The sequence below is a fragment of the Halovivax ruber XH-70 genome, from assembly GCF_000328525.1.
Taxonomy (GTDB): Archaea; Halobacteriota; Halobacteria; order Halobacteriales; family Natrialbaceae; genus Halovivax; species Halovivax ruber.
Window position 1 is genome coordinate 1,305,761 of record NC_019964.1, and the last position, 114,161, is coordinate 1,419,921.

104 protein-coding genes and 1 tRNA gene (2 of these 105 running past the window's edge) are annotated in these 114,161 nt (G+C 63.2%); 49 read left to right on the forward strand and 56 right to left on the reverse strand.

All coding sequences use genetic code 11. The annotated features are described in order from the left end of the window. Positions 1 to 714 carry the end of an L-aspartate oxidase gene (locus HALRU_RS06095; RefSeq protein WP_015300527.1) on the forward strand. The gene continues 840 nt to the left of window position 1, outside the view, so only the last 714 of its 1,554 coding nucleotides appear in the window; its start codon lies beyond the left edge, outside the window; it ends in the stop codon at positions 712 to 714. A gap of 92 nt (positions 715 to 806) precedes the next feature. Here the strand turns inward: HALRU_RS06095 and HALRU_RS06100 are convergent, their stop codons facing one another. After that, positions 807 to 2,084: a hypothetical protein gene (locus HALRU_RS06100; RefSeq protein ID WP_015300528.1), complete on the reverse strand. Its 1,278-nt coding sequence runs from the start codon at positions 2,082 to 2,084 to the stop codon at positions 807 to 809. 139 nt (positions 2,085 to 2,223) lie between these two features. On the opposite strand from HALRU_RS06100, the gene nadC reads away from it, so the two are divergent. The 4 genes from nadC (at position 2,224) to HALRU_RS06120 (ending at position 6,232) form a co-directional block, all read left to right on the forward strand. Next, positions 2,224 to 3,045, forward strand: coding sequence for a carboxylating nicotinate-nucleotide diphosphorylase (gene nadC / locus HALRU_RS06105; protein ID WP_015300529.1), 822 nt, complete (start codon positions 2,224 to 2,226; stop codon positions 3,043 to 3,045). A 118-nt stretch (positions 3,046 to 3,163) separates the two neighbouring features. Further along, entirely contained in the window at positions 3,164 to 3,604 is a 441-nt protein-coding gene (locus tag HALRU_RS06110; protein WP_015300530.1) for a hypothetical protein, read from the forward strand. Between the two features lie 78 nt (positions 3,605 to 3,682). Next, the gene (locus HALRU_RS06115) at positions 3,683 to 5,155 is read left to right on the forward strand and encodes an aldehyde dehydrogenase family protein (protein ID WP_015300531.1); all 1,473 of its coding nucleotides are present in this window, start codon (positions 3,683 to 3,685) and stop codon (positions 5,153 to 5,155) included. A gap of 126 nt (positions 5,156 to 5,281) precedes the next feature. After that, a complete protein-coding gene (locus HALRU_RS06120; RefSeq protein WP_015300532.1) occupies positions 5,282 to 6,232 on the forward strand; it encodes a D-2-hydroxyacid dehydrogenase in 951 nt (316 codons plus the stop codon). A 72-nt stretch (positions 6,233 to 6,304) separates the two neighbouring features. On the opposite strand, the gene HALRU_RS06125 is transcribed toward HALRU_RS06120, so the two are convergent. From HALRU_RS06125 to gpmI, 8 genes are all read right to left on the reverse strand, one after another. Further along, complete coding sequence (locus tag HALRU_RS06125) at positions 6,305 to 6,829, reverse strand: GNAT family N-acetyltransferase (RefSeq protein WP_015300533.1); 525 nt, start codon at positions 6,827 to 6,829, stop codon at positions 6,305 to 6,307. A gap of 97 nt (positions 6,830 to 6,926) precedes the next feature. Further along, positions 6,927 to 8,210, reverse strand: coding sequence for an O-acetylhomoserine aminocarboxypropyltransferase/cysteine synthase family protein (locus tag HALRU_RS06130; protein WP_015300534.1), 1,284 nt, complete (start codon positions 8,208 to 8,210; stop codon positions 6,927 to 6,929). A gap of 56 nt (positions 8,211 to 8,266) precedes the next feature. Beyond that, a complete protein-coding gene (locus HALRU_RS06135; RefSeq protein WP_015300535.1) occupies positions 8,267 to 10,021 on the reverse strand; it encodes a sensor histidine kinase in 1,755 nt (584 codons plus the stop codon). A gap of 143 nt (positions 10,022 to 10,164) precedes the next feature. Then, complete coding sequence (locus tag HALRU_RS06140; protein ID WP_015300536.1) at positions 10,165 to 11,178, reverse strand: sodium:calcium antiporter; 1,014 nt, start codon at positions 11,176 to 11,178, stop codon at positions 10,165 to 10,167. 180 nt (positions 11,179 to 11,358) lie between these two features. Next, positions 11,359 to 12,132, reverse strand: a complete 774-nt coding sequence (locus HALRU_RS06145; RefSeq protein ID WP_245547794.1) for a hypothetical protein — start codon at positions 12,130 to 12,132, stop codon at positions 11,359 to 11,361. Between the two features lie 53 nt (positions 12,133 to 12,185). Then, the gene (locus HALRU_RS06150; RefSeq protein ID WP_015300538.1) at positions 12,186 to 14,816 is read right to left on the reverse strand and encodes an alkaline phosphatase PhoX; all 2,631 of its coding nucleotides are present in this window, start codon (positions 14,814 to 14,816) and stop codon (positions 12,186 to 12,188) included. 272 nt (positions 14,817 to 15,088) lie between these two features. Further along, on the reverse strand, positions 15,089 to 15,508 hold the full coding sequence (locus HALRU_RS06155; RefSeq protein WP_015300539.1) for a hypothetical protein: 420 nt from the start codon (positions 15,506 to 15,508) through the stop codon (positions 15,089 to 15,091). A gap of 133 nt (positions 15,509 to 15,641) precedes the next feature. After that, entirely contained in the window at positions 15,642 to 17,258 is a 1,617-nt protein-coding gene (gene gpmI, locus HALRU_RS06160) for a 2,3-bisphosphoglycerate-independent phosphoglycerate mutase (protein WP_015300540.1), read from the reverse strand. A gap of 165 nt (positions 17,259 to 17,423) precedes the next feature. On the opposite strand from gpmI, the gene HALRU_RS06165 reads away from it, so the two are divergent. The 6 genes from HALRU_RS06165 to HALRU_RS06190 all read left to right on the forward strand — a co-directional run bounded on the left by HALRU_RS06165 (position 17,424) and on the right by HALRU_RS06190 (position 22,793). Further along, positions 17,424 to 18,716, forward strand: coding sequence for a DNA double-strand break repair nuclease NurA (locus HALRU_RS06165; protein ID WP_015300541.1), 1,293 nt, complete (start codon positions 17,424 to 17,426; stop codon positions 18,714 to 18,716). A gap of 92 nt (positions 18,717 to 18,808) precedes the next feature. Beyond that, the gene (locus HALRU_RS06170; RefSeq protein ID WP_015300542.1) at positions 18,809 to 19,159 is read left to right on the forward strand and encodes a DUF7113 family protein; all 351 of its coding nucleotides are present in this window, start codon (positions 18,809 to 18,811) and stop codon (positions 19,157 to 19,159) included. 76 nt (positions 19,160 to 19,235) lie between these two features. Continuing rightward, positions 19,236 to 19,889, forward strand: a complete 654-nt coding sequence (locus HALRU_RS06175) for a DUF7344 domain-containing protein (protein WP_015300543.1) — start codon at positions 19,236 to 19,238, stop codon at positions 19,887 to 19,889. 152 nt (positions 19,890 to 20,041) lie between these two features. After that, the gene (locus tag HALRU_RS06180) at positions 20,042 to 21,886 is read left to right on the forward strand and encodes an ATP-binding protein (RefSeq protein WP_015300544.1); all 1,845 of its coding nucleotides are present in this window, start codon (positions 20,042 to 20,044) and stop codon (positions 21,884 to 21,886) included. Between the two features lie 5 nt (positions 21,887 to 21,891). Beyond that, on the forward strand, positions 21,892 to 22,134 hold the full coding sequence (locus HALRU_RS06185; protein ID WP_015300545.1) for a hypothetical protein: 243 nt from the start codon (positions 21,892 to 21,894) through the stop codon (positions 22,132 to 22,134). A 110-nt stretch (positions 22,135 to 22,244) separates the two neighbouring features. Then, complete coding sequence (locus HALRU_RS06190) at positions 22,245 to 22,793, forward strand: tRNA (cytidine(56)-2'-O)-methyltransferase (protein ID WP_015300546.1); 549 nt, start codon at positions 22,245 to 22,247, stop codon at positions 22,791 to 22,793. Positions 22,794 to 23,134: 341 nt separating this feature from the next. On the opposite strand, the gene HALRU_RS06195 is transcribed toward HALRU_RS06190, so the two are convergent. Beyond that, positions 23,135 to 23,461: a hypothetical protein gene (locus HALRU_RS06195; protein ID WP_015300547.1), complete on the reverse strand. Its 327-nt coding sequence runs from the start codon at positions 23,459 to 23,461 to the stop codon at positions 23,135 to 23,137. A 174-nt stretch (positions 23,462 to 23,635) separates the two neighbouring features. Between HALRU_RS06195 and HALRU_RS06200 the strand changes: the two genes are divergently transcribed. The 12 genes from HALRU_RS06200 (at position 23,636) to HALRU_RS06255 (ending at position 37,732) form a co-directional block, all read left to right on the forward strand. Further along, positions 23,636 to 24,160 carry a transcription initiation factor IIE, subunit alpha gene (locus tag HALRU_RS06200; protein WP_015300548.1) on the forward strand — a complete coding sequence of 175 codons (525 nt, stop codon included), beginning with the start codon at positions 23,636 to 23,638 and terminating at the stop codon, positions 24,158 to 24,160. Next, on the forward strand, positions 24,160 to 24,828 hold the full coding sequence (locus HALRU_RS06205; RefSeq protein ID WP_015300549.1) for a DUF2110 family protein: 669 nt from the start codon (positions 24,160 to 24,162) through the stop codon (positions 24,826 to 24,828). The genes HALRU_RS06200 and HALRU_RS06205 overlap by 1 nt, the downstream gene beginning before the upstream one ends. 1 nt (position 24,829) lies before the next feature. Then, on the forward strand, positions 24,830 to 25,576 hold the full coding sequence (locus HALRU_RS06210; RefSeq protein ID WP_015300550.1) for a DUF5803 family protein: 747 nt from the start codon (positions 24,830 to 24,832) through the stop codon (positions 25,574 to 25,576). Between the two features lie 232 nt (positions 25,577 to 25,808). Further along, a complete protein-coding gene (locus tag HALRU_RS06215) occupies positions 25,809 to 26,597 on the forward strand; it encodes a chemotaxis protein CheW (RefSeq protein ID WP_015300551.1) in 789 nt (262 codons plus the stop codon). 415 nt (positions 26,598 to 27,012) lie between these two features. After that, the gene (gene cheY, locus HALRU_RS06220; RefSeq protein WP_007697168.1) at positions 27,013 to 27,375 is read left to right on the forward strand and encodes a chemotaxis protein CheY; all 363 of its coding nucleotides are present in this window, start codon (positions 27,013 to 27,015) and stop codon (positions 27,373 to 27,375) included. Continuing rightward, positions 27,372 to 28,586, forward strand: coding sequence for a chemotaxis-specific protein-glutamate methyltransferase CheB (cheB, locus tag HALRU_RS06225; protein WP_015300552.1), 1,215 nt, complete (start codon positions 27,372 to 27,374; stop codon positions 28,584 to 28,586). Before cheY ends, cheB begins: the two co-directional genes overlap by 4 nt. Next, on the forward strand, positions 28,586 to 33,322 hold the full coding sequence (locus tag HALRU_RS06230; protein WP_015300553.1) for an ATP-binding protein: 4,737 nt from the start codon (positions 28,586 to 28,588) through the stop codon (positions 33,320 to 33,322). Before cheB ends, HALRU_RS06230 begins: the two co-directional genes overlap by 1 nt. A gap of 43 nt (positions 33,323 to 33,365) precedes the next feature. Beyond that, entirely contained in the window at positions 33,366 to 33,971 is a 606-nt protein-coding gene (locus HALRU_RS06235; protein ID WP_007697160.1) for a chemotaxis protein CheC, read from the forward strand. Then, positions 33,968 to 35,209, forward strand: a complete 1,242-nt coding sequence (locus HALRU_RS06240) for a chemotaxis protein CheC (protein ID WP_015300554.1) — start codon at positions 33,968 to 33,970, stop codon at positions 35,207 to 35,209. The genes HALRU_RS06235 and HALRU_RS06240 overlap by 4 nt, the downstream gene beginning before the upstream one ends. Next, entirely contained in the window at positions 35,206 to 35,718 is a 513-nt protein-coding gene (locus tag HALRU_RS06245) for a chemotaxis protein CheD (protein ID WP_015300555.1), read from the forward strand. The genes HALRU_RS06240 and HALRU_RS06245 overlap by 4 nt, the downstream gene beginning before the upstream one ends. Further along, positions 35,715 to 36,542, forward strand: coding sequence for a CheR family methyltransferase (locus HALRU_RS06250; RefSeq protein WP_015300556.1), 828 nt, complete (start codon positions 35,715 to 35,717; stop codon positions 36,540 to 36,542). The genes HALRU_RS06245 and HALRU_RS06250 overlap by 4 nt, the downstream gene beginning before the upstream one ends. 110 nt (positions 36,543 to 36,652) lie before the next feature. Continuing rightward, positions 36,653 to 37,732, forward strand: a complete 1,080-nt coding sequence (locus tag HALRU_RS06255; RefSeq protein WP_015300557.1) for a hypothetical protein — start codon at positions 36,653 to 36,655, stop codon at positions 37,730 to 37,732. 19 nt (positions 37,733 to 37,751) lie between these two features. Here HALRU_RS06255 and HALRU_RS06260 read toward each other — a convergent pair whose 3' ends face one another. The 9 genes from HALRU_RS06260 to HALRU_RS06300 form a co-directional block, all read right to left on the reverse strand. Further along, positions 37,752 to 38,489, reverse strand: coding sequence for a DUF7289 family protein (locus HALRU_RS06260; RefSeq protein ID WP_015300558.1), 738 nt, complete (start codon positions 38,487 to 38,489; stop codon positions 37,752 to 37,754). Further along, entirely contained in the window at positions 38,489 to 38,959 is a 471-nt protein-coding gene (locus HALRU_RS06265) for a DUF7266 family protein (protein ID WP_015300559.1), read from the reverse strand. Before HALRU_RS06265 ends, HALRU_RS06260 begins: the two co-directional genes overlap by 1 nt. Next, positions 38,956 to 39,354 (reverse strand): DUF7261 family protein, encoded by a 399-nt coding sequence (locus HALRU_RS06270; protein WP_015300560.1) that lies wholly within the window; start codon positions 39,352 to 39,354, stop codon positions 38,956 to 38,958. Before HALRU_RS06270 ends, HALRU_RS06265 begins: the two co-directional genes overlap by 4 nt. Then, a complete protein-coding gene (locus HALRU_RS06275; protein ID WP_015300561.1) occupies positions 39,348 to 39,995 on the reverse strand; it encodes a DUF7288 family protein in 648 nt (215 codons plus the stop codon). Before HALRU_RS06275 ends, HALRU_RS06270 begins: the two co-directional genes overlap by 7 nt. A 2-nt stretch (positions 39,996 to 39,997) precedes the next feature. Then, on the reverse strand, positions 39,998 to 40,519 hold the full coding sequence (locus tag HALRU_RS06280) for a DUF7287 family protein (protein ID WP_015300562.1): 522 nt from the start codon (positions 40,517 to 40,519) through the stop codon (positions 39,998 to 40,000). Between the two features lie 2 nt (positions 40,520 to 40,521). Continuing rightward, positions 40,522 to 42,588 (reverse strand): type II secretion system F family protein, encoded by a 2,067-nt coding sequence (locus tag HALRU_RS06285; RefSeq protein ID WP_015300563.1) that lies wholly within the window; start codon positions 42,586 to 42,588, stop codon positions 40,522 to 40,524. Further along, complete coding sequence (locus tag HALRU_RS06290) at positions 42,585 to 46,256, reverse strand: ATPase, T2SS/T4P/T4SS family (RefSeq protein ID WP_015300564.1); 3,672 nt, start codon at positions 46,254 to 46,256, stop codon at positions 42,585 to 42,587. The genes HALRU_RS06285 and HALRU_RS06290 overlap by 4 nt, the downstream gene beginning before the upstream one ends. Before the next feature lie 502 nt (positions 46,257 to 46,758). After that, positions 46,759 to 46,831 (reverse strand) — tRNA-Arg (locus tag HALRU_RS06295). Between the two features lie 13 nt (positions 46,832 to 46,844). Next, the gene (locus HALRU_RS06300) at positions 46,845 to 47,156 is read right to left on the reverse strand and encodes a twin-arginine translocase TatA/TatE family subunit (RefSeq protein ID WP_015300566.1); all 312 of its coding nucleotides are present in this window, start codon (positions 47,154 to 47,156) and stop codon (positions 46,845 to 46,847) included. Positions 47,157 to 47,440: 284 nt separating this feature from the next. Between HALRU_RS06300 and HALRU_RS06305 the strand changes: the two genes are divergently transcribed. Beyond that, positions 47,441 to 48,250 (forward strand): HD domain-containing protein, encoded by an 810-nt coding sequence (locus HALRU_RS06305; RefSeq protein ID WP_015300567.1) that lies wholly within the window; start codon positions 47,441 to 47,443, stop codon positions 48,248 to 48,250. 174 nt (positions 48,251 to 48,424) lie between these two features. Beyond that, positions 48,425 to 48,619, forward strand: a complete 195-nt coding sequence (locus HALRU_RS06310) for a XapX domain-containing protein (RefSeq protein ID WP_171814981.1) — start codon at positions 48,425 to 48,427, stop codon at positions 48,617 to 48,619. Between the two features lie 62 nt (positions 48,620 to 48,681). Here the strand turns inward: HALRU_RS06310 and HALRU_RS06315 are convergent, their stop codons facing one another. The 5 genes from HALRU_RS06315 to HALRU_RS06335 form a co-directional block, all read right to left on the reverse strand. Beyond that, on the reverse strand, positions 48,682 to 50,532 hold the full coding sequence (locus HALRU_RS06315; RefSeq protein WP_015300569.1) for an FAD-binding protein: 1,851 nt from the start codon (positions 50,530 to 50,532) through the stop codon (positions 48,682 to 48,684). A gap of 2 nt (positions 50,533 to 50,534) precedes the next feature. Beyond that, positions 50,535 to 51,425 (reverse strand): succinate dehydrogenase/fumarate reductase iron-sulfur subunit, encoded by an 891-nt coding sequence (locus HALRU_RS06320; protein ID WP_015300570.1) that lies wholly within the window; start codon positions 51,423 to 51,425, stop codon positions 50,535 to 50,537. Next, positions 51,425 to 51,790, reverse strand: coding sequence for a succinate dehydrogenase hydrophobic membrane anchor subunit (locus tag HALRU_RS06325; RefSeq protein WP_015300571.1), 366 nt, complete (start codon positions 51,788 to 51,790; stop codon positions 51,425 to 51,427). Before HALRU_RS06325 ends, HALRU_RS06320 begins: the two co-directional genes overlap by 1 nt. After that, entirely contained in the window at positions 51,790 to 52,215 is a 426-nt protein-coding gene (gene sdhC, locus HALRU_RS06330) for a succinate dehydrogenase, cytochrome b556 subunit (RefSeq protein ID WP_015300572.1), read from the reverse strand. Before sdhC ends, HALRU_RS06325 begins: the two co-directional genes overlap by 1 nt. Positions 52,216 to 52,321: 106 nt before the next feature. Continuing rightward, a complete protein-coding gene (locus HALRU_RS06335; protein ID WP_015300573.1) occupies positions 52,322 to 53,398 on the reverse strand; it encodes a succinylglutamate desuccinylase/aspartoacylase family protein in 1,077 nt (358 codons plus the stop codon). A 159-nt stretch (positions 53,399 to 53,557) separates the two neighbouring features. On the opposite strand from HALRU_RS06335, the gene HALRU_RS06340 reads away from it, so the two are divergent. From HALRU_RS06340 to HALRU_RS06350, 3 genes are all read left to right on the forward strand, one after another. After that, a complete protein-coding gene (locus HALRU_RS06340) occupies positions 53,558 to 54,310 on the forward strand; it encodes a GNAT family N-acetyltransferase (protein WP_015300574.1) in 753 nt (250 codons plus the stop codon). 250 nt (positions 54,311 to 54,560) lie between these two features. Beyond that, on the forward strand, positions 54,561 to 56,030 hold the full coding sequence (locus tag HALRU_RS06345) for a flippase (protein WP_015300575.1): 1,470 nt from the start codon (positions 54,561 to 54,563) through the stop codon (positions 56,028 to 56,030). Positions 56,031 to 56,224: 194 nt separating this feature from the next. After that, positions 56,225 to 57,562: a RimK family alpha-L-glutamate ligase gene (locus HALRU_RS06350; RefSeq protein ID WP_015300576.1), complete on the forward strand. Its 1,338-nt coding sequence runs from the start codon at positions 56,225 to 56,227 to the stop codon at positions 57,560 to 57,562. A 47-nt stretch (positions 57,563 to 57,609) separates the two neighbouring features. Here the strand turns inward: HALRU_RS06350 and HALRU_RS06355 are convergent, their stop codons facing one another. The 7 genes from HALRU_RS06355 to HALRU_RS06385 all read right to left on the reverse strand — a co-directional run bounded on the left by HALRU_RS06355 (position 57,610) and on the right by HALRU_RS06385 (position 61,910). After that, entirely contained in the window at positions 57,610 to 58,179 is a 570-nt protein-coding gene (locus tag HALRU_RS06355; protein WP_148680638.1) for a VIT1/CCC1 transporter family protein, read from the reverse strand. Positions 58,180 to 58,219: 40 nt separating this feature from the next. Further along, a complete protein-coding gene (locus HALRU_RS06360) occupies positions 58,220 to 58,513 on the reverse strand; it encodes a DUF211 domain-containing protein (RefSeq protein ID WP_015300578.1) in 294 nt (97 codons plus the stop codon). A 133-nt stretch (positions 58,514 to 58,646) separates the two neighbouring features. After that, entirely contained in the window at positions 58,647 to 58,841 is a 195-nt protein-coding gene (locus HALRU_RS06365; RefSeq protein ID WP_015300579.1) for a hypothetical protein, read from the reverse strand. Between the two features lie 76 nt (positions 58,842 to 58,917). Beyond that, on the reverse strand, positions 58,918 to 59,100 hold the full coding sequence (locus HALRU_RS06370; RefSeq protein ID WP_015300580.1) for a hypothetical protein: 183 nt from the start codon (positions 59,098 to 59,100) through the stop codon (positions 58,918 to 58,920). Further along, the gene (locus HALRU_RS06375) at positions 59,100 to 60,854 is read right to left on the reverse strand and encodes a b(o/a)3-type cytochrome-c oxidase subunit 1 (protein WP_015300581.1); all 1,755 of its coding nucleotides are present in this window, start codon (positions 60,852 to 60,854) and stop codon (positions 59,100 to 59,102) included. The genes HALRU_RS06370 and HALRU_RS06375 overlap by 1 nt, the downstream gene beginning before the upstream one ends. Next, positions 60,851 to 61,723 carry a cytochrome c oxidase subunit II gene (locus tag HALRU_RS06380; RefSeq protein ID WP_015300582.1) on the reverse strand — a complete coding sequence of 291 codons (873 nt, stop codon included), beginning with the start codon at positions 61,721 to 61,723 and terminating at the stop codon, positions 60,851 to 60,853. The genes HALRU_RS06375 and HALRU_RS06380 overlap by 4 nt, the downstream gene beginning before the upstream one ends. Before the next feature lie 13 nt (positions 61,724 to 61,736). Continuing rightward, positions 61,737 to 61,910: a hypothetical protein gene (locus tag HALRU_RS06385; protein ID WP_015300583.1), complete on the reverse strand. Its 174-nt coding sequence runs from the start codon at positions 61,908 to 61,910 to the stop codon at positions 61,737 to 61,739. Between the two features lie 387 nt (positions 61,911 to 62,297). Between HALRU_RS06385 and gap the strand changes: the two genes are divergently transcribed. From gap to HALRU_RS06400, 3 genes are all read left to right on the forward strand, one after another. Then, positions 62,298 to 63,371 carry a type I glyceraldehyde-3-phosphate dehydrogenase gene (gap, locus tag HALRU_RS06390; protein WP_015300584.1) on the forward strand — a complete coding sequence of 358 codons (1,074 nt, stop codon included), beginning with the start codon at positions 62,298 to 62,300 and terminating at the stop codon, positions 63,369 to 63,371. Positions 63,372 to 63,537: 166 nt separating this feature from the next. Then, complete coding sequence (locus tag HALRU_RS06395) at positions 63,538 to 65,337, forward strand: SLC13 family permease (RefSeq protein ID WP_015300585.1); 1,800 nt, start codon at positions 63,538 to 63,540, stop codon at positions 65,335 to 65,337. An 88-nt stretch (positions 65,338 to 65,425) separates the two neighbouring features. Beyond that, entirely contained in the window at positions 65,426 to 66,637 is a 1,212-nt protein-coding gene (locus HALRU_RS06400) for a phosphoglycerate kinase (RefSeq protein ID WP_015300586.1), read from the forward strand. Between the two features lie 39 nt (positions 66,638 to 66,676). Here the strand turns inward: HALRU_RS06400 and HALRU_RS06405 are convergent, their stop codons facing one another. Both HALRU_RS06405 and HALRU_RS06410 read right to left on the reverse strand, forming a co-directional pair. Next, on the reverse strand, positions 66,677 to 67,729 hold the full coding sequence (locus HALRU_RS06405) for a zinc-binding dehydrogenase (protein WP_015300587.1): 1,053 nt from the start codon (positions 67,727 to 67,729) through the stop codon (positions 66,677 to 66,679). 161 nt (positions 67,730 to 67,890) lie between these two features. Continuing rightward, entirely contained in the window at positions 67,891 to 70,485 is a 2,595-nt protein-coding gene (locus HALRU_RS06410) for a cation-translocating P-type ATPase (RefSeq protein WP_015300588.1), read from the reverse strand. 161 nt (positions 70,486 to 70,646) lie between these two features. Here HALRU_RS06410 and HALRU_RS06415 point away from each other — a divergent pair, with 161 nt between their 5' ends. Further along, on the forward strand, positions 70,647 to 71,096 hold the full coding sequence (locus HALRU_RS06415; protein ID WP_015300589.1) for a pyridoxamine 5'-phosphate oxidase family protein: 450 nt from the start codon (positions 70,647 to 70,649) through the stop codon (positions 71,094 to 71,096). 44 nt (positions 71,097 to 71,140) lie between these two features. On the opposite strand, the gene HALRU_RS06420 is transcribed toward HALRU_RS06415, so the two are convergent. From HALRU_RS06420 to HALRU_RS06430, 3 genes are all read right to left on the reverse strand, one after another. Next, on the reverse strand, positions 71,141 to 72,358 hold the full coding sequence (locus HALRU_RS06420; RefSeq protein ID WP_015300590.1) for a phosphotransacetylase family protein: 1,218 nt from the start codon (positions 72,356 to 72,358) through the stop codon (positions 71,141 to 71,143). Then, positions 72,355 to 74,451, reverse strand: coding sequence for an acetate--CoA ligase family protein (locus tag HALRU_RS06425; protein WP_015300591.1), 2,097 nt, complete (start codon positions 74,449 to 74,451; stop codon positions 72,355 to 72,357). The genes HALRU_RS06420 and HALRU_RS06425 overlap by 4 nt, the downstream gene beginning before the upstream one ends. A gap of 91 nt (positions 74,452 to 74,542) precedes the next feature. After that, positions 74,543 to 75,139 (reverse strand): DNA-3-methyladenine glycosylase family protein, encoded by a 597-nt coding sequence (locus HALRU_RS06430; RefSeq protein ID WP_015300592.1) that lies wholly within the window; start codon positions 75,137 to 75,139, stop codon positions 74,543 to 74,545. Between the two features lie 183 nt (positions 75,140 to 75,322). Here HALRU_RS06430 and HALRU_RS06435 point away from each other — a divergent pair, with 183 nt between their 5' ends. Both HALRU_RS06435 and HALRU_RS06440 read left to right on the forward strand, forming a co-directional pair. Beyond that, positions 75,323 to 76,636 carry a dicarboxylate/amino acid:cation symporter gene (locus tag HALRU_RS06435; RefSeq protein ID WP_015300593.1) on the forward strand — a complete coding sequence of 438 codons (1,314 nt, stop codon included), beginning with the start codon at positions 75,323 to 75,325 and terminating at the stop codon, positions 76,634 to 76,636. A 92-nt stretch (positions 76,637 to 76,728) separates the two neighbouring features. Further along, on the forward strand, positions 76,729 to 77,199 hold the full coding sequence (locus HALRU_RS06440) for a hypothetical protein (RefSeq protein WP_015300594.1): 471 nt from the start codon (positions 76,729 to 76,731) through the stop codon (positions 77,197 to 77,199). A gap of 206 nt (positions 77,200 to 77,405) precedes the next feature. Here HALRU_RS06440 and HALRU_RS06445 read toward each other — a convergent pair whose 3' ends face one another. Further along, positions 77,406 to 78,560: an acyl-CoA dehydrogenase family protein gene (locus tag HALRU_RS06445; protein ID WP_015300595.1), complete on the reverse strand. Its 1,155-nt coding sequence runs from the start codon at positions 78,558 to 78,560 to the stop codon at positions 77,406 to 77,408. Positions 78,561 to 78,675: 115 nt separating this feature from the next. Here HALRU_RS06445 and HALRU_RS06450 point away from each other — a divergent pair, with 115 nt between their 5' ends. After that, complete coding sequence (locus HALRU_RS06450) at positions 78,676 to 80,649, forward strand: 3-hydroxyacyl-CoA dehydrogenase/enoyl-CoA hydratase family protein (protein ID WP_015300596.1); 1,974 nt, start codon at positions 78,676 to 78,678, stop codon at positions 80,647 to 80,649. A gap of 278 nt (positions 80,650 to 80,927) precedes the next feature. Beyond that, complete coding sequence (locus tag HALRU_RS06455) at positions 80,928 to 81,503, forward strand: response regulator transcription factor (RefSeq protein WP_015300597.1); 576 nt, start codon at positions 80,928 to 80,930, stop codon at positions 81,501 to 81,503. 97 nt (positions 81,504 to 81,600) lie between these two features. Here HALRU_RS06455 and HALRU_RS06460 read toward each other — a convergent pair whose 3' ends face one another. The 4 genes from HALRU_RS06460 to HALRU_RS06475 all read right to left on the reverse strand — a co-directional run bounded on the left by HALRU_RS06460 (position 81,601) and on the right by HALRU_RS06475 (position 86,090). Continuing rightward, entirely contained in the window at positions 81,601 to 83,130 is a 1,530-nt protein-coding gene (locus tag HALRU_RS06460) for a class I adenylate-forming enzyme family protein (protein ID WP_015300598.1), read from the reverse strand. Continuing rightward, positions 83,127 to 84,170, reverse strand: a complete 1,044-nt coding sequence (locus HALRU_RS06465; RefSeq protein ID WP_015300599.1) for a mandelate racemase/muconate lactonizing enzyme family protein — start codon at positions 84,168 to 84,170, stop codon at positions 83,127 to 83,129. The genes HALRU_RS06460 and HALRU_RS06465 overlap by 4 nt, the downstream gene beginning before the upstream one ends. Further along, the gene (locus HALRU_RS06470; protein WP_015300600.1) at positions 84,167 to 85,102 is read right to left on the reverse strand and encodes a 1,4-dihydroxy-2-naphthoate polyprenyltransferase; all 936 of its coding nucleotides are present in this window, start codon (positions 85,100 to 85,102) and stop codon (positions 84,167 to 84,169) included. The genes HALRU_RS06465 and HALRU_RS06470 overlap by 4 nt, the downstream gene beginning before the upstream one ends. Before the next feature lie 100 nt (positions 85,103 to 85,202). After that, complete coding sequence (locus HALRU_RS06475; protein ID WP_015300601.1) at positions 85,203 to 86,090, reverse strand: 1,4-dihydroxy-2-naphthoyl-CoA synthase; 888 nt, start codon at positions 86,088 to 86,090, stop codon at positions 85,203 to 85,205. Between the two features lie 128 nt (positions 86,091 to 86,218). Between HALRU_RS06475 and HALRU_RS06480 the strand changes: the two genes are divergently transcribed. Beyond that, on the forward strand, positions 86,219 to 87,247 hold the full coding sequence (locus tag HALRU_RS06480) for a J domain-containing protein (protein WP_015300602.1): 1,029 nt from the start codon (positions 86,219 to 86,221) through the stop codon (positions 87,245 to 87,247). A 36-nt stretch (positions 87,248 to 87,283) separates the two neighbouring features. Here the strand turns inward: HALRU_RS06480 and menD are convergent, their stop codons facing one another. From menD to HALRU_RS06495, 3 genes are read right to left on the reverse strand one after another with little or no spacing between them, the layout of a single operon-like run. After that, on the reverse strand, positions 87,284 to 89,086 hold the full coding sequence (menD, locus tag HALRU_RS06485; RefSeq protein ID WP_015300603.1) for a 2-succinyl-5-enolpyruvyl-6-hydroxy-3-cyclohexene-1-carboxylic-acid synthase: 1,803 nt from the start codon (positions 89,084 to 89,086) through the stop codon (positions 87,284 to 87,286). A 14-nt stretch (positions 89,087 to 89,100) separates the two neighbouring features. Further along, complete coding sequence (locus tag HALRU_RS06490) at positions 89,101 to 90,453, reverse strand: isochorismate synthase (RefSeq protein WP_015300604.1); 1,353 nt, start codon at positions 90,451 to 90,453, stop codon at positions 89,101 to 89,103. 32 nt (positions 90,454 to 90,485) lie between these two features. Beyond that, positions 90,486 to 91,076, reverse strand: a complete 591-nt coding sequence (locus HALRU_RS06495) for a sulfite oxidase-like oxidoreductase (protein ID WP_015300605.1) — start codon at positions 91,074 to 91,076, stop codon at positions 90,486 to 90,488. Between the two features lie 449 nt (positions 91,077 to 91,525). Here HALRU_RS06495 and HALRU_RS06500 point away from each other — a divergent pair, with 449 nt between their 5' ends. Further along, positions 91,526 to 91,822, forward strand: a complete 297-nt coding sequence (locus HALRU_RS06500; protein ID WP_015300606.1) for a hypothetical protein — start codon at positions 91,526 to 91,528, stop codon at positions 91,820 to 91,822. 281 nt (positions 91,823 to 92,103) lie between these two features. Then, the gene (locus HALRU_RS06505) at positions 92,104 to 92,316 is read left to right on the forward strand and encodes a DUF7120 family protein (protein WP_007697004.1); all 213 of its coding nucleotides are present in this window, start codon (positions 92,104 to 92,106) and stop codon (positions 92,314 to 92,316) included. A gap of 7 nt (positions 92,317 to 92,323) precedes the next feature. Here HALRU_RS06505 and HALRU_RS06510 read toward each other — a convergent pair whose 3' ends face one another. Beyond that, the gene (locus tag HALRU_RS06510) at positions 92,324 to 92,506 is read right to left on the reverse strand and encodes a DUF7550 family protein (RefSeq protein WP_015300607.1); all 183 of its coding nucleotides are present in this window, start codon (positions 92,504 to 92,506) and stop codon (positions 92,324 to 92,326) included. A 562-nt stretch (positions 92,507 to 93,068) separates the two neighbouring features. Between HALRU_RS06510 and hisF the strand changes: the two genes are divergently transcribed. Then, complete coding sequence (gene hisF / locus HALRU_RS06515) at positions 93,069 to 93,884, forward strand: imidazole glycerol phosphate synthase subunit HisF (protein WP_015300608.1); 816 nt, start codon at positions 93,069 to 93,071, stop codon at positions 93,882 to 93,884. 41 nt (positions 93,885 to 93,925) lie between these two features. Here hisF and HALRU_RS06520 read toward each other — a convergent pair whose 3' ends face one another. After that, entirely contained in the window at positions 93,926 to 94,210 is a 285-nt protein-coding gene (locus HALRU_RS06520) for a DNA-directed RNA polymerase subunit L (protein ID WP_015300609.1), read from the reverse strand. A gap of 125 nt (positions 94,211 to 94,335) precedes the next feature. On the opposite strand from HALRU_RS06520, the gene HALRU_RS06525 reads away from it, so the two are divergent. Further along, a complete protein-coding gene (locus tag HALRU_RS06525) occupies positions 94,336 to 96,039 on the forward strand; it encodes a rhomboid family intramembrane serine protease (RefSeq protein ID WP_015300610.1) in 1,704 nt (567 codons plus the stop codon). Between the two features lie 31 nt (positions 96,040 to 96,070). On the opposite strand, the gene HALRU_RS06530 is transcribed toward HALRU_RS06525, so the two are convergent. Continuing rightward, entirely contained in the window at positions 96,071 to 96,571 is a 501-nt protein-coding gene (locus tag HALRU_RS06530) for a methyltransferase (protein ID WP_171814982.1), read from the reverse strand. Positions 96,572 to 96,773: 202 nt separating this feature from the next. After that, positions 96,774 to 97,175: a hypothetical protein gene (locus tag HALRU_RS06535; protein WP_015300612.1), complete on the reverse strand. Its 402-nt coding sequence runs from the start codon at positions 97,173 to 97,175 to the stop codon at positions 96,774 to 96,776. A gap of 136 nt (positions 97,176 to 97,311) precedes the next feature. On the opposite strand from HALRU_RS06535, the gene HALRU_RS06540 reads away from it, so the two are divergent. Further along, the gene (locus HALRU_RS06540) at positions 97,312 to 97,482 is read left to right on the forward strand and encodes a zinc finger domain-containing protein (protein ID WP_007696981.1); all 171 of its coding nucleotides are present in this window, start codon (positions 97,312 to 97,314) and stop codon (positions 97,480 to 97,482) included. Between the two features lie 306 nt (positions 97,483 to 97,788). Here the strand turns inward: HALRU_RS06540 and HALRU_RS06545 are convergent, their stop codons facing one another. Together HALRU_RS06545 and HALRU_RS06550 are read right to left on the reverse strand one after the other, a co-directional pair. Further along, positions 97,789 to 98,823, reverse strand: coding sequence for a hypothetical protein (locus tag HALRU_RS06545; RefSeq protein WP_015300613.1), 1,035 nt, complete (start codon positions 98,821 to 98,823; stop codon positions 97,789 to 97,791). A gap of 96 nt (positions 98,824 to 98,919) precedes the next feature. Continuing rightward, complete coding sequence (locus HALRU_RS06550) at positions 98,920 to 99,846, reverse strand: DUF7139 domain-containing protein (RefSeq protein WP_015300614.1); 927 nt, start codon at positions 99,844 to 99,846, stop codon at positions 98,920 to 98,922. Between the two features lie 170 nt (positions 99,847 to 100,016). Between HALRU_RS06550 and dph2 the strand changes: the two genes are divergently transcribed. From dph2 to HALRU_RS06565, 3 genes are all read left to right on the forward strand, one after another. After that, a complete protein-coding gene (dph2, locus tag HALRU_RS06555; protein ID WP_015300615.1) occupies positions 100,017 to 101,081 on the forward strand; it encodes a diphthamide biosynthesis enzyme Dph2 in 1,065 nt (354 codons plus the stop codon). Positions 101,082 to 101,171: 90 nt separating this feature from the next. Next, the gene (locus tag HALRU_RS06560; protein WP_015300616.1) at positions 101,172 to 102,005 is read left to right on the forward strand and encodes an MBL fold metallo-hydrolase; all 834 of its coding nucleotides are present in this window, start codon (positions 101,172 to 101,174) and stop codon (positions 102,003 to 102,005) included. A 145-nt stretch (positions 102,006 to 102,150) separates the two neighbouring features. Then, the gene (locus tag HALRU_RS06565; protein ID WP_015300617.1) at positions 102,151 to 103,677 is read left to right on the forward strand and encodes a hypothetical protein; all 1,527 of its coding nucleotides are present in this window, start codon (positions 102,151 to 102,153) and stop codon (positions 103,675 to 103,677) included. 674 nt (positions 103,678 to 104,351) lie between these two features. On the opposite strand, the gene HALRU_RS06570 is transcribed toward HALRU_RS06565, so the two are convergent. The 4 genes from HALRU_RS06570 to btuC all read right to left on the reverse strand — a co-directional run bounded on the left by HALRU_RS06570 (position 104,352) and on the right by btuC (position 109,209). Beyond that, a complete protein-coding gene (locus HALRU_RS06570; RefSeq protein ID WP_015300618.1) occupies positions 104,352 to 105,365 on the reverse strand; it encodes a tyrosine-type recombinase/integrase in 1,014 nt (337 codons plus the stop codon). Further along, positions 105,358 to 105,798 carry a DUF5805 domain-containing protein gene (locus tag HALRU_RS06575; RefSeq protein WP_015300619.1) on the reverse strand — a complete coding sequence of 147 codons (441 nt, stop codon included), beginning with the start codon at positions 105,796 to 105,798 and terminating at the stop codon, positions 105,358 to 105,360. Before HALRU_RS06575 ends, HALRU_RS06570 begins: the two co-directional genes overlap by 8 nt. 1,069 nt (positions 105,799 to 106,867) lie before the next feature. Next, positions 106,868 to 108,115 carry an ATP-binding cassette domain-containing protein gene (locus HALRU_RS06580; protein ID WP_015300620.1) on the reverse strand — a complete coding sequence of 416 codons (1,248 nt, stop codon included), beginning with the start codon at positions 108,113 to 108,115 and terminating at the stop codon, positions 106,868 to 106,870. Beyond that, a complete protein-coding gene (btuC, locus tag HALRU_RS06585; protein WP_015300621.1) occupies positions 108,112 to 109,209 on the reverse strand; it encodes a vitamin B12 ABC transporter permease BtuC in 1,098 nt (365 codons plus the stop codon). The genes HALRU_RS06580 and btuC overlap by 4 nt, the downstream gene beginning before the upstream one ends. A gap of 60 nt (positions 109,210 to 109,269) precedes the next feature. Between btuC and HALRU_RS06590 the strand changes: the two genes are divergently transcribed. From HALRU_RS06590 to HALRU_RS06605, 4 genes are all read left to right on the forward strand, one after another. After that, positions 109,270 to 110,415, forward strand: a complete 1,146-nt coding sequence (locus HALRU_RS06590) for a PGF-CTERM-anchored ABC transporter substrate-binding protein (protein WP_015300622.1) — start codon at positions 109,270 to 109,272, stop codon at positions 110,413 to 110,415. Positions 110,416 to 110,552: 137 nt separating this feature from the next. Then, positions 110,553 to 110,834, forward strand: coding sequence for a signal recognition particle subunit SRP19 (srp19, locus tag HALRU_RS06595; protein WP_015300623.1), 282 nt, complete (start codon positions 110,553 to 110,555; stop codon positions 110,832 to 110,834). Beyond that, positions 110,834 to 111,055: an H/ACA ribonucleoprotein complex subunit GAR1 gene (locus HALRU_RS06600; protein WP_015300624.1), complete on the forward strand. Its 222-nt coding sequence runs from the start codon at positions 110,834 to 110,836 to the stop codon at positions 111,053 to 111,055. The genes srp19 and HALRU_RS06600 overlap by 1 nt, the downstream gene beginning before the upstream one ends. A gap of 247 nt (positions 111,056 to 111,302) precedes the next feature. Then, positions 111,303 to 112,388 carry a presenilin family intramembrane aspartyl protease PSH gene (locus tag HALRU_RS06605; protein WP_015300625.1) on the forward strand — a complete coding sequence of 362 codons (1,086 nt, stop codon included), beginning with the start codon at positions 111,303 to 111,305 and terminating at the stop codon, positions 112,386 to 112,388. Positions 112,389 to 112,511: 123 nt separating this feature from the next. On the opposite strand, the gene cysS is transcribed toward HALRU_RS06605, so the two are convergent. Both cysS and HALRU_RS06615 read right to left on the reverse strand, forming a co-directional pair. Further along, positions 112,512 to 113,999: a cysteine--tRNA ligase gene (cysS, locus tag HALRU_RS06610; RefSeq protein WP_015300626.1), complete on the reverse strand. Its 1,488-nt coding sequence runs from the start codon at positions 113,997 to 113,999 to the stop codon at positions 112,512 to 112,514. A gap of 87 nt (positions 114,000 to 114,086) precedes the next feature. Beyond that, positions 114,087 to 114,161, reverse strand: partial view of a DUF7523 family protein gene (locus HALRU_RS06615; protein WP_015300627.1) — the 3' portion only. It continues 423 nt past the right edge of the window; only the last 75 of its 498 coding nucleotides appear in the window; its start codon lies off the right edge, out of view; its stop codon occupies positions 114,087 to 114,089.

Here is a 114,161-nt window from a genome sequence, read left to right on the forward strand (position 1 = left end):
CTCGCACCGCGCGACGTCGTCGCGCGGGCTGTGGCCGACGAGCGCGACCGGACCGGTGACGTGTTCCTCGACGTGAGTACGCTCGCGGAACCGTTCGCCGATGCGTTCCCGAATCTGGCCAGCAAGTGTGAGGAACGCGGTATCGAGTCCGAGCGCATTCCAGTCGCGCCGTGCGAACACTTCCTCTGTGGGGGGATCGACGTCGACGATCGTGGCCGGGCGTCGCTCGCGAATCTCTACGCGGTCGGCGAGTGTTCCCGGACGGGCGTTCACGGGGCGAATCGCCTGGCCAGCACGAGTCTGCTCGAAGGGCTGGTCTGGGGGCTCAGAGCGGGCGAGACCGCTGCGGTCGCCGGCCCCGGCGAGCCGACTGGCCCTGAGACCGTCGACCCACCGGAGCTCAGGAACTCTGACCCCGAACTACCGGCACGATTCGCCGCGGAGAAGTTCACCCGACTGCGCCGAACGATGGACGCGTTTCTCGGCCTCGAACGCGACCTCGACGACGTCGCCCGGGCCGGGAGCGTGCTCCGGCGGCTCAAGGGCGAGGTCGACGCCTACACCAGGACACGTACCTCGCGGTCGCTGTACGAACTTCGAAACGCCTGTGTGACCGCCCTGCTGATCGCCCAGGCCGCTCGTGAGAACCCCGAGTCCGTCGGCTGTCACCACGTCGTCGACGATTCGGTGGCGAACGAGGCCCCCGGCCAGTAACCACTGGCGAGCACTTCTCTGTCATCAGTTTCCGCAACGAGCGACGGGACACCAGCTGTCGACAGTGGCTCGTCGACTCCATTCCCGATTCGTTACTCCCAGTACTCGGGAGCGAGAGCGGCGAAGTCTGCGGGTTCAGGTGCCATCCACACGAGCACGTCCTCGTCGTCCAGTCCGATCGCTTCGTAGCGACCGTCGCTGGTCCAGACGTTTTCGCGGTCCGTCTGGGCCCCGCGTGATTCGGCCCAATGGCGGACGTGCTCGAAGCCAGTTTCGGCGGCCGCCGTGTCCGCGAACCGGATCCGCCAGGACCACCCGTAGGCGCCGTCGTCGCGTTCGAACGCGGTGAACGCGTCGCCGCGCCACTGGTCAGTCACGGGAGCGCGGTAGCGGACCAGCGAAGCGTATACCTCGTCCGTCGTCTCCGGACTGCGGGTGTAGACCGCCTCGGTGGGAAGGGCGCCCGCGTGCCAGAGCGTCGTAAAGAGTGCCTGCATCCCGAGCCGCTCGGTATCGAGCAAGGTCCATCCGTCACCCGGTTCTGATGGGGCCGTAACCGGTTCGGGATGTCGATCCGGATACCACGCCGGATGCAGGATCTGCCCCGAGGAGACGGGCGGTTCGTCGTGACTCGCCCAGATCTCCTCCCAGCCGCCGCGGGCTGCGAGGGCCGACGCGAAGTCGTAGCCGTTGAAGTACGAGCCGTACTGGAGCAGGAGGGCCGGATCGAGCGATCCCGGACTGATTCGAGTGGGCTCTGCGAGTTGACAGTGAGCGAAGTCCCCGCCGCAGCCGTCGACGTACTCGTCTTCGACGAACATCGCCGTCCCCTCGACGACCGCCTGCTGAGCGCTGTAGCGGTCGAAGCCGACCGCCCAGCTGCGGTTCCACTCGTCGAGACTCCCCGTCTGGAACTGGATCGCGTGGAAGAGTTCGTGCGCGAGTAACTGGTCGTCGATGGTTGCATCGTCCGTCCCGACCAGTCGGATCGTCGCCGACGTTGGATCGTAGGAACCCGCGAACTCGAACGATCGGTCTGCATCCAGTCGCTCCGTGAGTCCGAGTGCGCGATAGGCGAGTTTCTGTGTCGTCGATCCCCCAACGACCGGATAGGTCCCGGCGCGCTCGCGCATCTCCGAGGGGGTGATGCGCTCGATCGTCGTCCGTTCGTGTATCGACGCCCCGACGATGGCCGTTAGGCGGTCGTAGACCGTCTCGGTTCGCTCGGCGAACCCGTCGTCGACGCCGTCGAACCGAAACTGCTCGGACGTGGGGGACGAGTCCCGATCCGAACACCCGGCGAGCGTGGCGCCGAGGGCGGCCGCCCCCGCTCGAACGAACTGCCGTCGTGTTCGCCGTCCCCGACGCATTTCCCGTCACTTCTCGCTCGACGATGAAATCCCTACCGTTCGAGTGATCGACGCTCCACGGCGCCTCGGAGAACGGGGCTCGCTACACGGCGAAACCGGTGGGGATAAACGGCTGCCGGCGAACCCCCTCACCGACGCAATGATCACCGATTCCCAGATCGAGGGCTGGCTCCGGGAGGACCTGGGTCATCACGACGTGACGAACCAGGTTCCCGGCGAGACCGCCGGCCGCCTCGTCGCGAAAGCGGCCGGCGTCGCGGCCGGCCTCGACGCTGCCGAGCGTGTCTTCGAGTATCTGGACGTCGACGTGACCGATCGCGTCGCCGACGGGACGTCGGTCGACGCCGGAAAGCCGATCCTCTCGGTCGAGGGCCCCGCACGCGACGTTCTCCGGGGGGAGCGCGTCGCCGTCAACGTCACCGGCCACGCGTCGGGTATCGCCACTCGCACGCACCGGGCAGTCGAACGCGCTCGACAGGTCTCCGAATCGGTCCGCGTCGCCGCCACCCGCAAGACCACGCCCGGGTTACGGGGACTCGAGAAACGGGCCGTCGTCGCGGGCGGCGGCGACACGCATCGCCTCGATCTCTCACACGCAGTGATGGTGAAGGACAACCACATCACCGAGATGGGCCTCGAGAGGGCAGTCGAGCACTTCGACGACCGCGCGTCACTCACGACCAAACTCGAGGTGGAAGTCGAGACGCCGGCGGACGCACCGAAAGCCGCGGCCGCCGGAGCGGATATCGTCCTTCTCGACAATATGGACCCGGCGACCGTTCGAACGGCGCTCGACCGGCTCGCCGAAGCCGGTCACGACGACACCCTGACAGAGGCGAGCGGCGGGATCACGATGGAGACGGTCGCCGACTACGCGGCGGCGGGCGTGGACGTGGTCTCGATGGGAAGCCTCACGCACTCCGCTCCCTCGCTGGATCTCTCCTTCCGGACCGGTGAGTGAGTGGGAACTGGTGCTGGACTCACTTGTTCTAATCCGATAGCTGGCGTCCGGAACACGGCAGGACGGATTTTCAGTTCGAGTAGATAGAATTATGTTACTATCTTCCCGACGGGAACGTATGAACTCGTCAGCCGAGACGGCGAAGGAATCGACCGCCTTCGAAGACGGCCCGCTCACTCCGAACCTGCTAGGCGCGGTGTTCGGCCTCATGGACGTCGTCGCGTTCGGCGCCGTCGGATTCTTCGTGTTCGAGGATCCGTTCCTGGGGGCGCTCGCCGGTCTCTTCGTTGGCACTGGCGTCTTCCTGTTTCTGCCGCTATTCGTCGCCAGTTCCACCGTGGACGGCGGACTCGACGGGATGGAATCCGACGCTGATCGTCACCCGTTCCGCGGTTTTCACCGCCTGGCCGCCGGATTTGCGCTCTCGGCCGGCGGTCTCTCGTATCTGAGCTACCTCTTCGTCGAGCAATCGCTCGTCCCGGCCCTTCCGATCGGCCTTCTCGTCGCCGCAGTCGTGTACGTCTCGCTCTCGTTCCTCTTGCCGAACGCGGAACTGTAGTGGCGACCTCGCCCGTCGCTTTTGGCCGGTTGCGTGCGCCAGTCCGCCGATTATCTGACCGGCCGGGGTGGAGTCCGTATGGCGTATCTTCCCCTGCCACCCGAATCCGGCTGGACTGCACTCTACAGAGACGGCGAGTGGATCGACCGCGATGACCGTGACGTAATCGACGTGGAGAATCCCTATACCCGCGAATCCATCGCGAAGGTTCCCGCGGGGACGCCGGACGACATCGACGAGGCCTATCGGATCGCCGAGGGGGCCCAGGACTCGTGGGCCGAGCAACCGCCGCAGCGGCGCGCCGGCGTCGTCACTCGTGCGCTCCGATTACTCGAAGAGCACTGGGACGACGTCGTCGAACTGCTGGCGATCGAATCGGGCAGTGCGTCGGTCAAGGCGGTCGCCGAGTTGCAGACGGCGAAGGGGATGATGCAGCAGGCGGCGAGCTACCCGTTCACGATGACGGGCCAGCACCGCGACTCGATCGTCCCCGGGAAGGAGAACGTCGTCGAACGCGTGCCGGTGGGTGTCGTCGGCGTGATCTCGCCGTGGAACTTCCCCTTTCACCTCTCGATGCGCGCCGTGGCACCGGCGATCGCCGCGGGGAACGCGGTCGTCCTGAAACCCGCCTCGAACACGCCGATCACCGGCGGCCTCTTGCTCGCCCGCCTCTTCGACGAGGCCGGCCTCCCCGACGGCGTCCTGAACGTCGTCCCGGGCCGGGGGTCCGAGATCGGTGACGCCGTGGCCGAGCACGAGACGCCTCGCGTCCTTGCGTTCACCGGGTCGACGGAGATCGGCCAGCGGGTGGCGCGGAAGGCAGCCGGCAACACCGCGCTCCCTGCCCTCGAACTCGGCGGGAACAACGTCCACGTCGTCACCGAGAACGCCGACCTCGACCGGGCGGTCGACGGCGGCGTGTTCGGCTCCTTCCTCCACCAGGGACAGGCCTGCATCTCGATCAATCGCCACCTGGTCCACGAATCGCTGTACGACGAGTACGTCGACGCCCTCGCGGATCGCGCGGCGAATCTGCCGGTCGGCGATCCGCGTGACGAGGAGACGATCATCGGGCCGATCATCGACGAGAGTCAGCGCGACCAGATGCTCGAATTCGTCGCGGAGAGCGTCGACGCCGGCGCGACCGTCGAGACTGGCGGCGAGAGTGACGGGTTGCTCGTCGAACCGACGGTCCTCTCCGACGCGAGCAACGACATGGCCGCCGCGTGCAACGAACACTTCGGGCCCATCGCGCCCGTCATCCCGTACGCCGACGACGCGGCGGCGATCGACCTCGCCAACGACACTATACACGGCCTCTCGGGCTCCGTTCACTCCGACGACGAGGCGCAGGCGCGTCGTATCGCCGACGGGATCGAGACGGGCATGATTCACATCAACGACCAGCCGATCAACGACGAACCGCACGTTCCCTTCGGCGGGATGAAGCACTCCGGCCTCGGGCGCTACAACGCCGACTCGATCCTCGACGAACTGACGACGACCAAGTGGATCTCGATACAGCGCGAGCCGCGACAGTACCCGTTCTGAGCGCGAATACTCGTTCTGTGCACGAGTCGCCGTTCTGTGTACGAGTGGCGGTTCTGCGTCGGGCAAATGGGCCCGAACGCGACGGGACCGAAAGAGTCGACTTGATCGCCTGTCTCCACCACGGACATGAGCAGTCACGAGATTCTGATTCCCCACCGCTACGACCGGGCGGATCGCGAGCGCCTCGCCGTCCGGTTCGACGAACTCGACGACGCCGACGTGACCGTCGCGACCACGCCCGACGAGACGCTCTCGGGCATCGAAACGGCGACGGCGGTTCTCTCACCGAGCGTTTCGGAGGAGTGGCTCGACCGCGCCTCGAATCTGGCGTGGGTGCAGGGGTCGACGGCCGGCTACGATCACTACGATCTGGACGCACTCGAGGCGGCCGGGATCACCCTCACGACGGCCTCGGGCGTCCACGGGCAGCCGATCGGCGAGTGGGCACTCGGGGCCATGCTCGGCATCGAGCGCGACCTCTTCGCCGCGCGCGATCGCCAGCGCGAGGGACTTTGGCTCCGCGAGAGCGGCGGCGAACTGGCGAGCAAGACCGTCGGTATCGTCGGTCTGGGTGCGATCGGCGGTCGGATCGCCGAACTCGCCGCGGCCGTCGGCTGTCGCGTCGTCGGGACGAAACGCGATCCGTCGACCGCACCCGACGCCGTCGACGAGGTCTATCCGGCCGACGAACTGGACGAGGTCCTCCGCCAGACGGACTATCTCGTCGTCGCCTGCCCGCTCACCGACGAGACGCGCGGCCTGATCGATCGGTCGGCGATGCGAACGATGCCGCGCGACGCGGTCGTCGTCAACATTGCCCGCGGCGACGTGGTCGACGAGGAGGCTCTCGTCGAGTCCCTTCAGCAAGGTCGCCTCGCCGGCGCGGCGCTCGACGTCTTCTCGACCGAACCCTTGCCCGACGACTCGCCGCTGTGGGATCTTCCCAACGTGCTGGTGACGCCGCACGTCTCGGGTTCGACGCCGCACTACTACGATCGCGTCGCCGAGATCTTCATCGAGAACTACGACCACTTCGTCGCCGGGACGCCCGAAGAGATGCGAAACCGCGTCGTGTAGGGCCGGGATGCCGTCACTCGGTCGCCGTCACTCGGTCGTCGTCGATCGATACCGATCGTCCGGTGTGCTTCCTCACTCGAACCGCCGCTCCATCGTCACGTAGTCGTAGGGCCGATCCGGTTTCTCGTGGGTCTCGATCGGCTCGTATCCCTGACTTTCGTACCACTCGTAGAGGAACGGGTGCGTGTCGTAGGTCGTCAACTGTGCGGTGTCGTAGCCGCGCGATTGAACGATCGATTCGGCCCGATCGAACAATCGCTGGCCGAGTCCGTTCCCCTGCCACGATTCGACGACGGCCAGCCGTTCGATGTACGGCGTCTCGCGTTCTTCCAGGAGGCGAACGGTGCCGACGACCGGCTGACTACCGTCTGGCTCCGTGCCACCGCTTCCCCCGTCACCGACGTTGGTCTCGCCTGGCTCGGCGACGAGCGTGATGGCGTCCGCGTCGAGCCACTCGTAGACTGTGTCGGCCCCGATTTCCGTCATCCGTGTCGGAAACCCGCGCTCGGCTCCGACGCGGTAGGCGTCTCGATAACAGGCGGCGATTGCAGCGGCGTCCTCGTGGGTCGCGCGGCGAATGGTGGCGTCCGAGGTCACACAGTCCGATTCGAGTGTGAGGGGCAAACGACTTCTGCAATTCCACCGCGCAACTGACGTGGTCGATTCGAACGGTTTCGAGCGATGACTCGCCCGTTCACACCGCGTCGATCGCCTGCTCCAGGTCGGCGACGATGTCCGCGGGGTCCTCGATGCCGACCGACAGGCGGACGAGATCGGGCGTGACGCCGCTCGCCAGCTGTTCGGACTCGGTCAACTGCTGGTGAGTCGTACTCCCGGGATGGATGATGAGCGTCTTCGCGTCGCCGACGTTGGCGAGCAGGCTCGTCAACTCGACTTCGTTGCAAACAGTCTCAGCACCTTCGTAGCCGGCTTCGAGGCCGAAGGTGAGCATGCCACCGTAGCCGCCATCCAGATACTCGGAGGCGGTTTCGTGCGTCTCGTGGGATTCGAGCCCCGGGTATGTGACCCAGGCGACGTCGGGGTGGTCGTCGAGATATTCGGCGACGATCTGTGCGTTCTCGCAGTGGCGATCCATCCGGAGCGAGAGCGATTCCAGCTTTTGGAGCGTGTTCCAGGCGTCGAACGGCGCTTGCTGGTTACCGAGATCGCGCAGCCCGCGTGTGCGTGCGGCGATCGCGAACGCCTGCTCGCCGAAGGTCTCGTAGAAGTTCACGCCGTGGTAGGCGGGATTGGGCTCGGCGATCTCGGGATAGTCGCCCTCGTCCCAGGGGAAGGTGCCCCCGTCGACCAGGATTCCGCCGACGGTCGTCCCGGCGCCGGTGAGCCACTTCGTCGTGGAGTGCCAGACGAGGTCGGCGCCGTGCTCGATCGGATTACAGAGGTACGGCGTCGCGAACGTGTTGTCGACGAACAGCGGGACGTCGTGGTCGTGGGCGATGTCTGCGATCCGCTCGATGTCCGGTGTCACCAGCGCCGGATTCCCGATCGACTCCAGGTGGACGAACGCAGTGTCGTCGTCGATGGCGGCGTCGTAGGCCTCGTAATCGAGCGTGTCGACGAATTTCGTCTCGATTCCGCGACGCGAGACGGTGTGGGTGAGGTAGGTGTACGTCCCGCCGTAGAGCGACGAGGCCGAGACGATGTTGTCGCCGGCTTCGGCCAGCATGAACGTCGCGAGGTCGAACGCAGCCATCCCGGACGCGGTCGCGAGCGCACCCATTCCGCCTTCGAGACTCGCGACGCGCTCTTCTAGCATCGCGTTCGTCGGGTTCATGATCCGCGAGTAGATGTTGCCGAACTCCTCCAGGCCGAAGAGAGCGGCGGCGTGGTCGGTGTCGTCGAACTCGTAGGACGTCGTCTGGTAGATCGGTGGGGCCCGAGCGCCGGTCGTCGGGTCAGACTCTTGTCCAGCGTGGATCGTCCGCGTGTCGAACTCCCGTGACTCGTCGTTTTCCATAATCACTCGTTCGGTGCCCGTCGATAGTAACGCGGCTAAAGCGACGCTTTCTGCCGCTATCTCGGACGAGGTTGTGCGCTCGATGCGGTCTCGTGATCGGTCGTCGGTTGCGATTCGAGCGTCTGTTTCGGCAGCCTAACCGTGACGGTCGTCCCTGCGGCGCTCGAATCAAACTCGATCTCGCCGCCCAGCGCGTCGGTACACCAGCGGACGATCCAGAGGCCGAGCCCGCTTCCGTGAGAGAGCGGGGTCTCCTCGCCGCGTTCGATCACCGACAACTCGTGATCGGGGATTCCGGAACCCCTATCCCGCACTCGGAACGCAAGGTGGTCACCCTCGATTCCGTCGTAGCTTACGGTGACCCGCGGGTCCGGTGTCCCCGCGTGTTCGAACCCGTTCTCGATCAGGTTCGCAAACAACGTCTCGAAGACGCGCTCGTTGAGCCGGAGTTCGAGTCCTGCCGGGACGGTGACCGTGAGGTCGCCACTGTGATCGCCTTGTCCGGCGTGCTCGTCACGTTCTACGAGTTCGGTGAGCACGCTCTCGACGGACACTGTCGTCGTTGGCGTGTCGAGCGTTTCGAGAACCTGTTCGAACGCTCGCGCTTTCTCACCCATTTCGAGGAGGGCGACGACGTCTTTCTTTGCCCGATCCAGGTGCGCTCGAGCGTCCTCGTCGCTTACCTGCTCTCTCGCTAGTTCGATGTAGCCCGATGCGGCGTTCAGGTCGTTTCTGAGATTGTGTCGCAACACCCGATTCGTGACACGCAGTCGCTGTTTTCTGCGTCGGCGTGCGGTCACGTTCTGGAAGATGAGGACGTACCCCACCTGTCCGCCCGATGGGCCGGAGAGGGCCGATGCCGATACCGAGAACTCCGCGTACTCCCCCTCGCCGTGGTATTCGATCAGTTGGTTCGTGTTCGTTTGATCGACGTCAAGTGACGTTCCAAGGAGCGACGTGATCGGCTCGCCGAGCGCGGTCGGACTTTCGACTGCGAAGGCCGACTCCGCGGCTGGATTGCACTCGACCACTCGCGATCTCGTATCGAGTACCAGCGCCGGGTCGTCGAGTTCCTCGAGCGCCCGGCGCTGTGCGGTTCGTCGGGTCGCCGGATTGAACTCGAACATTCCGCCGCCAACGAACGCGTAAATGTCGAACGCGACGTGAGGCAGGAACATGATCGGGGTGAGGTTGAGTTGCGGATACGGGCCGATCTCCGTGAGCCAGGCCAGAAGGGCCATTCCAGGTGGCACCGCACTCAGCGCGACCGCGAGCGCCTCCGAGCGGAACAGTGGGCCGTAGCTGATCACCGTTTCGAAGAGCACCAGCATCCCGGCGGTCACGAAAACCATGCCCACGAGCACGGCGAAGTACGCGAGGGCCCCGAATTCGTACGAGACGGTCGCGACGCCGAGGACCGGATCCAGCCGGAAGTCCGTCCACACGAGCTCGTGGATGGGGTTCGTCCAGACTAGTCCGCTCGTCACCACGGGAACGGCCACTAGCATCCCGAACCAGGGATTTCGGACCATCGCGCCACGTCCGGTGTAGTCCAGCCCGAACGCGAGGAACGTGATGCCGGTCCCCATCATCGCAGTCCAGGTCCCCATTTCGAGGACGAGGCGAAGGCGTGGATCGAATACGAGTAACGAACCGGCGTAGATGAGACACCAGGCCATCACCGCGAGCAGGGTGACGATAAACCAGTTTACGCCCGGTTTTCCCCGATGATCGCGCAGCTTCCGGATGAGGTAACCCACGCCGACGATGGGAAGCAACGAGCCGACGACTGGCCACGGGACGGGCAACACGATTGACTGGTGGTGAGACTGGTACTTTCAAGTTGTGGCCCGAACCGGGGGTGTGGCGGGATCGGGCGGTAACGTGATCGACGCAGGGGTGTGACGCCGATAGTACTCGTCTCGCTCAGTTTCGTACCGCGCCGACACGGCATTCACGTCGGCAGTAGGCGCGTGAGCCCGACACTCTCCGCGACCAGCCAGGCGACGAACCCGCCGTAGAGGACGAGCAAGAGCCATCCTTCGCGCCGCGAGAGGTACATCTTCGTTCGAGAGATCGTGAAGAAGATGACCGTCGCGACGACGAGGAAGGCCATCATCGGGACGACGTGGTCGAACCTGACCGAGAGGGAGCCGGCGACGAGAATCCCGACTGGAATCGCCACCAGCAGATCGAACGTGTTGGAGCCGAGGACGTTCGCGATCGAGACCGTCGGTCGGCCCGACTGGGAGGCAGTGATACTGACGAACGCGTCCGGAAGGCTCGACCCGGCGGCGACGATAGTCATCCCCCAGAGGAACGACGGCGTCCCGAAGGCGTCCCCGAGACCGACAGCGGCCCGGACGAGCCCCTCGACACCGACGACGATCAGTACCAGTCCGACGAGAAAGCGTCCCCAGCTCCGGACGAGGTCGATCCCTTCGTCGGGGACGGTCCCGGACTCCGAGGCGTCGAGATACTGTGTGAAGACGTACAGTACGTACAGCACGATCGGGATCAGTGCGAGGGCTCGCGTCACCTCGCCGGTGATCCGTCCGTTTGCAACGTCGATGGGGTAGTAGATGACCGCGAGCGAGAACGTGAGCAACAGCGTCGCGACTGCGAGCATGTAGAAGAGCGATTCCTTGTAGACCAGATCCCGATTCGTCTCCATCCCTCCGCTGCCGATCACGACGGAGACACCCGGGATGACGAGGAGGTTGAACACCGCAGAGCCGACGATTGCGCCGACGCCGAGTTCGAACTCGCCTCGGGTGGCCGAGAGTAACACGCTCATCAACTCGGGCGTACTCGACCCGACGGCGGCGATGATCGCCCCGTGGACGACCGAAGGGATTCCGTACGCGCCGGCGAGCTTGGCTGCCGCGTCTTCGAGCCAACTGCTCCCGATCCAGACGATACCGGTCCCGGCGACGGCGAGGGCGAGCAGCCCGAGTACCGTGAACATCTCGTGAAGCGTTCTAAGCGCCACTGGATAAAATGGTCGGTGGCAACCGGCGCGGCTGCGCTATCCCTGCGTCGACGCCAACCTGGGAGATCGAACGCAGCGTCGGTCAGATAGACCGAACGATCGTCGCTCACCTCGAACGAACCTGGCGTCGTTCGGATGGACCGAACGCCTTGGCGCTCAGGTCGAACGGACGCGTCGTCGCCACCCGACCCACCCGAGGGCCACGAGTGCGGCTGCGCCGCCGAACCCGGTGAGTTTCTCTCCGACGGCCGAACCGATCCCGTTCGCGTCGCCACCGGTGGGCGAGCCGCTTTCGTCGGCGTCGTCCCCGACCGTGATCGTTCCCGGTGTGTGTTCGATCGCGATCGGAGCGCCGCCGTCGGCGTCGAGCCGTGCATCCGTCACGCGAACGGCTGTGGTGCCGGATTCGGTCCCCGAGACCTCGATCGTCGCCAGCGTGACGTCCGCCGCGCCGGCCGTAATCGCGTCTTCGAGATCGACGGCTTCGAGCGTGATGGATCGTCCGTCAGCGCTCACCATCGGGCGTTCCGTCATGGCCAGCGTGTCCGGGTACGTCGCGCTCTCGATCGACGCTACGTGTTCGTCGGCGACGGAGATCGTCACCTCGAACCCGGCGAGTCCGGCCGGCGCCTCCCGCAACACGAGGGGAATCGACGCGTTCTCGCCGGGATCGACGGATGCGTCACCCAGTGCGATGCGTCCGTCCATCTGTGCTGTCGTGCTGTCGTCTACCTGGGCCGTGGCGGTCGCGGCCGACAGATCGGTGTCGGATCGATCGAGATGCGCTGCGGCAGTGCCGTCCGGGCGCTCGTCGACGGCCGTTGCCGCGTCGACCGGGGCCCCAACGGCCACTGCACTCATCGTGAGACAGACGAGTGCAGCGGTGACGACGAACCGGGGTACTATCCCGGGTTCGTCCGTCCACGTCACTGGCTCGCACTCCGTGAGCCACCCGGTCCCGTCGTTCGGTCGGCTCGCCGGGCTCACAGTTCGTCGGCGAGAGCGTCCACGTCGTCGTAATCGATCCGGCCGTTGTCGTTGAAGTCGAACGCGTCCGCGTTGAGCTGGACGGCATCCGAGTCGAGTCGTTCGAACAGGGTGACCACGTCGTCGTAGTCGAGGCGGCCGTTTCCGTTGACGTCTTCGAAGCGACCATCGCCGTCGGGATCGGTCGGCGCACGGCCGCTGCCGGAGCCGTCGTCGATCGCGGGCGGGCCGGTGACGACCACGCTGGGGTAGGGCGCCGGCTCGATCGGCTGGCCCGCGTCGTCGTCGAACGCGTGGACGTCGACCGACACGTCGGTCGTTCCGGTTCCAGTGGCCTCGAGTTCGATCGACGCGAGGGTCACCTCGCTCGTCCCCGGTTCGATCTCGTTTTCGACGTCGGCGAACCGGAACTCGACGGAACTTCCGTCGGCGGCGATTTTCGGATCGCTGGTGAGGGAGACGTCGTCGGTGTAGGTCGCATCGGTGATCGAGGCCACGTCCGTGTGCGAGACCGAGACCGTGAGTCGACCGCCTGCGAGTCCGTCGCGAAGTCCGGAGGCGCGCAGGTCGAGCGTCCCCGTCGAGCCGTGTGATAGGGCCAGTGACTCGACTTCCAGTTCGGCCGGCGGTTCGTAGACCCACATCGCGTCGTTGGGGTACGAGCGGCCGAAGCTCCCTTTGTCCTCACAGCACAGCACGCGCCCATCGTCCATCACGTAGACGTTGTCGACGTTGATGAGCGAGACGTCCTGCAGGGAACTGGGATCGCTCGCGTTCGGCCCGACGATGACCGGCTCCAGCCACGAGACGTCGTAATTTTCGTCGAGTCGGCCCCGATAGACGACGCCGGAGTCGACCTCGTCGAATCGGAGTTCGCCCCGGTCGTCGGTCATGTATCCGCTGAGCGAAGAGATACCGAAGTAGACGAAGTCGCCGGGTTGGGCGTCGTCGACGGAGTCGATGCCTTCGGCCTTGTTGAACTCGACGCTAGCCCCGATCTCCTTGGCTGCCGCGCGGGTTTCGAGGAACGGCACGCGACGGAGTTCCTCGTCGACGTCGTCGGGACCGCGTGCTTCGTACTGGGTAGCCCACTCGACGATCGCTTCGTCGGTGATGTAATCCTGGTTGCCCTCGATTGCGACGGTCTCGTCGGCCTCGACGAGGGCCGTTTCGAGGTCTTCTTCCCAGTCGGTCTCGGCGTGGGTCTCGAGATAGTCAACCTGGGTGACGTCGTCGTACTCGGCGATCCAGGACTCGACCTCGGCGTTGCTCGCCGTGCCGAGTTCGAGCCACTCGACGTCGAGGTCGGTCTCGCCCACGGTCCCTTCACCGATCTCGGCGGCTTTCATGGCGTACAGCGTTCCGCGGACGTCCATCCGACTGTCGTAACTCGGGATCGGCTCGTCGGCGACGAACTTGTAGATACCCTTCGCGCCGCCGTCGGAAGCGAGGTAGACCGTTCGCTCGTCGGGCAGCACTTCGGGACACTCCCAGGCGGCGCGACCGAAGACGTGGTGTTTGACGGGCACGGGTTCGTCCGCTGTCGGCTCCGTGACCTCGACGATCTTGCCGTACCGGTAGCGGTTTGGGAAGCCATCATCGATCGGCGTCGCGGTGTTCTCGTCGTTCGTCCGGTCGATCGGCTCCGCGCCGAGGTAGTACGCCAGCCGTTCGACGCCGCTGTTTGCCCACAGTCCCATCGGGGTCCAGGCGTCTTCGCCGAAGATGTCTTCGAGCGATGAAGCGACCTCCCCGATGTTCGGTCGGTTGTAGAACTCGCTCCCGCCACGGAGCCCGACGCCACTGCCGGCGTCGACGATGTCGCTGACCGTCGCGAGTCCGTTGACGCGTGGGTGACCGTAGTCTTCCTCCGCCGAGAGCGGCGTCTCCCAGGGGGAGAGGTCGCCGTAGCAGTTGATCTTCGTCCCACCGATGTCGCGGAAGGCGTCGGTGTTCTCGAGTTCCATCGCGTTCTCCAGGTCGGCCTCCCAATCGCCGTCGCCGTCCCGGCTGAGCGGCGTCCGCGAGATCGCCCCCGGCGTGGTCTCGTTGTTCGTAAAGAGGTACCCCGCCGTCCCCTCGTCGTCGGTCGCCACGAAGAAGTTCATGTCCGGATTGTAGCCCACCTCCTCGAAGCGCTCGCCGACGAGGTCCGATAGGTCCGTGCCATCAGGCGTCTGCGGGTGACCCCATCGCTCGGTGCCACCGTTGATCTCCTCCCCTTCCCGGACGAGGTAGGAGAAGTCACCGGCTGCGGATCGAACACGTCCCCGCTCTGCGTCCGATCGCGGCGGTTCGAGTTCCGTGAACTCGGGCGTCGCCCCGTCGAAGTCGAACTGGAACCCCTCGAAGACGCCGACGCCTGCCTGATCGAACGGTGCAGGGTTCTCACGGCTCGGGTGCTGGACGCTGTAGAGCAGTTCGCCGGTGTCGAAGACGAACGGGCCGGTCACCTCAGCGCCACGGGCCGTGGTCAGGAATCGGGTGAGTCGGCCGTTCACGTACGGCGCCTCGGGCGTCGCGTGTTCGTCTGGTTTCTCCCTGGCCTGGACGGAGCCGACGACGCCCGCCCCCAGTGCCGCCGCAGTCGACGATGCAAGCAGGTTGCGTCTGGTGAATTCCACCATGCAGGTGGGATCATAATTAGCGCGGTAAAGGTGTTTTATAATAGTCGTATCGGGTGGTAACGTTCCGTCGATTCGACCCGGGCGGGAAACAGTCTCATCAGGAGACTATGTAGCGGTACGGAGCACTGCACGGAGCACTGGACAGTATCGGGTCCGGCGTGCTGGGGACACTGTCGTGGGGGAATTGTCGTCGACACGGTGTTGCAAAACAGCGGGCGAACTGCCCGTTCGATCGATTCACTCTGCCGCTCGGACTGTTCACTTCCAGGCCCTCAATCGGCCCCGGCGTCGTGGGCTCCCGCACGAATCTCGTCGGCACGGCGGCGCACCCACGAGCAGTATCGGTCGATGACCGTCGGCGTCGTCCCGTAGAACGACGCCACCCAGTTCTCGTCTGCCCACTCCATCGTGACGAGGTAGGCTGCGAGCGTATCTTTGCCGGACTGCACGATCTCCGGCGGAACCCCGCGTGTGCCGGTGTCGGCCTCGACGAACCCGTTCACGTCGAAGTAGACGTCGGCGTACAGGCGAGCGTCTTCCAGTCTGTCGAACGTGATATCGGTGTGCTGGGGTGCGACGAACCGGTAGCGAGGCGAAGCCTCGTCAACCTGGCACTCGACGATCGAGACGCCGAAGCCGTACGATTCGACGACGGTTCCCTCCGGATCCGAGGTGTGGGTGGACGTGGCCATGGGCCGTGTTTCGGTCGACAGCGGTGGCGCTGTTTATCGTTTATATGAGGGCTATTGAGGGCTCACGAGTTGACCCGAGTACTTTCGATGGCGGATCCACGACCTGGGCAGCCGTTGGGTACGGCACCTCGAATCAGTCGTCGAACAGCGGGCGGCCGGTCATCGCTGCCGGCCGATCGATTCCAGTGAGCGTCAGGACCGTCGGGGCGAGATCGGCGAGCGTGGCGCCGTCGCGAAGCGACCGACCGTCGTCAGTTCCGTCGGGCGAGACGTACACGACCGGGACGGGATTCGTCGTGTGGGCGGTGTGTGGGTCGGCCGGGGTTCCCATGTCGTCGGCGTTGCCGTGGTCGGCAGTGACGAGGGCGTGTCCCCCCGCGTCGGCGATCGCCTCGAGGAGACGTCCGAGCTGGGTGTCGACGGCTTCGACGGCGGTAACGGCTGCATCGAAGTCGCCCGTGTGCCCGACCATGTCCGGGTTAGCGTAGTTGAGCACGAGGACGTCGGGGTCGTCCGCCGATAGGTGCTCGATCGCGGTGTCCGTGACGCCGGCTGCGCTCATCTCCGGTCGTTCGTCGTAGGTCGGGACGTCGGGGCTCTCGACGATCTCGCGTCGCTCGCCGTCGAACTCGACCTCGCGGCCGCCGTTCAGGAAGTACGTCACGTGGGCGTACTTCTCGGATTCGGCGATGCGCAACTGGGTCGCCCCGGCAGCTGCGAGCACCTCACCCAGGACGTTTGCGGGCTGGTTTGGCGGATATGCGACGGGAAGGTCGAACGTCCGGTCGTACTCGGTCAGCATCACGACCTGCGTCTCCGGCGGGCTGAGTTCGAACGCGTCCGCCCAGTCGTCCGGACGGATATCGGACAGCAGCCGCGTCAACTGTCGGGCGCGGTCGGCGCGGAAGTTGAACCAGACGACCGCATCCCCGTCGTCGATGGCCGGCTGATCGGCGACGACTGTCGGTTCGACGAACTCGTCGGTGTCGCCGCGCTCGTAGGACTCCTCGACGGCCGCGAGGGCCGACGGCGCCTCGTACGCCGCCTCCCGCTCGACGATCGCGTCGTAGGCGCGTTTCGTCCGCTCCCAGTTCTGGTCACGATCCATCGCGTAATAGCGCCCGGAGACCGTCGCGATGTCGCCAGTCCCTGCCGAGTCGACGACGGATTCGAGCGCCTGGAGGTACTCGCGACCGCCGGTCGGGGCCGTGTCTCGGCCGTCCGTGATCGCGTGGGTCACCGCTTCGACGTCGCGGTCGGCGGCGAGTTCGAGCAGGGCGTGGAGGTGGGCCTGATCCGAGTGAACGCCGCCGTCGCTGACGAGTCCCAGGAAGTGGACCCGCCCGTCGTTCGCCCGCGCGTATTCGAACGCGCCGTCGATGGCCTCGTTCTCTCCGAGGTGTCCGTCGGCGATGTCGTCCGTAATTCGCGTGTACTCCTGGTCGACGACACGGCCGGCGCCGATCGTCAGGTGGCCGACCTCGCTGTTGCCCATCTGGCCGGCCGGGAGGCCGACGGTGCGTCCGACGGCGTCGAGTGTCGAGACCGCACCCCGCTCGACGAGTCGATCGAACGTCGGCGTCTCCGCCGCGGCGACGGCGTTTCGGCGGTCGTTCGCTGGCCGAGTAGCTGTCCCTCCATCCTCGTCGTCACGATCAGCCGAACTGGAACTCCGCTGGGCCAGGCGATCCCACAACGGGTCGTCGGGTCCGAGTCCCCAGCCGTCGAGTACGATCAGCGCCGCGTCCATGGTACAGGCGACTCGACACGCGACCAATTAGCTGTCGCTCCCCGGTCGTGTCGACTGGTGTGTTGCTGGCACCGACACCGTTGCCAGTCGCCCGTTCGAGCGAGGCCACCTCGTCCTGCAGGACCGACCGCGACCTTTTTGCCGCTGGCATCGGTCCCCGGACACATGACGCTCGATCCGGTGCACTTCGACGGCATCGCCCGCCTCGCACGACGGATCGATCAGGGTGCATCCGAACAGGACCACCGTGAGCTCGCGGAGACGGTCTGGGCGGAGTTTCTCGATCCACTGACCGATGGCGACCGAGTGGTGCTGGAACCGATCGAGGACGTGAGTCGGCACCTCGTCGACATCGAGCGGATCGCCCTCTCGGAGCGGCCGTTTCCGACCCAGCACGGCCTCGATGCCGGAACGATCAACCCCACGTCGTTCCGGAACGGGCTGGTCATCGATATCGCGCAGGCCGCGATGGCCTCTTCGCCGTCGACGCTCGATCTCCACCGGTCGCGGACGGTCGTCGCAACCGTCCACTCGAACGACGCGACGGCGAGCGTCAACGACCGCTGGGATACGTTCGACGCGGGCTACAGCCGAAGCCGAGCCGTGAAGGTTCCGTCACTCCCGCGCTTCGCGGAGGGCGTCGTCCACGCGCTGGCGCTGTACATGGCCGAAGGTGAGCACGCCCTGTCCCACGCCGAGGACGTCGACGATCTGCTCGTTCTCGACGGACCGCTGTACCCCCGTGGGCTGCTCCGGTGGGCGGATCAACACTCGGATCTGGCCGAACTGCTGGTGACCGAACGCCAGCCTCGATCGGTCCTCGAAAAATACGTCCGGCTCGTCGAGTCGTTCGTCGAGCGATCGGTCCCCCTCGTCGGCTTCGTCAAGAACCCTGCCACACGTGTCCTCTCGCGAACGGTCGCCGAACACGGGATGGAGACGCCGTGGACCGACGACACCGCCTTCTTTACCCGCATCCTCGAACGCGGCGAGTCGGGTGCTGGCCCGGACGGCCGACAGTTCGACCGCGAGACGGACGCCCTCACGTACACCGGCTGGTTTCGCTCGCGAGGCGGTGTCGACGGCCCGATGTCGGTCGAAGGGGACGCACTCGGCGTCGAGCGAACGCTGGGTCCGGCGTGCTACGAAGTTACGTTCTTCGTCGTCTACGACCCGCGAACCGACCTCTGCTACCGGATCGAAGCGCCGTACGCGTTCACCCGCGATGCCGAGGTGCGCGAGGCGCTCACCCGTCACCTCCTCGCCGAGGTCGCGACCTCGCGGGGGCCGCCGCCGGTCGTGGAGAAGGCCGACGAGCTGGCGCGCATCAGCGCGCCGGAGAAAGCGTCCCTCCGCGAGACGTTCGAGGAGCGGTTCGCGACGACGGCTGAGCGCGATTACGACGATCGTCGCTGGGGAGACGACGGCCGACCGTTCGACTCGGCTGGACTCGGGTAGGGGAGCGTCGGGTTCTTGGAACGGGAACTGAAATCGCACTGGCCGAGACAGATCGCCGGATCCCTTTTCCCAACTGGCGGCGTACGACAACCATGCTCACGGTGCGGGGTCAGGCGGGCGGGACGGAACTCACCGGCACGATCTACGAGCGCGGCGAGGAGGCACCGCGGTTTCGCGGCGCGCCGGACGAGGACGCGGCCTACGTCTGGATCTGCGACGAGTTCTACGAGGTTTCGAGCGGCGGATCGCGACTCGAACTCGAGGATCGTGTCGTCAACGTCGCGTTCGAGACCCCGCTTCCGCGTGGCTTCGACACGAAGGAGCGCGCGATCGACGCCGCGACCGAACACGTCCGGACGCAGTTTCGCCGCATCGGTGTGGACGCCGACAGCGTCGAACTTTCCGTCGAACCAGTCGACGAAGCGGGAGAGCGTCCGCGTTGAGCACCGACGTTCGATCGATCGGTGAACCATCTATCGACGGGGTGAGACTTTTCCGTCCCGCGTTCGAGCACCCTGTATGGATTTCCCGCCCCCAAATAACCGATCCGAACGCGGACTCGACGTGTCCGGCTCGGCCGATCATATTCAGGCGTTATCGAGTCCACGGCGGGTCGCTACCCTCACAGCACTCGCCCGGCGCGACGAGTCGATGCGCGTCGAGGATCTCGCCAGACACGTCAGAGCTCTCGAGCGGGAGACGGACGTGACGGCGGTGTCCCGGCGGGAACAAAGGCGCGTCCAGACGTCGCTGCAGCACGCACACCTGCCGGCACTGGCTGCTCGATCGCTCGTCGACTGGGAGCACGGGAACGACTGGGTGGCGCTCCACCCCGACGTTTCGTCCGAGACGCTTCGCGAGACAGTCGGCGAGGCGCTTCCGACGGCGTCGACTCGCCATATCCGGACGCTGTCGGACCCGCGACGCAGGCAGGTTCTCGAACTCGTCGAGGAGTGTGAGACGCCACTCTCCATCGATACGCTCGCCAGACGGGTCGCGTCACTCGAGACGGGTGGGGGGAGTTCCTCACCTCCCGCGCAGACGATGGATCGGGTTCGAATCTCGCTCGTCCACTCCCACCTCCCGGCGCTCGATGACGCCGGCCTCTTGGCGTACGACAGGGAGACCGGGACAGTGACGAGCACTGCCCTGTCTCGCGTTGGCAACGAGTAAGGTGAATTGCGCGTGCGGGGGCAGGAATGGTGTCATCGGGGCGGTGGCCACTGTTCGAGTTTTCTCGTCGGCGGGTCGTGACAGCCCCGCGTCTGACGAGCGTCTGCCGCGGAGGGGAAACGTGTTTTAGGCAGCGGTTTCACTGTGACCGTATGACTGACCTTGGGGATTTCGAGAGTTACGCCGAGTCCGACGAGTCGTCGGATGCGGGGTCACCCCAGGCCGAATCGGACGGAGACGCGACGACAGCGACCGGGGCAGGTGCCGAAGGGTCCGAGTCGACGGATCGTGACGACGAGTTCGAGCGGACGACGGTCGAATCTACTACAGAGGAAGCGGGGATCGGTGCCCTCTCGGTCTCGCGTGGCCTCCGTGTGACCGAGGACGGCGAAGACACGACGTTGCAGGCGTACGTCACGCGCGAGAACCGTTCGCTGGTCCGCATCGGGAGCTACCTGATCGCACCGTATCCCGACGACGAGTTGCTGTTCTGTCGGATCACGGGCCTCGAGTACGCCCAGCAGTTTCACGCCGACGACGCGACGGAGATCCACGCGCGCCGGGCGATGGGCACCGACGACTTCGAGGAGGCCGACTACAAGTTCGTCGCGAGCCTCGAGCCGGTCGCGGTGCTGTACGAGGACGGTGGCGAACTCAAGCGGCGGATGACCGACCGCGTGCCGAAGCCCCAGACGACGCTCGAACGGGCGAGCGACCCGACGCAGATCAAGACCGGTTTGAAGATGCCCGAGGATGGGATCTTCCTCGGCCACCTCGCCGTCGGCGGGGAGAAAGTCCGCACCGCCGCGGAGCCACCGACGATCGATTACCGGCTGAACGACGACTACGACTCCGGCGATCCGCTCGTCTTCCGGCACACCCTCGTCGCCGGGGGGACGGGATCGGGGAAGACCCACGCTGCGAAGAACGTCCTCCGGCAATTCCTGGACGAGGAGCGACGCTACCCGATGGGCGACGGCCGCGAAGTTCGCCCCGCCGTCGTCCAGTTCGACCCGCAGGACGAGTACGCGCAGATGCACGACGACGGGGACTACGACGACGCATTCGCTCGCCGACTGGATCGCGAGGGAATCGCTCACGGTGGGCACGACGATACGGTGGCGTTCGTCCCGAAGGTGGGCTCGTCGACCTACGCGGCGGACCACCATCGCGCCGAGCAGATCGAGTTCACGATCCCGTTCTCGATGGTGAAGGACAACCCGTGGCTCGTCGCCGGGAGCGGCCTCAACGACAACCAGTACGGCGCGCTCGTCTCCGTCCTCCTGCCACGCTTCGAGCGAAACTACGGCGGGGACGCGACCTACGACGAGTTCACGACCTTTCTCGACGACCCGGCGCTCCGCGAGGAACTCGACGAGAGCGGCCTCGTCCACGAGGCGACGTTCGACGCCGTCCGCCGCCGGGTGCTGGGCTTTGGCCACCTGTTCGATCAGTCGGCCCAGCCGATCACCGACCTCGTCCACGAGTTCGTCAAACCCGGTCGCCTCTCGGTCGTCCCGACGTACCACCTCTCGGATTCGCGGGCGACGGAGGCGGTCGTCCTCGCCCTGTCGAGTCTCCTCATCGACGAGAAGCTCTCGAACGACCCGACGTACGAGCGGATCGAAGAGACGCCCCTCCTGCTGGGGATGGACGAGGCACACAACTTCCTCACGGACGCCGATTCCGTCCAGGCGCGCAAGGTCATCGGGAAGTTTACCGAAGCCGCGAAGCAGGGTCGCAAGGAGCGCCTCGGCCTGTTCCTCGTCACGCAGGATCCCCAGGACATCGACGACGCCGTCTTCAAGCAGATCAACACGACGGTCGTCCTCAACCTCGGTGACGAGGACGCCATCAAGAGCGTCAACATTCCCCGCTCGCTCGAATCGAAGGTCCCGTACATGGAGAAGGGTCAGCTGGTCGTCTACTCGCCGGACAACTCCGAACCGGTGGAACTGATCGGACTCCCACACTGCCTGACTCGGCACGGGCGGTGACTCCTATGGATGGACGATCACCAGCGGGCGATCGGGGTGTCGACGACGTCGATGGCGTCGCCGTCGGATCGAGCGCCGCCGAAGCCGAGTGCGTGCGATCGGACGGCGAGGCCGTCGAGTGTACGCTCTCGCTACCGGACGACCTGGCCGGCGACCTGGACGATTTCTGCCGGGAGCAGTACCTTCACCGCGAGGCTGCGGTTCGATCGTTGCTCGCCGAATGGCTCGACGGTCGGTCCGCCGAGTGATCTCTCTCTCTCTCTCTCTCTCTCGATTCCGCCGGACGGCTCGTTGATTGTGAATCACACCATCGCAATCGAAACCGAACGCACATATGATCGCCGGACGAGACTCCGATATGGAGCAGTTTCCCGAGGTCGTGGTCTGCCGGCTGGGTCACCGGCCTGGCCGCGACGACCGGATGACGACCCACGTCGGATTGACCGCACGGGCACTCGGTGCCGATCGCGTCATCTTTCCCGACAACGCGACCGACGCCGTCGAGACCGCCGAGGACATCACCGACCGGTTCGGCGGCCCCTTCACTGCCGAACTGGTGGAGAAACCGGCAGCTGTCGTGCGAAACTGGGAGGGACCGATCGCCCACCTGACGATGTACGGCGAACCTGTCCAGACCGTCGAGTCGGAGATTCGATCGACCGTCACGGAGGGGGACGACCCACTCCTGGTCGTCGTCGGCGCGGAGAAGGTCCCCTTCGAGATGTACGAACAGGCCGACTGGAACGTCGGGGTAACGAACCAGCCCCACTCCGAAATCGCCGGACTCGCCGTCTTCCTCGACCGGCTGTTCGACGGCGACGAACTCGACCGCGAGTGGGTGGATGCCTCGCGGAAAGTCGTCCCGAAGGAGACGGGCAAACTGGTATTGCCCGTGAGCGAGGAGTAGTCGGGACGACAGGGCCGACTCGATCTATTGCGGTGTCGAACCCGTAGGAATCAGTACGTCCTCAGTGGTGTCGTTCGCTGACGACGGGTCTGGAGGCACAGAAGAATGTGAGTCGCGGGGGCAGGGCGACGCACTCATCGACGACGGAGCGGCAGGGGCTTCCGACTCGATTCGATTTCGGTCGTGACGGTCGAGTACGCGTCAGGCCGAGGTCGCGAGTACGCGTCACGTCGAGATCGCGCAGCGCGTCGATCGCCGACAGTGGTGGGCACATGACGATCGTCGACTGTGGTGCGCACGTGACGATCGACTGCTGGTCGCTTCACTCGGCTGGCCGTGTCTTACGCGCCGTTGTCGGACTCGTTTCCATTCGAGCCGTCGTCCGATTCGTTGCCACCCGTACCGTCGTCCGACTCGTTGTCGCCCATCCCATCGTCCGATTCGTTGTCATCGATGCCGTCGTCCGACTCGTTGTCGTCCATCCCGTCGTCGGTTTCGTTGTCGTCGATACCACCAGTGTCGTCAGTCCCGGTGTCGTCGCCGGTGTCACCGTTGTCGTCCTCGGGGCCGCCACCGTCGTCACCACAGCCGGCGAGTGCGACGGTGCCGAGGGCGGCTCCGGCGACGGTCAGGTACTGTCGTCGATCGAGTGGATGGGGTGCATCCATGGGCGGCGGTATTCGAATCTCCTCGAAATGTTCCGACCGGTCGACTGCAGGCAATTTATGTGGTTTTCGGTGCGATTCGGTCGGTGAGAGGGGCCGGTGGGTCCGAGCCCCCCGATCGATCTGCACCACTCGCTCTCAAAAGACTTAATGGGCTGATCGGGCTATCGTCACCCAATGGCTTTTGAGGATCTCCTCGAGGACCCGGTCATACAGAAGTACCTCCACGAGCTGGTCGGGCCGAAGGGGATGCCCGTCGCGGCCGCCCCGCCCGAGGGCGAGGTGACCGACGAGGAACTCGCCGAGGAACTCGATCTCGAGTTGAACGACGTCCGCCGATCGCTGTTCATCCTGTACGAGAACGATCTCGCGAGTTATCGCCGGCTGCGCGACGAGGACTCCGGCTGGCTCACCTACCTCTGGACCTTCGAGTACGACAACATCCCGGAGAATCTGGAAGCGGAGCTTCACCGCCTCTACGAGGCGCTCAGCGACCGCCGAGAGTACGAACGAACCCACGAGTTCTACCTCTGTGAAATCTGCTCGATCCGGTTCGAGTTCGGTGAGGCGATGGACTTCGGGTTCGAGTGTCCGGAGTGTGGGACACCGATGGACGCGATGGACAACGATCGCCTCGTCTCGTCGATGGACGAGCGTATCGCCGCGCTCGAGGACGAACTCAACGTCGGCGCAGAGGCCTGATGGTCGTTCTCGCATCCAAGGTGTACGTGCAGGGCGACGCCCGCGAGCGCACGCTCCGCTCACTGGAGTCACTCGTCGAGAACGCGCTGGGCGAGCTCGACGTCACCTACGAGATCGGTGTCAGACACGACGACTTCCCGAGTGTCACCGTCGACGGTGACGACGCCGTCGTGGCACGAAACCTCCTCAGAGACGAGTGGGGCGAAATCACGGAGCTCGAACCCGGGACGACAGCCGTTGGAACACTCGACGCCTGGGACGAGGACGGTTTCGTCATCGACGCCGGCGAGCCGGTTCGTATCGAGGCCGACGAGCTCGGTCTCGGTCCGGGTAGTCCCGCACAGATTCGCGAGCGCTTCGGGCTGGTCCAGCACCTCCCGATGGAGTTCGTCTACGGCGGCGACGAACCGAGTCGTCTTTCGGACGCCGAACGTGACCGCCTCTACGAGTGGACGCGTGGCGACGGTCGGTTGAACGTCAATAGTGCGACGAGAGGTGAGGTTCGGGCGACGCTCAACCGGGCCGGGCACGCCCAGGACTACGTCACCGTCGAACGGCTCGGACTTCTCGAACAGAGTGTCGTCGCGACGGAAGACACGGATCCGCCAGGGCTCCTCGCGAGCGTCGGCTCGTACCTGCCGGCGGAACTGCTGTGTGTCGTTCCCTGATATGGTTTCGGTACCGAATCGGCGGCTCGTTCTCGCTGCACTCGCTGTCACTGCACTCCTCCTCGTCGCCGGGTGCACCTCGAACCAGATTCCCGACGAGCAACTCGATAGCGAGTACGACTATTCGGACCTCAGAGAGCGAAACGCCACCGTCGCGATCGATCTCGAAGCCGGCGGCCTGCTCGACGATGGGTCGTTCGCGGCGGTCTACGACCTCGAGGATACCGACGAAATCGACGTGTACAGAAGCGGCTTGTTCAGCGATAGCCCGCTCGACGTCGAGAGTGTCAGATTCTGGTACGCGAACGGCACGGTCGTCAACGGGTCGGAGCTTGCCGTCGACCGGGGCCAGTCACAGACGACGATCAGTCTCCCAGCATCGAACGGAACGGTCGCGTTCTCGGGAGCGGCCGGGAAGAAATCGTTCTCCCTTCCTGCGTTCCGATCGGGCTCGTACAACGTCACCTTGCCGGCGAACCAGCGATCTTCGTCGCTGATTCTCGGCTCAGTGTCACCGGGTGGCTTCGAACGCTCGATCCACGACGACACGGAGACACTCCAGTGGGAGTCGGTCGACGAGCCCCTCTCATTGCAGTACTATCACGAACGCGACGTCTGGATCTTCTACGGGGCTATCGCACTGGCCGTCGTCGGTGGTGGCATCGCTGCCGCCGCTACGTACCGGCGCCTGGCGCAGTTACGACGCCAGCGGGCCGAGATGGGTATCGAGGACGATCCATCGGAGTGAATTTACCGAGATTCAGTGGAGTGACTCCACCGACATCCTACCGAATGGATCTGCCGTGAGTCAGCACAAGGAATTCGCCGACCGTGACCGGGAACTGGTCGCCGAACGGTCACGACAGCTGATTGGCCGCCGAACGGCCGTGATCGCTGATTGGTTGCTGGATGGTCGCGATCGCTGACTGGTCGCGTTGGGGCACAGTTTTAACCGTCCACGTAGATACGTCGAGACGAACATGTCTTCGGACCTCCCCGACGGAGTGCGAGACGCCGAGGGGGACAGCGAGGGGGAAACGGGTGAGTCACCGGACGAAGAGGTCTACGAACGATTTACGATCGTTCAGATCGGCGACCATCGGCTGGCAATTCCGGTAACGGCCGTCGGGTCCGTCATCAATCGCGCGGTCGACGTCACACGAGTGCCACGTTCGTCGCCTGCCGTCGAGGGTGTAACCGACATTCGGGGACAGATCACGACGCTGGTCGATCCGCACGTCCACTTCCCGGACAGTGGCGGGCCGTCAGACGCACAGACGTTGCTCGTTTTCGACGACCGTGACCAACCGTCGGCGGTTCACGTCGACGAAGTGATCGGCGTGGAGGCCGTCCCGGAGGACGGAGTCTTCGACCAGACCGCCTACGACGAGGACGAACGGGATGGAACGGCACTCGCCCATCCGCTCATCAGTGGGGCGATTCGAGTCGAGACGCGTACGGGAGGTGCCCTCGTCGATTCCATGGTCGCCGACAAACCGACCGAGGACGCCGACGACCCAGTGCGTGAGACAGGACTCGGACGTGCGCAATCGACCGCCGAACCGGACGAGTCTGGTGTGATCGTCGGTGAGTTCTCGCTCGACGAGGACGCTCCCGACGAACCGGCCTCGGCCGATCGTGACTCGCCGCCGGACTCGGAGGAGGTCGAGGTCGAGATCACGCCCATCCTCGACGTGGACGCGTTCTTGCTGGCGTCCGGTCGCCCTGTCGACGACCGGGATCCGGTCGATCGCGCGACTGCGGAGTAGCGTCTCTGAATCCGCTCCCGGGGTAGGTGGCACGCGAAAACACACCCACGAAATTACTGCCTCGTTGTCGAACTCGCTCTCCTTGACTCTCGTTGTCGCGTGGTCGGTCCGTTTCTTCATCTAGGTAGAATTATATTTTGAGACCGACCGTCACGGTATTCACCTGACTCCCCAATTGTTTGTATGCAGAATTAGGACACATGCTCGACAAGCAGCCACTCTGTTCGTGTGTCTGTTGGGGTGCCGTACCCACCTATCCTGCCTCGGTTCGCTAGATCACGTCGTCTGTCGTCACTCGATTGCGGCCACGATCCCAATGGGATCGCTCTCTGGACTGACCAGTTTATCACGACTGATAATCGGGAGACAGCATTTATGGTCGTCGTATTTCTATCAGATGTTGGTGTACAACTAAATGTCGCAAGGGGTGCTTATCGTCGACGACTCCCATTTTATGCGAAATCTCCTTCGTCAGATTCTGGAGGACGACTATCGCATCGTCGGCGAGGCGTCGAACGGAGCCGAGGCAGTAAAACTGTACAAAGAAGAGAACCCCGACATCGTCATGATGGACATCGTGATGCCAAAGTGCAACGGGATCAAGGCGACGGCCGCGATCAAGAAGTTAGATCCCCGCTCGCGCGTCATCATGTGTACAAGCGTCGGTCAGCGCGAAAAGATGAAACTCGCTGTCAAGGCCGGAGCGGATGGGTACGTGACCAAACCGTTCGAAGAGCCGAGTGTTCGGAAAGCTCTCGCTGACGTCGTCGCTGCATGACGCGAGTACTGGTCGTCGACGATTCACCGTTCATCAGAACCGTCCTCGGTGAGGAACTCGACGAAGCGGGGTACGAGGTCGATACCGCTCCAGATGGCACTGCAGCGGTCGATGCCGTGGCCGAGTGTGACCCCGACGTCGTCACGATGGACGTCGAAATGCCCGGTATCGGTGGCATCGAAGCCACGGAACGAATCATGGCCGATACCCCAACTCCAATTCTCATGTTGAGTGTTCACACGGATGACGGGGCCGACGCTTCGATGGAGGCGTTGAACCGTGGCGCGATGGCGATCATGGAGAAACCGGACGGGGCCGGCGATCGGACGATCTCGGACCTCACCGACGAACTGATCGAAACCATCGACGAGCTGTCCGCGGCCAGTACCTCCGCGCTCGCGCTCGCACAGACGACGGCTGCCGCCCACCGGTCTCGAACGCGGACGCGGACACTTGCGTCGGGAACCTCGGAGGGCGGAACGGACGTCTCGACGAGCGGATCGGCCGCTGGTCCGGCGGTCTCTCCAGCCCCTCCGGCAGTGGGTGGTCGTTCGGACGCCATCGGTGCGTGGCCGGATGTCCCGATCGACGTGCCACAGGTCCCGGACGAGCCACCGACGATTGTCATCGGCGCGTCGACGGGCGGGCCGCGAATCGTCGAAGGAATACTCGGAGCACTTCCCGAAGCGCTCGGGGCTCGCATCGTCGTCGTCCAGCACATGCCTGCTGGATTCACGGAACGCTTTGCCGCTCGACTCGATCGGAAGAGCGAGTACGCAGTCCGGGAGGCCGGCGTGTCCGACCATATCGGCGCAGGCGAGGTTGTCGTCGCTCCCGGAAGTGCACATCTCGAGGTATCCAGTGCTTCGACGGACACCGTCGAGATCGAACGGTCGACTGCACCACGCGTTCACGGGGTGCGTCCCTCGATCGACGTGACGATGGAGTCGCTCGCCGCGACCCGACCGCCAAATCTCGTCGGTATCGTCTGCTCTGGCATGGGTCGAGACGGTGCACGCGGTATCGAAGCGATACACGAAGCCGGCGGCCACACGCTGGCACAGGACGAAGCCACGAGTCCTGTCTTCGGAATCCCGAAACAGGCGATCGAAACCGGGGCCGTCGACGAGATCGTCCCCGCGACGTCGCTTCCGGCCCGTATCGTGGCGAGGGCGATAGCGACGAACGCTGACGATAGAGGTGATCTGTGATGGATGACTACGTGCGCGAATTCGTCGACGAGACCGAAGCGGCAATAACCACGCTGAACAACTTGTTGCTCGATCTCGAACGCTCGCCGGCGGACGACGAGGTCGTGCAGGACATTTTCAGGACGGCCCACACGGTGAAGGGCAACGCCGGGGCGATGGGGCTCGAACGGGCGAGCGACCTGGCACACGCGATCGAGGACGTGCTGGACGGGATTCGCGCCGGCACTGTCGAGGTTTCACCGGAGCGAATGGATACGCTGTTCGCTGCAGTTGACTGCCTCGAACGAATGGTCGACGAGGTCGCCCGCGACGGTACGATTCAAACCGATCCGGCGGACGTCATCGCCTCCCTCCGTGAACCGCTCACGGACGACTCACCAGACGTGACCCCACCATCGCCGGGAGAGCGCGAAGCGATTCTCACCCGTTTCGATCCGCCCGCAAATTCGGCTCACGACGCCTATCTCGTTCGGATGGCGATCGCCGACAGCGACGAACTGAACAACGGACTGGTCGTGATCGAGGCCCTCGTCGACGCCTTCGATCTCATCGGGACGGATCCCTCGCGAACCGCCATCGAGAACGAAGAACACGGTAACCGGATCGATGCCGTCTTCGCCGCAGCAGTCGACGAGGAGGCCATTTCGGCCGCGCTCGAACCTGTCGGTGCCGTCGAAGCGTTCAGTATTCTCGGCGTCACCGACGAACTCGACTCGAGCGAGGACGACTCGTTCTCGTCCGTCGAGGAGAACCTGGCGTCGGATCTCTCGACCGATCAGGCGAACGAGATGTCCGTCGACGACCTGCTCGACGAGTTCACCGAACTCGACGACATCGACGCGCTCGCAGACGAGATCGACGACACCAGCGAGTTCGAGGACATCGGTGACGCCGGCTCGTTCGACGATCTCATACCCGAGACGACCGACGAATCCTCCACTGCGGCCACGGAACCCGATCCGGAGCCGACGACCGACGACGAGGACAACGTCGAGGATGCAGGCGCCGTCTTCGACGAACTCAAGCAGGAAGTCGACATGGTCGGGTTCGACGAGCTCCAGGACGAACTCGAAGCACTCGAGTTCGACGAATTCGACGAAGAGGAGGTCGGGATGGACGAACTGCTCGGCGAGGACGTCGACGTGGACGACCCGACGTTCCTCGACCTCGACGAACCCGACCCCTCGGACCCGATCGGAACCGAAGCGCCGCCTTCCGAGTCCGCCGACGCTTCGGCCCCCACCTGGGGCGCACCTGAGGGAGACGAGCCAGCAACGGGTGGCGTGTCTGCCGAACCCGATTCCACACCTGTCAGTACTGCCGATCCCGACGCTGGGTCCGCCGAGGGTGCTGGAGCGGCGGCCGATGCGACGGAGACCGATCACACGGAGTCCCCCGAAGCGGCGGAGTCGAGTAACGACTCGTCGGCTACGGCCGCCGAGTCCTCCGCGTTCGCCGACGAACTGTTCGGTGGAGCCACGACTGACCCTGTCGATGACTCAGCGCCCGACCAACCGGCCGCCGATGCGGCCGACACGCCAGCTGAGTCGGGTGCTGACGGATCCGGTGACGTCGAATCACCACCCGACGTCGATCGAGCGGACGGTGAACCCGAAGAGAGCGATTCGGACGACGTGGCCGTCGCACCACCGGTAGATGGAGACGATGTGGCTCCCGTCGACGACCCCGATTCCACAGTCGACGACGAGCTGGCGGTGACCGACGAGCCAGTGGCTGACGACGAAGCGACCCCAACCGAGGCCGACGAGGCGGTCGAAACCGAGTCGTCACTTCAGCCTGCCACAGACACTGACGCTGACTCGTCACCGACCGCGACAGACCTGGCCGACGACGCTGGCCTGACTGCTGGAGAGGATGATTCGGATGCAATCGAGAATGAGGGCGACGGTTCTACGGTACCGTCGACAGATCCGACACCAGAACCGACCGACGGTGACGACGAGTCGGGGTCGGTCGACGACGAATCGTTGGCCGTCGGTGACGACCCGACACCGGCCGACGCCGAGTTTGAGCCGATCGGCGAACCCACCGAATCGGTCGACGAGTTCGAAGGAGTGGCGGACGACAGTACCGAGCCAGCCGACGAAACGACTGCGACCGCCCCAGCCGCGTCTCTGTCGGACGGCGAGCACTCCACCGACGATGATGCCGAGTCAGGTATCCCTGGATCCGAGTCCACACCAGCGGAAGGAACCGATGTCGGGGACGGAGACGAGTTTGCTTCATCCCCTGACTCCAGTGCCGACGAGGCGGCCGAACCGGTCAGCCCGTCGGCTCCCGATGCGGAGACGGAGGCGCCGGCCGCCACTGCCGACACCGAGCAGGGCGAGGACGAGCCGATCTCGGCGTCGAACTGGTCTGACGAACGTGAGTCCGATGCCGATACCCCGGCTGACACTGTGGAGGCATCGGCTGACCCGCGTCCCGACACTGCCGAGACGGCGACAGGCAGCGACGATGGGTCGACTGACAGTGAGGCACCCGCGTTCGACCTGTCGACCGGTCTCGACGAACTGACCCAGAACGAGGATTCTGACGAGGATATCGCCGATTCATCGGCCGATATGACAGCCACCTGGGACGGCGACACGTCACCGGGGCCAGACCAGTCTGGACCATCGGAGACGGTCGCTTCGGACACCGACGCTACTGCTGATCCGGCGTCGGCTGACGACGCCGATTCGCGGGCCGAGTGGTTGACCGAACCGCTCGTGGACGAGGATGGCGGTCCAGCCGACGAATCGTCTGAAGCCCGTGATTCGGCTACGTCGGCTACGGACGTTGATACGGAGGGCGACGATCACTCGTCAGCGGCTCCGTCCTCCGAATCGGATGGCAGTACCGAGGACGACCCGGAGACACTCGGTTTCGACGACGCCACGATCGATTCAGCCTCCGACGAGTCCGACATGGTTTCCGAACCCGCGTCGTCGTCCGACGCAGCCGACGCCGAATCGGGCGTCGAATCAGATGACGAGTTCGGTGACGCCGAATCGGACGTCGAACCCGACGACGGGTTCGGTGACGCGTTCGACGACGAACCGTCGTCCGTCGGCTTTGGATCGGACGACGAGTCGACCGTCGACCTCTCCGGCCTTGAAGACGATGCCGAACGATCCGAGGATACCGAGTTTGGAACCGACGATGCGTTCGATAGTGGTCTCGACGACGAGATCTCGTTTACAGACGACGGCTCCGACGATACGGCGTTCGCTGACGATCTCGACGCTGTCGCGTTCGATACGAGTAGCGACGTGGAGTCGACCGACGCCACGAGTGACTCGGCGTTCGATGCCGACCTCGACCTCGATTCCGACGATTTCGGACTCGATGCCACGCCAGCTGACGAGTTCGACGCCGATTCACAGGCCGAAAGCGAGACGGCGTTCGACTCGGTTGGCGATCAATCGGCGTCGTTCCAGACCGAGGCGGACGAGATCGACACGAGCGGGACGGACTTCGACGCTGGTGACGACCCAGAAGACGAGGTGCTTGCTGGCCTTCCGGAGATGACGGTCCCGGATATCTCCGTTCCCACCGAAGCGTCGCCGGACACCGACACCGATCTCGAGGCGCACTCCCAGTCGGTTCGCGTCGAGAGAGACCAGGTCGACTCGCTCTTGCAACTCGTCGAGGGGCTCGTTACGTCACGGGTCCGACTCCGATCGGCGATCGAATCGCGGGAGCCGTACGAAACACTGGAGCGAGAACTCGACGATCTGGAGGACTTCACGGCAGAATTGCAAGAGACCGTGATGGACGTGCGACTCGTCCCGCTCCAGACGGTGACGAACCGGCTACCGCGCGTGGTTCGTGACCTGGCCCGTGAGCAGGACAAACAGGTTACGTTCGATCAGTCGAACGCCGACGTCGAACTGGATCGTGGCGTCCTCGATCGGATCGGCGACCCGCTGATCCACCTGGTCAGAAACGCCGTCGATCACGGCATCGAGTCCGTCGAATCGCGGAAGGCTGCCGGGAAGGATCCCGAAGGAACGATCGAACTCAGCGCGAACCGAACACAGAACCGGGTCACGATCGACATCGCAGACGACGGATCCGGCCTCGACGCCGATCGACTTCGGGAGGAAGCCGTCGATGCGGACATCCTCACGCGTGACGAAGCCGACGAGTTGTTGGACGAAGCGGCGTACGACCTGGTCTTCAACTCGGGACTGTCCACCAAGGAGCAGGTTACCGACGTCAGCGGACGCGGCGTCGGGATGGACGTCGTTCGCCGAACCGTCGACGAACTGAACGGATCGGTATCGATCCACAGCGAGCCGGGCGAAGGTACGACGGTCACGATGACCCTCCCGGTAAGCGTGGCTGTGGACGACGTCTTGTTCGTCGAGAGCGGTGGCGAACAGTTCGGTATCCCCGTCGACGTCGTCAGGGACGTGGCCGACGGTGCGGACGTCGTCGAGTCCGACGGCGAACTCGTCTACGAGGATGGCGAGGAGTCGCTTCCGGTCGTGGAACTCTCGTCGGCGCTCGAGGTCGACGACCCCCGGTCGAGTGATCCCGATGGGATGTTGGTCCGGGTTCGTGACGACGTGCGTCCGGTCGCACTCAAGTGTGACGTCGTTCGCACTCGCCGTGAGGTCGTGATCACGCCGTTCGAGGGCTTCATGCGTAACGTTCCGGGTATCAGCGGGGCGACCGTCCGCGGTCGGGGGGAAGTTATTACTATCCTCGACGTGAGTACCCTGTAACAATGAATAACTGGCACGCAGACCGATTTCGGAGGATCAACGAATGACGCTAAAAGTCGATATTCGAAAACTGAGCTTTATCAACGAGATGGCGAAGGTCGGGACGAACGGTGTCGCCGACAACATGGGCAAACTGACCGGCGAGGACGCGCGAATGGAGGTGACGAAGACGAACTTCATCGACGTCGACGACATCAAGTCACAACTCGACGCCGGCAAACGTGTTGGCGTTCGCGTCAGGCTCCTGGACGAGCCACACGGCCACATTCTCATCCTGTTCCCGGAGGCGAGTGCGAAGAAGATCACGGCGCTGATGCTTCGTGACGTTGTCGACGATATGGGCAACGTCTCCGGAAAGATGGCCAGAAGCGCCGTCGAGGAGATGGGGAACATGATGGCCTCCGGGTTCATCGACGGCTGGGCGGACGTCCTCGGCCGGGCGATCGACACGGCGGCGCCACAACTCGTGTACGCCCCTGCGGGTGACATCGTCGTCAGGACGGCGGGGCTGGGCGGGGACGATCTCGCCCTGTTCTTCGATTCGGAGTTGTCCGTTCCGAGCTATCAGATCGAAGCAGAGATCTACGCGTTCCCTGACCTAGAAGAGTTCGTCGGGATGGTCAACGGTATCGAACCACAAACTGCATGAAACTCGACGTAAACGCTCTCGGCACCTTCTACCGGATGGCGCAGGAGGGTGCGGGCCTGGCGGCGGGTCGGTTGACGCAAATGACCGGCGTGGACACCCAGGTAGGCGTTACTAAACTCAACTTCATGCGGGGCACCGAGATCCGCCACGATTTCGACGACGGTGTCGAGAACGTCGGTGTCCGGGTCGAGCTATCGGGTGGGATCGACGGTCACTCGATTCTCGTCTTCGATCGCGGGAGTGCCGAAACGATCATCGAAGCGCTCCTCGGCGATTCGAACGCCGGGCTGGGGGACGAGTTGAGCCAGTCTGCCGCGACGGAGCTCGGTCAGATCATGAACAACGGGTTCGTCGACGGCTGGGCAGACGTCCTGGAGACGGCCATCGACGTCTCCACACCGGAGTTCCAGAGCGGGACGACAGCCTCAGACTTCTTCGGTGATCTCGAGGAAGCCCCGGGTGACGACGACCTCGCGCTGGTCTTCCAGAGTCACATCGAAGCTGTCGGCGCCGAAACCGGCTTTCGGCACTATCTCTTCCCCGAACACGAGTCGATGGCCGTCTTGCTCGAACGCCTTCGCTCGAACGAGGGAATCGAGTACGACAAACTCGAAGGCTTCGACCGGATGGCCGAACAGGGCGCCGAGGAAGTTGCCAAGACGGCCACGACGCTGACCGGCATCGACACTACCGTCGAGATCAGACGCCTCAACTTCGTCTCCCTCGAAGCGATTCCACAGGAGGTAGCCAACGAGCCGCTCGTCGGTGTCGCCTTCGAGTTCGACGGCACACCGAGTGGGTATCTGCTCTTCCTGTTCGACGAACAGTCTGCCCGGGAGATCGTCGATGCGATGGTCCCGATGGAGACCGACGACGAAACTGACGAGTTCACGGAGATGGATCGGAGCGCCATCAAAGAACTCGGAAACATCATGGCGAGTGGCTTCCTCGACGGGTGGGCGAACGTCCTCGATACGACGATCGATCACTCGACGCCGGAGTTCATCCACGACATCGGTGCGGCTGCCGTCGACCCGGTCGTGATTCAACTCGGTGAGAGTCAGGATTACGCCTTCGTCTTCGACACCACGGTCGTCGCCGATGGACAGGCGTTCGACTGTGACGTCTACGCGATTCCGGACGAATCCGATCTCGAACGTGCGCTCAACGACCTGGACGTGAGCCGGATCGACGAAACGCCAACGACCGCAGAGTTCGCTGACCTCGAGGGAACATGAAGACGTACGGAAGCGAACCTGGAGCGCCCGAATCCGTGCAGGTCGGTATCTCTGAACTCGTCGTTTCGGAGGGTAACGACACGCTGAAATCCTACGGGCTAGGGTCGTGCCTGGCTATCGCCCTGTACGATCCAGGTGTGGCAGTCGGCGGTCTCGCTCACACGATGTTGCCAGACGGTGACGCGGCCGAGAACAGTGATCTCAAACCTGGCAAGTACGTCGACACGGCTATCAGGGCACTGCTCCGGCGCATGGTCGAGCGCGGGGCGACCTACACGGACGTAGAGGCGAAGATCGCTGGCGGCAGCGATATGTTCCAGTTCGAGAGTTTTGGCGAGGGTGTCGGGAAGCGAAACGCCGTCGCCGCTCGCGAGGAACTCGAGAAACTCGGCGTTCCGCTCGTTGCCGAAGACGTCGGCGGCAGTCACGGTCGGACGGTCGAATTCACGCCAGAGACGGGCACACTCCTCATCAAGGGCAACGAAGATATCGGAGTGACGGAGCTGTGACCGACGGCGGGTTCGAATCGATCTGTTCGTTCGTCGAGGACGAACTCGAGTTCGCGACGAGCCATTACAACGATAGTTACCTCGATCGGCGCATCTCCTCACGCATCCGTCGGACCGATAGCGACGGGTACGACGACTATCACGAACTGCTCGCGGCCGATCCGGACGAACAGGAAGCCATCTTGGATTCCCTCTCGATCAACGTCACCGGGTTCTTTCGCAATCCGGACGTCTGGGAGGGTATTCGTGAGGTTCTCATTTCACTTTCCCAATCACCGGGGTCGGTCCACGTCTGGTCCGCGGCCTGTGCAGACGGCCGCGAGACGTACTCGATCTCCATGCTCGCCCAGGAAGAGCCACGGATCGATGCCTCCGATTTCTACATTCTCGGGACAGATATCAGTCCGCCCGCACTCGAGACCGCTCGAGCCGGCGTGTACGAACAGTCGCGAACGACGGATATCGAAGGACAACTGGACTTCCTCGACTCCCCCGAGGAGTACGTCACGCAGCGAGATGGCGCTTTCCACGTGACGGAGACGGCGAGAGAGAACGTGACGTTTCAACGTCACGACCTGATAAACGACGAGCCGAAGTCGGGATTCGATCTCGTCATCTGTCGAAATCTGTTTATCTACATCGACCCGGCGTACAAAGCGCCGATTCTGGAAACGCTCGGTCGGTCGTTACAATCGGATGGCTATCTGGTCATCGGAAAAGCGGAGACGATCCCACCGGAGCTGAAATCGCTCTTTACGGTCCACGACGGCCGATTGCGCATCTATACGTTGACAGCCGACGATCCCGTCCGAAACGCCACGTGAGTGCCGTGCGTGCCGAGACGGCGTGACGGAGCGTATTCGGCGACTGATCTGTCACGGCTGTCGAACCGTGAATGCGGGAACTACATGTGGATCCATGCGAGTGAGTCCATATGAGCGAGTTCGCACTGGATCGATACGCGTCCCGTCTCGATCGAGTGCTCTCGGTAGCCCCACCGCGGTCACGTCGGGAGACGATCTCCTGGGTACTGCAACCGCTCTGGACGCACCTCGGGTGGGACGTCGACGCCGCGATCGGGCGCGGGACGATCGGACAGTTCGAGTACGACTCGATCCTCGTCGTGGGTTCGTCTCCGTCGACACCGGCGATCCTCGTCGCTGCGGAGCCTGCCGATCAGTCACTTTCGCCGGATCGTCGGGACCGGATCGCCGCCGCCATGCGACAGTCGGGGATCGATCGGGCGATCTACTCGAACGGCCGCCAGTTCGTCCTGTTCGCTGGTGACGGATCGGATCGCGTCGAGATCGAACACGAATCCATTCCGACTCGTAGTGGCCAGTTTGCACCACTTTCCCACGACGCGGTCACGACTCATTGCCGAGATCTTCCGACCGAATCGGTGCGACGACGCCGAATCGCTGTCTCGGGGGCAGAAATTGCATCGTCGATCGAGTCCATCCTTACGGAAGAACTTGGGTCGAGCCCACCCGTCGACGAAGCATCGATCCCAGCCCTGTTAGCTGCTATCGACGAATCTGCCACGGCGGACGGATCAGGGACGGATTCGAGCGGGCAAGCTATAGCGCCATCCCAACCGTCTGATTCGGATCCAGGGGCTGAACCCGATGGACCAGCGCCTGAACGGCCGGAATCCATCGCGCCGGCGTCCGACGAGACGGGAGAGTTCGTCGTCCGCGTGTTCAACGACCGTGGATCCATCGGTGCGGTCGCCCACTCGACGTCCGCGGGCGCGCTGGTGGAAGCGGCGGCGTACTTCTTCGAACGTGGCCTATCCGGTATCCGCCTCCCGTGGAGCCCAGACGGCGGTTCGACCGTCGTCCACGACGAACCGGTCGACAGTGATGGCACCACGTGGGACGCCTACGAGCAACTACCCAACGGTCTCTACGTCAAGACGTCAGGCTCCGTGGCAGACAGACGACGCCGCGTGGAGGCACTTGCGTCGAGGGCAGGGCTCCGGGTCATGCTCCGTGGTGACTGGTCGAACTAACTGGAGCGCGCTGAGGAGGTTACGAGTAGTCGAGGTCCATCGTCGTCGTCCTGACGATTACGGTTTCGTCTCCTCCATCGAGATCACAGGTCACTATTCCGTCGGCATCGTCTCCTCTGTGTTCCCATTCGCCAGCAGCGAGTGAGCGTTCCCAGGCCTCGGCGCGTGGAGAGTCGACCCTGATCGTAACCTCATCCTCTTCGAACCTGTGGACTGTCGTATCGGAGTGCGTTGCGGAGATCGCTCGTGTGCCTGCAGCGTTCACGGCCGTCTCGTCCACGTCGAGCTGGACCAGTGAGATGATCGCCGTATCGTCCGTACACCGAATTGGTGGCTCTCTGATCGTCCAGTCGCCACTTTCTGTCGACCGGACGACTGCGCCGCCTTCGTAGACGATCTCTGTGTCACCCGTTTGGTAACTAAGTGTACCGGATGCGTTGATCCAGTCCTCACCCGGAACATTGACTGCGACCGTGGTCTCGTTGTCGGTCGACGAGAGCGTCCCTTCCCGGAGACTCATTTCGCCCGACCGATACGCGACTCCCTCTTTTTCGACAATATCGTTCAGGTTCTCCGCCAGCGCGTCCATCGCTCGCTCTGCGTTTCTGGTTTGCTCTTGTTCCTGGACGGCACCCATCGCGGAGAAGCCGGTCATGTACAGGATCCCGACCGATCCGATGATGATCCCGAAGACGATGACGAAGCCGACCAGTTCGCTCACACCGCGGTCGTCGTTGCGTAGCGTGTGATCGTTCATCAGCTGTCCTCCAGTGTGATGTTGCCGCTCGATTCGTCGCGGGTCACGTGAATCTCTCCTCCGTCTACCGTCGTTGTGTCGATGTCGTCCTCGAGTGCGAGTGGGATCGCGACTGGCTCAGTCGCGGATGCCTCCAAGACGAGACACGGGGAAGTGTCGATGAGTGGATATTGCCCACATTTGTCGGTCAAACTCACTGTGTACCCCGAGCCACCGACGGATCGTTGGTGGCTGGTCGTCACCGTGATCGAATCCGTTCCATCCGTCGTTTGATCGACGGCCGCTATCTCTCCGGCGAGGCGTTCCCCGATCGTTTCTAACGTTGATTCGGTCGACCGTTCCTGCTCCGTTTCGAGTAGCGTCGACCCCGCGATCAACAACCCGGAGATCAATATTGCGGTGATGCCGACGGTGAGGACGTGGGTTACCGCAATGGAGACCCCTCGATCGTCGCGGTCGAATCTCGTCATGCATCCACCTCGATCTCTTTCGTCACGGTGAGCTCGGTCGTCGTGATATTGATTTTGAATGTATCTGGAGATCCAACTGAGTAACTACTTTGAACATAAGAGATGTGTATCGGCCCCTCTGCTGCCTTCTGTGGGGCGTAGTTCTCATCGATGTATTCCTCAACGTCCGAGTCATCAACCGATTGTTCTTCGCTCAATGTCTCCAGATTTGTCTGTATCTCAGATTCTATCGTTCGGATCTCCGAGATATCGTCATTCGCCCCGCCGCTATCGATCGTCTCCGTGTACTGCACGCTGTTGAAGACGATGACGACGCCCAGCAGGATGAACGCCAGCGAGATGGCGCCGATGAGCACGAGCTGACCGCGGTCTGAAGTTGGTCTGTCGATTACCATACTGTCACACGCACCTCCACGAGGACGTATTCAGATGAGTCCTGCGGGTGGAATGGATAGTTGTTCTCTTCGTCGACGGTCGTTCCAGTCTCCTCGAATCCATCGTCAGTACTGTTTGTGAAGTATTGGTCTTCGTGAACGAGAACGGTGTAACTTGCCGTCACGACCGAATCACTGGCACCACCACCCATTCTAACGATTGATTCTTCGGCAGATGGGTTGTCATCCTCGTCACCTGGATTTAGATCGTGAGCGATGAAGTCCACGTTGTACGACTTCCCACTAGCATTGACGACTTGCTCGTCGAGTATCGTTCCGAAATCGCTCAGTGAGGCGAACTGTGTACTATTGTACGCACCGGGTCCCGGAGCGTTTGCATCTCTCCACTCGCCCGAATCAGGATCCCAGTGTCGGACCAGACCGGAGAGGTTTCCCTTCTCGCCAGCGACGATCAGGGTGTCTCTGATCTCTTGTTCTTGCTGTCCCATCGTGGCACGGTCGACGGCGCCCCCAGTTGTCGGTGTGATGACGACCGCCTGAAGTGCGAACAGGACAGCGGTCAGGACGATGATGGCACTTACGAGCCCTTCGAGTGTGAATGCCTGTGCTCGATCATCGAAAGGGTTCAGTTGTTTATCCATCGTCACCACACCCTCACGGTGAGTTTACAAGCCGTCTCACATTTGGACTGATCTGTCGTCACGATCCGTGTCGCGCTAGAACCGATTTGGTCGTCGTAGGGATCCCCACCTGTTATATCGGACTCCGGATTATCGGAGTCAATGTCGGTCAGTGTTATGTTGACGTGAGTTATGGCGGTATTCGAATCAGTTATTCTAAGCCCAAGAGCATCAGATAGCTCTTCGCTTGTCTTATCTTTGTATGTGCTGTTGAAGGCCGTTAAATCGAGTTCGTTCGTCGTCCCCGTCGACGCGTTTTCCACGATCGTGGCGGCGATCCGATCCGCCTGGGCGGTTTCGGCGCCCCCAGCGTCTTCGAACGGCGTGATGATCGAGGGGACGAACGAGAAGACGAACGCGATGGCGAGCAGGAAGATCCCGATGCCGACGGCGAAGTCCTGGACGGTCTGGCCGCGGTCACGACCCGACGCGTTGCTGGTCGAGGGATGATCGTCGGCGGTGTCTGTGAGATGGCCGTTGTGCATGATTACGAGACGAATGCCCAGGCGACGAGTGCAATCGTCGAGAGCCCGACGACGTACTTTAGACCGCTCATGAGGTTTGCATCGCGGATATAGCCGCTGATGAATCCCGAGAGGATGGCGTGCAGCGTGATGGCGTGGAAGAACAACAGCCCCATCTGATCGACGTTTATGTTATCGGTCAGGTTCATCTGTGACATGCCGCTCCCGCCGGCTCCCTGCATCGAGCCGGAGTCGACGTTGCTTTGGGATCCCAGATCGGCCATCGTGTTCAGGAATTGCGTCTGCAAGATCGCGATGACCGCGAGCATCGTCATGAACGTCATGATGATGATCACGACCTGCATTCGGGTTCGGGATTTTCGATCCCGTTCGATGTCGTCGTGATTCTCGCTCGCCCGAGCGGCAGTTCTGAGAACGCTCGAAATCTGGTTCGACGCTTCCTGGGCCTTCGTAATCAACTTGACCGATCGAGCCAGACGGGGAATGTGGTACTTGTTGTTGAACTCGATCATCGCCTCCTTCAGATTCATCCCGTAGTTGACCTTCGTGTGCATCTCCTCGAATTCGCGAGCGAGAGTCCCACTGGTAGTGGAGGAAACTGATTGCAGGGACTCCAACAACGTGAGGCCGGTGTCGTTCGCACTCGATAGCTTTCGCAGGTCTTCCGAAAGCGTCGCGACGACCCCGTTACGGGACCGGAGATTCCATTCGTAGAAGATGGCCAGTGGTACGAGGATGACGTACACGGGCATGTAGACGTACATGAACGTCCCCCAGACGGGGTCGTCGACGAGTCCACCCCAGGACGTCGGGACGAGTCCGTTGACCATCGCAGCGGTGATGGTCACCAGCACCATCGGCACTGTCAACGTGAGGGTCATCAGCGGGTGCTCTCGGAAGAAGAAATGTGGCTCTTTCAACACGCCGAGCGTTTCGTACGTTCCCTCCCGGTTTTTGATACGATCGAAGACACTGTGCGTTCCAGTAAACTGTTCGATCAGTCCGAGATCGAGCAATCCCTTGTTCTGGGTCGCTTCGAGACGTTGATGCCCGCCGTCGGGGCTGAGATAGCCATCACCGACCTCGTCGTGTTTGACCGTCGAGACCAGGATAATGAACCCGACGCCCGTGAGGGGGATGAGACCGTAGACGGCGACGAAGATCATGTTCGGCGACGCACTCGAGTTCGGCATCATCTGCATGATCACGAGGATGATGATCAACAGCAACGGGAACAGTGAGAGCGTCATGTACATCTCACCGAACAACTCGAGGGTTTCGAGGGTGAGTTCCTGTTGCTGCTTGGCCGTCCGCATGTGCTTTTCTTTCTTGTCCTGCAGGAAGCTCTCCATGTCCCCGCCGCTGTTGACGATCGAGAGCATGTCTGTCAAAAACTGCGAGAGCTCGTCACTCGGCGTTTCGATCGCCTGATTACGGATCGCTGTCCGGTAATCCGTATCGAAGTACTCTGTCTCGTTGACGACGTTCTGGAACTCCTTCGAGACCTCCCCGTACGTATCGTCCGCCTCTGCCATCGCCTGGAGAATCTCGAGCTGGTTCAGCCCACCGACCGACAGCGCGTACATGAACGACACGGCGTCGGTCAGGAGCATGTTGATCTCGCGTTTTCGTGCCGATGCCCGGGAGTAGGGGACGGCGACAAGGGAGCCGAACCCGAGGAGGAATCCGAGTGAACCGAACACGATCCCACAGACCACGATCAACGTCGGGATTTTTATCGTCTCCCACACCGACAGCACCTGCTCGTTCGGCACGGGCACGCCGATGATCGTGTCGACGGTGATGATCCCCGTTCCGAACAGCCCCCAGCCAACCAGGAGACCCAGGATCCACAGGAAGAGCCCGCTGATAAACCCGATACCGATCGCTCGCGAGAGGTACATCTCGACGGTGTCGGTCATCCGGCCCTGCGCGAGTTTCGTCTCGACGTCCGAGGCGAACTGGCTATCCTCGCTGAAGAGCTTCGCGTACACTGGATAGAAGGTGTCTCCGAGCATATCGGAGTCCCCGAACTTCCCGTCGGAAGCGGTCGAGCCCTCGACGCTCATCGATCGGCCTCCCCGTCGTCACGCTCGGTGTCCGTTCCCTCCTCCTTTCTCGTAGGCTTTTCCTCGTCCTCCTCGGTCGCTTCCGGTTCGTCACTCGCGGCGAAGATCGAGTCCTCGTCGTCAGACTCGGAGTCGAATACCGAATCGTCAGCATCCGATTCCTCTGCCGGTTCCGCGTCGGTAAACGGTGACGAGTCGTCGGTGCCGAAGATCGAGTCACCACCATCGTCAGTTGATCCGGGCTGCGAGTCGACCCGGTCAGATTCGTCGTCTACCGGCTGTGGCTCGCTTTCGACCCACGTCGTTTCATCGTCCGTATCGCTCTGCCCATCCGACCCGTCGGCCGATGTGGACTCGGAACCAGTCGTGTCGACTGATTCGCCAGCAGAAGCCGGCGTGTCGTCTCTCCGTACTGATTCCGAACGCGTCCCGAGTCCCCAGTCGGGTTCTGATTCGTCTTCCGTTGATTCGCCCGTCGCGAAGATCGACTCGGCGTCCGAACTCGGGAACATCTCGTCGAACGCCGACGTATCCGGCTTACTGTCCTCCACTTGTCCCTGCTCCGGTGCAGGCTCGGGTTCGTCAGATTCGAGCGCTGCAAGTGTGTCGTCCATGTCCGTGAAGAGGGCGTCGAGTCCGCCGGATTCTTCATCATCGTCTGCACTCCCATCACTCGCTCCGTCGGTGTCGCCGGTTGGTTCCTCGAGTGAGAGGGTTCCCTCGTCCTCGGCTGAACCTCCCGGGGTTGCTGTCGTCCCGCCAGCGCTTTCCTCCAGGGCGATCGACCCGTCGGTGGTCCCGACTTCGCCGTCGAGCGGCGGCCGTTCGGTGGTCTCGAGCTGGTCCGTTCCGCGCGGTCCTTCAGTGGCGGAGTCCACACTCGCTGTTCCGTCCGGTTGCTCTCCCTCGAGCCACGCCGGTGCCTCGACCGTCGTGTCGCTTCCGGCTGCCGTCGCTCCTTGCCCGGCACCCTCGCCAGATTCGTCGAACGAGACCGATCCCTCGTCGTCTGAAGCCCAGAAGTCATCCTGGTGATCTTGCGCTTCGGCCGCGTCGAATTCGAACAGCGCGTCCGTTTCGTCGTCGGTCGTCTCTTCTTCGACGTCTCCGAGTGCGCTCGCGAGTCCGCTGGGGACGTTTCCTCGATATTCGTCGAACAGCGACTCTTCGGCGCGTTCGAGGATGTCCATCGAGAGGTTGTACGTCTCCGAGGAGGCGTCCGGCCGGGGAACCAGTTCCTCTTTCTCCGGGTCGACGTCGATCAGCACGCTCTCCATCTCGCGGAGATCGTCGAGGCTGTTTTCGAGCTGCCCGTTGGCGATGAGCGTCAGGATCGTCTCCGGATCGTTGATGAACGCCTGGACGGTCGCGGCGACTTCGGCGTACGTGTTGAGACCGTTCCGGATGAGGTACGCGAGGATCGTCTTCCGTTTGAAGAGTTCCTCCCGGAGTTTTTCGTGGTTCCAGCCCCGGTCGAACATGATCTCGTCGAGCGTGTTCGAATCGCCCATCTTGAGATATTCGTCCGTCTCGGCTTGCCACTGGTAGACGTCCTGGACGTTGATCTCGTCGTTTTCGGCCTCGTAGTGGTTGATCTCGGTGAGCGACTTGTTCCGGCGGACCTTCCGCCCTTGCACACGTGTCTGGGTCTGGATAGAGACCAGATCCAGCGCGGTGAACATCGTCTTCGAGACGTTGATCGGGTCCGTCGTGAACCGTTTCAGGACCTCGTCGACGGAGTCGGCGTGGAACGTGGTGTAGGTGGTGTGACCCGTCGACATGACCTGGAACAGCGTCCGCCCCTCTTCCCCACGGATCTCACCCATGACGATGTAGTCCGGCCGCTGACGCAGTGCGGCTTCCAGGAGGTCGAACTCGTCGATGTCGCCGGTCGAGTCGTCGGCGAACGAGGGCCGGGTCATCGACGCGATCCAGTTACGCTGCGGTAACTCGACCTCGCGCGTGTCCTCGATCGAGACGATCTTTGTGTTTGCCGGGATGAACAGCGAGACGGCGTTTAGCGACGTCGTCTTCCCCGACGCCGTCCCGCCGGCGAAGATCAGGCTCTTGTGATTCTCGATGCAGAGCCAGAGGAAGGCCATCTCGTCCAAACTGAACGTATTCCAGTTGATGAGGTCGATCGGCGTGAACGGGACGTCTTTGAACTGTCGGATAGTGTAGTTCGTCCCGTGATCGGAGACCTCCTTCCCGAGCGTGAGCTGTGCACGGGAGCCGTCTGGTAGCGTCGCGTCGACCTGCGGGAGTCGTTTACTGATGCCTTTCCCGGACCGCTGGGCCAGTTTGACGACGAAGTCGTCCAAGTCGTCCTCGCCGTGATAGATGTTCGAGATGATCTGTTCGTAGCCGGAGTGATAGACGAAGACGGGGGAGTTGTACCCGTCACACGAAATGTCCTCGACGTTGATGTCGTGTTTTATCGGGTCGATCCGCTCGTAGCCGATGAAGTCACGTTTCAGGAGGTACAGCAGCTTTTCGACCTGATACTCGGAGACCGTATCGGGATCTTCCTCGAGGATAACCGGCTCGGGACGGACCGACATGCCCTCGAGCTGGGCGGGCGCTTGTGGAGCTTCGTCGCCGTCGTCTTCGTCGTCTCCGAACAGCTGTTTGACGGTTTCGACGATCCCCATCGTCGTCTCGTTCTGGGTCCCTTCGAACAGATCGTAGCGTTTCAACAATCGACGGGTTTCGCGTTCGATGACGCTCCGACGACCCTCCTCGTCCGTACTCGTCTTCACGCTGTCGTCGGCGTATTTGATCGCCGTCCTGAGCTTCCCCGAGAGGAACTCCTGCAGCTCCGTCTCGATCTCGTTGCAGTACGGCTCGACGGCGTAGTACTTCGTCTCGTTTTCCTTTTCGGAGTGGAAGATGACGACGAACGCGTAGGGTTTGTTCACCCAGTAGCGTTCCGTCTCGACGAAGTGTTTCTTCTTTTCGAACGGGACGGCCTTCTCCAGGTCGTACCGATTGGCGACGGTCGTATTGCCGTTGTCCGTCGAGAAGAACTCGTCTTCGTCTACCTCGTCGTTGACGTTGACGGTCCGTTCATCGACGAGTTCGTCGAGTTCCATCGCGGCGTTGCCGGCCGCGTGGACGTGTTCCTCGATCCGGTCGGGATCGAACCCGAGTGCTTGCTCGCCGTCGAATCGATCTATCTCCCCACCCGACCTGGGTCGACTTCCGTCGTCTTCGTAGTAGTACTCCCACTTGTAGTGTTCCCAGGTGTAGACGTCTTTCGTGACGGGCGTCGTCTCGGGATCGACGTACTCGAGAAAGCGTTCCCAGAGAAACTTCGCGTTCGGCGCGTACAACTCGGTAATCTGCTCGTCGAGTTCTGTCGGATGGATGCCGAGATGTGCCGTGGGATCGAAGTCGACGCTGTTCCACTCCTCGCGAGTGGGTGTCCCTGCGGTCCCGTCGGCATCGAGGCCGAGTTTCCCGCTCACCTGCTTGTCTTCGGGGTACAGGTCGTCGATCTCGTCTTCGTACCCGTACTCCGCCATGAAATCTGCCCACGTGTAGTTCCCGACACGAACGTCGGCCCCGCTCGTGGGCCCGCTCGTTTCGTCACCACCCGGGGTCGAATCTGATGCTCCGGCATCAGAAAATTCCGACCCGCCGGCGTGGTCGCCCTCGTCAATAGCCATTAACGCCCCCGAAGTACTCCCCCGTAAAAAGTTTCATCCGTAGATTATCGGTCCTGATAATGGGTCTGTCACCGGACTCGCTTCCCCACCGGCTCAGGTGGGTCCAACCGATGGCCCGATCTGCTCCCAGCCTGCGATTCATTGATATACTGTACTGTCCACCCAGTTAGGTTATATTTTTCCACACGCTTCAACACACTTTCGTGTTTGCGGTGATACCTTCCGCCGATTCTCGCTGTTAGATCTATCAAATAATTATTGTACAGTGGCGGGTGCAGCGTGGGCTTTCACTGCGAACTCTTCTGCCCACATCTGTTTGCCGTCACGTGTTCTATCGACGGGTCCTCGGTGAACGGACGTGACGGGATCCTGTTGGACGCAAAACGGACGTGACGGGATACGAACTACGCGAAGATGATCCGTTCGCGTCGCTCACGGACTGCGACTTGTCTTATTCGAATCCCGATTTCGTTTTCACGCCTCACTGTTGTTCGGCGGAAAACGGACGTGACGGGATTCGAACCCGCGATCAGAAGGTTAGGAACCTTCTGCCCTCTCCGCTAGGCCACACGTCCCGGCGAAAACAGCTTACTGGGATTCCGTTTCGGTACTCTCCTCCGCGGACGCCGTGTCTGAGCCGTCCTCCGACGTGACGGGCTCGGTGTCGACGAAGTCCTCGTCGGACGACGTATCGTCGTAGTTTCCGGTTTCACGCATTTCTTCGAGTTCCGTCTCGACCTTTTCACGCCCCTTCTGGAATTCACCCATGGCTTCACCGGTGGATCGAGCTAGCTTCGGGATCTTGTTGGCGCCGAACAACAGGATGGCGATGAACAGGATCACGCCAAGCTCCATCGCACCCGGCATTGGCACGAACAGTGGTATGGTTTCGGGTACCATCTCTATCCGATCCTTATCGACTGGCAATTATAACCTTTTTGGAGCGCGCGGTCCCGCGAACGTGGGATCTGTTTCCCATACTACTTATTTACAACAGATGGGGGCGTAGTGTGTGGGGTGAGAATTGCAGTATTATTGCCGTCGTTTGCTCGATTGCCAGCGGTACGGAACCGATTCCGACCGCTCGATTGCTCAATGGATGGCCGGTACTGAATTCAACGGAGATCTGTCTCCTATCGGTGGCTGTGCGGTGGGCTTTTGGCCGTGCCAGTCGAGAAACGGGTATGACCGATCAGACGAGCGAAGGGTACCGAACCTACGATCCCGACGCTTCCCACGCCTTTCCCGACGGCCCTGTCAACTCGATTCTCGAGTTTATCGCCGACGACACCGAGATCCAGACGTTTCTCGAGGCCCAGAACGTCAACGCAGTCGATCGGATGCGATACAACGATCACGGGCCAAAACACATCGAAATCGTTCGTAACCGGGCGTTGTGTCTGTACGATTTGCTTAAAGCCAGCTCAGTCCCCTTCAATGGGGCACGTCAACAGGGCCTCGCCGAATCCGACGAGGCCGTGATCATCGCCCTTGCGGCCACGTTGCACGACGTCGGGCACGTCGTCCACCGGGATCGCCACCCATTCTACTCGGTTCCGCTCGCCTCGGACGTCCTCGATCGAATCCTCCCCGAGTTCTACGACACCGTCGACGCCGTCAGGGTAAAGGGCGAAGTCCTGCACGCGATCCTCTGTCACCACACCCCTGTCGATCCGTTGACGCTCGAAGCCGGTGTCATCCGTGTCGCGGATGCACTCGACATGGAACGCGGGCGCTCGCGCATCCCGTACGAGCAGGGCGGCCGCGGAATCAACACGCTCTCGAGTCAGGCGATCAGTCGTGTCTCACTTCACGAGGGCGATTCGAGCCCAGTTATGGTCGAGATCGCGATGACGAACGCCGCCGGCGTCTATCAGGTCGACAACCTCCTGAAGGCCAAACTCGAGCGGTCGATGCTCGAAGACCACGTCCGAATCGTCGCGGTCAACACCAACGAGAACCGCGAACAACTGGTCGAACGAATCGAACTCTGAGGGCGTGTCGATCAGCGGTTCCCGAACCTATGGCCGTATCAATTTTGAACGAAAACTGGTCGCTGTCGATCTGTGTACGGTTCGCAACCCAGCTGCTCGCGGTCCAATCGCCGCCGGCACTGTTTGCCACGGTGTGCGCATCACTTTAGGTAGCCTCTCCCCATGCTCGAATCGATGACGACACAACTCGCCGTCTTCGCACTGGCAACGGGTGTGCTCACTGGTGGACTGTTTCGTATGCTTTCGATTCCGATCCCCGCGCCGCCGGAATTACCCGGCCTCCTCGGGATCGTTGGCATCTTTCTCGGGTACAAACTCGTCGAGGCACTCGGGATCGGGATCGATCTCGTCGAGGCACTCGGCTTCTAACGGGTCGTCGAAAAGACTGCGTTCTCGGAACCGACGTGGGGGAAATTCCGAAGTCGGGACGATCAGTAGCTGCGGACCTTCGGCTCGTAGGTCTTGTCCTCTCCTTCGAGGATGACTGGACGGTACCAGATCGACGGTGCACCGTCGTCCCAGGTGATCATCGTGTGTTTGAGCCAGTTTTCGTCGTCACGAATCTGGTTCTCCTGGCGCCAGTGAGCGCCGCGGAACTCGTTGCGGACGAGCGCGCCGAGGGCGATCGTCTCCGCGACGTCGATCAGATTGCGCGTCTCGTAGGTCATCTGCAGATCCGTGTTGAACGTCCGGGAGGGATCCGAGACGCCGACGCGCTGGTACTCTTCGCGGCACTCGCGAATGATCTCGAGGGCCTTCTTGATGCCGTCTTCCGTACGGAAGACGTTGACGTAGTCCGTCATCGCTCGCTGGAGCTTCGAGCGGATGTCGGCGTGGTTGACACCGTCGTCGTTGTCCATCAGGTGGTCGACGCGGGCCCGTTCGGCTTCGACCGCCTGCTCCAGGACGGCGTCGGTCGCCGTCGCCTGTCCGCTGCCGTCGGCTGCGACACCGCTTGCGGGACTCGTCTCGTCGACGCCTGCGAGGCCCGGATCGACGGGTGCCCCGACCTCGGTCTCGTCTTCGACGTCGTCGCCGTAGCCCGTCCGAATCTCGGCCGTTCCCAGTTCCTCGCCCGCGGCGTGGCGGCCGGCGCGCTTGCCGAAGACGATGAGTTCGGGCAGCGCGTTGCCACCGAGGCGATTCGCCCCGTGAACGGAGACACAGGCGCACTCGCCAGCGGCGTAGAGGCCGTCGACGCAGGTGGCGCCGTTCTCGTCGGTCTCGATACCGCCCATCTCGTAGTGCTGGCCGGGCTTGACCGGCATCGGTTCGACGAGGCCGTCGACACCCTCGAAGTCTTCCGCGAGGTGCAGAATGTTTTCGAGGCGGTCCATGATGCGCTCTTCGCCGAGGTGGCGCATGTCGAGGTTGACGTACTCGTCTTCGATGCCACGTCCCTCGTTGACCTCGGTGAGCTCCGCCCGCGAGACGACGTCCCGGGAGGCGAGCTCGCCGTCGTTGTTGGCGTAGCCGTGTTCGAACATGAAGCGCTCGCCGTCCTCGTTGTAGAGGATGCCGCCCTCGCCACGGACACCCTCGGAGATGAGGACGCCGGTGCTGGGCAGCGTCGTCGGGTGGAACTGGACGAACTCCATGTCCTCGAGCGGGACGCCCGCACGGTAGGCCATCGCCTGGCCGTCACCGGTACAGGAGACGGCGTTGGTCGTGTGATCGAAGGCCTGTCCGGGGCCGCCAGTGGCGAGGATGACTCCGTCGTTCGCCTTGAAGCCCTGAATCTGTCCCGACTGGACGTCGTAGGCGACGACGCCGTGGCAGGAGCGGTCGTTCGGATCGGGCTCGTCCGTCACGGCGAGGTTCATCACGTACCACTCGTCGTAGACCTGAATTCCGCGCTTGACGACCTGCTCGTACATCGTGTGCAGCAGGTGGTGACCGGTTTCGGCCCCGGCGTAGGTCGTCCGCGGGAAGGAGAGGCCGCCGAACGGTCGCTGGGAGACGGTGCCGTCCTCCTCGCGGGAGAACGGCATGCCCCAGTGTTCTAAGGTGATCGTGTCCTCGGGCGAGTCCTGTGCCAGCGTCTCGATCGCCGGCGCGTCGCCGAGGTAGTCCGACCCCTTCATGGTGTCGTAGGCGTGCAGTTCCCAGTCGTCGCCGTCGCGGATCGCGGCGTTGATGCCGCCCTCGGCCGCGCCGGTGTGGCTGCGGACCGGGTGGAGTTTCGTGACCATCGCCACGTCCGCTCCGGCTTCGTGTGCGGCGATCGCCGCGCGGAGCCCGGCGCCGCCGGCGCCAACTACGATGACGTCGTGTTCGTACATGGTTACCAGAATTTCAGGTTCTTCTTGACCGCCTCACGCTTGAGCTCCTGAATGTGCTCGGTGAGGGGGATGTCTTTCGGACACACCTCGGTGCAGGAAAACTGCGTCTGACAGCGCCAGACGCCGTGTTCTTGCTCCAGGATGCGCAGTCGATGCTCTTTGAGTTCCTCGCCCTCGCGGTCGTCCATGGCGAAGCGGTAGGCTTTGTTGATCGCCGCCGGGCCGAGGTACTCGTTGTCGCCCGCCGCGATGTTGCACGAGGACATACACGCGCCACACCAGATACAGCGCGTGGACATCTTGACCTTCTCGCGGTTCTCCCGGGTCTGGTACTGCTCTTCTAGGTCGCCGTCTGGGAGGTCCTCCTCCTGGAAGTACGGTTCGACGGCGTGCATCTGCTCGTAGAAGTGCTCCATGTCCACGACGAGGTCCTTGACCACGTCCTGGTGGGGGAGCGGTTCGACGCGCACCGGTCCGTCGAGGTCCGAAATCTGTGTCTGACAGCCCAGGCGTTGGCGGCCGTTGACGAAGAACGCGTCAGAGCCACAGACCGCCTGTCGGCAGGAGTGTCGGAAGGTGAGCGAGGGATCGAACTCGTCACGCGCGTAGATCAGCGCGTCGAGGACGGTCATCCCCTTCTCGAAGGGGACGTGAAAGTCGTCGAACCGTGGTTCCTGCTTCCCCTCGACTTCCGGATCGTACCGGAACACCTTCAGGTGAACCGTCTCCGCGTCGGCGTCGGTCGCGTCCGCCGCTCGTTCGCGTTCTATCCGTCGGTCAGCCTTCTTGTCCATTCGGCGATCCTGTGGGGAGGGACCGGCGTCCGCCGCGTCGTCTGCCTGCCCTGTTCCAGCGTCGTCGGCGTCGGTCGGTTGTTCCTGTTGGGTGCTCATTATATCATTCCGTTCATGACGAGTGCCACGTAGGTTCCCTGTGCGACCAGCGCCAAGCCGGCGAGACTCAGTATCGCCAGTACGATTCGCTTTGGCGTCCCGGAGAGTCCCTGGTTGACGAGCGCATTGTAGACGCCGTTGACCCCGTGGAACGCGGCTGCCCAGAGGAAGAGAACCATCGTGATCAGGTACCCTATGTTCTCCATGCGCATCTGCGTGCCAGCGAACGTGATCTCGTAGGCGTGGTTGACGAAGTGAAGCAGGAAGAAGTGAAACGCGAGTGTCACCACGAGGAACGCAGCGGTCACGCGCTGGAGCAGCCAGCCGGTGCCGCCGGGGGTGAAACTGGAGTAGCGTTCGGCCATCAGGCGCCCACCCCCGTCATGAAGGTCGGCACGCTCGCGACCGTGATCGCCGCGGTGACGATCAGCGAGATGTAGAAGCTCTTGTCCTGAGCTTCCAGTCCGATGCCGAGGTCGATCATCAGAAGGCGGACGCCGTTCAAGATGTGGAAGACGGCGACCGCGAGCAGGCCAACTTCGAGGACGCGAATGAGGAACAGCCCTTCGAGTCCCTGCAGCGTCGTCGTGTAAATGTCCTCCCCGGCAGCGATCTTCGCCTCGTTACCGGCGGCGCCGAGCGCGTTGCTCAGCACTGCGATGTGGGTAAACAGGTAGCCGATGAGAATCCAGCCGGTGAACTTGTGGAGGATCCACGCCCACATCCCGGGCGCGAACTCCCGCCACCGACCGAAGTCTTCGATCAGGCCACGGTTGTAAGACTCGCTCATACTCTCACCAGATGCGTCGAACCCCGGTGGTATAGTAGTTACTTTCCGTCGCTGGGCGCCGCCGTTGCCGGAAACCAAACTCTGCACTGGAACTCGCCCGCCGTTTTCACTCCTCGCCTCGACCGCGTCCGCCGGCAAAGATCGAGAGCGAGGATTCGATTTCGTGTTCGAGCGCCCGCAAGGTGGTGTCGTCGAGCGCGACGAGGTGGCAGACGGGATTGCCGGGGTAGACGACCGGGTTCTCCAGGACGCCGACGATCAAGCCGGTGAAGGGTGCCGTGACGGGGACGATGTCGTCTTTCTCTTTGAACGGGTTCGTGATGGTACAGATCACGTCGCCCTCGTGGACGAGCTCGCCACGGCCGCGCTTCATGTCGACGATGCCGCCGGCGTCGGCCCGGAGCCAAGTTTTCTCGTCCGAGTCGCTGATGACCGTTCGCCACCCGGGCCAGTGAACGGCAGAATCAGGGTGACAGCCCACTTCAGCGAGGACGCTCGCGACACCGGTCAGTGCCCGATCGATCAACGATCGCTGGAAGCGATGGGCTTTGCCCATCTCGATCGTGATCGTTGGCACGCCGGCTTCGGTCGCCTCCCTGCGCAACGATCCGCTGGGACCGGATCCGTCGATGACTACGTTCGAACTGAACGCGTGTGAGAGGCGTTTTACGGCGGGATCGTCGGTGTCTGCCCGAACGTGAAGCATGTTCGTCCGCCCGCGCGTCGACGTGTGGAAGTCGAGGCCGAAATCGCAGGGTTCGACGAACGAGGTGAAGAGTCGATGTGCCATCCGTTTCGCACTCGTGGAGGATTCGTGGCCGGGAAACGACCGGTTGAGGTCCCGATCGTAGATCGGCAGATACCGTTCCTGTGCGAGGAAGCCGGGGACGTTCAATACTGGCAGACAGACGAGCGTCCCGTGAAGATCCGCGTGATCCCAGTCGTGGGCCACTTCACGGACGACTTCGATGCCGTTCAGTTCGTCCCCGTGGGCAGCCGCGGAGAGAAACACTGTGGGGCCGGCGTGCGTACCGTTGATGATCGTGACCGGGACGCGGATCGGATCGCCGAGATACGTCTCGCTGATCCGGTACCGATCGTTCACAGCTTCGCCAGGGTCGACCTGCGTGCCGTCGTACGTGAACGGTTCCGGCTGGTCCCCGTCCGACGTTCCGTCGGTCATCCCTCGTTGATTGGCTGTCGCGGGTATAAAATGTGCCTGCGTCGTACCCGTGGTCGGTCGGGCCGTAGGGATCGTCCTCGCGGAGGGATGCCCGCCGTCTAGCCTCGAAACCTGCGTCGGGGGGCGAACGTTTTGTACGTGGCTGTGATTCCCCCGGATATGGAGTTTCGCGAGGCAACCGCGGCAGATACGGAGGCGATTCGGTCGATGGCCGAAGAGTCGGTAACCGCGTCGTACACGTCCTTTCTCTCGGAGGAGACGATCGAGGACGCCCTGGCACAGTGGTACAGCGACGAGGCCACGACCGATCTCGTCGAGAGCGACGATACGATCGTCCTGATCGCCGAGAACGACCAACCGGCTGGATTCAGTCAGTCCGAGGTAGTCGGTGACGGGGAGACGATCGGCCACCTCCACTGGTTGCACGTCCGCCCGGACGAGCGAGGTGCCGGGCTCGGTTCTCGACTGTTGACCCGCACGCGGGAAGCGTTGCTCGATGCCGGCGCCGAGCGGATTCGTGGGTTCGTCCTGGAGGGCAACGACGACGGGACCCGATTCTACGAGGAACACGGCTTCGAACGCGCGGGTACGCGCAGCATTCAGATCGGTGCGGATACGTACACCGAGAACGTCTACATGGAGAGCGACGACGCGGACGCCGAGTGGCGCGCGATCGAAGAACGGCAACTCGAAGACGGCACCACGGTGTTCGTCAGCTACGGCGAAGCCGACCGAGGCTCGGAGGCGCCGTTTTACAGCGCCTACGAGTCCCGCGACGAAACCGACCGCTTCGGCTGGTTCTGTGGAAACTGCGAGACGCTCGACAACGCGATGGACGCCATGGGTCGCATCGAGTGTAACGTCTGTGGCAACAAACGGAAAGCGACCCGCTGGGACGCCTCCTACCTCTGAGTTCGACGCTCTTCACCCATCGAATCGGCTTTCCTCGTCCGCTCTTGTACCCTCGCGCGGGTGTCGGGCCACCGGCCCAGGCGCCACCAGTTGGTGGTGGTAGGCTGCAGGTCGCCCCAACGTGGGTTTTCTCGGCCTCGAAAGCTCTCCCTGCCCGCTGATCGGCCCAGATAACAATTCTGTGACCGCTCGACGAACCGGTCGACGTCGCCGACGGCAGTCTGTGCTGGCACGCTCGCTGGTGGCCTCTATGCGCTCACTCGATCACATCGTCCGCGGATTCGCCGCGACGCTCGTCGCCAGAGCGGCGTACATGCTCTCGAGCGCGCTGTTGATGGTGTTGCTCGCCCGGGTCTTCCTCGATCCCGGCGCGTACGGCCTGCTCTTCTGGTCGATCGGAGTGCTGGCGGTCGTCCAGCTGGCCGCGGATCTCGGACTCGGGAAGTCCGCCGCGCGCTACATCGCCGAGTACGGCGAGACGGACCCCGGCCAGATCCCACACCTCCTGCGGCACGTACTCGGCTACAAACTGGCCGTCGTCTCCCTCGTGGGAGGGGTCCTGTTCGTCGGCGCTGGACCGCTCGCCTCGGTGCTCGGGAAACCCGCTGCGGAACCGTTTTTCGCCGTTGGTGCGTTGCTCGTCGTCGCCAAGTCGTTCGCGGTCTTTCCGGAGATCGTCTTTCAGGGATCGAACCGACTCGGATACAGCGCGACCGTCAGGGCGCTCGGCGGCGTCGGTCGACTCGTGTTCGCCGTCGCGTTCGTCCTGGCCGGGTTCGGTGCGCTGGGTGCGTTCGTCGGCTACGTCGTCGGGTACGGGATTGCCGCCGGCTTCGGCCTCGTGGCCATGTACGTGCTCGTCTACGAGGCACACGAACCGTCCGCGGAGATGGAACCGGGCCTCGCTCGTCGGCTCGTCGGCTACGCCGTCCCGCTTACCGCGACGCGTGGGGCGAACGTCCTCGACAAACAGATCGACATCGTCCTCGTGGGGGTGTTCCTGAACTCGACTGCCGTCGCGTTCTACACACTCGCAAAACAGCTCACCGACTTCGTCCTCGCGCCAGCGGAGTCGCTCGGGTTCGTCATCTCGCCGAACTTCGGGGAAGGGAAGGCGGGTGGTGACGTCGATCGTGTCAGAGCGCTCTACGAGACGGCGTTGGGGAACGCGCTGGCGCTGTACGTCCCGGCCGCCGTCGGTCTGGCCCTCGTCGCCGAGCCACTCGTCACGCTCGTCTTCGGTGCGTCGTACGCCGGCGCCGCCCCCGTACTGGTCCTTCTCAGCGGATTCGTGGTGTTGCAGACGATCACGAATCTGACGAGTGACAGTCTCGATTATCTCGGTCGTGCGCGCGAGCGAGCGATCGCGAAGGGGGTGACCTCGGTCGGTAACTTCGCGCTCAACGTGGCGCTGATTCCTGCAATTGGTGTCGTCGGGGCGGCACTCGCCACGGTCGTGACACACGCGATCTACGTCTCGGTCACCCTCTACGTCGTCCACGACGAGTTATCGTTGCACCTGCGCCAGTTAGCGATCGACGCCGCCCGGGTCGTCGCCGTCTCGGGCGTGATGGCCGGGACGATCGTCGTCGTCGCGCCGCCGATCACGTCACTTCCACTACTCGGGGTTGCGATCGGCATCGGCGTGGTTTCCTGGACCGCACTCGCATTCGCCAGCGGGGTGATCGAACGTCGATCGATTCGGGCAGTACTCGGGTAGGACTGTCAGCCGGTATGTGTGTGTGTGTGTGTGTGTGTGTGTGCCTGGATGTCATATATGACCGAACGACGGTTGTCTCCCAGGAAAACCGACAGTGATGTCCGAAGGTCGTGAGCAGGCATCGTGGGACAGCGTCTGTAGCACGCGTCGAAGCAGGTGGCAACTCTTTTCGCATCGGCTGATGTTATCTCTGTATGACTTCTTCCGAACCGGTCACAGTCGGGGTGTTGAGCCTCCACACGAGCAAAGAGACGAAGGCGATCTGTAACGCGATCGAGGAACTGGGCCATCGCCCGCAGTGGCTTCGAGCGGACAATACGACTATCGGTGTGGAAGATGGACGCGTCAGCCTGGAGCCCTCCGTCGACGTAATCGCGAACCGATTGTTGCTCTCGAACACGGAACAGCCCTGCGAGGCCCTCGGCATCGTCAACACGCTCTCTCGGCTGGTGCCGACACTCAATCCGCCGACCGCGTCGATGACGGCGCTCCACAAACTCTCGACGGCCGTCACCCTCGCCGCCCACGAACTTCCGGTTCCCGACGTCCTCCTCTCGCTCAGCAGCGATCGCCTCAACGAGGCCCGTGCGGACTTCGGCGAGGAGGCGGTCTACAAGACCGCCATCGGCACCCACGGTGGCGGCACGTGGAAGGTCGGCCCGGGCGAGCGCGTCAACCCGAAGGTCGGCAACCGGTACGCGTTCCTTCAAGAGCTCATCGAACGCGACGCGAGCCAGCACCGGGACATCAGGATCTACGTCGTGGGCGACGAGATCGTCGGCGCGATGTACCGGTACGCCCCGGAGAACGACTGGCGGACGAACGTCGCCCTCGGCGGTTCCGTCGAGGATGCCACGGACGACCTCCCCGACCGCGTCCGAGAGATCGCGCTGCAATCGACTGAGGCGATCGGTCTCGACTACGCAGGGGTCGACATCGTCGAAGGCGACGACGGCTGGTTCGTCCTGGAGGTGAACCCCACGGCCGGATTCAAGGGGCTGTTCGAGGCAACGGGTGTGAGTCCCGCGCCATCCATCGCAAAACTCGCCATCGAGCGCGTCGGCGGCGAAGTGGACGACGAGGACGTCGATCGACTCGCACGAACGCTGGACGACTCGCGGCCGTCCTTCCTGCCGCCGGAGCCGGTCGCCGACGAGCAGGAGCCGAGCAACATCGGCTACACCGAGGAGGTTATCCTCACGGGGACCCGTGGCTCCGAATCGATCGTCGCCAAGTCCGACACTGGCGCCAGTCGGACGAGCATCGACACTAGCCTCGCCGCCGACATCGGCGCCGGGCCGATCAAGTCCATCACGAAGGTCAGGACGGGCAGTTCGAAGGGGAGCCGGAGTCGCCCCGTCGTCGACGTCGTGGTCGGCGTCGGCGGCAATCAGCACACGGTGACCGCGAGCATCGAGGACCGCAGTCACATGGAGTATCCCGTGATCCTCGGCCGCGATATCCTTTCGCACTATCGCGTCGACGTCGCGCGGCGGATCGACGGGGACGATCGGGACTTTGCCGAAGAGTGACCGGGCCGTGTTCCGGCGGGAAGTCGCGTTGACTCCTGTTTCGTCGATCACCCCGGCAAGAAGAGATTGAGTATCGCCACGACGACCCCTGCCAGTCCCATCCGGAGTCCGGCGACGATCCAGTTCTGTTTCGAAATCGATCCCAGATACGCCCCGAAGATAAACAACAGTCCGACGCCGATTCCGACTGCGAGTACCGTCGCTTCGAGGAGCGTGACGAGAGTGCCATGAAAGAGGAAGGGGACAAGCGGGCAGCAGATACCAATGATCGGGCCGATTCCGCTCGCGACCGCGTTGATCTTTCGGGCCGCGATCTGGTCCCGCTGGACCCTGGTGTCCGTGAGCTCGGTGAGCATCGCCCGCTCGATAGTCATGATTTCTGCCTGTTTTTCCGCTCGTTCGATCTCCCAGACGCTCCAGACGCCGGACGTCCCCAACCCCACGGCTGCACCCAGGCCGATCTGAACGACGGTGAAGCCGTCCGTCACGCCAGACAGGTACGCGCCGACGACGATACCGATGCTGGTCAGTGTGCCGTCGAAGCCGTTCGAGATGAAGTACCGTCGGGAGATCGACGCCACGTCGCCCGTGCCCAGCAAATCACGAATTCGTTCGATCACGGGTAGACGGGTGCGTGGGTCCAGGGCGACCGCTGACTCACCGATCTTGCGGCGTCGGACTCTGTTCGGTGAGCGCTTCGCCGCAGACGACTTCGTCGATCGAGTGAATCGACCCGCCTAACGTTTCGATCGTCTCGCCGATCGCGGGCAGGTCGACGGCAGTCCCCTGGATCGTCAGTTTGATCGTTTCGACCTTCCGGTCGGTCTCGACCAGCACGGCGTTGACGGCGTCGACGGTGGCGTGGTCGGCGACACTGCGTGCGAACTCGGCGATATCCGGTTCGTGTGGCTTGAGTACGTCGAGCACGAGTCGTCGGATCGGAGGCGTCACAGAGGACCGCTCCCACCCGAGCGGGCTTAATGCTGGGGCAAGCTGTGACCTCGAAGGATATCCCACCGGCACCTCCCAGCGGGCTCGATCGACACCGTCACGTTCGAATCGCCCCGCGAGCGGCAGGGGTCGGTCAGGCGTGATCGCTCGGTCGGTGTGAGGTGTCGATCGGTGACAGCGCGATGTACATCGACGCCGCGATGAGGACCACGTTGACGGACGCGATGGCACCACCGAGCCCGGACCTGGTGAGCATCCAGACGATCGTCGGGACGAGCGCGAGTAACGCGAGGACGAGCGTCGTCCGTGGGGTGAGCGATTCGAACATGGCTCGTCCTAGACCACCCAAGATGGTGAAGTAATCCCCTCCGTTCGCCGGGTCGCACTGGTCGGCGCCGATCGTGTCACTCGCCGCGACGTGGGGCGAACGCCCAGGCGAAGAGCACGGCGAAGACGATCAGGCCGACGAGGACGGTTTCGAGCGGGGAGATCTCGACGCCGAAGAACCCGAGGACCGTCCGTCCCTCGACGAGGAAGACGAGGAGCAGTGCACTGACGATCAACAGCTTCGCTGGGGTGGTCCGCATCAGTAGATAGCCACTCCGAGGATCGTTCCGACGTGCTGTACGGCGTCGACGAGGGAGAGAACGACCGGGTAGGGCCTGATGTCCTGTCCGTGCAGTCCTCCTTGTTGGATCACGCTTGCGAGTGGGAGGGCGTAGGCGAGAACGAGTAGGACGATCGCGATGGCCGCCCACAGTTTCAGATTGTCGAGGATCCGTGGGGAATCCTCGGGTCCGGACAGTGCGGGCGGAATCGTCCCGTCCACCAGTGGTTCACTGTCTCGATTGAGAACTGTGAGCAGCATGACGCCGAGGAACAGTACCGTGGCGACGAAGAGCAGGGTTCCACCGAGGGCGATCTGGGCGTTCAGTTCGCCCATCGACCCGATGCCGACGTCGTACTCGAAGCTATACTGCGGCTCTGCGGTTCGTCGGGGGACGCCGAACAGTCCCGATCGGTACATCGCGTTCGTCATGAACACGATGCCGAGGAACCAGGTGACGACCTGAACCAGCGCAATTCGCCGGCCGACGAGGCGGTTTCCGGTGAGCTGGGGGACGAGCCAGTACGAACCGGCCATGAGCGTGAGTGCAGTCGCCGTCCCCACCTGGGTGTGGATGTGCCCCGGGATCCACAGCGTGTTGTGTACGAGGTAGTTGATGTTCATCCCCGCGTTGACGATACCGGTGAAGCCACCGAAGGCGAAGACCGCACCCGCGAGTGCCATGCCGGTAAACGCTGGCTCTTTCCAGGGCAAGGCCCGAATCCACCTGAACGTGCCCTTGCCGCCGCGCTGGCGAGCACCGTGTTCCATACTCGCGACGACGGTGAACGCCGTCAAGAGGCTCGGTAGCAGCAAAAACATCGTGTTGGTCATCGCGACGAACTTGAACCCTTCCGCGATGCCGGGGTCCATGTACTGGTGGTGGATGCCGACCGGCGTCGAGAGGAGGACGAACAGGATGAACACGACTCGTGCGAGCGGATCGCTGAACAACCGTCCGCCCGAGAGCGTGGGAAGGACGTTGTACCAGAGCAGGTACGCCGGCAACACCCAGAAGTAGACGACCATGTGCCCGAAGAACCAGAACAGCGTCCGGGTCAGCAACGGGTTCACACCGGGGATCATCTCGAACGACCACGGCACGAGGAAGGCGATCAGCGAGACGATGACGCCGATCGAACCGAGATACCACATGATCATCGTCGTCAGGACCATGAAGGCCGGGAGCGGGATCCGCTTGCCGGGGTTTTCCCCCTTCCAGGCCAGCCACGTCCGGAACCAGCCGGCTCCGGCGAGCCAGGTTCCGGCGAAGAACACGATCAGTCCCAAATAGAACAGAGGATTGGCCTGAAGCGGCGCGTAGAAGGTAAAGAGTACGTCCGAACTCAACGGCGCCCCCAGCACTTCAGGCGGTTCCTCGAGGAAGCCGCCGAGAATCGACACCGCGACGATGAAGGTTCCGATCGACATCAGTCCGTACCAGCCCCAGCTCAGGCGTTCGTCGAGCGGCCCTCTCCCGAGACTCACCGTAATCGCCCAGTGAAACAGGCCGACGAGAAAGAAGATCACGAACGTGATCACGAGGAAGACGCCGTGCCCGGTCAGCACCGTGTAGTAGTCGGGTGACGGCAAAAATCGATAGATGTCGGTCCGGTGGAACGCTTGAATGAGTCCGAATGTCGCCCCAATTGCGAGTGCGACGAACGAGTTCAGAAACGCCGCCCGGACGAGTCGTGCCTGTCCCGGATACTCGTCGACGAAGAGGCGCGTCATGGGTGGGCACCTCTACGGGTTGCTTCCGCTGTGTCCATCGGAGTCACCGTCCCCGATGCTGTTTCGATTCCCATCGAAGCAGGCACCGACTCGGTTGTTTCCGTTTCGTTCCCGACCGTGATCGTCCCGGTGTCCTCCTGATCGTCGACGCTGACCGTCCAGTCGTGCTCACCGGGGCCCAGTTCGTCGCTGTCGACGGTGACCGACACGTTCTCGCTACTCTCGCCGTCGACGGTGATCGACTGTTCGGTCGTCTGTGAGCCGACGGTGACGTTGACCGTCGACTCGCGCGCTTCGAGCAATCCGTTGGAGACGGTGGCCGTGAGGTCGATCTCGTTGCCCTGTGCGACTTGCTCCGGCGCGTTCACTTCGAGTTCCGTCTGCGAGAATTCCGATTCGGGCGTCACCACCAGCGACCCCTCCATCGTGTGGTGCTGGGGGCCGCAGTACTCGTTGCAGACGATGCCGTACGTCCCGGGTTCGTCGAACTCGACCGTCAGTTCCGCCACCTGTCCGGGAATGGCCATCGAGTTGATGTTGGTCCCGGCTACCTCGAAGCCGTGGATCACGTCGCGACTCGTCACGTAGAACGTCACCTCGGAGTTGGCCGGCACCTCGATCGGGTCGGGTTGAAAGATGAACGTCATCGCGACGACGTACACCTCGTACTCATCTTCGCCGACCTGTTCGACGCGAGGGTCGCTAAACCGCTCGTCGGACGGGATCTCGTCGGGCGAAACGCCGTCAGCCTCGTCGTCGATCATCGTGATTCCGAGCCCGACCGATCCGTACGTGATCGTCACGATGAACCCAACGATCAGGACGAACGATCCGGCGAGCCACAGTTTCTCGTACGTGTGAATTCGCATCTGTGATCACCGATTAGCCGAGAGATAGTAATCCGACGACCGTGGGTCCGTGCCCGAGAAACTCGACGAAGTAGGTGAACAGCCACATCACCGTGAGGACCACGAAGTACAGGACGACCAGGGCCAGCGTCCCGATCGGATCGAATTCGTCGTGATCGATCGTTCGCGTCACGCCGGAGCGGCTCATGTCCTATCGCTGCCCACCTTCTGTGTATTAAATCACCAGTGGCGTACGGTCGTCCGTTGAAGACCAGTGCGCGGGTAAACGTGGGCCAAATCACGAGTAACTGTGGGCCACATTGTCGGTAACGGTGGATTGTCGGCCAGTTATTTTCTCTTGTCTCGACGATACGGGGCTGGTGTCACTCCAGTTTGGGTTCGATCGGATGCCCGTTCCGGCGTATCGATTCGATCTCTGGCGGTCGGTGACGTCAGGTACACCGAGTGCCTTGCACGATCTCTCCGGTGAGGCCTGCCGGGTGCTCGTGCCGTAGACGCTCTTTCGAGCCTGAAATTCTCCGATGAGACGGTTTGAGGGCCAACAATCTTACTCGGTGGCGATGTCCGATCGAGTATGAGCGCCAGTACGAACGACAGTCACGGAGAATCCGGCGAACCGCTTCGAATCGGCATCAACGGCTTCGGGCGCATCGGTCGAAGCGTACTCCGTGCCTCGCTCGAGCACGACGATCTCGACGTGGTCGCGGTCAACGACGTGATGGACGACGACGATATGGCGTACCTGCTCCAGTACGACTCGGTTCACGGGCGTCTCGACGGGGTTTTCCGCGAGGGTGATACCATGTACGTCGGGTCACAGGAGGTCCAGTTGTGCTCCGAACCGGATCCGTCCGAGATCCCGTGGGACGACTTCGGCGCGTCCGTCGTCCTCGAGGCGACCGGCCTGTTTCGAACTCGCGACGAGGCGGCCCAGCACCTCGAAGCCGGCGCCGATCAGGTCCTCATCTCGGCGCCGCCGAAGGGCGACGAACCGGTTCCGATGTTCGTCTACGGGGTCAATCACGAGACGTACGACGGCGAGGCCATCGTCTCGAACGCCTCCTGCACGACGAACTCCGTCGCCCCGGTTATGCAAGTGCTGGACGAGGAATTCGGAATCGACTCGGGACTCCTCTTGACGGTCCACGCCTACACCGGGAGCCAGGGGCTGGTCGACGGGCCGCTCGAGAAGCGTCGTCGCGGCCGGGCGGCCGCCGAGAACATCGTCCCGACCACGACGGGTGCTGCGATCGCCACCACCGAGATCCTGCCCCAACTCGAGGGCACGTTCGACGGGCGCGCGATGCGTGTCCCGGTCCCGGATGGCTCCATCTCCGACCTCACGCTCAATCTCGAAACCGATGTCACCGAAGCCGACGTCGCCGACGCGATCCGGACGGCGGCCGACGGGAGACTCGCAGGGGTGCTCGGATACACGGACGACGAGATCGTCTCGCAGGACGTGGTCGGGTTACCGATTCCGTCCTACGTCGATCTGGAGTCCCTGATGGTCGTCGACGACGACATGCTGAAGATACTGGTCTGGTACGACAACGAGTACGGCTTCTCGCGACAGATGCTCGATCTCGCGGCCTACGTCGCGAGCGAAGGCGATCACGTCGCAACCGGTGCAGCCGTCGCCCACTGATCGAGCGCCAACATGCTGCGTGGTCGTCCGGGCAGTGCCCGACCGATATCGCCCGCTCGGGGGCCGGCGCGGAACAAATTCTGATTCGAATCTTCACGTCCCGGTGATGGTATCGTGATGGCACGAGAACCTATTTTGGCGTCGTTGTGGAACACCGTTCGATGCGATGGCCACGCTAACGACCGGGGCGTTGCTCGTCTTTCTGATCGTGGCCGTTGCGCTGGTCTTGTTCGTCACCGAACCGGTCCCCATCGACGTCACGGCCATCGGCATCATGGTGACGCTGATGGTGCTCGGTCCGTGGACGGGCATTTCGCCGAGCGACGGTGTCGCCGGGTTCTCCAACCCCGCGACGATCACGATCCTCGCAATGATGATCCTGAGTGAGGGCGTCCGTCGAACTGGTCTCATCCAGCGGCTCCAGACGATCGTGGCGTCCTACACCGGGACGAGCGAGTACAGACAACTGGGCGCGACCATCGGGATCGTCGGCCCGCTATCGGCGCTCATCAACAACACGGCCGCGGTCGCGGTGCTGGTACCGATGGTGAACGACCTCGCTCACGAGAACGGGACCTCCCCGTCGAAGCTCCTGTTGCCCCTGTCGTTCGCGTCGATGTTCGGCGGCATGCTCACCCTCATCGGGACGTCTACCAACCTCGTCGCCAGCAGTCTTTCCGCGAGCTACATCGATCGCTCCTTTTCGATGTTCGAGTTCACGCACCTCGGCGTCATCGTGTTTCTCGTCGGGTCGGCGTACCTACTCACGGTCGGATACTGGCTCGCCCCGTCCCACGTGACGCCGCGAAGCGACCGGGCGACGACGGCCAAGGAGGAGTATCTCACGGAACTGGTCGTTCGCGAACACTCCCCCGCGGTCGGGTTGACGGTTCGGGAGGCCCTGGAGCAAGTCGATTTCGAGGCCGAGGTCACCCAACTCATCCGGGACGATCGGTACAGTTTCAATCCGCCGCTATCGACGACCGTCCGGAGCGGCGACGTCTACACGGTCAGGCTCACCGACGACGCGCTCCAGACGCTGCTCGACGTGGACGGGATCGATCTCGTCCCCGGCGTCACGGCCGAGTCCGACCTGAAGGCGCTCCCGCCGGAGCGGACGCTCGTCGAAATCGTCCTCACGGCGGGGTCGGACCTGATCGGCGAAACGATCGACTCCGCCAGCTTTTCCGACGCGTACCGCGCCCGTGTGCTCGCCGTTCGACGCGGCGGCAAGATCACCCACGAGCGGTTGCCCGAGTTCAATTTCCGCCCGGGGGACGCGCTTCTCATCGAGTCCGAAGCCGAAACCGTCGATCGCCTCGCCAACGACCCGAACGTCATCGTCGCCGGCGATCTCGCACTCCAGCAGTTCCGCGGGTCGAAACTGCCCATCGCGATCGCCGTCGTCTTCGCCGTCGTGGGACTGGCCGCGCTCGGCGTCCTCCCCATCATGGTGTCAGCCCTGGCCGGCGTCGTGGTGATGCTCGCTGCGGGAGTCGTCAAGCCCGCCGAGGCCTACGAGGCCGTGCAGTGGGACGTCATTTTCCTGCTCGCCGGCGTCATCCCCTTGGGAAACGCGATGGCCGAGACCGGCGGCGCGGACGTCCTCGGTGCGATGGTCGTCTCGAGTGCGGATGTCTTGCCGGCGGTAGGCGTGCTCGGACTGTTCTACGTGCTTACGGCGGTCATGACCAACATGGTCAGCAATCAGGCGAGCGTCGTTTTGCTCATCCCGGTGGCGGTCGACGTCGCCGCCCGGATCGACGCTAACGCGTTCGCGTTCGTCCTCGCGGTGACCTTCGCAGCCAGTACGGCGTTCATGACTCCGGTCGGCTACCAGACCAACCTGTTCGTCTACGGGCCTGGAAAGTACCAGTTCGCCGATTTCATCCGCGTGGGCGGGCCGCTCCAGCTCCTGCTCGCGGTCGTGACGACCGCCGGCATCGCCGTTTTCTGGGGCGTGTAACGGAAACCGCTGCAGCGACCCTGTCGTCTCTCCCGACGCAGTGCCCCCGCTATCTAAGCATCTGCCCGTGTTCCGTGTCGGTATACCAATGTCCTCGTTTCGAACGATCGACAACCTGGAACCGGGCCGACGACTCCTCGTCCGGATCGACGTCAACGCTCCGGTCGAGGACGGCGTCGTCCAGGACGGCCGTCGCTTCGCCCGCCACGCGGAGACGATTCGAGATCTGCTCGCGGACGATCACGCCGTCGCCCTGCTGGCCCATCAGGGCCGGCCGGGTCGAGACACGTTCGTCTCGCTCGATCAGCACGCCGATATCCTCGGCGACCATCTGGGGCGGGAGGTCGACTTCGTTCCCGACACGTACGGCGAGGAGGCGCTCGCGGCGATCGACGCTTTCGATTCCGGCGACGTGCTCCTCCTCGAAAACGTGCGGATGTGTGACGGAGAACTGCCGGAAGCGGATCCCGGCGTCAAGGCCGAAACCGAGTTCGTCCGGACGCTCGCGCCGCGATTCGACGCGTACGTCGGCGACGCGTACTCGACGGCGCACCGCTCGCACGCCTCGATCGTCGGCTTTCCCCGCGTCATGGACGCGTACGCGGGCCGCGTGATGGAGGGCGAGTACACCGCGAACACCGCCATCAGGGAGCGATCATTCGACGGCCCGGTGACGATGGTGCTGGGCGGAACGAAGGCGGAGGACACGATCCCGGTCGTCGAACGTCTCGGCGACACCGTCGACCGGTTCTGCCTGGGCGGGATCGTCGGCGAACTCTTCTTGCGGACCGAGGGGTACGACGTCGGCTACGACGTCGAGGGGTCGGAGCTGTTCGACCACCAGTGGGACGATCATCGCGAGACTATCGAGCGCGTGCACGACTCGTACGACGAGAAGTTGTTCCTCCCGACCGACCTCGCGTTCGAGGGCGCGGACGGCGAGCGCGCGGAGGTCGACGTCGAGGGGGTCACCAAGGAAACTCCGTTCTTCGATGTCGGCTCTGAGACGGTCGAGCGCTACGCCGACCGCGTTTCGACGTCTGAAGCCGTCTTCGTCAAAGGGGCCCTCGGCGTCTTCGAGGACGAGCGGTTCGCCGACGGGACCGTCGCGGTTCTCTCGGCGATCGCCGACGCGGACTGCTTCTCGGTCGTCGGTGGGGGAGACACCGCACGATCGATCTCGGCGTACGATCTCGACGAATCCGACTTCTCCCGCGTTTCGATCGCCGGTGGGGCCTACGTCCGTGCACTCACCGGCGATCCGCTGGTCGGCGTCGACGTCCTCGAATCGGCGTCGTGACGCACCCGATCGGGGCGGGCCGCCTCGGCGATCTGCGAGCTACTCGAAGTCGATGAGCGGTTTGATGATGTCGTCCTCCTTCGTCTCCATCAGGCGGAACGCCTCGTCGATTTCGTCGAACGGGAACTCGTGCGTGGTCATGTGCGTCGGATCCACGCGGTCGCGATCCAGCAGGCGAAGCAGTCGCTGGAGTCGGAGTCGGCCACCGGGACAGAGGCCGGTGGCGATGTCCTTCTCGGCCATGCCGACGCCCCAGGCTTCCCGGGGGATGTTGACGTACTCGCCTTCGCCGTGGTACCCCGTGTTCGAGATCGTGCCGCCGGCTTTGGTGACCTCGATGCACTGCTCGAAGGTCCCGCTCGTTCCGAGCGCCTCCATCGCGGCGTCGACGCCCTCGCCATCGGTGAGGTCCATGATCTGTTCGACCGGATCGCCCTCGGCGAAGTCGACGACGTCGTCGGCACCGTAGGTTTGCGCGAGCTCCTGTCTGTTCTGGACCGTCTCGACGGCGATGATGTGCCCGGCGCCCTGAAGCTCCGCGCCTTTCGTGGCCATCAATCCGACCGGCCCCTGCGCGAACACGGCGACCGTTCCGCCGACCGGGATATCGGCGTTCTCCGCTCCCATGAACCCAGTACTCATCATGTCAGTGACGTAGACCGCTTCCTCGTCGCTCACGCCGTCGGGGATGTGGGCCATGTTCGCGTCGGCCTCGTTCACGTGGGCGTAGTCGGCGAAGGTTCCGTCCTTGACGTTCGCGTACTTCCACCCGCCGAGTGCCTCGTTTGACTGTGACGGGTGATCGTCCTGGGCGGCGGCGGACCCCCAGTCGGGGGTGATGGCGCCGACGGCGACCCGATCGCCCGGCTCGAACTGCGCGACCTGATCGCCGACTTCCTCGACGACGCCCACGACCTCGTGTCCCAGCGTCAGGTTCTCTCGTTCGCCGATCGCACCGTGAACGGTGTGGACGTCCGAGGTACAGACCAGCCCCTTCGTCGGCCGGATGACGGCGTCTGTTGGCCCCGCTTCGGGCGGTTCTTTCTCCGCGAATCCGGTTTCTCCCACTTCTTCCATGACGAACGCGTCCATTGGGTGTCCCTCCACCGGGTTCGACACCGTTCGGACAAATAGTCTATGGGGGTGATTACACGGGTGAAGTCGGCACTGGAACGTGCGCCGGTCGAGGTCGATACTCGGTGTCGGTCGCGCGGCGTGACCAGTCGGGCCGATAGCGAACACTCGGCAGCGGCTCACCCCGTCGCCGATCGCCAGTTTCTGAGCGCTGCGGTAACGACGAGGTGGCCCACGAGGCAGAGCCCCACGACGCCGCCGAGTATCCCCCAGTCCGCGGGCCCCAGCGCCACCGTTCCGAAGTACCGGTTGAGCGGTGTGTAGAGGACGGCCAGTTGCGCGACGAGCGACGTGGCGATCGCGGCGGCGAGCCAGGGGTTCGTAACCGTCGGCGTCTCGCGCAGTCGGCGGATGACGTACAGTTTCTCGAACTCGACGACCACGAACGCGGTGAACACCATCGTCATCGCGTACGCCGTCGTCTCGGACGCGCCGCCGAGCGCGTACGCCGCGAGGCCCAGCACGACGACCGTGGTCACGGCGGCGGTGGCACCGATCACCTCCAGCATCTCCCGGTCGACGATGCCGCGACCCGCGCCGCGCGGCGGGCGGTCCATCACGTCTTCACTACCGGGATCGGCGCCGAGTGCCAGCGCCGGTAATCCGTCGGTCAGCAGGTTGATCCACAGGAGTTGTACGGCCGGAAGCAGGAGGTAGCCGTACAGGGAGGCCACGAAGACGATCGCCACCTCCGCGGCGTTCGCGCTGAGGAGGTAGGCGACGAATTTCCAGACGTTGTCGAAGATAGCCCGTCCCCGCTCGACTGCGCGCTCGATCGTCGCGTAATTGTCGTCGAGCAGGACGACGTCCGCTGACTGTCTGGCGACGTCGGTGCCGCGAACCCCCATCGCGACGCCGACGTCGGCGTTCTTCAGCGCCGGTGCGTCGTTGACGCCGTCGCCAGTCATCGCGACACGGTGACCACGAGCCTGGAGCGCGCGCAAGATGCGGACCTTGTGTTCCGGTGACGTGCGAGCGAACACGTCGACGTGATCGACCCGTTCCCGGAGCTCGTCGTCGGCCATCGATTCGATCTCGCGGCCCTCCAGGACGGTCGACTCGAACCCGAGCGTCTCGCCGACCGCCGTCGCCGTCCGGACGTTGTCGCCGGTCACCATCTTGACGTCGATGCCGGCGCGTTCGGTCGCCGCGATCGCATCGGCGACCTCTTCGCGCGCCGGGTCGATCATGCCGACCAGCCCGACGAACGTGAGCCCGTCGCGGAGGTCGTCCGCGTCTGCGACTTGCTCGCACGTGGCCATCCCGAGGACCCGGAGCGCATCGTCGGCGAACGCTTCTACTCGTGATGCGATCCGCTCGCGCCCAGCGTCGGTGAGCGTTTTCGCTCCTTCGGCCGTCAGCACCCGATCACAGTTCTCCACGACGATCTCCGGGGCCCCTTTGACGTAGCCGACGTCGTCGTGCACGGTCCCCATCCACTTGCGGTCCGAGGAAAACGGGATCTCGTCGCTCCGGGGATGGGCGGTCCGGAGTCCCTCGACGTCCAGGCCACGACGATCGGCTGCCTCGACGAGCGCGACTTCGGTCGGGTCGCCTCCCTCAAGCGTGGCGTCGTTACACAGTGCCCCGATTCGCACCAACAGGGCCTCGCGGTCGGTCGGGTCGTGTGTCCCCGCTGATTCGGTCTCGTGTGTCACCTCGTCTCCGGCGACGACGGCGTCGTTTACCCAGAGACGACGCACTGTCATCTCGCCTCTCGTGAGCGTCCCGGTCTTGTCCGTGCAGATGACGTCGACGGAGCCGAGCGCTTCGACCGCTGGGAGTCGTCGTACCAGCGCGTTCTCGTCGGCCATCCCTCGAACCCCGATGGCGAGCGTCAGCGTCACTACGGCGGGCAACCCCTCCGGAATCGCGGCGACGGCGAGCGAGACGGCGGTGAGCGCGGCCTGGACCGCGCCGGTGCCCCTGAGGATCAGCAACGGTGCGACCAGCGCCGACAGGAGGAGGATTCCGATCCCGAGACTACGTCCCAGGTCGTCGAGTTCCGACTGTAGCGGCGTCTCGGTCTCTTCGGTTCCGGCGAGTTCCCCGGCGATGTCGCCGACCTCTGTTGCCATGCCGGTAGCGGTCACGACGGCCGCGCCTTTCCCGCGGGTGACGTTCGTCGCCTTGTAGACCATGCCCTTTCGCTCGGCCAGCGGCGTGTCCGCCTCGACTGCGGTCGTCGTCTTCGAAACCGGGACGCTCTCGCCCGTGAGCGCCGCCTCGTCGACATTCAGATCAGTTTCCGAGATGACGCGGGCGTCTGCGGGTACGACGTCGCCGCTCCGCAGGACGATCGCGTCGCCGGGAACGAGTTCTGTCGCCTCGATCTCGCTCGGTTCGCCGTCCCTCCGGACGGTCGCCGTCGGGGCCGCCAGCTCCCGCAGCGACTCGAGGCTGCGTTCGGCGCGGTAGTCCTGAAAGAACCCGAAGATGCCGTTGGCCCCGACGATGATCACGATCAACACCGCGTCGACGGTCTGTCCGGCCCACGTCGAGAGAAGGGCCGCGAACAGCAGGACCCAGATCAACACGCTGTCGAACTGGGCGAGAAAGATGTCCAGCGGCGACCGGCCGCCCGACCGGACTATCTCGTTCTCGCCATACGCGTCGAGTCGATGTTGGGCCTCGTCGGTGGATAGTCCAGCGATTTCCGTCTCCAGCGCGTCGAGGACCTGCTCCGTTGGGTGCGCGTGCGGTGGATCGTCCATCGGCTTCGTACTGATTTCCCCGTCTACCGACGAGACAATGAAACGGGGGTCACACTCCGCGGCAGAACGCAGTTCACTGCCACCGTCGAGAGTTCGTTTCACTGCCACCGTCGCGAGTCCGGTGGAGCGGTATTTTCCATCTGTGAGTGGTGGGGTGTCACATGCAAGGGCTTCGATGGGTCCAGATGAACGACGAAGAGATCGACGAGTTCCTCGGGCGCGGGGGGACGGGCGTCATCTCCTTCGCGACGCCGGACGACGAATCGCCCGCTTCGATTCCGGTCTCCTACGGGTACAACGCGACCGACCGAACGTTCTACTTCAACCTCTCGTCACCCGCCGAGAGACGCGAGGACGGGCTCGTCGAAGAACCCGTTTCGTTCGTCGTCCACCAGCAGTCAGACAGCGGGTGGCGAAGCGTCGTCGCGACCGGTCGGTTGGAGGACGTCTCCGAGATGCCGTACGCCTCGGACGCCATCCAGGGAATGTGGGCGATCGAAATCCCGATCGTCGACGTCTTCGACCGGCCGCGGCGGGAAATTACGTTTCAGCACTATCGACTCGTTCCTGAGTCGGTATCCGGCCGAAAAGAGGTCTCGACGGACGACTGATCCAGTATGCTCGTCGCTTCACCGAGCGCCGTCACCGGGGTGGCTCACTCGGTTCCGAGGAGCTCCGCCACGGCGGCGTGATCGGTGAGCAGTTCGTGCATTCGCCGGACGGTGGCCTCGTCCTGTGTGCGTCCGCCCCGAACGATCGACTCCGTGCGCTCGACCGTGGTCAACGTGTCCGACTGCACCGACAGGATGGGCACCGACCGTTCGGTCGCCGTGCCGAGGATGCGACCGGATGGATGGTGCCCGCCGGTCAGGATGAGACACCGGATGCCGGACGCTTCGAGTGCCGCGGCTTGAACGTCCGCTCGGTCACCGCCAGTGATGACGGCAGCGTCTCTGGTTCGCCTGAAGTATCTGAGCGCGCTGTCTGCCCCCATCGCCGCGACGGAGAAGCGCTCGACGTATCGGTCGGTCCCCTCCTCGACGAGGACGGAGGCGCCGAGTTCGTCAGCCAGATCGGCGACCGTCACCCCGGAGAGTTCCTGCACTCGCGGGACGATCCCGTAGACCGGAACGCCGCGCCCTTCGAGGAACGGAACCACGTCGGTCTCGAGGTCGTCGTACGCCGCGTCCGCGACGTCGTTGAAGATCACGCCAGCCAGCCGGTCGCCGAACGCGCGGCTGGCTGCGAGCACGTCGTCGACGTCGCCGGGACGTTCGTACGGAGCCACGAGCACCACGCGGGCGTCGAGCAGCTCTGCGACGTCGGCGTCCGTGAGGTCGACGATCTCCCCGACGGTGTACTCGCCGGCCCCTTCGACGAACATTCGGTCCGTTTCGCCGGTGAGTTCGTCGAACGCCTCGCGGACGCGCTCGCGGAGGTTTTCGGGGGTTTCGCGACCTCTGATGACCTGTTCGACGAACGTCGGTGAGTAGACGATCGGTTCGAGCGTCGACACGTCCGCATCGATGCCGAGCAGTTCCTTCGCCAGCAGGGGGTCCGCGTCGAGCGTCTTCCCGACGTTGCTCTGTAGTCGAGTGCCCTTCGGCTTCATGTACCCCACACGCTCGCCGTTGTCCGACGCGAGCTGGGCCAGCGCCAGCGTGATCGCCGTCTTGCCAGTACTCTCCTCGAGTGAGGCGATCAGCAGCGTCTCCGCTCCGCCGTCCGCTCGTGCGTCGGTCTGTCGCGCCGTCGCGTCGTCGGGTCGTGTGTCGTCCGGGCCGTCCATCGCTTCGTCGTGTCGCGTTTCGTTCGATCGATCCGTCGCGTCGTCGCTCGCCGTTCGTTCGGCTGTCGTGTCGGTGTCTGTCATAGTTCCTCCGTGTCGACGGTTGCCCTGAGGTCGATCGCTTGCACGCCGTCCGGGCCGGCGACGAGCGGGTTGACGTCCAGTTCCACCAGTGCGGGGAAGTCGGTGACCAGTTGCGAGAGCCGTCCCAGCGTCTCGACGATGGCATCGATATCCGCGGGTTCCCGTCCGCGAGCCCCGCGCAACAGCGGTGCTGCCGTGATCTCGTCGACCATGCTCCGGGCTTCCGTCTCCCCGATGGGGGCGACGCGGATCGACGTGTCCTCCAGGATCTCGACGAAGATGCCGCCCAGACCGAACAGCAACAGCGGGCCAAATTGCGGATCGCGGTTCATCCCGACGATGGTCTCCGTCGCAGCGTCGAGATCCACCATCTCCTGGATCTGTACGCCGAGGATCGACGCGGTCGGCTGGTAGTTTCGCGCGCGAGCGACGAGGTCCTCGTAGGTGTCTTCGACCTCGTCGACTGCAACGCCGACGGCCACGCCGCCGATGTCCGACTTGTGCGAGATGTCGGGGCTGACGATCTTCATCACCACGTCGGCGTCGATGTCTTCGGCGACGTCGCGGGCCCGGATCGGGTCGTCGACGATCTCCGACGTCGGCGTCGGAATGCCGTACGCGTCGAGGAGGTCCATCGATTCGACACCGAGGCGGTTGTCCGTCCGGTCCGCAGCGCGTTCGAGGATCGATCGGGCGCGCTCCCTGTCGACGTCGTATGCTGTCGGGTCGTCCGCCGCACGACCGGTGATCTCGTCGTGTTGAGCCAGTGCGTCGAGACCGGCCACCGCCCGTGAGGGGTCGAAGTAGTTCGGCACACCGGCGTCGCGCAGTATCCCCTCGGCCGTATCGACTCGCGATCCGCCCATCAGACAGGTCACGATCGGTGTCTCGTACGACTCGCGCACGTCGAGGACCATCTCTGCGAGGGCTTCGTACTGGAGTACTGCCGTGGGGGCCGAGACGACGATCGCGCTCCCGACGTTCGGGTCGGCCAGTGCCTGTTCGAGCGCCGTCCGGAACCGGTCGACGTCCGCGTCGCCGATCACGTCGATCGGGTTGTAGACGGCTGCCTCCTCGGGCATCGAATCTGTGAGTTCCCCGATGGTGGCGTCTTCGAACGACGCGAGTTCGAGCGAGGAGTCGCCGACGGCGTCGGTCGTCAGGACGCCAGGCCCACCGGCGTTCGTGACGATCGCGACGCCCTCGGACTCCAGCGTCGAGAGCCCCGAGAGGCCGCGGGCGTAGTCGAACAGTTCCTCGACCGTGGACGCGCGGATCACGCCCGCCTGATCGAGGCCGGCCCTGTAGGCCTCCTCACTGCCGGCGATGGCGCCCGTGTGCGAGGAGGCGGCCTGTGCGCCAGCGTCCGTTCGGCCAGATTTCACGAGGACGACCGGCGTCTCTGACGTAACCTCGCGGGCCGCCTGCACGAATGCCTGGCCGTCTTCGATCCCTTCGAGGTAGCCGACGATGACGTCGGTGCCCTCGTCTTCGTCCCACGCGCGGAGGAAGTCCACCTCGTCGAGAACCGCCTTGTTCCCGACGGAGACGACGTGGCGGAACGAGATGCCCTCCTCGTTCGCCCAGTCGAGGACGGCCGTGATGAACGCCCCCGACTGGCTCATGAAGGAGATCGAGCCTTCCCGGGCGATGTCGGGCCCGAACGTGGCGTTGAGGCCTGCAGGCGTCGACATGACGCCCAGGCTGTTCGGCCCGACGAGGTCGATGTCGTACTCCTCGGCGATCGCACGCAGTTCTCGTTCGCGTTTCGCGCCCTCGCTCCCACTCTCGCCGAAACCGGCCGTGATGACCACGACGTTTCGGGTCCCCGCTTCGCCGAGGTCCCGGACCGCGTCGAGGACGGCCGGCGGTGGGACGACGACGACGCCGAGGTCTATCGACGGTGCGCTCGCGACGTCCGGATAACAGTCGTAGCCGAGCACCGTGTCCCGGCCGGGGTTGATCGGGACGATCTCGCCGTCGTAGTGTTCGTCCAGGTTCGTCACGAGCGCGCGTCCGATCGATCCGTCGCGGTCCGTGGCGCCGACGATACCAACTCGTTCGGGCTCGAAGAGCCCTGTGAACCGTCCCATCGTTCGGACGAATGCGTTCGGGTACCGTAAAACCTCACCAGCGTTCCAGCGGAGTGGGACCGATGTCCGTTCTCATAGCACCGGACCCCGGTCAGTCGTCGTCTTCGTAGGCGGCCCAGATGTATCGCGTCCCGACGGATCGATACGGGCGCCAGGGGTCCGCGACGGTCCGCATCTCCGCGCGCGTCATCTCCTCACCGTCGCCGTACAACTGCTGGATGCCGTTCCGTATCGCCAGATCTCCGAGGGGAAGGACGTCGGGCCGCTCGAGGACGAACAGGAGGTACATCTCCGCCGTCCACTCGCCGATTCCCTTGATCTCCGTCAGTCTGTCGACGACCTCGTCGTTCGAGTGGTCGGCCAGGCCCGATCGGGTGAGATCGGTCTCGTCGAACGCGCGGGCGGCGTTGCGCAGGTACTCGACTTTCGTCCCCGAGAGGCCGGCGTCCAACAGCGGCTGGTCCGCGGTCGAGAGCACGCGATCCGGCGTTATCTCGTCGTCTAGGACCTCGTACACCCGCCCTCTGATCGCGTTCGCACTCGCGGTCGAGAGCTGCTGGTTGATGATCGAGACGCAGAGGCGCTCGAACTCGTCCCGCTCCGTTTCCGTGTACGGGTCGTAGGTCTCGACGAGCTCCGCCATCACCGGATCGGTTCGCAGCACGCCGTGAGCCTCGTCGGTGAACATTCTGGTTGCCAGCTGAACGGTCCTGTGGGGTACGTACCTTTCGATTCTCCCCCTCGATGGGACCATCTGTCGCGTACTGGTCCGGACGGGGCGACGCCGAATTCGGCCGCAGATGGTTTTCACCATCTGAGACGTATGGTGGCCTATAACACACTTCGCGGAATGCGCTGAGCCGAGTACGCAATGTCACGTTCCACACTGTTCGCGACGTGGTCGCGGTATCGGTCGATTCCCATCGTGTACCGAATCGGGGCTGCGTTCGTCCTCGGCTCGATCGTCGGTCTCGTAGTCGGCACACCGGCGACACAACTCCAGCCGCTCGGTGATCTCTTCGTGAGACTCCTGAGTATGATCGTCCTCCCGATCATCGTGTTCACCCTCCTGATGGGGATCAGGGGACTCACCCCGTCGAAACTCGGTCGGATCGGCGGGCAAGTCGTCGGCCTGTATCTGCTCACGTCAGCCGCCGCCGTGTTCATCGGGCTCGCGCTGGCAAATACGATCAGTCCTGGAACGGGACTGGAACTTACATCGGGCGAAGCCGACACCCAGTCACCACCGCCGTTCGAGGAGGTGATCCTGGGTATCGTTCCGGAGAATCCGATCGGGTCGATGGCCAACGCGGAGATCCTTCCGACGATCTTCTTCGTCATCGTCTTCGGCCTGGCGCTGGCGATGGTCGCAGAAACCACCGACAGCGATCGAGTCCGGACGGGGATCGAAACGATCTTCGACGTTGCCGAGGCGGGTGCCGAAGCGATGTTCAAGATCGTCTGGGGTGTCATGGAGTACGGGGTGATCGGCGTCTTTGCCCTGATGGCTGCGGTCTTCGCGGAGGCTGGCGTGACTGCTGTCACGACCTTCGCCGTCCTCATCGGCACGCTGGCGCTCGCCGTGACGCTGCACGTGCTGCTCGTTCACCTCGGGGCGATTATTCTGGTTCTGGTTGGGGAGTCGCCCGTCGCCTTCCTCGCCGGTGCGAAGGAGGCACTGATCACGGCGTTGAGCATCCGATCGAGCAGCGGCACCCTCCCGGTCACGATGTCGAACGCCGACGAGAACTTCCACATCGACGAGAGCGTCTACGGCTTTTCACTGCCGCTCGGGGCGACGATCAACATGGACGGGACGGCCCTCTATCAGGGCGTCGCAGCGATTTTCGCGGCGAATCTGGCTGGCGTCTCCTTGACTCTCGGCGAACAGGTAACCGTCGTCGCCATCGCCGTGTTGGCGAGTATCGGCGCTGCCGGCGTTCCGGGGGCCGGCCTCATCATGCTCACGATGGTGTTGACCCAGCTGGGACTTCCACTCGCCGTCGTCGCGTTCGTCGCCGGTGTCGATCCGATCCTCGACAGACTCCGCACGATGACGAACGTTAGTGGTGATCTCGCGGTGACGACCCTCGTCGCCTCGTGGAACGACGCGATCGACTTCGACAGGGGGTCCTGGATCGGCGACCACGCAGGCCAGTCCGGCCCTGTTCCGAGCGACGATTGACCGGCTATCCACCATCGTCGAATGGGCAGCTGAGTCGACCTCCGTATCCGGCGGACCCGAAACGAATTCAGTCCTCGGAGCGTACACTGGGTGTGACTACGAGCACCGGTGGCGGGACCCTTCGGGAGTTCTGGCAGTTCTATCGGCGGTACGTGGAGACACCGATCCACGCCCTCTCGGTCGCAGCACTCGCTATGTTTGGGATCCTGGTCTTCGTGGACTCACTGTTCGCGCTTCTGGCCATCGCGTCGTACGTCGTTCCACCGATCGTCCTCTTTTCGATCGGCTGGTCCACGCCGGCCAAGCGGGACTTCGAACCCGACGAACGCTCCGCAAACCGTGCCCGGCGATCAGATCCGCAGTCGGCCGAACGCGGCACCGCAACGACCCGATCGAACCCACCCGCTCGCGCCTCGGTCCGCGACGGCGATGCGGATTCGGACAGCGACGACGGAGATTCAGACTCGGATAGTGATGGGAGTGATTCGGATTCTGATAGCGACGGCACTGACACTGATTCTGACAGCGACGGCACCGATACGGACTCTGATAGCGACTCGTAAGCGATTCCGGTGGCCGGGAGCGCGTCCGAACGGGAGTGAGGGCGCGCTCCCCGGGGAAAGGCTGGCTTACAACAAGCACGTTGTACCGCGAGCAGACACTGTCTGCGAGCGGGCCGACGACCCCACCGAAGGTGGGGGAGGAGTGCTTTTCATCAACGTTTTGCCGAGGGCCGGCGAAGCCGGCCCGCAGCGCAAAAGGTTGGTTCCTAGAACGCGCCCTTGCCGAGCAGTTCGCGGGCGATGACGTTCTTCTGGATTTCGGTGGTTCCCTCGTAGATCTGGGTGATCTTGGCGTCGCGGTAGAAGCGTTCGACGGGGAAGTCGTTGACGTAGCCGGCGCCGCCGTGGATCTGGACGGCTTCGTTGGCGGCGTCGACGGCGATGCGGGAGGCGTACTCCTTGGCCATGGAGGCCAGCTTGGTGATGTCTTCGCCCTGGTCGACCTTCCAGGCGGCCTTGTAGGTGAGGTTCCGGGCGGCCTCGGCCTCGGTGGCCATGTCGGCGATCTTGTGCTGGATGGCCTGGAAGTCCGAGATCGGGCGGCCGAACTGTTCGCGGTCCTGTGCGTACTCGAGGGAGGCCCGGAGTGCGCCTTTGGCGATCCCGACGCCCTGCGCGGCGACGGCGGTTCGGGTTTCGTCGAAGAACTGCATCTGCTGCATGAAGGCGGCGTCCTGCGTACCGATCAGGTTCTCCTCGGGGACGCGGACGTCGTCGAAGATGAGCTCGGCGGTGTCGGAGGCGCGGATGCCCAGCTTGCCGGTGATCTTGTCGGCCTCGAAGCCGTCGCGGTCGGATTCGACGACGATCTGCGAGAAGCCGTTGTAGCGGCCCTCGGCGTCTGGGTTGGTTTCACAGAGGACGACGAAGAAGTCGCCGATGGAGCCGTTGGTGATCCACATCTTGTTGCCGTTGATCACCCACTCGTCGCCGTCTTTCTCCGCCTGTGTGGAGACGGAAGAGACGTCCGACCCGGTGTCGGGTTCTGAGATTGCGGCACCGGTGATCGCCTCGCCAGCGGCGACGGGTTCGAGGAATCGTTCCTTCTGTTCGTCCGTACCGAAGTGCATGATCGACTCGCAGCCGAACGAGGTGGAGATGATAGAGAGCCCGATACCGGCGTCGACGGCGAACAACTCCTCGACGATCATGGCAACTTCGAGCGAGCCGTAGCCGGCGCCGCCGTACTCGATCGGGATGTGCGGCCCGAGCAGGCCCATGTCGGCGGCCTTGTCGATGATCTCGTGGGGGTACTTTTCCTCGACGTCGTACTCCTCGGCGACGGGGGCGATCTCGTTTTCCGCGAAGCGTCGAACCTCTTCGCGAAGTTGTTTCTGCTCGTCGGTGAGTTCGAAGTCCATACCTGTGACATGCCTCCACACCCGTAAAGAGTTTTGTAACCCGAAGTAAACTGAAGATTGGTTTCCTCGGGGAGCGAGGGAAACGTTGAAACGGGATCACGTCGCATAGTCGGGCATGGATCTTGAAGAGATCAACACCGTCGCAGTTCTCGGTGCGGGAAACATGGGCCACGGCATCGCGGAGGTCGCGGCCCTCGCTGGGTACGACGTGTGCCTGCGCGACATCAAAGAGGAGTTCGTCCAGAACGGTTACGAGCAGATCGAGTGGTCGCTGGGCAAGCTCGCCGAACGGGAGCAGATCTCGGAGGCTGACGCCGACGAGGCGCTCGATCGGATCACACCGCTCGTCGACGTGGGTGAGGCAGTCGGTGATGCGGACGTCGTCATCGAGGCCGTCCCGGAGAAGATGGACATCAAGAAGGACGTCTACAGCGAGGTCGAGGAACACGCTCCCGACCGGACCATCTTCGCGACGAACACATCGAGCCTCTCGATTACGGAACTGTCCGAGGTGACGGACCGCCCCGAACAGTTCTGTGGGATGCACTTCTTCAACCCGCCCGTGCGCATGCAACTGGTCGAGGTTATCTCGGGCGCGCACTCGTCAGACGAGACGCTCGATGCGATCGGTGGCCTGGCCGAGGACTTCGGGAAGACGCCCGTCCGCGTCCACAAGGATTCGCCCGGGTTCATCGTCAACCGCGTGCTCGTTCCCCTGATGAACGAGGCGGCGTGGATGGTCTACGAGGACGAGGCCACCGTCGCGGCGGTCGACTCCACGGCGAGCTACGACATGGGACTCCCGATGGGGCTGTTCGAACTCACGGACCAGGTCGGGCTCGACGTCGGCCTCCACGTCCAGGAGTACATGCACGAGACGCTGGGCGAGGCCTACAAGCCGTGCCCGATGACCGAGGAGAAGGTCGAAGCCGGTGAACTGGGCAAGAAATCCGGCAAGGGCGTTTACGACTACGAGGACGGCGACGGCGTCGAGATTCCGACCGACGCTGGCGCCGAGTGGATCGAGGACCGCCTGCTGGCCGTGATGGCGGACGAGGTCGCCCAGTTGATCGACGACGACGTGGCCGGTCCGGACGCTATCGACCGCGCGATGCAACTCGGTGCAGGCTTCCCCGATGGGCCTGCGAAGCTGGCAGACGACCGCGGTCTCGACGACCTGTTCGAGGCACTCGAATCGACGTACGAGGAGAGCGGGGCCGCACGTCACGAGCCATCCGACGCGTTCGCCGAGGCTGCCGAGGACGGCCAGTTCTACGCGGGCGACGACGCGGGCGGGGAGGACATCGTCTCGTTCGACGCGATCGCCGTCGAGGTCGATGGCAAGGTCGGTCACATCCAGATCGACCGGGCCCACCGGATGAACACGATCACGACCGACATGATCGAAGAGATCGACGTCGCGATCGATCAGCTCGTCGACGACGACGCAGTTCGTGCCATCTTGCTCACCGGCGACGGCGATCGAGCGTTCTCGGCCGGGTTCGACGCCTCCACCGCAGCGGCGGGAAGCGGCATCGAAGCGGCCGAACTGTCCCGGCTGGGCCAACGTGTCTTCGGTCGACTCGAAGCAATTCCGGTTCCGGTGCTCGCGGCTATCGATGGGTACTGTCTCGGCGGTGGGATGGAACTGTCCGCCTGTGCCGACATGCGGATCGCCAGCGAACGATCCCAGTTCGGTCAGCCCGAACACAACCTCGGACTGCTTCCCGGCTGGGGCGGCACCCAGCGCCTGCCGCGAATCGTCGGGGAAGGTCGCGCCAAGGAGATCATCTTCACGGCACGCAACGACTACGACCCCGAGACGATGGCCGACTACGACTTCGTCAACGAAGTCGTTCCAACAGCGGAGTTCGAGGACCGGGCCTGGGAACTGGCCCGTGATCTCGCTGCCGGCCCACCGATCGCGATGAAGTTCACCAAGCGCGCGATGCTCGCCGGTCGCGATGGTGTCGACGCTGGCCTCGAGGTCGAGTCGAGTTCGTTCGGCCACCTGTTCACCACTGACGACCTGTGGGAAGGCCTGTCTGCGTTCCAGTCGGATCGCGATCCCGAATTCGAGGGCGAATAACGTCGCGCCTGGCTGATCGCAGCCATCGGATTGCTGGTGCTGTTTCGATTACTATTTGAGTTGGGTTGGTGGACTCTCACCGTGTACCGTTCCACACCGGTCACGGTTGCGCCTGGACCGGACAATCGGATTACCTGTCTTCTTGTTGGCACCCCCAGGTCGATCTGCGCCAAATTCAATGTCGGAAAGTCTACAACTGGTCGCGAGATTTATCATGGAGTGATACCATTCGTCCAACGTGGCAGTACCGATGGTGATGGAACGGGAGGGGTCGACGGATGAGTGACGACGAACCCGACGTTCTCGTCGTCGACGACGAAGCGAGACTCGCGGATCTCTTTGCGGCGTGGATCGGCACGGAGTACACCGTCGAGACCGCCTACGACGGCGAGGAAGCCCTCTCGAAGATGAGTGACTCGGTCGAGATCGTGTTGCTGGATAGACGGATGCCGGGGCTCTCGGGAGACGAGGTGTTGAGCGAGATTCGCGATGCCGGCTACGATTGTCGCGTCGTCATGGTGACCGCCGTCGATCCGGACTTCGACATCATCGAGATGGGATTCGACGACTATCTCGTCAAACCGGTCTCGAAAGACGAACTGTTCGAGATGATCGACTCCGTCCTCAGCCGCTCTGTGTACGAATCTGACATCCAGGAGTACTACGCGCTGGTCTCGAAGAAAGCGCTGCTCGAATCCGAGAAGGCCGAGCGCGAACTCGAGACGAACGAGGAGTACCAGGAACTCGTCGGCCGCGTCGACGAGTTGCGCGCAGAGGTCGACGAGAGCGTCTCGGGAATGCAATCGCACGACGACTTCGTCGGTGCGTTTCAGGATCTGCAGTCCGAAAACTGAGTGTTCGCGTTCGGCGGCGTGGTGACGCCCCGTTTTCCTGCGTACAATCGCTTAGTTTTGTGTTCCAGTTCAGCGTGACGAGCGGCCGTTGAAGTGGTCACTCGTCGTCAAGTCTCTTTGCGAGTTGATTCCTGTCGACCGTGCCCGAATCCGTCCGTGGCAGCTGTTCGACGACGGCGATGGTCCGTGGTCGCTTGTGAGTGGCCAGTCGGTTCTCACAGAACGTCTCGACAGCCTGTCGCTCGAAGTCCCCGACTCCTGGTTCGAGAACGAGCGCTGCTGCGACGCGTTCGCCCCACTTCCTGTCTGGGATCCCCACGACGGCCGCATCCGCGATGCCCTCGTGTGATCGGAGTACGCGGGCGACTTCCGCCGGATCGACCGTCTCCCCGCCGGTGATGATCCGATCGCTTCGTCGACCAGTGATCCGGAGTCGACCGACGTCGTCTCTGTGCCCGAGGTCGCCGGTTCGAAAGCGCCCGTCCGTGAACGATCCGGCCGTCTGATCCGGATCGAGATAGCCCGGTGAGATTGTCGGACCTGACACGACTACTTCGCCGGATTCGCCGCGTTCGACGGGGTTTCCCTCGTGATCGACGATTCGAACGTCCGTCTCGAACAGCGGGTTACCGACGGACTCCGGCGCGCGGCTGGCCTGGCTCGGTGTCGCCGTGGCGATCTGTGAGGCGGCTTCGCTCGCTCCGTAGCTCGGGTAGATGGGAACGTCGGCCTCAAGTGCGTCGGTCACCAGCTCGGGCGGCGTCGGTGCGCCACCGACGAGGACGAACCTGAGGTGAGCCGGCGGTTCCCACCCCCACTCCAGCAGGGACCGGACCATCGTCGGGACGACCGAGAGGCCCGTACACCGGTGAGACTCGATGTGACGGGCGATATCGGCCGGCCCCGTCTGCCGCGTCGTGACGACCGCCGTCCCGTACAGCGCCGAGCGGATGATCGGCGCGAACCCGCCCATGTGATGTTGCGGGAGGGGAACGAGCCACCGATCGGATGGATCGACGCCCAGTCGGAGTGCGGAGGCTATCGCGCTCGCGCGGAGGTTCTCGACGGTCACCCTGACACCCTTGGGAGTCCCGGTCGTCCCGGACGTGAAGACGACGATCTGCGTGTGGTCGGGAGCGAGTGGCGCCGGGTCGATTCGTCGGTTCCGGTCCGCGTGATCCCGCTCGTCCGCGTTGGTGGATTGGTCGTCGGTCGGCCCGGTGTCGCCGATCGGGTCGATCGTGACGTGGTCCACGCCGTCCGAACTGGCGAGCGCTTTTGCAACCGATTCGGTCTCTGCGGCTCCGACGAAGCAGTCGATCGACGTCTGGTCAGTTTTCGTCCTGAGTTCGTCGGCGGACTCGTCCGGCGAGAGGAGCACGCCCGTTGCCCCGAGGCGAGCGAGGGCGAAGATCGTGACGACGATCTGGGGGCCGGTCGGGAGAATCGTTGCGACGACCGCCCCTGGTTCGAGGTCGAATCTCGTAGCGGTCGCATCGACGGCGTCGTCGAGTTCGCGGTAGGTCCATTGACGACCGCTGTCGCCGTCGACGAGCGCCGTTCGGTCCGGTGTCGTGGCGGCCCGTTTCGCACAGAGATCCGTCGTCGGCCAGCTCGTCGGTGTCACGGTTCGGTCCAGACGTTTTCGACGCCTAATCCCTTCGTTTGCGGGATGACGGCGGTGCCACCGTCGATGAAGACGGGATCGCGCGCGAGATCGTCCGCCAGCCGGTCGCCGGTTGCGACGCCCGACGCCAGGACGTTGGGAATCGCCGCCGCGAGGTGCACCGCTGCGGTTCGAGCGACCACGGCATCGATCGTCGTGGTGACGATCGCCGACCGATTGGATTCGGCTACCCAGGCGGCGACGCGTCGGGCGACGTCGACGCCGCCGAGCGCCATCGGTTTGAGGACGTAGACGTCGGCCGCCTGGGCGGATTCGATGGCGTCGACGCCGTGTTCGAGCAGGCCCTCGTCGACGGCGATGGCGACACCGTTGCCCCGTAACTCGGCGAGTCCGGACAGCGCACCCGCCGGGAGTGGTTGTTCGAGGATCGAGACGCCGAGGTCGTCGAGTTCGTCGAGTGCGCGTTCTGCCTCGTCGAACGTCCAGGCGCCGTTCGCGTCCACGCGCAAGTCTACGTCGGGACCCACAGCATCCCGGACACGACGAATGCGGTCTATATCCTCGTCGACCTCGTCGCGGCCGACCTTGAGTTTACAGCAACTGAATCCGTCATCGACCGCGCGTTCGACGGCGTCGACCGTCTCCGAGGGAGAGCCGTCGCCGATCGTCGCGTTGACGGGAATCCTCGGAACGCGTTCGAGTGCGCCGAGGTCACGATACAGCGGGTTCGCATCACGCGTCGCGGCTAAGTCCCCGAGTGCGAGTGAGATCCCGTGGCGCGCGGCGGCCGTGTCGTCGACGGCGTCGAGCACGGCTGACTGGCCGTTCGAAGCGGCGTCGACGGCGTCGTCGAGTGCCGCTCGACATGCGTCGGTCGACTCCGTCCAGCCAGCGAGCGGGGTCGCTTCACCGTAGCCGGTGTCTGTCCCATCGGAGATCCGGATGAGAAAGCCGCTGCGCTCTTCGATGTCTCCGTTGGCGGTCCGGAGGGGCCGCGTGAGCCGACAGCTGAACGCCCGATACTGCACGTCGAGTTTCACGCGAGGATCAACCCTCCGGCGAAGGTGATCGCGTACAGCGTGAGCAACATTCCGGTCCGTTCGAGCGCGAAGTTGAGGTCGACTTCCCGCCAGACGAGCCGCCCGACCAGTATCGCGTGTGGAATCGTCAGTACCGGCACGAGGACGAACGTGGAGAGTTCGGTGTCGATCCAGAGCCAGACCGGGATCAGGTACGCGAGGCCGACGAGGGACGCCCACTGGTACTTGCTGAACCGCCGACCGTACCGGACCGCGAGTGTTCGCTTCCCGGTTTCCCGGTCGGTGTCGATGTCTCGGAGGTTGTTCACGACGAGGATCGCCGTCGCGAGCGCGCCGATCGGGACCCCGGCCAGCAGCGCGAGTGCGGTGATCGCCTCTGGTGGAACGGACAGTGGAACGCCCTCGACGAGCGTGTCGGCGGCCTGCACGTAGTACGTGCCGCCGACGGCGACCAGCCCGAAGTAGACGAAGACGAAGACGTCACCGAGTCCGTGATAGCCGAGCGGGTACGGGCCTCCGGTGTACGCCCAGCCGAACAGCACGCCGGTGAGTCCGATCACGAGGATCGGGAGCCCGCCGACGTAGACGAGGTACGTCCCCGAGGCGATCGCGAGGCCGAAGGTGACGATCGCCGCCGTTTTCACCTGACTCGCGGCGATGAGTCCCGACTGGGTCACGCGCGTAAAGCCCTCGCGGTCGTCCGTGTCCGCGCCGTGCTTCGCGTCGTAGTAGTCGTTGGCGAAGTTGGTCCCGATCTGGATGAGCGCCGCTCCGAGGAGCGCCAGGGCTGCCGGGAGCGGGGCGAAGACGTGATCGTGTACCGCCAGTGCCGTTCCGACGAGCACCGGGGCGATCGCCGCCGGAAGCGTCTGCGGGCGGGCAGCCATCAGCCACGCGCTCGTCGGAGAGACGTTCGACTCGGCCGTCGTCATTGGTCACTACTGTCGTCCCGCGAGAGTGTCAACGTTGGCATTGCGGTCGAGTGTGGTCTCGACCGATCACGACGAATTGCCGTCCGTCGGCTCAACTCCCTCAGTAGTGCCACGGATACTCCTCGAACTCGGGTTCGCGCCCTTCGACGAACGCGTCGCGGCCTTCTTTGGCCTCGTCGGTCATGTAGCCGAGGCGGGTCGCTTCGCCGGCGAAGACCTGCTGGCCGACGAAACCGTCGTCGGCCATGTTGAAGCCGTACTTGAGCATCCGCATGGCGGTCGGGCTCTTCGCGTTGATCCGCTCGCCCCACGAGAGCGCCGTTTCCTCGAGTTCGTCGTGGGGAACGACCTCGTTCACCATGCCCATCTCCGCTGCCTCGTCGGCCGAGTACGTCTTTCCGAGGAAGAAGACCTCGCGGGCCTTCTTCTGGCCGATCTGCCGTGCGAGGTACGCCGAGCCGAATCCGGCGTCGTAGCTCGCGACGTCGGGATCCGTCTGGAGGAATTGGGCGTGTTCCTGCGAGGCGAGTGTGAGGTCACAGACGACGTGCAGGGAGTGACCCCCGCCGACGGCCCAGCCCGGAACGACGCAGACCACGACCTTCGGGAGGTGGCGGATCTGGCGCTGTACTTCGAGGATGTGAAGCCGACCGCCCTCGGAGGCCCGGTCTTCGGTGCCGTCGTACTCGTACCCCGAGTCGCCGCGGATCGTCTGATCGCCGCCGGAGCAAAACGCCCACTCGCCGTCCTTGGGTGACGGCCCGTTGCCGGTCAGCAGGACACACCCCACGTCCGTCTGGCGCTTCGCGTGGCGGAGCGCGTCCGAGAGCTCGTCGACCGTCCTGGGGCGGAATGCGTTCCTGACCGCCGGTCGATCGAACGCGATCCGCACCGTCCCGGACTCGATCGCTCGATGGTAGGTAATATCCTCGAAATCGAATCCCGATACCGACTCCCATTGTGATTCGTCGAACAGATCGGACACCATTGTCGAATCCTTCGTGGTCGACCCCAAATAGCTTCCCGACACGGCGAGCGCCCCGCTGGAGTGGCCGCGCGTCGAGTGCCACCGGCGTCGATCGATTTTTTACGACGGCCCGACGAGTCGACGGAGAGATGGGTGAGTCGTACTACGACGTCCTGGGCGTCACTCCCGACGCCTCAAGGGATGTGATCGAGCGTGCGTTTCGCGACTGTGTCCTCGAGACGCATCCCGATCACAACGACGACCCGGACGCGACCGCCGAGTTTACCACGGTGACGACCGCTGCCGACGTGCTCACCGACGAGACGGAACGGTCCCGATACGATCGACTCGGACACGCTGCGTACACTGGCGCAGCCGATCTCGGGAGTGCAACGGCAGATTCGACGAACGCAGCCGGGTCCCATCCCGACTCCAACCATGGTGACTCCACCCCTGACGACACCGCCACGAACGCCGACCCGTCTGGAGCGACTGGGACTGGGCACTGGCCCGACGAGGAGTGGTGGGATCGCTACTCGACGAGGGCGAACGACGAGACCGATCGCTCGGGCCCGAGCCACCACGCTAGACAGCGCGCCCGCCGACAGCGAGCTCGGGCGAGCCAGCAGACGACGGACTGGCCGTTCGACCGAACTGGAACCGATTCGGCTTCGGTCGGCGATGCGGCCGCGAAGACAGCGTACGGAACTCACAGCGGCGAGCAGACGCGGTCGGCGCGTGGATCCGCCCACGACGCCTCCACAGGGGGCCACTCGGACATGAATCGGTCCGCGCCTTCGTCAGATTTCGTCGTCTCGCAGTGGGACGACGACATCGCGGTCGACCGGTCCCTTGGTCCGATCGACGGCACGACCCTCGTTGTCGGCGGCGGCATCGCCGTGATCTACCCATTTCTGGTGTACGCGTCGGTGACGCCCGCCTTCTCGTGGCCGGTCAATCTCCTGGTCGCGTGCTGTACGCTCGTGCTGGTGGGCTATCTCCTCACCGTGCCGCGGATCGCCCTCACCACGTTCGGTGGGTGGGGTCTCCTCGTCTCGGCCTGGTTCGGTCTCACGGGAGCGATCTCGCCGGTGGCTCCGCTCGCGCTCGTCGCGCAGGCGGGCTTCTGGATCCCGTTCGGGTACGCTACAGCGGTCTGGTGGGTGCTGAGACAGTAACTGGAGGAAGGAGTCGTCGTCTCCACTAACTGCGTGTTAGCGTCGACACTCGGCGGCGATTCGCTCGACGAGTTCCTCGCGGCGTCGGTGACTCGATCCCGCATCGACGTGTACCGCGACGAGATTCGTGCCGTCCGACTCGCGTGCTGCTCTGTAGGTCGATTCGAAGTCGGCTGGGCTGGTGTCGTGGTAGTCGAAGTCGTACAACTGCGCTAGCGCCGAGAAGTCGAGCCCGTGGGGTGTCTTGAACTGTGCGGTAAACGGTGGATCGTGGGCTTCGATTGGGAGTTTGTGGAAGATACCGCCCCCGTCGTTGTGGACGACGACGATCGTCGCCTCGACGTCACACCGAGAGAGCGCGAGGAGCCCATTACTGTCGTGATAGAGCGCGAGATCGCCGGTGACCAGTGTGAGCGGGTCGGTCGTGGCCCGGCCAGCGCCGAGTGCGGAGCTGACGATCCCGTCGATGCCGCTCGCTCCCCTGTTCGCGAGGACGGTGACGTCGGCCGCGCGCGGCCGTCCGAAGAGGTCGGCGTCCCGGATCGGCATCGAGTTCGAGACGAAGACCGTCGAGGGGTCGGGCGTCCGTGCGAGGACGGTCCGGAGGACGCTTCCTTCGAGCGGGTCGGTTTCCAGCGTCTCAGTCGTCGTCGCCCCAGTGATCTGGTCGTCGACGACTTGCTCGGCGTCGACGAACGTCTCGAGCCAGGTGTCACGTTCGTCCCCGCGTTGGTTTCGTTCGTCCGCCCTGTCCGTTCCGACGAGGCGATCGGCAAGGCCGTCTATCAGGTGGCGGGGGTCGGTCTCGACGAGGTCGGTGGCCGTGAACGTCGCTTCTCGCCACGACCCCGCCGGATCGATCAGGAACTGTCGACACGAGGCGTCTCGAAGGGTGTGCCGGAGCGTCTTGGACGTGGGGGCGTCGCCGATTTGGAGGACACAGTCCGGGGCGGGTACCTCGTCGACGTAGGCGTCGTAGCCGCCACAGATCGTGGGCGAGGCGACCGCCGGATCGAATCGGACGTCCGACAGCGGATCGGCGACGATTGGCGCCTGGATCGCCTCGGCCACGTCGACGAGCGTCTTCTGCCAGTCTGTGCCATCGTCGACGACACCCGGATCCGCGGGGCCGGCGACGAGCAACGGTCGCTCTGCCGCTTCGAGTGCGTTCGCGATCGAGTCGATCGTCCCTCTATCGGCCGTCTGCGTCCCGTTGGTCGTTCGGACGTAGGGCCCGTCTCGCGATTGTGCGAGCAGTGACTCGAGTCGCTCGTCGTCGATCGGTTCAGCGTTCGGGTCCGGATCGAGCGGCTTGGCGAACGAGCAGTTCAGGTGGACCGGTCCCGCCGGCGTCCCGGTCGACGTCGAGAGCGCTCTCGCGACGGTGGTTCGGACGCTCCTGAGTCGACGGTCTTCGGGTGCCGGTTCCGGCAAATCGGCGAACCATCGGACGCTATCACCGTAGAGGGCCGTCTGATCGATCGTCTGGTTTGCCCCGCTCGCGGTGAGCTCTGCGGGTCGATCGGCCGTCAGGACGACGAGCGGGACGCGGCCGTGATCGGCCTCGATGACGGCGGGATGAAAGTTCGCCGCGGCCGTCCCGGAGGTGCAGACGAGCGCCGTGGGGCTTCCGGTACGACGACTTCGGCCGAGGGCGAAGAAGGCCGCAGCCCGTTCGTCGATTTGCGAGTACACCGTCACATCGGGATGTGCGTCGAACGCGGCGGTCAGCGGTGTCGATCGACTCCCCGGGGCGAGACAGACCGCGTCCAGGCCGCCGGCTGCGAGTTCGTCGACGATTGTCCGTCCCCAGAGTGTCGCTCGGTTTTGGTGTGTCACGTATCCTCCTGTCGTCAGTGCAGTTCGTCGAGGATCGACCGGAACTTGAGGTCGATCTCGGCGGCTTCCTCGTCGGCGTCACTTCCGGCGACGATTCCGTTGCCCGCGAAGAGCGTCACCGTCTCCCCGGCGATCACGCCCGATCGGATGCCGACCGCGAACTCTCCGTCGCCGTGTTCGTCGAACCAGCCGATCGGTGCGGCGTACCAGCCCCGGTCGATCGGTTCGATCGCTCGAATCGTCTCACACGCCTGCGTTTGCGGGACGCCGCCGACGGCTGGCGTGGGGTGGAGCGCCCGAACGATGTCGAGGACGTGTGTGTTCGCACCGATTCGGCCGTGCATCGGGGTCTGCAGGTGCTGAATCGTCGCCAGCCGTTTGATCGTCTGTGGACGGACCGTGATCGATTCGACGAGGGCTGTGAGGTTCGTGCGGATGGCATCGACCACGAACGCGTGTTCGGCGTCGAGTTTCTCGCTCCGACGGAGGTCGGCGGCGTGACTCGTCTCCGCCTCCGGCGTCTCGCCCCTGGGGACCGACCCTGCCAGCGCCTCCGTTTCGAACGTCGTCCCGTCTTTCGCGATGAGGCGTTCCGGTGTCGCGCCGAAGAAGGACGAGCTGTCGGTGCCGTCGATCGCGAACCGATAACACGCCGGGTAGCGTCGCTGAAGTCGGGTGAGTATCGTCGGGAGTGCGAGGTCTCCGTCGAGTGTCGCGGTCAGTGATTGGGCCAGGACGATCTTCTGCAGTTCCGTCGACTCGATCGTCTCGACCGCTCGGTGCACCTGTCGACGCCACGCGTCGGTCGGGGTCGATCGTTCCTGTGACTCGATGGTCGGTGACTCTCCCGAGGTGACGGCCGGGGCCGATTCGAGCCGGGTTTGCCATCGATCGAGCTCGGTCGAGACGGCGTCGTCCGATCCGACGGCGGTGAGCCACGTTTCGTCGGCTGCGCTCACGACCTGAACGCGCGGAATGACGAACCGCGCTGGGCCGAACCCTTCCCACGGACTGTCGCCTCGATCGCTTCCGTTCGGAGTTTCGGTGACGGGGCGCTGATCGTGAAACGAGAATCCACCGAACGCGCGCGGGCGACCGACTGTCGGTCCGTCGTAGTCGAGCCGGGCGAACTGCGTCTCGGCTTGCTCGCGAACGTCGTCGATTCGGGACGGACCGGTCGCGGTGAGCGACGCGGCGACGCCGCAGCCGACGATTTCGGGACCGGTCGGTGCGGTCCAGCTCAGTCGTCGCCTCGACGATGCTTCGAGGATTGGTTGCACCGAGACGTCGCCCAGTTGGCGACTTCGACTCACGAGTGCTGGTGACTCGGTCGTCGGTGACGGCTGCCCACCGGGGGCGTTCTCCATTGGGCCAGATTCAGGCGGGCACGCCCTTCAGCCTAACTATATCGCTCCTCGTTCCACGGATTTGCTGTCTCGGAGTAACCACGTTTCTCCCAGAATCCCAGTGCCGGTTCGGTCAGGAACTCGATGCCGTCTACCCACTTGGCTCCCTTGTACGCGTAGCGATGTGGGGTGACGACGCGGACCGGGCCCCCGTGATCCGGCGGGAGGGGTTCACCGTCGAACTCCCAGGTGAGCAGTACTTCTTCGCGCATGCACGTTTCGAGTGGCAGGTCGGTTGTGTAGCCATCACTCGCCGAAAACAGGACGTGGGCAGCGTCGTCAGTCACGCCGGCGTGCTCGGCGAGCGTGGGAAACGAGATGCCGGTGAACGTACAGTCGAACTTGCTCCAGCCCGTGACGCAGTGAAAGTCCTGCCGCTGGGTGACCGTCGGAAGCTCCCTGAATTCCTCCCAGGAGAGCGTCTGTGGCTCGTCTACGGCACCCGTAATCGACAGCGACCACTCCTCGCGCGAGACGGCTGGCGTCTCCCCTTTCGAGAGGACCGGAAACGCGGTCGTCTTCCGCTGTCCGGGTGGTAATCGGTCCCCGTCGAACTCACGGTGGAGGTCCGTGACGTCTTCCATACCGGTTGGACGGTCGGTACGGACGTATGTCTGGTGGTTTACCACCCGACGGAGAGCGACCGGCTACCGAGCGCCACGAGACGTGATTTGGCGTGGAGACCGTCGACTGAGGAGTTGAGACTGCCGACTGGGGAGTGGAGACCGTTCACTGAGGAGTTGAGACCGTCCACTGAGGAGGCGTGATGGCCGGCGCGAGGGGGCGGTTGGGCTCGTTCGGTCGCCGTCCGCCGAGGACGGTCGGCAAATTACTATTATTCTGTCACTTCTCCACTCGCTGGCAGCGGTGTGCCCCGGACCGACAGTTTCAATGGACCATTGTCTCCTTTCCGCACACCGATTCGTGGGGCGCGTGAAACGGGATGAAACGGTCGGAAAAACGGAGCGTTCGGCGGAGACGAATCGATACGTTGGGGATAACCAAGTGCCGCGTCGCCGTCCGGTCGAAACGCATGGCAACGAAACAATTGATGCCTGACCAGTCGACCGAGAAGTCCGCAGGCGGGGTAGGCGACACATCGATGGGTCCGGCCGTGATGGCCGCAGCGGCGTCGGTGGGCCTGTCGTGGTACTACTTCTTCCTCAAGGGGGACAAACAACGCGGCTTGTTCGTCGGCCTCTGGCCGCCAACCATCCTGGCGTTCGCGAGCTATTTCAAGCAGCACCAGATGGAACAGACACTCTCGATGCTCACGTCGCCTGGGCGATCGCTCAAACAAACGTTCGACTCGATGATGGGCAGTTCGTAAGCTTCGGTCTGATTCGATCCCGCGCCCTGATCTCTTTCCGCGTCGTTCCGTTCCGCGTCGTTCGAGTGGTTCGCTCACCGTGGCCGCTGCCATGTCCATCGAGAGCGGCAGCATCGACTCGTCCGGTGCCCTGATGGCAACCGAGCGTCCGTCTGAACCCGACGACCGAGTCGATGGCGACGGACGGTACTGTCCGGGGCTATCCGCCACGCTGGCGGTCGTTCACAGCATGGTTGGATCCCCGTCAGGCTTAAATACCCCTCCACCGAAACCCGAATCAGATGCCGAAAGTCGAGCTCACGATTCCGGAACATCTCGAGATGCAGATCGCCCAGATGGTCGAACGCGGCGAGTTCGTCAACCGGGAAGAAGCGGTCGAAGATCTGCTCTCGACTGGGATCAAGGCGTACAAGACGAGCGGCCCACAGGACGAAGAGGAACCGGGATTCGAAGACGACGGAATGATGGGACACGACGACGAATACGTCTTCTGACTCCGTTTTACAGCACGAACAGCGGGACGCCGAAACTGATTGCGAGTCCAACGACGAGCACGAGGATACCGACTGTCACCGTTTCAGTTCCGAATTCGCTCATTGGCGCCGTCTCTCGTGGCGTATTCGGTTCCGTACTGTCTGGCGTGTCCGACTCGTCGGCGGCTGCGGTTTCCGGTTCGTCCGTCATGCGTAGTCGTAGCCGGGACGGCCCCTTAAACCCGTCTACAGCCGGTGACTAGCCCAGCGGGAAGGCACGGGTCACCGCTATTTGCTCGTGTCGTTCAATGCGTATTTATCCGACGGGTCGCTACCGAAACTAGATGCCCTCCACAGACTGCACCCGTCGAGGGTTGCTTGCGACGTCGAGCGGGTTGCTCGGCGCCGCGTTGGCCGGTTGTTACGAGAGTGGACTCAACGGCTCGTCGAGTCCCGAACACAGTGGAGGGCTGACGAGCGCGTCAGGAACGACGCCGACAACGATCCCGACGTCCACGTGTCACTCGACGACGAATACCGCGTGTATGCACGCTGTCGGGCGGAACTCGCGGCGCTCTCTGACGCTGTCACTACGTTTCGAGACCGATTGGGTGGGAACTGACCGACTCTTCATGTGACCGGCAACCGGCGGGTCGGTACTCCGAGAGACGAATTACGCCGCCCAGTAACCCCGCTCGCTGATACTGCGGCTACCACCCCCACTACTCCGGACCCCTTTACTACCTCCGTCTCCAACTCCCGATAGAAGCCGTATGGGACTCACCAAACGTATTATTCCCTGTATCGACGTCGACCTCGACGATGACGGGAACGCAGCCGTCTACACCGGTGTCAACTTCGAGAACCTGGAGTACACGGGCGACCCCGTCGAGATGGCCCGTGAGTACAACGAAGCGGGCGCCGACGAGTTCGTCTTCCTCGATATCACCGCCTCGGCGGAGGGGCGAGAGACGATGCTCGACGTCGTCGAGTCGGTCGCGGACGAGGTGTTCATCCCCCTGACTGTCGGCGGTGGGATCCGAACCGTCGACGACATCGCGGAGACGCTCCGGGCCGGAGCCGACAAGGTCTCGATCACGACTGGCGCGCTCGAAAATCCCCAGCTCATCGACGACGGCGCACGGGCGTTCGGCAGTCAGTGCATCGTCATCAGTATCGACGCGCGGCGACGCTTCGACGACGAGGGAGAGCATTACGTCGACGTCGACGGCGAATCGTGCTGGTTCGAGTGTACGAAAAGCGGCGGTCGAGAGGGGACCGGTATCGACGTCGTCGAGTGGGCCCGTGAAGCCGAACAGCGCGGTGCTGGTGAACTCTTCGTCAACTCGATCGACCGGGACGGGACGAAAGACGGCTACGATCTCGCGCTCACGTCCGCCGTGACCGAGGCCGTCTCGACGCCCGTCATCGCCTCGTCGGGATGTGGGGAACCGGGGGATATGTACGACGTGTTCACCGACGCCGACGCAGACGCGGCACTCGCCGCGTCGATCTTTCACTTCGGCGAGTACACGATTCAGGAGACGAAAGAAGCACTCGCCGATCGCGGGCTCGCCATCAGACAGTAAAACAACACGGCGGGTCGTCGCGCTGGTTCCGTGACGCGGTCTCAGGCTGCTGCTTCGAACGCTGATTTGAAGTCGGCCGCCTTCGTTCTGATGTCGCCTGCAGCCTCTTCGAGCGCGTCGATCGGTTCGATCGATCCGTCGGTTTTGAGCGTCAAGATCGGATCGGTCTGTCCACCGGACTGCTCCGGATTGATGTCGTAGGTCGCCGCATTGACGTGCTCGTGTTCGAGGAGACTGCCCTTCAGGACGTTCATGAAGGTGTGGTCCTCGCCGGCGATTTCGATAGAGAGTTCTTCGTCCGTTCGCTCGGTGACCCGCAGTTCCATACTTCCCAGTGGGCGAGTTAGCTGTTTGTACCTTTCGAAGGGCGTCGGTCGAGACGTGCGGATCCTACGACCGGCGTCGACGACGAGAGGAAACCGCTTTGCCAGTCGGGAAACATCGTCGGCGTATGCCATGGGCCTCCGTGCTAATCGCTGTCGCCGTCTGTCTCCTGGCTGCACTCTCCGTTTACACTGTCAGCCGCCTTGGCGCTGCGGATGGTGACTGGCTGACACACATTCGCTCTCGGCTGTATCTGGGGATCCCATGGGGCACGCTCGTCGTCATCTCGTTCGTTCTCTTCGTCTACCTGTTCGTTCAGGATGGGTCGAGTGCGATCCGGGATCCGGTCGTGATCCCCTATCGCGCGTGGTCGTATCAGTATCCACTCGGGATGTTGACGGCGCCTTTCGCACACGCGAGTTTCGATCACCTTCTCGGTAACCTGACGGGTGCGCTCGTCCTCGCCCCGATCGCCGAGTACGCCTGGGGCCACTACCCGGATGACGGGGTAGCCGACTCCGGTTCACTTCGAGCCGATCCCCGAGTTAGGGCGTTTCTCGTCTTTCCGGCCGTGGTCTGTGGCGTGGCGCTCGCGACGAGTCTGTTCGCCGTCGGTCCGGTGATCGGGTTTTCCGGTGTCGTCTACGCCTTCGCCGGGTTCGCGATGGTCTCGTACCCGATCGCGACGATCGTCGCGAGTCTCGGGGTTCACGGGCTCGTCTTGACGGTCGTCCGAGCTGTTCAGTCGCCGATCGTCGAGGCGTCGGTCCAGGCACAGCCGCCAGCGCCACCGTCGTGGGCCTCGATCGCGATTCAGGCCCACGCGCTCGGCTTTTTCCTCGGGCTGGTACTGGCGCTCGCGATCGCCGCACGTCGGGGGACACGTCCCGATCCGCGTCGCTTCTGGATCGCCGTCGTCCTGTTCGGGTTTTCGAAATCGCTGTGGGCGATCTACTGGTACGGATCGGCGGGGAGCTATGTCCTCTTTCGTGGACCTGGAGTCATCGTCGTCCTCGCACTCTCCGTGCTCGTGACGCTGGCCGTGACCGCCTCCGACCGGCCGATCCTTCCGGTCGATCGATCCACCCCGCTCACGGGTGGCCGGATCCGTCGGGCCGTCGTGCAGGCCCCGTTCTTTCGGGCGGCGACGAATCGATCTCGCCGCGCCACCGCGGTAACGGCGGTCGTCCTGCTCCTCGCACTGATCAGCGGCCCTGCTCTCGCGCTGAACGCCGTTTCGGTCGCACCTGCCGACGACCGAGCCGCGCTCTCTTTCGAGAACTACGGCGTGACCTACGACGAGTCGGTTCAGAACGAACTGGTCTCGGTCGTTCCGTTCGACGCATACGGGTCCAACGAAACCGTCTCCGCGAGCGGCGTCATCGTCTGGTCCACCGAACGCTCACTCTGGACGAACCCCGTCAGTGCAGACCAGCTGGCCTACTCCGGGACCGCGACCGTCGAACTCGGCGGTCCCGGCTGGCGTGAGACCGTCAGTGTCGAGCGGACCGGGTGGGACGTCGTGGGCAACGGCTCGACGTACCAGGTCTGGCTCGACGCGCCGTCGCACGACCGGACGATGGCGTTCGAGTCCGGCTCCCAACGTTCGTCCGTCGTCGTCAACGAGGCCTCGCTGTCGATCGCCTCCGTCGACGGCGAGTTCGTGGTTCGCGCAACGAGTGATTCCGGGCTGAACGTGACGACAGCCGTCCCATCACCCGGTGAGACGGCATCGATGGGACCAGTCGAACTCGTTCGCGAAGACGATACCCTCGTCGTCGAACACGAGGGAACCCGTGCAGCTATCGCCGCCGTCGAGACCTATCGGTGAGAGGAGACAACGGCGCATCGACCGGTTCAATTCACTCGCCACCGTTGGGGCCGGCCCAGTCGATTCGGAACACTTCCACGTCGATCGACGATCGGGCGTCGGTGTGATGGTCGAATCGGTGGTCGATCGGAATCGTCGATTCGAAGGCATCGGTTACGCTGGCGCCGTGGTCGCTCGCGAACTGTTCGACGAAATCGAGACTGCCCGCGTTGTGGATCGTGTAGGAAACGCTCGCGAGGGCGGCAGTGGCGTCGAGGAACGCACGATCGGCGTGGCGATTGCCGTGCTGGGCACCGAACGGTGGATTTGAGATGACGGTCGCCTGTGTCGGACACGTGGGTGGAAGCGTGGCGTCGCCTTCGACCCAGTGGATCGTCCGTCGATCGAACAGCCGCTTTTCGTTCTGTACGGCAGTTTCCAGGGCTGCCCGGTCGACGTCCAGTCCGACGATCGTGTCGGCTTCGACACAGCGTGCCCCGAGTGCGAGCATCCCGGTGCCACAGCCGAGATCCACGACGGTCGCCTCGTCCATATCTCCACGCATGGCTGCCAAGTGGCAGATGTGAGCCGCGAGATCCGGTGCCGTTAGATATTGTTCGAGCTCGACCTGTGGCTCTCGGAAGTCGGCGACGGTTTCGAGCGCTCTCGCGATATCCCGCCGAGACGGCATTGTCGACACTCGGTGATAGAACTCCCTCTGTGTTTCGTTTCTGTCGGTCGTCCGGCTCTCACGATTACACCGAGAGCGTCGTCGGTCCGTCGACCGAGAATTGAAGCCCCTCCCGCCTCGCTCGTTCGGCACAGGCTTCGAGACCCGGTTGGACGCGTGAGGCGTCTGCCACGGTATCGACACGAACGGTTACGGTTCCGGCCCCGAGGAACGAGGCTGCGCGAACGTACTCGCGGATCCGATCGAGTTCGTCCTGCGTCGTGAACGAGCAGTCGTCGTCGAACTGGGCCGTAATCCGGACCTGTGCGGGCTGGAGACCTTTCCCCGAGAGAGTCCGCTTCAGCTCGCTCAAATAGGATGGTGCAGTCGAATCGAGCGTTTCGTCGTCGAGGACGATTGGTGTGACGTCCACCGGTCGACAGCCGTCGATGGTCGTACTGACATCGGCTTGCGTCGTTGCGCTCATACAACCCAATACACACTCCGCATACAAATAGCTTAGTAAATGCATAGTGGTAATATATTGGCCCGGGCTGTTGCTTGCTGGGTGCACCGGGCGAGAAATCAAATAGAATTAAGATCATTGAGTGAGATGGTTAAATATGGACGACTGTCCCCGGTGTCAGTCGCCGCTGGAGCGACTTTCGCTCGCCGAGGCGTCGACGGTGGCATGTAAGCGGTGTGGGTACGCCGACGTGCCGGTCGAGCACGAGGCGGAGTGGCTCGAACAGGAATCGTGGCGCGACGCGATGGCCCGTTTCTACGATCAGTGACCGGTCGACCGGTTGATTCGTCCCTGTTCTGTCGTTCCGCTCGTGTCTCTGCGCTGGTGGCCGTACGGTCAGGTATCAGTGTTAGCTGTCCCTGGGTGTGAGAGTGGTTCCGCTAGGTTGGTTGGACAGGAACCTTCGGCTACTCATACCATTTTTGAGCCCGGCCACAGACGATCCCCAGACATGATCCCCAGTCTGTGAGAGTACGATCGCTTCAGGTGGGGTCAATTGTCACGTCAGAATACTCGAATGAATCTGAAGCGGCCACACTCGGTATAACGGCGAGAAGAATCTGCGGGGACCGACTTACTCGCTGGCTGCGGCAGCCTCTGCTTCGTCTTCGTCTGCTCCTTCGTGTTCGATGTCTTCGTCGGACCTGGCAGCGACGAGGCCACCACGGGCGACGCTGTAGAGCGGTTCGTCGGCGTGGGAGACGCCACTGATCGAGAACGGGATGTTCGCGTCTTCGAGATGGTCACGGAAGAGCGCCTCGAAGCCGCTGGGGCTCGAGGTACCGCCGGTGACGACGACAGGGATGTCGAGTCCCTCTTCGACGTCTTCGTCGTCGACCTCTTCGACGACCTTCTCGATGACGTAATCGAGCAGGTTCTCGTAGTAGATCGAGAGGGCGCCTTCGACGCCGCCGACGTCCGTCGTGAAGTCGAGCTCGAAGTCGTCTTCCTTGATGGAGGTGACCTTGTCGACGGGCGTCCCGGTCGCGCGGGCGGCCTGCTCGTCGATCCAGTCGCCACCGCGGGCGACGGAGAACTTCATGACGGGGACGGCGTAGTACGCCAGACAGACGTTCGTCATACCCGCACCGAAGCTGATTCCGAGCCCAGTGAAGTTGTTGTCGGCAAGTTCGGAGTAGATGACCGACATCCCCTCGTTGATCGGCTCCGCGTCGTAGCCGACGTCGTTGAGGAATGATTCGATCGTCTTCTGGTGATACAGCGTCGAGAGCTTGGAGTCGATCGGGTCGGCCGGGGTGGAGAAGTACAGTTTCTCGTCCGGGTAGGCCGGTTCGCCGACGACCTGTTCGATGATGAGCTTCATCATCGGGATCGCCGACTTCTCGTCCGAGGAGAGGATCCCCTGGGACATCGGTCGGCGCGTTTCCTTGTTGAAGATGTTCGCGAAGTTGAGTGCGTCGTCACCGACGACGTACACCTTGTCGTCTTTTCGGATGTGAAGCACTTCACTTCGCGAGAGCATCTGCTCGGCCATGTCCGAGTACTCGATCTCGACGAAGGAGTTGCGCTGCTGGACGAATACCGTGTCGTTACCATCCTGCTGTGCCGACAGGATGTTCATTGTTCCGACGTCTAGGCCTTTGGCCATATGTGGGCAAGGCGACTGACGGATTATAAATCTATGTGAATTAATTCCCGATTTGATATATGGGTATAATTGGCCCTTACCGACCAGCGCCGGTCATTAATTCCGCTTTACCCGTCGGCCAACGGCTGTGACTTTGGATTTGAACGTTCTGGCCGCACCAGCAAGTCCCGATCGTACTCGCCCGACTGGCCCCTCGTCCGCGGTGGCGACGTCTTCGGCTTGCTTTTGCTCTCGAAGTTCCTTCAGTTTCGCCGTCTGGTCGTCGACGGTGCCCGTGGAGGTCTGCGTCTTCGCCTCACCGCCTTTCATCCCTTTGAGGCCCGCGACCTGTGATTGGACGCCAGTCGACCGGGTCTTCGTGACGCCGGCGTCGCCCACTTCGGTGTCTTCGAACTCGTGACCGGTGAACGTCAGTGTCGTGTTGTCGCTCTTTTCGACACCTCCCCAGGAGAGTTCGACGTCCTCCATCGCGTCGTCGATGTCGCTCGCGATCTCTTCGTCGGTGTAGTGTTCTTTCTCTTCGTCCGCTTCGGGCGTCACTTCGATCTGTCTGGCCAGATCGAGGTAGTGAGCGATCAGGGCTGCACCCGTGGACGCCGCCATCGCGGCGAGCCCGAGTGCGTAGACGGTGACGATAGGCACGGTGTAGTCGTTTCCGTACCCGTTCCAGTGGTCCGGATACGCGTAAAAGAGAAATCCGGACGTCGCAACGAGCGTGATCGCTGCGCCGACGACAGAGACTGCGAGGACGCGTCGTTCGGATGGCAGCAGGACGACGATGCCCAGCATGACGAGCGGGAGCGATACCATCCCGAGCGTGTACGCGGGTCGCGTCCACGTGAAGAATTCTTGTGACCGATACGGATGACCGGTTGCTACGACGAACAGGCCGAGCGCGACGACGGCCAGGACGATCCCACAGAGGAACAGTCCAAAACCGACGTAGACGTCTCGCTCACTGTCGGGTTCCCCGATGTACGAGCGATAGAGGTCGAACAGGTTTTGTTCGGAAATCGTCGACATTACCCCTCGCTTTAGACTCCAGTACCATGACTTTTTGCCCGTCGACATCTCAGTGAACGAACGGCAGTCTGACGACTGTCTGACTGGGGTGAAACTGGGCCTCGTTTCCTCGGTGAGCGCCAATCGGCCAAAACGGGCACGTTTTACGTTCGTAGTCGGTACTGAGTCCAATGAGCCAGGACTCGTCATATAGCGAGGGAGACCTGCGGAACACGGGGATGCGTCTCAAGCACGACCGGGAGTGGGACTACGAGCTCGATCGCATCGCGGAGGCCATCGAAGAGAAGGACGCAGACACCGTCGGCCTGCAGTTCCCGGAAGGGTTGAAGCGGCGGGGCCCACGCGTCGCTGACGACATCCGCGCGCTCGTCGAAGAACGTGATCTGACTGACGACGTTCGCGTGCTCCTCTCCGGCCAGCCGTGTTATGGCGCGTGCGATCTCGACACCTATCTGATGAAACGGTCGGACGTGTTCGTCCACTTCGGCCACTCGCCGATGAAACAGACCGAGAAAGTGATCTACGTGCCGCTCTTCTCGAACGTCGACGTTCTCCCGATCATCGACGAAGCCCTCGAAGAACTGACCGATCCCACAGAGGAGGGGCCGCTCGGCCTGGTAACGACGGCCCAGCACATGAACCGGTTCGACGAGATGCGATCGGCGCTCGAGGACGAGGGCTACGAGGTCAAGACTCGGCGTGGCGACGATCGATTGACTCACGAGGGGCAGGTGCTCGGGTGTAACTACGCCAGCGCGGACGTCGATGCCGATCAGATCCTCTACGTCGGTGGCGGTAAGTTCCACCCGCTCGGCCTCGCGATGGAGCACCCGGACAAACGCGTCGTTATCGCCGATCCCGTCAACAACGTCGTCACCGTCGCGGATACGGAGAAGTTCATCAAACAACGCTATGCGTCGGTACACAAAGCGATGGACGCACAGAAGTGGGGCGTCATCTTCTGTACGAAGATCGGCCAGGGTCGCTGGGAGGACGCCGAGCGGATCCTCGACGACAACGACGATGCCTACCTGATTACGATGGACGAAGTGACGCCGGACCGACTCCGTAACTTCGACATGGATGCCTTCGTCAACACCGGCTGTCCACGCATCACGACGGACGACGGGCCTCGATTCCACAAGCCGATGCTCACCCCAGGCGAGTACGACGCCGCCGTTGGCAACAAACCCCTCTCAGAGATTGGGTTCGATACGTTCCACGACACCTGGTAGAGCGGCCATTGCTAGCCAGTTTTTGTTCTCGCTCCCGACTCCCACACAGAGTCACAACCTTTACCCCCGTTTTTCGCACACGTCGATGTAATGACCGAGAGTGACTGGGGCGACTGGCTCGTCAGGGAAATCGAATCGACCGAACCGGAAGACCTTTCCCTGTGGTATCTGGGCTGCAACGGGTTCGTCGTGAAAGCCGCCGACGGTACCACCATCGCTATCGACCCGTACGTCGGTCTCGGTGACCCACCAAGAACCGTACGGATGATCCCCGTGCCGTTCGACCCAGCCGACTTCCGGGAGATGGATGCGATCCTTGCGACACACGAACACACCGATCACGTCCACGGACCGACGCAGGCCCCGATCATGGCCGAAACCGGCGCGACGTTCTACGGCCCGGACGCGAGCGTCGAGGTCGCGCTATCGGACGAATCGTGGCCGGACGAGTGGGACGTGTCGTCCACTCAGTTTGAAACCATCTCCCCCGGCCACTCGTTCGACGTAGGTTCGATCTCGGTGACCGTGGAGGAGGTCAACGATCCGGATGCCGATGCACCGGTGGGGTTCGTCATCGAGTCCGGTGGCACGACCGTGTTTCACGCCGGTGACTCGCGGCCGGCAGATTCGTTCGATCGAATCGGGGAGTCGTCCGATATCGACCTGGGTATCCTCGCGTTCGGCTCGGTCGGGATGATCCCCGACAAGCAGACCCGGGAACCGAAACGAACGCGCTGGTACAACGACGAGAACCAGATCGTTCGTGCCGCCAGTGCACTTCAGGTGGATTCGCTCCTTCCCACCCACTGGGATATGTGGCGCGGACTCACTGCAGATCCGACGGCCCTTACGCATCACATCGGTTCGTTCGACTATCCACGGAGGCTCGAACTCGCCAGGATTGGCGATCGGATCGAACTGTAATCGACCACTCCTGGTGTCGTGCTTCTGGCGATCAGTGTACCTGCGTACACGGACGATATCAGTCGAGTCGATCTCGTTTAGTGTCCGTCTCGAGTCTTCCAATCGCCCGCTTCCTTTATGGTCGTCCTCCTGTAATCATCTCACAATGAGTTCGAGTGTGGACACTGAAGATGTCGTGACTGTCAGTTCGGACGACGTCTCAGTGACGAAACGATACGCACCCGATGAGTTTCCCGTCCCGGCTATTCGGTTCGAGATCGATTCATCTCACGACGAATCCGTCACTGTACGACTGAGTGAATCGATCCCCGAATCGTTCCCGATGGACGCCGTCGGGTTTCATCCGGAGTATCACAGCGAACAGTGGACCGCCTATCAGGACCACCGTGTCGAATTTACCGGGACCGTCGAGCCTGATTCGTCCCTCGTCACCGTCTATGGTATTCGCCTCGAAGACGACTTCGAACCGGGCGCGTTCCTCACCGAGCCGTCGATTTCGGTCGTCGCTACCGAGGGTGTGACCGAATCGACGGCCTCTGATGTCTCTGACTCCGTCGACGAGGTCGTCTCCACGGACGGAACGAACGCCGTGAAGGATCTTCTCTCCGGTGACAGCGACTCGGTCCCTGGACTGGACGATGATGCGCCATCGGAGGCGACTGGTGAATCTGCGAGCGAAGCCGATGAATCGTCCATCGAACTCGACATCGATGCTGCTGCGGAACGCGTGTCGGACGATACGCCCAGTGACGCAGATTCCGACGAGTCGGCTGATGTGGAAACAACTGAATCGGTCGATTCGGAAGATGTCGACGACGTTGACCATACTTCTGACGTATCGGACGACTCGTCCGATGTGGCCGCGTCGGCGTCGGCCGACGATGCCGATGGTGAGTCGTCTCAGAATGACTCGACCGAGTCAGGTGCCGTTGGGACTGGCCAGGACGACTCTCTCAACGAATCAGAACTTTCGACCGAGCCGTCAGAATCCGAGACTGACTTCGCCGACGTCACCGATCGAGACGACGAATCGCTTGCCTCAGCGCTCGCGTCGGAGATTCGGTCCGGCTCTGTCGATGAAACCGACATCGAGACCATCGAGGATGCGCTTCAATCCTCAGAAACCTCCGGTCCCACCGAGGCGAAACTGTCCCATCTCCAGCAACGCGTCGAGTCGGTCGCCGCGTACACGGGCGCGCTCGAAGAATTCCTCGAATCGGAGGGTACTGGCGCGCAACTGATCGAGGAACTCCAGTCGGAACTTGACGAACTGCACACAGAGATGGCCTCGATCGAAGAGACGGTCGAGGACAACAGTACCGCGATCGACGACCTCTCGTCCACGACATCGTCGATGAACGAGTCGCTCGAAGCACTTACCTCGGACGTCAACGGCGTCGAGGAGACGGTCACGACCGTCGAAGACGATCTCTCGTCGGTCACGGCTGCCGTCGACTCGAACGAGTCGTCGATCGAATCCCTCGAAGGCGAGCTGACGGACGTCGAATCGTCGGTTGCCGACCTCGACGAACGTTCTGCGGAACTCGAGTCGGACGTCGAAGACGTCTCGAGCAGCGTCGAATCCCTGTCGACGGAACTCGACGACGTATCGGACGACGTCGTCGACATTCTGGAGTGGCGTGAACAGCTCGGATCGATGTTCTCTGAATAGGGGACTACTTCGCGGTATCGAACTACCAGCCGATCACTTCTTCTGCGTTCGCTATTGCTCGTTCACGTTCCAGTTACTTCATCGATTGACGCGATCTGGCCTGCTGATGGGTTAACAGGCTTCACGATAGCGTTCATCTCGCTCTCCCCGTATCGAACCGTCTCGAGTCTACACTTCAGCCGTCCACATGGGTCACACTCGTTCAAATTCAGCTCAGAGAATTGACACTACGCCCCCAGTCAACCGGGGCTGTTCTATATAGCTATATATGGTTTATGAGTCTGTATTCGAACAGCACAAAATGATGGTGTTCTTACCATATTTTGGGTTCAATTACTCATTGAGGGCCAAATTCAGGGTATCGCTCGACTCGTGGGTGGTGCCGACGCGGCGTCTGGGACGATTGTTGGGGCGTAGCTGCTCGATCAGTTACCCACTAGAGTGGGTGCAACTGGTCTACTCGTTCCCAGTTTGTTTGGACGGCTAAGCGGTACAGCATGATCCCACGCGCTCGGTTCGTTGTCGATTTCTGGCTCGATAGCGCTACTTTCGAATTCCTACATACCAACGGTGTTGTGATACTGCCACGTCGCTGTCCGATAATCGACGGGTACGAACCCAACTACAACACGAATCGTACGCTACTTGGAGGGAATCGACCTACCAGGGGGCCGTCACTCGGGATGAATTGAGTAGATGGTCGAGAGGTAGGTCTCACGGACCCGGTCGCCCCAGTTGTGGGTGTACGTATCGATGATGTCGTCGGCAACGTCGCCGCGGAGGTACTTCACGATGCCCCGATCACCCGTTCGATCACGCATGTGGGTGGTGAAAAAGTGCCGGAAGTAGTGCGGTGTGACGTTCTCACGGGCGCCACCGCCAGTCCGATACCACCCCTCGCGCCTGGTTCGGTCGGTGACGATGTGGTGGACGTGATCGGGTGTGAGACGCTTCCCCCACCGGTCTTCGGTACTGACGAACACGGGTTCGACGGGCTCGACGGTGTCGGGCCGTATCGCGAGCCACCGCCGGAGTTCGGTCTCGAGTTCGTCGTCGATCGGGACGACTGTCTCTCGCTTTCGCTTGTTGGATGCTGTGCGCATGGTCCCGCCGCTTTGCTCCCCATAGGTGTGATCGGGTGAAACGTACAGAGAGCCATCTTGCCCCTCTATCTGTGGCCGGGGCGTCCAGTACTGGTTCCCGGCGAGGTTTACGTCGCGAAGATCGAGGTTACAGAGCTCTCCCGATCGCAGGCCCGTCTTCAGGAGTGTCGAGACGATCGTTCGATGGAGTGGGTGAGCAATCTGCGAGACGAATCGTTGCATCTCCGAGATCGAAATATCACGTCGTGCTGGGCTGGTCTCGATCGATTCGTCCATCTCTTCGACGACCAGCGCCATCGGGTTCTCGTCGTGGCGGCCGACGCGCTCCAGGTAGGAGTAAAACCGGTTCAGGTAGGATGCATACGTGGCGATCGTGCTCTCTGCGTGCTGGGACCGAATGTCGTGAACCCAGGCCATACAGTCTCTGTACGTCGCATTCGTGGGGGAAGTCCCTCGTTCCTCGTCGAGAAACTGTTCGTACTCTCCGAGAACGCGCTCGTACGCTTCGTGCGTTCGGACGTTGCGTCCGTGGTGTGTGACGTCTTCGAGGAAGTACTCGATCGGATCGGCCATCGTCTCACTCATCGTCGATCAGTGTGTATCCGCCACTTCGACCACTGTGGACGACTTCTCCGTTGGCCTGTAGCGTCTGCAGCGCCTTGTCGAGTTCTGATTCGACGTCGTCGACGAGTGCGTCAACGAGCTCGTCCCACTCGAGTGCCCCACGTCGGTCGAGAACCGTCCGAATTCGGTCAGCGAAATCGGTCGACTGGACGGCGTTATCGCTCGAATTACCGGATCGTTCGCCGTGTCCATCCGAAGTATCGGATCGTCCATCTGATACCGCACGTTCACCCGACCCACTGCCTGGTACATCGATTTCGGCCCGTCCTGCCTGGACCATCGTTCTGACGAACTCGCTCTGGGTCATGTCGAGTTTTTCAGCGTGATTGACCCAGGTCTGCTTCTGGTGGCGTGGCACGTACGTCTTCACCGCCACCCGATCGTCAGTGCTCATGGAACGTCCAACGAACGCGACTGTCTTCAATCTATCCCATATTTCCAAATAAAGACTCTTATTTTGGTATCTGGGTATCCAAATGGCCGCCAGTTTACCTTATATTTGGATTAGAGTGACCGCCCTTGGTGAGATCTGTCCCTATCTGCCCGAATAAGTATTTGGGTGTCTTCTATCACTCCATCGACGATGGACTTCCGGTTGTACTTCGCTCTCAGTAACCACTCGTTCTGGAGGGGTGTCCTCGGCCCGCAACCCCTAGGGTCGAGGGGAGGAAAACACCGCTGCAAACACCCGAATACATTCGCCTTCGCTAGGTTCCGAGATTTTGTACTCATTCAGAATGAAGCGACGATCGTAACGATTCGAGATACTTGATCGACAGGTGGTGTCCACCATCCGAAACCGGGAACTATTGGGTTTGCTTCATTGGGAAGCCGATGAGCTGCCGCCGAGTCTGGTTTGAGGGCTGGGGAGCTACTACTGGCTTGCCTCCAACTGCAATCGAATTATCGGATGATACGATCTCGGGTCTTGCTGGTCTGGTGATCTGGTGGGTGCATTAAATGGCTTCACGGTCACTTTTGGAGTCCTGGTACTCTCGACTTCCGAGGTATACTCGCGTCTTTGCCAGTCACGTTGGTGCGGCACGGAGCGCCGCGTGCTCGGTGAGGTGGTTACCCATATTGGGCTTCATTCGGTTCTGGCGTCGCTAGGTTCCGTCGATCGTTCCTTTCTCCGTTACTCGCTGAGCCTCTGTGCCGGCTCCTCCTTCGCTGACCAGCATTCGCCTAGGTCTAACCGTCCTCTCTCTGGGTTTAGTGAAATCTGGTGAGACGTGGTCGTCGATATCTTGTGATCTCTCCGTGCGATATCGGCCCTGAAGGTGCTGGTTATCGATTCGCGATAGGCGGTGCTGAGGCCAGTTTTCCGAAAATCATCCACCAATATGTTATCTAGGTGCCATTCACTGCTGTCGACTGCCCGTCTTCTAAACTATATGTCGCTATACAATACGAGGGTGCCTGAACCGCGATCGAAAAGTTGGAAATCCAATCACTATGGGGCGTTATGAGGAGGGAGAGACGGTTGCAGTGTCACTCGTCGAATCGCCCGAGAGCGCGGTGAGGGCGTCGAGAACGGTATCTGAAGCACTATCGTCGGTGAGTACGACGTCGTGCATCCCTTCTCGAGTCGTGGATTCTGACTGATCTTCTTCGATGACGGCGGCCGTCGGCAGTGCACGTAGCTGGCCGGACACAGCTTCGATTGGGATCGCGGCTGTTTCTTCCACGATGACGGCTGCATCTGCGGCTTCGAGCGACGACCGGAGTGTGTGACGGTGTTGGGCGTCGAGGGTGCTGAACGCCGGAGCCTGTTGAACGGGCACATCGAGGTCCGATGCTGTCACGGCCGAGATATCGCCCGGCGGAACCGGGCCGAGCGAGAGTTCGGCGTCCGTCGTCGACAGGATCGTCAGCAGTCGAGCGGTGCGCGGCCCAGTGCCCAGGACGTGGATTCGGTCGGGTAACGAGGACGGCTCGTCGGGTCGCTCGATGGCCGTTACCGACGGCGTCCCGGTTACTGGATTCCGCGTTACCACGTTGGGGGTCTCGAACGCACGTTCGACGGCAGTCGTCTCGATCACCTGTGCTGGCGATCCACGATCGACAATCGACCCATCGGCGAGCAGGCACAGTTCGTCACAGAAGCGAGCGGCGAGGTCGAGATCGTGAATCGCAGCGACGACTGTCTTTCCGCCTGCAGTGAGATCAGCCACGATCGAGAGCAGTTCGACCTGGTGGTTGATGTCCAGGCTGGCGGTCGGTTCGTCCAGCAAGATGACGGGTGTGTTCTGTGCCAGCGCCCGGGCGACGACGACGCGCTGACGTTCCCCACCACTCAGTTCGTCGATCGATCTATCGGCAAATTGTGTCGTATTCGTTCGCTCGAGTGCATCGTCGACGCGCTGGCGGTCGCGTTCGTCGGGTGGGGAAAATTTCGATCGATACGGGGTACGGCCCATCTCGACGAAGTGTCTGACGGTAAAGGAGAACGCTGGCGCCGTGTCCTGTGCGACGACGGAGACGAGCCGGCTCTGTGCTCGAGACCCGAGCGTCGAGATAGCTGTCCCGTCGATCGAGATCTGGCCCGCGTCCGGAGAGAGTGCGCCGCTGATCGATCGCAGGAGTGTCGACTTGCCGGCGCCGTTCGGCCCGACGAGCCCGACGAATTTCCCTTCCTGGATCGTCACCGAGAGGGACTCCAACACGGGTGTCTCGCCGAACGAGACGCTGAGTGCGTCGACGTCGATCATAGCGCGTGCACCTCCTTGCGCGCGAGCAAGAACAGGAAGAACGGCGCTCCCAGCGCGGCCGTCACGATACCGACCGGGACCTCGACCGGTCCGGACCGAGCGATGGTATCCGTCAGGACGAGGAAGGAGGCACCGGCAAGTGCACTCGTGGGCAACAGGATGCGGTGGTCGGGGCCGACGACGAGTCGCATCATGTGCGGGACGACCAGTCCGACGAAGCCGATGATGCCCGCGACGGCAACGCCGGCCGCGGTGACGACACTCGAGACGAGTAGCAACAGGAGTTTGGTCCGCTCGACGTCGATTCCGAGGTGGTGGGCGTCCTCCTCGCCGAGGAGGAGAACATTTAGTTCGCGCGCGTACGCGAGCAACACGACCACCCCGACGATCACGAACGGCAGCGTGAATTCCACGTCACCCCACGTCGAGTCCCTGAGCCGCCCCATCATCCAGTAGACTGCCGCGCGGAGGCTATCGCCGCTGTGGACCAGGAGGTACGAAATGACGGCCCCGAGGAACGTCTGGACGGCGACACCGGCGAGTAGCAACGTTGCGACCGGTGTTCGGCCGCCGTCCGTCGCGATCGCATAGACGAGCCCGGCCGTGGCGAGTGCACCGACGAACGCGGCCAGGTGGAGCTCTGCAAAGGGAAAGAAGGCGGGGAAGGCGAGCATCGCGACGGCACCGACGGCCGCTCCGGACGAGACGCCGATGATCGACGGGTCTGCGAGCGGGTTCCGAAAGAATCCTTGCATGACCGTTCCCGCGGCTGCGAGGCCCGTACCGACCGTTGCCGCGAGCGCGATTCGCGGCAGGCGCAGATCCACGACGATCGATTCGTGTGGCCCGTGCACGTCGAATCCAAACAGCGGCGTGTACGAGACGGAGGGGGCCGGAATCGTCCACTCGACGAACGGGAGCGTCGCCGTCGTCGTGTCGACGCTGGTTGGGACAGAGAGCGAGTTCAGTATCGACTTGGCCACGACGACGGGATCGATCCCGATCGGGCCGATCGCAGCGCTAGCGACGATGCTTCCAACGAGCACGAACACCAGCGCGGTCGACCACCCGATCACCCGTCGACGGAGTTCCATCGAACGCAAGTACGATTGCTTTAGATAAGTATTTATTGAGTTGGTCGTGAGTGGCGAGTGATGCGAAACCGATTCGTCACTATCGTTGCACTGTTCGTGGTCGTCGCCACAGTAGCGCCGGGAGCGGTGGCCACCGGGATGGGGCCGTCGGGTGGAACGGATGCCAGCGGACCGACACAGTTGCCAGCGGGTCCACACTACCAGGCAGACGGTGCCAACTGTACGTATCCACAGACTGTCACTGATACGACTGGGACCGAAATCGAACTGGGCGCCGAGCCCGAATCGGTCGTGGCCGTCCAGCCGAGTGACGCCCAACTCGTGACCGAGATCGGCGCCACCGAAAAACTCGTCGGCATGCCGGTTGGGCAGTACACGGCATCGCTGAACGTCTCGGAATCTGTCACGGACGTTTCCGCGGACGACGGAGCCTCGCCCGTCGCCGAGAAAGTGATCGATCTCGATGCGGACGTGGTCATCGCCGCGAACACGGTCACGTCCTACTACGATGGGTTCGTCGAACAGCTTCGGAATGCAGACCAGACCGTGTACGTGTACGACTCGTCGTCCTCGCTTGCCGACGTTCGAGCCAACGTGCAGTTGGCCGGGATGCTGACCGGTGAATGTGAGGGGGCAGCGCAGACGATTACCTCGATGAACGAGTCGCTCGATCGGATCGACGAGGCCACGGCCGGTGAGGACCAGCCACTGGCATACTACGTCATGGGTCCAAACACTGACATTACTGCTGGTGCCGGGACGTTCCAGCACGAGATCATGGTCCGTGGCGGCGTGGAAAACATCGCCGAGCGAGCGGGCAACACCGGGTGGGCAGCCCTAAGCGAAGAGGTCATCGTCGCAGAGGACCCTGAGTGGATCATATACGGAGATTCGCACGATTCGCCGCCCGTCACGGAGGCAATCAAGTCGACGACTGCCTGGGAGGAAGAGCAGTTCGTCGAAGTGGATAGCAACGCGATGAGTCAACCTGGTCCGCACGTGATCACGGCGATCGAACAGATCGCTTCGACGGTTCACGCCGAGGCCTACGCAGAAGTGACGAACGAATCGTCGACCAACGAATCCGCGGATGAGGATTCGCCTGACGAGTCCGACGACGATGCAGCAGTCATCCCTGGCTTCGGCCCCGTCGTCGCGCTCGTCGCGCTCCTGTCGGTCGCTGCGCTCGCCGTTCGTCGCCAGTGAGCAGAATTGAGTGAGCAACCCGACGGTGTCGTCGTCCGACCCACCGTCGAGTGGTTCGGCGCAGGGGTGCGTATCGACCGGTGGTGTTCTGATCGAATTTGCGAAGGATTTACTCCGTCCGTCACCCAGCCACGACTATGGTCGAAAACGTCATCTGGCCCGCCTATCTCGACGCGGAACGGACTCGCCGTGAAGGTCGCCGCGTCCCGGATGAGCTGGCCGTCTCCGAGCCGACGGTCGACGAAATCGCCAAGGCCGTCCAGCAGGTCGGGTACGACGCCACCGTCGAGCGCGACAAAACCTACTCTCGGGAACCGTGGCGCACTCGTGGGCGCGTCGTCGTTCGCGGGGCGGAAGATTCGACGAAGAACGATCTGGTTCAGGCCGTTGCCGCCTACGTGGGGGCAATGCGAAGCTGATGCGTCGCGCTGGCTCCGTGGTCGAGGTGGCGCAGGGATTGCTCGTCTGTCGAGCGACCGATGACATCGACATCGGCACCCCGGTACTCGACGATTCGCTCACCAGCGTCGGCCGGGTGGTCGACGTCTTCGGGCCAGTCGCCGAGCCCTACTTCGCCGTGACGCCGTCCTCGTCCGTCCATCCTCCGACACTCGTCGGCGAGCGCGTCTACGTCAGGTGAATCGAACGGTGGGACATCGCCCATTGATGCCGGCTTGTGTCGCGCATCGATACTGACTGTTTGCTTGCCCGCTGTCCGGTCCGTCTCACTCGCTGCCCCGGATGCGGTTTGGTGCCAGATCTGATTCCGGGTTCGGCCGGGTCACTTGCTTCTCACTGTTTGCAGCCTGTTCCAGGACACTCGACCGGGGTGTGTGGCGCCCCATCGAACACAACACAGATATCGGCCCCGTCCAAAGAGGGGCCAAATGAACGACCGCGCTCGAGTGGTGCTGTCGGCCGCTGGCGTCGTTGGGATCTTTCTCGGCGTCCAGTTCGGCGCACTGGCACTCGTCGAACCGTTCCAGACGACCCACGGCCCTGCCGTCGAGAATCCGCAGGACCCGGCGAACTCAGGCGTCTTCTTCGGCGTCATTCTCGTCGCGACGGCGATCATGCTCGCGGCCTTCCGGTACGACGGCGATCGGTTCATCCGCTGGCTCATCGTCGGCGTGAGCGTGATGCTCTCGTGGTACGTCTTCGTCGTCCTGATCCCGCCAGCCGTCACGGTAAACGGTCTCAACGTCCTCGCAGCGCTCGCGTCGGTAGGGATCGGCGTCGGCTTGCTCGCCTATCCGGAGTGGTACGTCATCGACGCAGCCGGGGTGGTGATGGCTGCCGGTGCGGCGGCACTCTTCGGGATCAGCTTCGGCCTCTTTCCGGCCGTCCTCTTTCTTTCCGTCCTCGCAATCTACGACGCGATTAGCGTCTACCGGACCGAGCACATGCTCTCGCTGGCCGATGGCGTCCTCGATCTGAAGATTCCGGTCGTCTTCGTCGTGCCCACGACGCTTGGCTACTCCTACATCGACGACGATGGTGGTCGCCCCGATGCGTCGGTCGACGATGATGACCGTCCGGACGTGTCATCAGACGATGGGGGGCCTCCGGATGCATCAACCACAGATTCGGTGTCGAGCGAGGGGGCAAAGACGACGGATCTTGCGACCGACGGAACCGGGAGCGAGTCGGGCCCAGCCTTGGCGGAGTCCGACGGACTGGACCGGGATGCGCTGTTCATCGGACTCGGTGACGCCGTCATCCCGACGATCCTCGTCGCCAGCAGCGTCACGTTCCTCGACGCGCCACAGCTCGCTGTTCCGTTCGTCTCCCTCACGCTCCCCGCGCTCGGTGCGATCGCCGGGACGACCGCGGGGCTCGTGATCTTGCTCTGGATGGTCGTGAAGGGGCGGGCCCACGCGGGGCTTCCGCTGTTGAACGGTGGGGCGATCGGCGGCTATCTCCTCGGTGCGGTGGCGACTGGTGCGTCGCTCTGGAGCGCTATTGGACTCTAGTCGACGATTCCGAGCGCTCCGTCGAACGCTATCGATTCTCGACCTGAATTCTGCGTCCACGTGTCTCCACTGAGCTGACGCTTTCGCTATCGTCGAACGGTGTCAATTTCAGAACGGCATCACTCAGGGAAGGCGGTACGTCGGTCCGTCGTCACTGTCCTGGACGTCCACACCGAGGGCCTGTAGTTCGTCCCGGAGTTCGTCTGCGCGTTCGTAGTTCCCGGCCTCGCGTTCACGCTCGCGGATGGAGAGCAGGAACTCGACCAGTTCGCCGGCCAGGGAGACGTCGCCCGTCGGCTCGCCGTCGAAGGAGAGGCCGAGGATCGCGCCGTAGCGCTCCATCGCGTCGACGCCACGCCTGAGTCCCTCGTAATCGTAGTCGTCGGTCGCCTCGCGGTGACTGTTGAGTGCGCGTGCGAGATCGAGGAGGGCGGTCTGGGCTTCGCGTGTGTTGAAGTCGTCGTTCATCGCCGTTTCGAAGTCCGAGACGGCGGCGTCGATGGCGTCGCGAAGCGTTTGATCGACTTCCTTCGTGTGGGCGTCCGGTGAATCGAGTGCGGCCGTCGCGTCCTCGTACGCACGCTCGAGGCGGTCCCAGCGCTTTTCGGCTTCGTCGATCGCCTCCTCGCTATAGACCTGTGAACTGTTGTACGCGCCAGCGGTGAGGAACGTCCGAACGACGTTCGTTCCCCAGCGCGATACCGCATCGGAGACGGTGACGAAGTTCCCCAGACTCGAGGACATCTTCTCGTCGTCGAGCGCGAAGAGTTCGCAGTGGAGCCAGTAGCGTGCAAATCGCTGGTCCGTAGCGGCTTCGGACTGGGCGATCTCGTTTTCGTGGTGCGGGAAGACGAGGTCGCGGCCGCCGACGTGGATGTCGAGCGTCTCTCCGAGGTGGGCCATGCTCATCGCGGAACACTCGATGTGCCAGCCTGGCCGGCCCTCTCCCCACGGCGAGTCCCAGGTCTGGGCGGTTTCACAGGATTCGGCTGCCGGGGCGGCGCCGTCGTGGCGGTGGTCCGCGATGGCGTCGGGGTCGACCCCGTCGGCCTTCCAGAGGGCGAAATCGGCCGGATGTCGCTTCTCGGTTCGTTCGTCCGGCTCGCCCTGGGATTCGATATCGTCGATCGACTGGTTCGAGAGCGAGCCGTAGTCGTCGAACGCCGTCACGTCGAAGTAGACGGAGCCGTTCGACTCGTAGGCGTAGCCGCGGTCGACGAGCGTCTCGACCAGGTCGATTATCTCGGGAACGTGTTCTGAAACCCGTGGATAGACGTCGGCGCGCAGCAGGTTGAGCGCGCGCATGTCTTCGATGGCCTGGCCGATGTACGTGTGAGCAACCGACGCTTCGGACGTTCCCAGGTCGTCTTCGCCGACGCGAGCGACGATCTTCTCGTTGACGTCGGTAAAGTTCTCCACGTGGGTGACGTCGTACCCCAGATGGGAGAGCCAGCGGTGCATGACGTCGACGTGGACCCACGAGCGGGCGTGCCCGAGGTGGGGCGGATCGGAGACCGTCAGGCCACAGTAATAAAGCGTGACGTCGTCGGGATCCTGTGGCTCGAACGGTTCCGTCTCACCCGTCAACGTGTTCGTCACGTGCAGGGTCATTGCCCGGTGATACCCGCGGGTGAGTGATAAAGCGTTGGATGCACCCCGAACGCAGGTGGAACGGAATCGGCCAGCGAGTTCGACTCCCTACTCGGCGTCCCCCGGGACAGCGTCGAACGAGTTCTCGATCCCTCTGAGGGCGTTGGCGCCGTCCCGTCGTGA

Excerpts from the sequence above, each read along its gene's own strand:
- HALRU_RS06100 (WP_015300528.1), bottom strand. The coding sequence starts at position 2,084 with ATGCGTCGGGGACGGCGAACACGACGGCAGTTCGTTCGAGCGGGGGCG.
- nadC (WP_015300529.1), top strand. The coding sequence starts at position 2,224 with ATGATCACCGATTCCCAGATCGAGGGCTGGCTCCGGGAGGACCTGGGT.
- HALRU_RS06110 (WP_015300530.1), top strand. The coding sequence starts at position 3,164 with ATGAACTCGTCAGCCGAGACGGCGAAGGAATCGACCGCCTTCGAAGAC.
- HALRU_RS06115 (WP_015300531.1), top strand. The coding sequence starts at position 3,683 with ATGGCGTATCTTCCCCTGCCACCCGAATCCGGCTGGACTGCACTCTAC.
- HALRU_RS06120 (WP_015300532.1), top strand. The coding sequence starts at position 5,282 with ATGAGCAGTCACGAGATTCTGATTCCCCACCGCTACGACCGGGCGGAT.
- HALRU_RS06130 (WP_015300534.1), bottom strand. The coding sequence starts at position 8,210 with ATGGAAAACGACGAGTCACGGGAGTTCGACACGCGGACGATCCACGCT.
- HALRU_RS06140 (WP_015300536.1), bottom strand. The coding sequence starts at position 11,178 with ATGTTCACGGTACTCGGGCTGCTCGCCCTCGCCGTCGCCGGGACCGGT.
- HALRU_RS06150 (WP_015300538.1), bottom strand. The coding sequence starts at position 14,816 with ATGGTGGAATTCACCAGACGCAACCTGCTTGCATCGTCGACTGCGGCG.
- HALRU_RS06155 (WP_015300539.1), bottom strand. The coding sequence starts at position 15,508 with ATGGCCACGTCCACCCACACCTCGGATCCGGAGGGAACCGTCGTCGAA.
- gpmI (WP_015300540.1), bottom strand. The coding sequence starts at position 17,258 with ATGGACGCGGCGCTGATCGTACTCGACGGCTGGGGACTCGGACCCGAC.
- HALRU_RS06165 (WP_015300541.1), top strand. The coding sequence starts at position 17,424 with ATGACGCTCGATCCGGTGCACTTCGACGGCATCGCCCGCCTCGCACGA.
- HALRU_RS06170 (WP_015300542.1), top strand. The coding sequence starts at position 18,809 with ATGCTCACGGTGCGGGGTCAGGCGGGCGGGACGGAACTCACCGGCACG.
- HALRU_RS06175 (WP_015300543.1), top strand. The coding sequence starts at position 19,236 with ATGGATTTCCCGCCCCCAAATAACCGATCCGAACGCGGACTCGACGTG.
- HALRU_RS06180 (WP_015300544.1), top strand. The coding sequence starts at position 20,042 with ATGACTGACCTTGGGGATTTCGAGAGTTACGCCGAGTCCGACGAGTCG.
- HALRU_RS06185 (WP_015300545.1), top strand. The coding sequence starts at position 21,892 with ATGGATGGACGATCACCAGCGGGCGATCGGGGTGTCGACGACGTCGAT.
- HALRU_RS06190 (WP_015300546.1), top strand. The coding sequence starts at position 22,245 with ATGGAGCAGTTTCCCGAGGTCGTGGTCTGCCGGCTGGGTCACCGGCCT.
- HALRU_RS06195 (WP_015300547.1), bottom strand. The coding sequence starts at position 23,461 with ATGGATGCACCCCATCCACTCGATCGACGACAGTACCTGACCGTCGCC.
- HALRU_RS06200 (WP_015300548.1), top strand. The coding sequence starts at position 23,636 with ATGGCTTTTGAGGATCTCCTCGAGGACCCGGTCATACAGAAGTACCTC.
- HALRU_RS06205 (WP_015300549.1), top strand. The coding sequence starts at position 24,160 with ATGGTCGTTCTCGCATCCAAGGTGTACGTGCAGGGCGACGCCCGCGAG.
- HALRU_RS06210 (WP_015300550.1), top strand. The coding sequence starts at position 24,830 with ATGGTTTCGGTACCGAATCGGCGGCTCGTTCTCGCTGCACTCGCTGTC.
- HALRU_RS06215 (WP_015300551.1), top strand. The coding sequence starts at position 25,809 with ATGTCTTCGGACCTCCCCGACGGAGTGCGAGACGCCGAGGGGGACAGC.
- cheY (WP_007697168.1), top strand. The coding sequence starts at position 27,013 with ATGTCGCAAGGGGTGCTTATCGTCGACGACTCCCATTTTATGCGAAAT.
- cheB (WP_015300552.1), top strand. The coding sequence starts at position 27,372 with ATGACGCGAGTACTGGTCGTCGACGATTCACCGTTCATCAGAACCGTC.
- HALRU_RS06230 (WP_015300553.1), top strand. The coding sequence starts at position 28,586 with ATGGATGACTACGTGCGCGAATTCGTCGACGAGACCGAAGCGGCAATA.
- HALRU_RS06235 (WP_007697160.1), top strand. The coding sequence starts at position 33,366 with ATGACGCTAAAAGTCGATATTCGAAAACTGAGCTTTATCAACGAGATG.
- HALRU_RS06240 (WP_015300554.1), top strand. The coding sequence starts at position 33,968 with ATGAAACTCGACGTAAACGCTCTCGGCACCTTCTACCGGATGGCGCAG.
- HALRU_RS06245 (WP_015300555.1), top strand. The coding sequence starts at position 35,206 with ATGAAGACGTACGGAAGCGAACCTGGAGCGCCCGAATCCGTGCAGGTC.
- HALRU_RS06255 (WP_015300557.1), top strand. The coding sequence starts at position 36,653 with ATGAGCGAGTTCGCACTGGATCGATACGCGTCCCGTCTCGATCGAGTG.
- HALRU_RS06260 (WP_015300558.1), bottom strand. The coding sequence starts at position 38,489 with ATGAACGATCACACGCTACGCAACGACGACCGCGGTGTGAGCGAACTG.
- HALRU_RS06265 (WP_015300559.1), bottom strand. The coding sequence starts at position 38,959 with ATGACGAGATTCGACCGCGACGATCGAGGGGTCTCCATTGCGGTAACC.
- HALRU_RS06270 (WP_015300560.1), bottom strand. The coding sequence starts at position 39,354 with ATGGTAATCGACAGACCAACTTCAGACCGCGGTCAGCTCGTGCTCATC.
- HALRU_RS06275 (WP_015300561.1), bottom strand. The coding sequence starts at position 39,995 with ATGGATAAACAACTGAACCCTTTCGATGATCGAGCACAGGCATTCACA.
- HALRU_RS06280 (WP_015300562.1), bottom strand. The coding sequence starts at position 40,519 with ATGCACAACGGCCATCTCACAGACACCGCCGACGATCATCCCTCGACC.
- HALRU_RS06285 (WP_015300563.1), bottom strand. The coding sequence starts at position 42,588 with ATGAGCGTCGAGGGCTCGACCGCTTCCGACGGGAAGTTCGGGGACTCC.
- HALRU_RS06290 (WP_015300564.1), bottom strand. The coding sequence starts at position 46,256 with ATGGCTATTGACGAGGGCGACCACGCCGGCGGGTCGGAATTTTCTGAT.
- HALRU_RS06300 (WP_015300566.1), bottom strand. The coding sequence starts at position 47,156 with ATGGTACCCGAAACCATACCACTGTTCGTGCCAATGCCGGGTGCGATG.
- HALRU_RS06305 (WP_015300567.1), top strand. The coding sequence starts at position 47,441 with ATGACCGATCAGACGAGCGAAGGGTACCGAACCTACGATCCCGACGCT.
- HALRU_RS06310 (WP_171814981.1), top strand. The coding sequence starts at position 48,425 with ATGACGACACAACTCGCCGTCTTCGCACTGGCAACGGGTGTGCTCACT.
- HALRU_RS06315 (WP_015300569.1), bottom strand. The coding sequence starts at position 50,532 with ATGTACGAACACGACGTCATCGTAGTTGGCGCCGGCGGCGCCGGGCTC.
- HALRU_RS06320 (WP_015300570.1), bottom strand. The coding sequence starts at position 51,425 with ATGAGCACCCAACAGGAACAACCGACCGACGCCGACGACGCTGGAACA.
- HALRU_RS06325 (WP_015300571.1), bottom strand. The coding sequence starts at position 51,790 with ATGGCCGAACGCTACTCCAGTTTCACCCCCGGCGGCACCGGCTGGCTG.
- sdhC (WP_015300572.1), bottom strand. The coding sequence starts at position 52,215 with ATGAGCGAGTCTTACAACCGTGGCCTGATCGAAGACTTCGGTCGGTGG.
- HALRU_RS06335 (WP_015300573.1), bottom strand. The coding sequence starts at position 53,398 with ATGACCGACGGAACGTCGGACGGGGACCAGCCGGAACCGTTCACGTAC.
- HALRU_RS06340 (WP_015300574.1), top strand. The coding sequence starts at position 53,558 with ATGGAGTTTCGCGAGGCAACCGCGGCAGATACGGAGGCGATTCGGTCG.
- HALRU_RS06345 (WP_015300575.1), top strand. The coding sequence starts at position 54,561 with ATGCGCTCACTCGATCACATCGTCCGCGGATTCGCCGCGACGCTCGTC.
- HALRU_RS06350 (WP_015300576.1), top strand. The coding sequence starts at position 56,225 with ATGACTTCTTCCGAACCGGTCACAGTCGGGGTGTTGAGCCTCCACACG.
- HALRU_RS06365 (WP_015300579.1), bottom strand. The coding sequence starts at position 58,841 with ATGTTCGAATCGCTCACCCCACGGACGACGCTCGTCCTCGCGTTACTC.
- HALRU_RS06370 (WP_015300580.1), bottom strand. The coding sequence starts at position 59,100 with ATGCGGACCACCCCAGCGAAGCTGTTGATCGTCAGTGCACTGCTCCTC.
- HALRU_RS06375 (WP_015300581.1), bottom strand. The coding sequence starts at position 60,854 with ATGACGCGCCTCTTCGTCGACGAGTATCCGGGACAGGCACGACTCGTC.
- HALRU_RS06380 (WP_015300582.1), bottom strand. The coding sequence starts at position 61,723 with ATGCGAATTCACACGTACGAGAAACTGTGGCTCGCCGGATCGTTCGTC.
- HALRU_RS06385 (WP_015300583.1), bottom strand. The coding sequence starts at position 61,910 with ATGAGCCGCTCCGGCGTGACGCGAACGATCGATCACGACGAATTCGAT.
- gap (WP_015300584.1), top strand. The coding sequence starts at position 62,298 with ATGAGCGCCAGTACGAACGACAGTCACGGAGAATCCGGCGAACCGCTT.
- HALRU_RS06395 (WP_015300585.1), top strand. The coding sequence starts at position 63,538 with ATGGCCACGCTAACGACCGGGGCGTTGCTCGTCTTTCTGATCGTGGCC.
- HALRU_RS06400 (WP_015300586.1), top strand. The coding sequence starts at position 65,426 with ATGTCCTCGTTTCGAACGATCGACAACCTGGAACCGGGCCGACGACTC.
- HALRU_RS06405 (WP_015300587.1), bottom strand. The coding sequence starts at position 67,729 with ATGGACGCGTTCGTCATGGAAGAAGTGGGAGAAACCGGATTCGCGGAG.
- HALRU_RS06410 (WP_015300588.1), bottom strand. The coding sequence starts at position 70,485 with ATGGACGATCCACCGCACGCGCACCCAACGGAGCAGGTCCTCGACGCG.
- HALRU_RS06415 (WP_015300589.1), top strand. The coding sequence starts at position 70,647 with ATGCAAGGGCTTCGATGGGTCCAGATGAACGACGAAGAGATCGACGAG.
- HALRU_RS06420 (WP_015300590.1), bottom strand. The coding sequence starts at position 72,358 with ATGACAGACACCGACACGACAGCCGAACGAACGGCGAGCGACGACGCG.
- HALRU_RS06425 (WP_015300591.1), bottom strand. The coding sequence starts at position 74,451 with ATGGGACGGTTCACAGGGCTCTTCGAGCCCGAACGAGTTGGTATCGTC.
- HALRU_RS06430 (WP_015300592.1), bottom strand. The coding sequence starts at position 75,139 with ATGTTCACCGACGAGGCTCACGGCGTGCTGCGAACCGATCCGGTGATG.
- HALRU_RS06435 (WP_015300593.1), top strand. The coding sequence starts at position 75,323 with ATGTCACGTTCCACACTGTTCGCGACGTGGTCGCGGTATCGGTCGATT.
- HALRU_RS06445 (WP_015300595.1), bottom strand. The coding sequence starts at position 78,560 with ATGGACTTCGAACTCACCGACGAGCAGAAACAACTTCGCGAAGAGGTT.
- HALRU_RS06450 (WP_015300596.1), top strand. The coding sequence starts at position 78,676 with ATGGATCTTGAAGAGATCAACACCGTCGCAGTTCTCGGTGCGGGAAAC.
- HALRU_RS06455 (WP_015300597.1), top strand. The coding sequence starts at position 80,928 with ATGAGTGACGACGAACCCGACGTTCTCGTCGTCGACGACGAAGCGAGA.
- HALRU_RS06470 (WP_015300600.1), bottom strand. The coding sequence starts at position 85,102 with ATGACGACGGCCGAGTCGAACGTCTCTCCGACGAGCGCGTGGCTGATG.
- HALRU_RS06475 (WP_015300601.1), bottom strand. The coding sequence starts at position 86,090 with ATGGTGTCCGATCTGTTCGACGAATCACAATGGGAGTCGGTATCGGGA.
- HALRU_RS06480 (WP_015300602.1), top strand. The coding sequence starts at position 86,219 with ATGGGTGAGTCGTACTACGACGTCCTGGGCGTCACTCCCGACGCCTCA.
- HALRU_RS06490 (WP_015300604.1), bottom strand. The coding sequence starts at position 90,453 with ATGGAGAACGCCCCCGGTGGGCAGCCGTCACCGACGACCGAGTCACCA.
- HALRU_RS06495 (WP_015300605.1), bottom strand. The coding sequence starts at position 91,076 with ATGGAAGACGTCACGGACCTCCACCGTGAGTTCGACGGGGACCGATTA.
- HALRU_RS06500 (WP_015300606.1), top strand. The coding sequence starts at position 91,526 with ATGGCAACGAAACAATTGATGCCTGACCAGTCGACCGAGAAGTCCGCA.
- HALRU_RS06505 (WP_007697004.1), top strand. The coding sequence starts at position 92,104 with ATGCCGAAAGTCGAGCTCACGATTCCGGAACATCTCGAGATGCAGATC.
- HALRU_RS06510 (WP_015300607.1), bottom strand. The coding sequence starts at position 92,506 with ATGACGGACGAACCGGAAACCGCAGCCGCCGACGAGTCGGACACGCCA.
- hisF (WP_015300608.1), top strand. The coding sequence starts at position 93,069 with ATGGGACTCACCAAACGTATTATTCCCTGTATCGACGTCGACCTCGAC.
- HALRU_RS06520 (WP_015300609.1), bottom strand. The coding sequence starts at position 94,210 with ATGGAACTGCGGGTCACCGAGCGAACGGACGAAGAACTCTCTATCGAA.
- HALRU_RS06525 (WP_015300610.1), top strand. The coding sequence starts at position 94,336 with ATGCCATGGGCCTCCGTGCTAATCGCTGTCGCCGTCTGTCTCCTGGCT.
- HALRU_RS06530 (WP_171814982.1), bottom strand. The coding sequence starts at position 96,571 with ATGGACGAGGCGACCGTCGTGGATCTCGGCTGTGGCACCGGGATGCTC.
- HALRU_RS06535 (WP_015300612.1), bottom strand. The coding sequence starts at position 97,175 with ATGAGCGCAACGACGCAAGCCGATGTCAGTACGACCATCGACGGCTGT.
- HALRU_RS06540 (WP_007696981.1), top strand. The coding sequence starts at position 97,312 with ATGGACGACTGTCCCCGGTGTCAGTCGCCGCTGGAGCGACTTTCGCTC.
- HALRU_RS06545 (WP_015300613.1), bottom strand. The coding sequence starts at position 98,823 with ATGGCCAAAGGCCTAGACGTCGGAACAATGAACATCCTGTCGGCACAG.
- HALRU_RS06550 (WP_015300614.1), bottom strand. The coding sequence starts at position 99,846 with ATGTCGACGATTTCCGAACAAAACCTGTTCGACCTCTATCGCTCGTAC.
- dph2 (WP_015300615.1), top strand. The coding sequence starts at position 100,017 with ATGAGCCAGGACTCGTCATATAGCGAGGGAGACCTGCGGAACACGGGG.
- HALRU_RS06560 (WP_015300616.1), top strand. The coding sequence starts at position 101,172 with ATGACCGAGAGTGACTGGGGCGACTGGCTCGTCAGGGAAATCGAATCG.
- HALRU_RS06565 (WP_015300617.1), top strand. The coding sequence starts at position 102,151 with ATGAGTTCGAGTGTGGACACTGAAGATGTCGTGACTGTCAGTTCGGAC.
- HALRU_RS06570 (WP_015300618.1), bottom strand. The coding sequence starts at position 105,365 with ATGAGTGAGACGATGGCCGATCCGATCGAGTACTTCCTCGAAGACGTC.
- HALRU_RS06575 (WP_015300619.1), bottom strand. The coding sequence starts at position 105,798 with ATGAGCACTGACGATCGGGTGGCGGTGAAGACGTACGTGCCACGCCAC.
- HALRU_RS06580 (WP_015300620.1), bottom strand. The coding sequence starts at position 108,115 with ATGATCGACGTCGACGCACTCAGCGTCTCGTTCGGCGAGACACCCGTG.
- btuC (WP_015300621.1), bottom strand. The coding sequence starts at position 109,209 with ATGGAACTCCGTCGACGGGTGATCGGGTGGTCGACCGCGCTGGTGTTC.
- HALRU_RS06590 (WP_015300622.1), top strand. The coding sequence starts at position 109,270 with ATGCGAAACCGATTCGTCACTATCGTTGCACTGTTCGTGGTCGTCGCC.
- srp19 (WP_015300623.1), top strand. The coding sequence starts at position 110,553 with ATGGTCGAAAACGTCATCTGGCCCGCCTATCTCGACGCGGAACGGACT.
- HALRU_RS06600 (WP_015300624.1), top strand. The coding sequence starts at position 110,834 with ATGCGTCGCGCTGGCTCCGTGGTCGAGGTGGCGCAGGGATTGCTCGTC.
- HALRU_RS06605 (WP_015300625.1), top strand. The coding sequence starts at position 111,303 with ATGAACGACCGCGCTCGAGTGGTGCTGTCGGCCGCTGGCGTCGTTGGG.
- cysS (WP_015300626.1), bottom strand. The coding sequence starts at position 113,999 with ATGACCCTGCACGTGACGAACACGTTGACGGGTGAGACGGAACCGTTC.